This is a genomic window from Paenibacillus harenae DSM 16969 (assembly GCF_000422465.1).
Lineage (GTDB): Bacteria > Bacillota > Bacilli > Paenibacillales > Paenibacillaceae > Pristimantibacillus > Pristimantibacillus harenae.
This window is the reverse complement of sequence record NZ_AULV01000017.1, coordinates 57,672-173,014: the sequence shown is the minus strand read 5'-3', so window position 1 is coordinate 173,014 and position 115,343 is coordinate 57,672. Positions and strand designations below refer to the sequence as shown.

At 50.4% G+C, this 115,343-nt stretch carries 99 protein-coding genes and 3 pseudogenes (2 of these 102 cut by a window edge); 77 read left to right on the top strand and 25 right to left on the bottom strand.

All coding sequences use genetic code 11. The features are described 5' to 3' along the window. Nucleotides 1–93: the beginning of a hypothetical protein gene (locus tag H581_RS0105515; protein WP_028609150.1), read on the bottom strand. 249 nt of this gene lie to the left of the window's left edge; only the first 93 of its 342 coding nucleotides appear in the window; its start codon is at nt 91–93; its stop codon lies beyond the left edge, outside the window. Nucleotides 94–369: 276 nt separating this feature from the next. On the opposite strand from H581_RS0105515, the gene H581_RS0105510 reads away from it, so the two are divergent. Continuing rightward, nucleotides 370–1,302 (top strand): alpha/beta hydrolase, encoded by a 933-nt coding sequence (locus H581_RS0105510; RefSeq protein ID WP_028609149.1) that lies wholly within the window; start codon nt 370–372, stop codon nt 1,300–1,302. Nucleotides 1,303–1,394: 92 nt separating this feature from the next. Here the strand turns inward: H581_RS0105510 and H581_RS39240 are convergent, their stop codons facing one another. Further along, complete coding sequence (locus tag H581_RS39240; RefSeq protein WP_281169512.1) at nt 1,395–1,526, bottom strand: hypothetical protein; 132 nt, start codon at nt 1,524–1,526, stop codon at nt 1,395–1,397. Between the two features lie 288 nt (nt 1,527–1,814). Here H581_RS39240 and H581_RS0105500 point away from each other — a divergent pair, with 288 nt between their 5' ends. The 14 genes from H581_RS0105500 to H581_RS0105435 all read left to right on the top strand — a co-directional run bounded on the left by H581_RS0105500 (nt 1,815) and on the right by H581_RS0105435 (nt 15,079). After that, a complete protein-coding gene (locus H581_RS0105500) occupies nt 1,815–2,579 on the top strand; it encodes a pirin family protein (RefSeq protein WP_036717844.1) in 765 nt (254 codons plus the stop codon). A 96-nt stretch (nt 2,580–2,675) separates the two neighbouring features. Continuing rightward, nucleotides 2,676–3,059 carry a MarR family winged helix-turn-helix transcriptional regulator gene (locus H581_RS0105495; protein ID WP_051250479.1) on the top strand — a complete coding sequence of 128 codons (384 nt, stop codon included), beginning with the start codon at nt 2,676–2,678 and terminating at the stop codon, nt 3,057–3,059. Nucleotides 3,060–3,079: 20 nt separating this feature from the next. Next, the gene (locus H581_RS33170; protein WP_084134477.1) at nt 3,080–3,454 is read left to right on the top strand and encodes a DoxX family protein; all 375 of its coding nucleotides are present in this window, start codon (nt 3,080–3,082) and stop codon (nt 3,452–3,454) included. 154 nt (nt 3,455–3,608) lie between these two features. Next, nucleotides 3,609–4,244 (top strand): FMN-dependent NADH-azoreductase, encoded by a 636-nt coding sequence (locus tag H581_RS0105485; RefSeq protein WP_028609146.1) that lies wholly within the window; start codon nt 3,609–3,611, stop codon nt 4,242–4,244. A gap of 524 nt (nt 4,245–4,768) precedes the next feature. After that, the gene (locus H581_RS0105480; RefSeq protein ID WP_028609145.1) at nt 4,769–5,818 is read left to right on the top strand and encodes an AraC family transcriptional regulator; all 1,050 of its coding nucleotides are present in this window, start codon (nt 4,769–4,771) and stop codon (nt 5,816–5,818) included. Nucleotides 5,819–6,014: 196 nt separating this feature from the next. Next, the gene (locus H581_RS0105475) at nt 6,015–6,809 is read left to right on the top strand and encodes an SDR family NAD(P)-dependent oxidoreductase (protein ID WP_028609144.1); all 795 of its coding nucleotides are present in this window, start codon (nt 6,015–6,017) and stop codon (nt 6,807–6,809) included. Between the two features lie 259 nt (nt 6,810–7,068). Then, nucleotides 7,069–7,743 carry a response regulator transcription factor gene (locus H581_RS0105470; RefSeq protein ID WP_028609143.1) on the top strand — a complete coding sequence of 225 codons (675 nt, stop codon included), beginning with the start codon at nt 7,069–7,071 and terminating at the stop codon, nt 7,741–7,743. Continuing rightward, on the top strand, nt 7,740–9,566 hold the full coding sequence (locus H581_RS0105465) for a sensor histidine kinase (RefSeq protein ID WP_028609142.1): 1,827 nt from the start codon (nt 7,740–7,742) through the stop codon (nt 9,564–9,566). Before H581_RS0105470 ends, H581_RS0105465 begins: the two co-directional genes overlap by 4 nt. Before the next feature lie 110 nt (nt 9,567–9,676). After that, on the top strand, nt 9,677–10,360 hold the full coding sequence (locus H581_RS0105460) for a GDSL-type esterase/lipase family protein (RefSeq protein ID WP_028609141.1): 684 nt from the start codon (nt 9,677–9,679) through the stop codon (nt 10,358–10,360). 21 nt (nt 10,361–10,381) lie between these two features. Then, a complete protein-coding gene (locus H581_RS0105455; protein ID WP_028609140.1) occupies nt 10,382–11,788 on the top strand; it encodes an MBOAT family O-acyltransferase in 1,407 nt (468 codons plus the stop codon). 13 nt (nt 11,789–11,801) lie between these two features. Further along, the gene (locus H581_RS0105450) at nt 11,802–12,962 is read left to right on the top strand and encodes a DHHW family protein (protein ID WP_028609139.1); all 1,161 of its coding nucleotides are present in this window, start codon (nt 11,802–11,804) and stop codon (nt 12,960–12,962) included. Between the two features lie 2 nt (nt 12,963–12,964). Then, nucleotides 12,965–13,438 (top strand): DUF4358 domain-containing protein, encoded by a 474-nt coding sequence (locus tag H581_RS0105445; RefSeq protein WP_028609138.1) that lies wholly within the window; start codon nt 12,965–12,967, stop codon nt 13,436–13,438. A gap of 418 nt (nt 13,439–13,856) precedes the next feature. Continuing rightward, the gene (locus tag H581_RS0105440; protein ID WP_051250486.1) at nt 13,857–14,204 is read left to right on the top strand and encodes an ArsR/SmtB family transcription factor; all 348 of its coding nucleotides are present in this window, start codon (nt 13,857–13,859) and stop codon (nt 14,202–14,204) included. A 71-nt stretch (nt 14,205–14,275) separates the two neighbouring features. After that, nucleotides 14,276–15,079, top strand: a complete 804-nt coding sequence (locus tag H581_RS0105435; RefSeq protein ID WP_028609136.1) for an arsenite methyltransferase — start codon at nt 14,276–14,278, stop codon at nt 15,077–15,079. 125 nt (nt 15,080–15,204) lie between these two features. On the opposite strand, the gene H581_RS0105430 is transcribed toward H581_RS0105435, so the two are convergent. Together H581_RS0105430 and H581_RS0105425 are read right to left on the bottom strand one after the other, a co-directional pair. Then, nucleotides 15,205–15,420, bottom strand: a complete 216-nt coding sequence (locus H581_RS0105430; RefSeq protein WP_028609135.1) for a thioredoxin family protein — start codon at nt 15,418–15,420, stop codon at nt 15,205–15,207. Next, entirely contained in the window at nt 15,417–15,839 is a 423-nt protein-coding gene (locus H581_RS0105425) for a MerR family transcriptional regulator (RefSeq protein ID WP_028609134.1), read from the bottom strand. The genes H581_RS0105430 and H581_RS0105425 overlap by 4 nt, the downstream gene beginning before the upstream one ends. Nucleotides 15,840–16,122: 283 nt before the next feature. Here H581_RS0105425 and H581_RS33165 point away from each other — a divergent pair, with 283 nt between their 5' ends. From H581_RS33165 to H581_RS0105350, 14 genes are all read left to right on the top strand, one after another. Further along, nucleotides 16,123–19,254, top strand: coding sequence for a hybrid sensor histidine kinase/response regulator (locus H581_RS33165; RefSeq protein WP_051250477.1), 3,132 nt, complete (start codon nt 16,123–16,125; stop codon nt 19,252–19,254). 33 nt (nt 19,255–19,287) lie between these two features. Further along, complete coding sequence (locus H581_RS0105415) at nt 19,288–20,421, top strand: response regulator (RefSeq protein ID WP_028609133.1); 1,134 nt, start codon at nt 19,288–19,290, stop codon at nt 20,419–20,421. Between the two features lie 224 nt (nt 20,422–20,645). Continuing rightward, nucleotides 20,646–21,152, top strand: a complete 507-nt coding sequence (locus H581_RS0105410; RefSeq protein WP_028609132.1) for a hypothetical protein — start codon at nt 20,646–20,648, stop codon at nt 21,150–21,152. 240 nt (nt 21,153–21,392) lie between these two features. Beyond that, nucleotides 21,393–21,899 (top strand): hypothetical protein, encoded by a 507-nt coding sequence (locus tag H581_RS0105405; RefSeq protein ID WP_028609131.1) that lies wholly within the window; start codon nt 21,393–21,395, stop codon nt 21,897–21,899. A 194-nt stretch (nt 21,900–22,093) separates the two neighbouring features. After that, complete coding sequence (locus tag H581_RS33160; protein ID WP_036717840.1) at nt 22,094–22,390, top strand: hypothetical protein; 297 nt, start codon at nt 22,094–22,096, stop codon at nt 22,388–22,390. 305 nt (nt 22,391–22,695) lie between these two features. Beyond that, nucleotides 22,696–24,174 (top strand): Lsa family ABC-F type ribosomal protection protein, encoded by a 1,479-nt coding sequence (locus H581_RS0105395; protein ID WP_028609130.1) that lies wholly within the window; start codon nt 22,696–22,698, stop codon nt 24,172–24,174. Nucleotides 24,175–24,850: 676 nt separating this feature from the next. Further along, a complete protein-coding gene (locus H581_RS0105385) occupies nt 24,851–26,830 on the top strand; it encodes an ABC transporter substrate-binding protein (RefSeq protein WP_245599926.1) in 1,980 nt (659 codons plus the stop codon). 118 nt (nt 26,831–26,948) lie between these two features. After that, nucleotides 26,949–27,947: an ABC transporter permease gene (locus H581_RS0105380; RefSeq protein ID WP_028609127.1), complete on the top strand. Its 999-nt coding sequence runs from the start codon at nt 26,949–26,951 to the stop codon at nt 27,945–27,947. 3 nt (nt 27,948–27,950) lie between these two features. Then, nucleotides 27,951–29,090: an ABC transporter permease gene (locus H581_RS0105375; protein WP_028609126.1), complete on the top strand. Its 1,140-nt coding sequence runs from the start codon at nt 27,951–27,953 to the stop codon at nt 29,088–29,090. A gap of 33 nt (nt 29,091–29,123) precedes the next feature. After that, nucleotides 29,124–30,167, top strand: a complete 1,044-nt coding sequence (locus tag H581_RS0105370; protein WP_028609125.1) for an ABC transporter ATP-binding protein — start codon at nt 29,124–29,126, stop codon at nt 30,165–30,167. A gap of 2 nt (nt 30,168–30,169) precedes the next feature. After that, complete coding sequence (locus H581_RS0105365) at nt 30,170–31,207, top strand: ABC transporter ATP-binding protein (protein ID WP_028609124.1); 1,038 nt, start codon at nt 30,170–30,172, stop codon at nt 31,205–31,207. Then, nucleotides 31,179–31,754, top strand: a complete 576-nt coding sequence (locus tag H581_RS0105360) for an HAD family hydrolase (RefSeq protein WP_028609123.1) — start codon at nt 31,179–31,181, stop codon at nt 31,752–31,754. Before H581_RS0105365 ends, H581_RS0105360 begins: the two co-directional genes overlap by 29 nt. Nucleotides 31,755–31,773: 19 nt before the next feature. Then, a complete protein-coding gene (locus H581_RS0105355) occupies nt 31,774–32,799 on the top strand; it encodes a LacI family DNA-binding transcriptional regulator (protein WP_028609122.1) in 1,026 nt (341 codons plus the stop codon). A 27-nt stretch (nt 32,800–32,826) separates the two neighbouring features. Then, nucleotides 32,827–33,555 (top strand): MgtC/SapB family protein, encoded by a 729-nt coding sequence (locus tag H581_RS0105350; protein ID WP_028609121.1) that lies wholly within the window; start codon nt 32,827–32,829, stop codon nt 33,553–33,555. 177 nt (nt 33,556–33,732) lie between these two features. Here the strand turns inward: H581_RS0105350 and H581_RS0105345 are convergent, their stop codons facing one another. Both H581_RS0105345 and H581_RS33155 read right to left on the bottom strand, forming a co-directional pair. Then, the gene (locus H581_RS0105345; RefSeq protein ID WP_028609120.1) at nt 33,733–35,004 is read right to left on the bottom strand and encodes a response regulator; all 1,272 of its coding nucleotides are present in this window, start codon (nt 35,002–35,004) and stop codon (nt 33,733–33,735) included. Then, nucleotides 35,001–36,830 (bottom strand): sensor histidine kinase, encoded by a 1,830-nt coding sequence (locus tag H581_RS33155; RefSeq protein ID WP_036717837.1) that lies wholly within the window; start codon nt 36,828–36,830, stop codon nt 35,001–35,003. Before H581_RS33155 ends, H581_RS0105345 begins: the two co-directional genes overlap by 4 nt. A gap of 132 nt (nt 36,831–36,962) precedes the next feature. On the opposite strand from H581_RS33155, the gene H581_RS0105335 reads away from it, so the two are divergent. The 3 genes from H581_RS0105335 (at nt 36,963) to H581_RS0105325 (ending at nt 40,119) form a co-directional block, all read left to right on the top strand. Continuing rightward, nucleotides 36,963–37,853, top strand: coding sequence for a carbohydrate ABC transporter permease (locus H581_RS0105335; RefSeq protein WP_036717834.1), 891 nt, complete (start codon nt 36,963–36,965; stop codon nt 37,851–37,853). Continuing rightward, on the top strand, nt 37,853–38,689 hold the full coding sequence (locus tag H581_RS0105330; protein ID WP_028609118.1) for a carbohydrate ABC transporter permease: 837 nt from the start codon (nt 37,853–37,855) through the stop codon (nt 38,687–38,689). The genes H581_RS0105335 and H581_RS0105330 overlap by 1 nt, the downstream gene beginning before the upstream one ends. 110 nt (nt 38,690–38,799) lie before the next feature. Next, nucleotides 38,800–40,119, top strand: coding sequence for an ABC transporter substrate-binding protein (locus H581_RS0105325; protein WP_028609117.1), 1,320 nt, complete (start codon nt 38,800–38,802; stop codon nt 40,117–40,119). A 65-nt stretch (nt 40,120–40,184) separates the two neighbouring features. Here the strand turns inward: H581_RS0105325 and H581_RS0105320 are convergent, their stop codons facing one another. After that, nucleotides 40,185–41,063 carry a carbohydrate ABC transporter permease gene (locus H581_RS0105320; protein WP_028609116.1) on the bottom strand — a complete coding sequence of 293 codons (879 nt, stop codon included), beginning with the start codon at nt 41,061–41,063 and terminating at the stop codon, nt 40,185–40,187. A 25-nt stretch (nt 41,064–41,088) separates the two neighbouring features. Continuing rightward, nucleotides 41,089–42,036, bottom strand: a complete 948-nt coding sequence (locus H581_RS0105315; protein WP_084134475.1) for an ABC transporter permease — start codon at nt 42,034–42,036, stop codon at nt 41,089–41,091. Nucleotides 42,037–42,210: 174 nt separating this feature from the next. Here H581_RS0105315 and H581_RS33150 point away from each other — a divergent pair, with 174 nt between their 5' ends. From H581_RS33150 to H581_RS36270, 5 genes are all read left to right on the top strand, one after another. After that, on the top strand, nt 42,211–43,962 hold the full coding sequence (locus H581_RS33150) for a cache domain-containing sensor histidine kinase (protein WP_036717830.1): 1,752 nt from the start codon (nt 42,211–42,213) through the stop codon (nt 43,960–43,962). Then, the gene (locus H581_RS0105305) at nt 43,940–45,553 is read left to right on the top strand and encodes a response regulator (protein WP_028609114.1); all 1,614 of its coding nucleotides are present in this window, start codon (nt 43,940–43,942) and stop codon (nt 45,551–45,553) included. Before H581_RS33150 ends, H581_RS0105305 begins: the two co-directional genes overlap by 23 nt. A gap of 116 nt (nt 45,554–45,669) precedes the next feature. Beyond that, a complete protein-coding gene (locus tag H581_RS0105300) occupies nt 45,670–47,382 on the top strand; it encodes a type 2 periplasmic-binding domain-containing protein (protein ID WP_028609113.1) in 1,713 nt (570 codons plus the stop codon). Between the two features lie 143 nt (nt 47,383–47,525). Then, nucleotides 47,526–48,617 (top strand): SurA N-terminal domain-containing protein, encoded by a 1,092-nt coding sequence (locus tag H581_RS0105295; RefSeq protein WP_028609112.1) that lies wholly within the window; start codon nt 47,526–47,528, stop codon nt 48,615–48,617. 135 nt (nt 48,618–48,752) lie between these two features. Then, complete coding sequence (locus H581_RS36270; protein ID WP_245599932.1) at nt 48,753–53,171, top strand: beta-xylosidase family glycoside hydrolase; 4,419 nt, start codon at nt 48,753–48,755, stop codon at nt 53,169–53,171. A gap of 75 nt (nt 53,172–53,246) precedes the next feature. Here the strand turns inward: H581_RS36270 and H581_RS0105285 are convergent, their stop codons facing one another. The 5 genes from H581_RS0105285 to H581_RS33140 form a co-directional block, all read right to left on the bottom strand. Beyond that, nucleotides 53,247–54,932, bottom strand: a complete 1,686-nt coding sequence (locus tag H581_RS0105285) for a GMC oxidoreductase (protein ID WP_084134473.1) — start codon at nt 54,930–54,932, stop codon at nt 53,247–53,249. Beyond that, on the bottom strand, nt 54,929–56,620 hold the full coding sequence (locus H581_RS0105280; RefSeq protein WP_036717823.1) for a GMC oxidoreductase: 1,692 nt from the start codon (nt 56,618–56,620) through the stop codon (nt 54,929–54,931). Before H581_RS0105280 ends, H581_RS0105285 begins: the two co-directional genes overlap by 4 nt. A 220-nt stretch (nt 56,621–56,840) precedes the next feature. After that, on the bottom strand, nt 56,841–57,653 hold the full coding sequence (locus H581_RS0105275) for an aminoglycoside 3'-phosphotransferase (protein ID WP_028609108.1): 813 nt from the start codon (nt 57,651–57,653) through the stop codon (nt 56,841–56,843). Nucleotides 57,654–57,783: 130 nt separating this feature from the next. Then, entirely contained in the window at nt 57,784–57,987 is a 204-nt protein-coding gene (locus tag H581_RS0105270; RefSeq protein WP_028609107.1) for a DUF6366 family protein, read from the bottom strand. 64 nt (nt 57,988–58,051) lie between these two features. Continuing rightward, on the bottom strand, nt 58,052–59,353 hold the full coding sequence (locus H581_RS33140) for an MFS transporter (protein WP_051250476.1): 1,302 nt from the start codon (nt 59,351–59,353) through the stop codon (nt 58,052–58,054). 398 nt (nt 59,354–59,751) lie between these two features. Between H581_RS33140 and H581_RS36265 the strand changes: the two genes are divergently transcribed. The 4 genes from H581_RS36265 (at nt 59,752) to H581_RS0105245 (ending at nt 65,604) form a co-directional block, all read left to right on the top strand. Continuing rightward, nucleotides 59,752–62,544, top strand: coding sequence for an RCC1 domain-containing protein (locus H581_RS36265; RefSeq protein ID WP_051250475.1), 2,793 nt, complete (start codon nt 59,752–59,754; stop codon nt 62,542–62,544). Nucleotides 62,545–62,712: 168 nt separating this feature from the next. Then, nucleotides 62,713–63,099, top strand: a complete 387-nt coding sequence (locus H581_RS0105255; protein WP_028609106.1) for a MarR family winged helix-turn-helix transcriptional regulator — start codon at nt 62,713–62,715, stop codon at nt 63,097–63,099. 53 nt (nt 63,100–63,152) lie between these two features. After that, entirely contained in the window at nt 63,153–64,220 is a 1,068-nt protein-coding gene (locus H581_RS0105250) for a saccharopine dehydrogenase family protein (RefSeq protein WP_028609105.1), read from the top strand. Between the two features lie 19 nt (nt 64,221–64,239). Continuing rightward, entirely contained in the window at nt 64,240–65,604 is a 1,365-nt protein-coding gene (locus H581_RS0105245; RefSeq protein WP_028609104.1) for a cytochrome P450, read from the top strand. A 195-nt stretch (nt 65,605–65,799) separates the two neighbouring features. Here H581_RS0105245 and H581_RS33130 read toward each other — a convergent pair. Together H581_RS33130 and H581_RS33125 are read right to left on the bottom strand one after the other, a co-directional pair. Then, a pseudogene (locus H581_RS33130) lies at nt 65,800–66,363 on the bottom strand (imine reductase family protein); the annotation flags it as partial. A 46-nt stretch (nt 66,364–66,409) separates the two neighbouring features. After that, on the bottom strand, nt 66,410–67,351 hold the full coding sequence (locus H581_RS33125; protein ID WP_036717819.1) for a DMT family transporter: 942 nt from the start codon (nt 67,349–67,351) through the stop codon (nt 66,410–66,412). Nucleotides 67,352–67,644: 293 nt separating this feature from the next. On the opposite strand from H581_RS33125, the gene H581_RS36260 reads away from it, so the two are divergent. The 12 genes from H581_RS36260 (at nt 67,645) to H581_RS0105170 (ending at nt 86,471) form a co-directional block, all read left to right on the top strand. Then, nucleotides 67,645–68,832: an eCIS core domain-containing protein gene (locus H581_RS36260; protein ID WP_051250473.1), complete on the top strand. Its 1,188-nt coding sequence runs from the start codon at nt 67,645–67,647 to the stop codon at nt 68,830–68,832. A 376-nt stretch (nt 68,833–69,208) separates the two neighbouring features. Beyond that, nucleotides 69,209–69,862 carry a metallophosphoesterase gene (locus H581_RS0105220; protein WP_051250472.1) on the top strand — a complete coding sequence of 218 codons (654 nt, stop codon included), beginning with the start codon at nt 69,209–69,211 and terminating at the stop codon, nt 69,860–69,862. 290 nt (nt 69,863–70,152) lie between these two features. Continuing rightward, nucleotides 70,153–71,031 (top strand): ABC transporter permease, encoded by an 879-nt coding sequence (locus tag H581_RS0105215; protein ID WP_245599931.1) that lies wholly within the window; start codon nt 70,153–70,155, stop codon nt 71,029–71,031. After that, nucleotides 71,031–71,900: a carbohydrate ABC transporter permease gene (locus H581_RS0105210; protein ID WP_028609100.1), complete on the top strand. Its 870-nt coding sequence runs from the start codon at nt 71,031–71,033 to the stop codon at nt 71,898–71,900. Before H581_RS0105215 ends, H581_RS0105210 begins: the two co-directional genes overlap by 1 nt. A 97-nt stretch (nt 71,901–71,997) precedes the next feature. Continuing rightward, the gene (locus H581_RS0105205) at nt 71,998–73,542 is read left to right on the top strand and encodes an extracellular solute-binding protein (protein WP_028609099.1); all 1,545 of its coding nucleotides are present in this window, start codon (nt 71,998–72,000) and stop codon (nt 73,540–73,542) included. A 109-nt stretch (nt 73,543–73,651) separates the two neighbouring features. Then, entirely contained in the window at nt 73,652–74,989 is a 1,338-nt protein-coding gene (locus H581_RS33115) for a Gfo/Idh/MocA family protein (RefSeq protein ID WP_051250471.1), read from the top strand. Beyond that, nucleotides 74,986–77,190 carry a glycoside hydrolase family 88/105 protein gene (locus tag H581_RS0105195; RefSeq protein WP_245599924.1) on the top strand — a complete coding sequence of 735 codons (2,205 nt, stop codon included), beginning with the start codon at nt 74,986–74,988 and terminating at the stop codon, nt 77,188–77,190. The genes H581_RS33115 and H581_RS0105195 overlap by 4 nt, the downstream gene beginning before the upstream one ends. Nucleotides 77,191–77,289: 99 nt before the next feature. Further along, nucleotides 77,290–79,569: an AraC family transcriptional regulator gene (locus H581_RS0105190; RefSeq protein WP_028609097.1), complete on the top strand. Its 2,280-nt coding sequence runs from the start codon at nt 77,290–77,292 to the stop codon at nt 79,567–79,569. 51 nt (nt 79,570–79,620) lie between these two features. Next, a complete protein-coding gene (locus H581_RS0105185; protein ID WP_028609096.1) occupies nt 79,621–81,672 on the top strand; it encodes a hypothetical protein in 2,052 nt (683 codons plus the stop codon). Between the two features lie 30 nt (nt 81,673–81,702). Beyond that, on the top strand, nt 81,703–82,845 hold the full coding sequence (locus H581_RS0105180; protein WP_028609095.1) for an oligogalacturonate lyase family protein: 1,143 nt from the start codon (nt 81,703–81,705) through the stop codon (nt 82,843–82,845). 18 nt (nt 82,846–82,863) lie between these two features. Continuing rightward, nucleotides 82,864–84,006: a glycoside hydrolase family 88/105 protein gene (locus H581_RS0105175; protein WP_245599923.1), complete on the top strand. Its 1,143-nt coding sequence runs from the start codon at nt 82,864–82,866 to the stop codon at nt 84,004–84,006. A 20-nt stretch (nt 84,007–84,026) separates the two neighbouring features. Then, nucleotides 84,027–86,471 (top strand): glycosyl hydrolase family 95 catalytic domain-containing protein, encoded by a 2,445-nt coding sequence (locus H581_RS0105170; RefSeq protein ID WP_036717816.1) that lies wholly within the window; start codon nt 84,027–84,029, stop codon nt 86,469–86,471. Between the two features lie 161 nt (nt 86,472–86,632). Here the strand turns inward: H581_RS0105170 and H581_RS0105165 are convergent, their stop codons facing one another. After that, entirely contained in the window at nt 86,633–87,391 is a 759-nt protein-coding gene (locus H581_RS0105165; RefSeq protein ID WP_028609092.1) for an SDR family oxidoreductase, read from the bottom strand. Between the two features lie 365 nt (nt 87,392–87,756). Between H581_RS0105165 and H581_RS0105160 the strand changes: the two genes are divergently transcribed. The 3 genes from H581_RS0105160 (at nt 87,757) to H581_RS0105150 (ending at nt 90,104) form a co-directional block, all read left to right on the top strand. Beyond that, nucleotides 87,757–88,356: a TetR/AcrR family transcriptional regulator gene (locus tag H581_RS0105160; protein ID WP_028609091.1), complete on the top strand. Its 600-nt coding sequence runs from the start codon at nt 87,757–87,759 to the stop codon at nt 88,354–88,356. 304 nt (nt 88,357–88,660) lie between these two features. Continuing rightward, nucleotides 88,661–89,164 carry a hypothetical protein gene (locus H581_RS0105155; RefSeq protein ID WP_028609090.1) on the top strand — a complete coding sequence of 168 codons (504 nt, stop codon included), beginning with the start codon at nt 88,661–88,663 and terminating at the stop codon, nt 89,162–89,164. 64 nt (nt 89,165–89,228) lie between these two features. Then, nucleotides 89,229–90,104, top strand: coding sequence for a YwqG family protein (locus H581_RS0105150; RefSeq protein WP_028609089.1), 876 nt, complete (start codon nt 89,229–89,231; stop codon nt 90,102–90,104). Nucleotides 90,105–90,254: 150 nt separating this feature from the next. On the opposite strand, the gene H581_RS0105145 is transcribed toward H581_RS0105150, so the two are convergent. After that, entirely contained in the window at nt 90,255–91,274 is a 1,020-nt protein-coding gene (locus H581_RS0105145; RefSeq protein WP_028609088.1) for an alpha/beta fold hydrolase, read from the bottom strand. A 130-nt stretch (nt 91,275–91,404) separates the two neighbouring features. Here H581_RS0105145 and H581_RS0105140 point away from each other — a divergent pair, with 130 nt between their 5' ends. From H581_RS0105140 to H581_RS0105105, 8 genes are all read left to right on the top strand, one after another. Next, nucleotides 91,405–92,304, top strand: a complete 900-nt coding sequence (locus H581_RS0105140; RefSeq protein ID WP_028609087.1) for a LysR family transcriptional regulator — start codon at nt 91,405–91,407, stop codon at nt 92,302–92,304. Beyond that, nucleotides 92,301–92,690 carry a hypothetical protein gene (locus H581_RS33110; protein ID WP_051250469.1) on the top strand — a complete coding sequence of 130 codons (390 nt, stop codon included), beginning with the start codon at nt 92,301–92,303 and terminating at the stop codon, nt 92,688–92,690. The genes H581_RS0105140 and H581_RS33110 overlap by 4 nt, the downstream gene beginning before the upstream one ends. Before the next feature lie 38 nt (nt 92,691–92,728). Continuing rightward, nucleotides 92,729–93,148, top strand: a complete 420-nt coding sequence (locus tag H581_RS0105130; protein ID WP_028609086.1) for a GNAT family N-acetyltransferase — start codon at nt 92,729–92,731, stop codon at nt 93,146–93,148. A gap of 235 nt (nt 93,149–93,383) precedes the next feature. Continuing rightward, nucleotides 93,384–93,806 carry a VOC family protein gene (locus H581_RS33105; RefSeq protein WP_036717813.1) on the top strand — a complete coding sequence of 141 codons (423 nt, stop codon included), beginning with the start codon at nt 93,384–93,386 and terminating at the stop codon, nt 93,804–93,806. Nucleotides 93,807–93,811: 5 nt separating this feature from the next. Next, nucleotides 93,812–94,567 (top strand): RNA polymerase sigma factor, encoded by a 756-nt coding sequence (locus tag H581_RS0105120; RefSeq protein WP_028609085.1) that lies wholly within the window; start codon nt 93,812–93,814, stop codon nt 94,565–94,567. 4 nt (nt 94,568–94,571) lie between these two features. Then, on the top strand, nt 94,572–94,949 hold the full coding sequence (locus H581_RS0105115) for a VOC family protein (RefSeq protein ID WP_028609084.1): 378 nt from the start codon (nt 94,572–94,574) through the stop codon (nt 94,947–94,949). 171 nt (nt 94,950–95,120) lie between these two features. After that, on the top strand, nt 95,121–95,372 hold the full coding sequence (locus H581_RS37675; protein WP_156889503.1) for a hypothetical protein: 252 nt from the start codon (nt 95,121–95,123) through the stop codon (nt 95,370–95,372). A gap of 1,000 nt (nt 95,373–96,372) precedes the next feature. Further along, nucleotides 96,373–96,630 carry a hypothetical protein gene (locus H581_RS0105105; protein ID WP_028609083.1) on the top strand — a complete coding sequence of 86 codons (258 nt, stop codon included), beginning with the start codon at nt 96,373–96,375 and terminating at the stop codon, nt 96,628–96,630. A 164-nt stretch (nt 96,631–96,794) separates the two neighbouring features. Here H581_RS0105105 and H581_RS0105100 read toward each other — a convergent pair whose 3' ends face one another. The 4 genes and pseudogenes from H581_RS0105100 to H581_RS0105090 form a co-directional block, all read right to left on the bottom strand. Beyond that, complete coding sequence (locus H581_RS0105100) at nt 96,795–97,112, bottom strand: NIPSNAP family protein (protein ID WP_036717869.1); 318 nt, start codon at nt 97,110–97,112, stop codon at nt 96,795–96,797. A 323-nt stretch (nt 97,113–97,435) separates the two neighbouring features. Beyond that, on the bottom strand, nt 97,436–97,585 hold the full coding sequence (locus H581_RS39570) for a hypothetical protein (protein WP_425414582.1): 150 nt from the start codon (nt 97,583–97,585) through the stop codon (nt 97,436–97,438). A gap of 54 nt (nt 97,586–97,639) precedes the next feature. Then, a pseudogene (locus H581_RS36935) lies at nt 97,640–98,052 on the bottom strand (FAD-binding protein); the annotation flags it as partial. A gap of 76 nt (nt 98,053–98,128) precedes the next feature. Continuing rightward, nucleotides 98,129–98,722, bottom strand: coding sequence for an HD domain-containing protein (locus H581_RS0105090; protein WP_028609080.1), 594 nt, complete (start codon nt 98,720–98,722; stop codon nt 98,129–98,131). 237 nt (nt 98,723–98,959) lie between these two features. Here H581_RS0105090 and H581_RS33095 point away from each other — a divergent pair, with 237 nt between their 5' ends. The 3 genes from H581_RS33095 (at nt 98,960) to H581_RS33090 (ending at nt 102,597) form a co-directional block, all read left to right on the top strand. Further along, on the top strand, nt 98,960–101,518 hold the full coding sequence (locus tag H581_RS33095) for a helix-turn-helix domain-containing protein (protein WP_036717809.1): 2,559 nt from the start codon (nt 98,960–98,962) through the stop codon (nt 101,516–101,518). A 224-nt stretch (nt 101,519–101,742) separates the two neighbouring features. Further along, nucleotides 101,743–102,138, top strand: coding sequence for a hypothetical protein (locus H581_RS0105080; protein ID WP_028609079.1), 396 nt, complete (start codon nt 101,743–101,745; stop codon nt 102,136–102,138). Nucleotides 102,139–102,336: 198 nt separating this feature from the next. Next, nucleotides 102,337–102,597, top strand: a complete 261-nt coding sequence (locus tag H581_RS33090; protein WP_342663391.1) for a hypothetical protein — start codon at nt 102,337–102,339, stop codon at nt 102,595–102,597. A gap of 602 nt (nt 102,598–103,199) precedes the next feature. On the opposite strand, the gene H581_RS0105065 is transcribed toward H581_RS33090, so the two are convergent. Beyond that, nucleotides 103,200–105,716: a sigma-70 family RNA polymerase sigma factor gene (locus H581_RS0105065; RefSeq protein ID WP_028609078.1), complete on the bottom strand. Its 2,517-nt coding sequence runs from the start codon at nt 105,714–105,716 to the stop codon at nt 103,200–103,202. Nucleotides 105,717–105,870: 154 nt separating this feature from the next. On the opposite strand from H581_RS0105065, the gene H581_RS0105060 reads away from it, so the two are divergent. From H581_RS0105060 to H581_RS0105030, 7 genes are all read left to right on the top strand, one after another. Further along, on the top strand, nt 105,871–106,764 hold the full coding sequence (locus tag H581_RS0105060; protein ID WP_028609077.1) for a VOC family protein: 894 nt from the start codon (nt 105,871–105,873) through the stop codon (nt 106,762–106,764). 81 nt (nt 106,765–106,845) lie between these two features. Next, nucleotides 106,846–107,244 (top strand): VOC family protein, encoded by a 399-nt coding sequence (locus H581_RS0105055; protein ID WP_028609076.1) that lies wholly within the window; start codon nt 106,846–106,848, stop codon nt 107,242–107,244. A 35-nt stretch (nt 107,245–107,279) separates the two neighbouring features. Further along, entirely contained in the window at nt 107,280–107,711 is a 432-nt protein-coding gene (locus tag H581_RS36250; protein WP_051250468.1) for a VOC family protein, read from the top strand. A gap of 68 nt (nt 107,712–107,779) precedes the next feature. After that, a complete protein-coding gene (locus tag H581_RS0105045; protein ID WP_028609075.1) occupies nt 107,780–108,241 on the top strand; it encodes a VOC family protein in 462 nt (153 codons plus the stop codon). Between the two features lie 289 nt (nt 108,242–108,530). Continuing rightward, a complete protein-coding gene (locus H581_RS0105040) occupies nt 108,531–108,914 on the top strand; it encodes a VOC family protein (protein WP_028609074.1) in 384 nt (127 codons plus the stop codon). A 620-nt stretch (nt 108,915–109,534) separates the two neighbouring features. After that, nucleotides 109,535–110,392 carry a P-loop NTPase family protein gene (locus H581_RS0105035; protein ID WP_028609073.1) on the top strand — a complete coding sequence of 286 codons (858 nt, stop codon included), beginning with the start codon at nt 109,535–109,537 and terminating at the stop codon, nt 110,390–110,392. A 301-nt stretch (nt 110,393–110,693) separates the two neighbouring features. Further along, nucleotides 110,694–111,269 (top strand): GNAT family N-acetyltransferase, encoded by a 576-nt coding sequence (locus tag H581_RS0105030; protein WP_028609072.1) that lies wholly within the window; start codon nt 110,694–110,696, stop codon nt 111,267–111,269. Between the two features lie 353 nt (nt 111,270–111,622). Here the strand turns inward: H581_RS0105030 and H581_RS33080 are convergent. Continuing rightward, nucleotides 111,623–112,120, bottom strand: a pseudogene (locus H581_RS33080) (class I SAM-dependent methyltransferase); the annotation flags it as partial. Between the two features lie 220 nt (nt 112,121–112,340). Further along, nucleotides 112,341–113,240 (bottom strand): helix-turn-helix domain-containing protein, encoded by a 900-nt coding sequence (locus H581_RS0105020; protein ID WP_028609070.1) that lies wholly within the window; start codon nt 113,238–113,240, stop codon nt 112,341–112,343. Nucleotides 113,241–113,416: 176 nt separating this feature from the next. Here H581_RS0105020 and H581_RS0105015 point away from each other — a divergent pair, with 176 nt between their 5' ends. After that, nucleotides 113,417–114,295, top strand: coding sequence for an alpha/beta hydrolase (locus H581_RS0105015; protein ID WP_028609069.1), 879 nt, complete (start codon nt 113,417–113,419; stop codon nt 114,293–114,295). A gap of 387 nt (nt 114,296–114,682) precedes the next feature. Continuing rightward, the gene (locus H581_RS36925) at nt 114,683–114,910 is read left to right on the top strand and encodes an HAD family hydrolase (protein WP_169507466.1); all 228 of its coding nucleotides are present in this window, start codon (nt 114,683–114,685) and stop codon (nt 114,908–114,910) included. Between the two features lie 37 nt (nt 114,911–114,947). On the opposite strand, the gene H581_RS37670 is transcribed toward H581_RS36925, so the two are convergent. Next, entirely contained in the window at nt 114,948–115,100 is a 153-nt protein-coding gene (locus H581_RS37670; RefSeq protein WP_156889502.1) for a hypothetical protein, read from the bottom strand. A 110-nt stretch (nt 115,101–115,210) separates the two neighbouring features. Between H581_RS37670 and H581_RS0105000 the strand changes: the two genes are divergently transcribed. Beyond that, nucleotides 115,211–115,343: the 5' end (the start) of an immunoglobulin-like domain-containing protein gene (locus tag H581_RS0105000; protein WP_028609068.1), read on the top strand. Its footprint extends 1,235 nt past the window's final position; 133 of the gene's 1,368 nt are visible here — the first part of the coding sequence; it begins with the start codon at nt 115,211–115,213; its stop codon lies beyond the right edge, outside the window.

Sequence of the window (115,343 nt, the reverse complement as noted above, 5' to 3'; positions counted from 1 at the left end):
TTCCCCCCCAGGTACCTCATCATTTGGTATATCAGAGAACGGATCATGATGAACAGTAAAATTTTGGGCAAATATGTAGCCACTTCGAGTCATGGCGTCCGGCATCCCTTTCCCTATAATGGATATCGAGAATTGGAACCAGAAAGGGGAAGAAGTCGATGATAAAGTCCTATTACACATAGCAACAGAGCAACCAAGTGGCACTGAATACTTACGGTGAAAAATCAAAATTTTGCTAAACGGGTACGATTAACCGCTTGCTAGTCGCGGAAAGTCGCCTAGGGATGGCCAAATGGCAGGAAGACACAGGTGTTTGACGAATGATAATAAAATACTTTCTTTATATTCATTCCAAAAGGGGAGAAAAGCGTGGATAAAAAAGCAGCGGAAATGGCGGCAAATGAAATGCCTGAAGGAACTCAGGTTTTGTATGGCGAGTATGCGGATAGAGGAACCTATTATTCTTGCACATACCGTCCTGACGTCGTCTATGCGACATATGGCGATGTGGTAAGAAGACTGCAAATCATCATGCCACACCGGGGCGGATATAAATTTCCCCTTGTCATCTTTGTACAAGGTTCTGCTTGGAGAAAACAGGACATCTATGCTGGGATTCCAAATCTCTCTCTTATTGCGTCAAAGGGTTATGTGGTAGCCAGTGTTGAAATCAGGGACACCGATATAGCACGATTCCCGGCTGCCGTTGAAGATGTGAAGTGCGCGATCCGATTTATGCGCAAGCATTCGGATGAATATGGGATCGATCCGAATCGCGTAGGCGTATGGGGGGATTCATCGGGCGGACATCTTTCATTAATGACGGGGCTTACGATAGGAGAATATGACAACGGGCTATATAGCGAACAATCGGATGAAGTGAACGCGGTAGTCGATTATTACGGAGTCACGGATCTGCTCACTTTAGGGAAGTATAACGATATTCTGGATCATGATGCTGCCGATTCTCCTGAAGGTTTGTTTATTGGAGGAAGGGTAAAGGATCATATGGAATTGGCGAAGAAGGCAAGCCCTATGTATCAGGATTTGGGCAAAAAGCTTCCGCCGTTTCTCATCATGCATGGAGACAGCGATCAAGTCGTTCACATTAATCAGAGTATAGAGATGTATAAAGCACTAAAGGAACATGGACAGCGGGTTTTGTATTATAAAGTGGCGGGTGCTGACCATGGGACAGGCTTTTGGAACCCGCAGGTTCTTGATATTACCGAGAAATTTTTGTCTGCCTATTTAAAACGGCCGTTTGCGGATAAACCCTCGTTTCAGCATGCCAGGGAGTAGTTCATAGACGGGTTATTAAGGTAACAATCCATGAATGCATCAAAGTTTCTCTTTAAGTTCTGCGATTTTCGCAGCTAACTGTTGATTGTATTCTAGCATATGGTCACACGTCCTTTATTTGTTTTTTCGAGCGACATAGGCAGCGACCGGATCGCGCCGGATACGTGCGGCTCGAGTTCTTTTCTGAATTCCAGACTTTGCACGATCACGAATTCCAGGTTCATTGCCTCCCGAGCTTGGAGAAAGGCGAGTGGAGCCGGGATCGTATGAATGAAATGGATACAAGCCGTACTTAAATCAAAGCATGTCGAAGGTAATCTAAAAAAACAAGTTCATCAACATCCTGCGGGTAACTGCAGGATGTTTTATTATCTCTATAACAGTCGGTACTGGATTGCCCAGATTCCCTATTGACTAAATTTAATCCTAATGTTAGGATGAATATATCCTAGTTGTAGGACAAATGAGATCAACCAAAATTGCAAATTATATCAGGAAGGATGTGATTACAAATGAGTAACATTCAAATCATAAAACCAAAAGATCAAGCAATTGGTGAATTTGATAGCGGCAAGATCACGGAACAAAAACCGATCGGCTTTTCAGGCGAGGGTTCACAAATAAATCGTTTGGGCCCGTTATTCTATTGGGCATGGGGGAAGGCTTCAGGACCGGCCGGTATTGACGCTCATCCTCATAAGGGATTTGAAATTTTTACCTATATCCTATCCGGCGAAGTGTTTCATGAGGATTCCCTGGGAACGGAAAGCGTCGTTGGTACCGGTGGCGTCCAGCTGATGCAAACGGGTTCCGGTATGTGGCATGCCGAAGGTATGAATGGGCCTGGAGAGGGTCTCCAAATATGGTTGGAGCCCTATCTGGATGATGCATTCAAACGGCCGCCTCATTATTCCAAATATGCTCATGAGGATTTTCCAGCGGTTCACGATAAAGGCGTAACCGTCAAAACAATACTTGGCACGGGTTCTCCTATGCACCTTGTTACGGATGCGTACATGTACGATGTGAACATCACGGCAGGGGCAACCCATACACATGCCCTTTCATCAAACCGGACGTTGGCTGGCTTGGCGATCAGAGGTAAAGGCGGCGTAATCGGGAGATCGGAGACTGCATTTGAAAATAAAGATTTCTTCATCATTCAGTCTGAAGATAGTGAAAGCATCACGATTAGGCCCAAAAACCAGGATCTTCGGATTGTACTCATAGAGGTTCCAACTGAAGTTGATTATCCGTTATACAAGAAACCAAGATGATTAATCATTCCCGAAAAGGATGTGGTCTCTATCGATCCGCATGATGAACAAACTCAGCTGGATTTAAGGCTGTTTCGGATTTGGAGAAGAGCTGCGATGTCCTTGTTCGATAACATTCGTAAGGATATTGAAAGCTACGGAATTAGTCTCGAAAATTTTATGATTCTTGAGCTGCTCTACAGCAAAGGTCCTCATCCGGTTCAAAAAATCAGCGAAAAACTTTCGATTCCAAGCGGAAGCATTACTTATGTCGTGGATAAACTGGAGAAAAAAGGCCTTGTCGAAAGACAATCAAACCCGGAGGATCGACGGGCGTCTAACGTTGTCCTTACTGAAGAAGGCAAAGCACTGTTTGATGAGATTTTTCCACAACACGTTGCAACCATTTCCAGGAATCTTTCTTTTATCAGCAAGGATGAGAAAGAACAACTTATTGGTTTGATGAAAAGAATCGGGATTGGCGCACAAGATTTACAATAACCATAGAAGAGGAGAAATGTATGATGAAATGGGTTATTCGTATTATTCAAGGATTACTTGCCGTTGGTTTTATTCTCTTTAGTTCACTGAAACTAACCGGAAATGAAATGATGGTTCAAACGTTTGCTGCTTTGGGTTATTCCACAGGATTCATGTATTTCCTGGGTGTCTGCGAACTATTGGGAGCGATTGGACTGTTGGTTGGATTTTGGAGGCCTAAACTGGCCATGCTTGCTTCTGTTGGACTCGTAGTACTGTTGGCCGGTGCTGTTTTTTCACATCTGCAAGCCGGTCAAGGTATGGGAGCAGCTATGCCTGCTTTCGTTCTTCTAATCCTAACCTTGGTCTTTGCGATCGGAAATCGGGCGCAGCTGAAACGTCGTGCAAATGCGTAGTTTAATTGCATTCAAACAATCGTTCCCGATTGTACTTCTCGGCATTTTGTCCTTTATCGTATTTCTTCTCCGAATATCCGACCTCCAGAATATTTATTGAGGTGTGAGTAGATACTTAAACCGGAATTAAACCAAAAGAAGGGATTGAAAATTTATGACAACTGTATTGTATATCACGGCACACCCGCTCGATCATCAGGCATCATACAGCATGGCGGTCGGCAAAGCATTTATTGACGCATATCGCGAGGCTCATGCATCAGATGAAGTCGTTCATTTGGATTTGTATCAATTGAATATCCCGCAGCTTGATACGGACATATTCAGCGGCTGGGGAAAGCTCCGCTCCGGTACCGCCTTTGATCAGCTTTCCGATGCCGAGAAGTCCAAGGTAAGCCGTTTGAACGAACTAGTGGACCAATTTATCGCTGCAGATAAATATGTGTTTGTGTCGCCGATGTGGAATTTTTCCTTTCCTCCAGTCCTGAAAGCATACATCGACGCCATATGCATAGCCGGGAAAACCTTTAAATACACGGAAAGCGGTCCTGTAGGTTTGCTTACCGATAAAAAAGCTCTTCACATTCAAGCCAGCGGAGGCGTATATTCCGAAGGGCCGGCTGCCGGCTTTGAAAGCGGGCACAGTTATCTGAAGAAGATCATGCAGTTCATTGGCGTCCCTTCGTTTGAAGGAATTTTTGTGGAAGGTATGGCCGCGATGCCTGATCAAGCCCAAGCGATTAAAGAAAAAGCGACCGCGAAAGCGGAAGCGGCAGCGAAACAATTTTGAATCAAAGAAGGGGCTGTCCCAAGAGTAGGTTGAATTCTGCTTGAGGCGGCAGCCTCTCTTATGAATTAAGCGCGTTATGGACAAAAACACAGTCGGGGAGGGTTATCCTTACCTGACTGTGTTTGTTTTTTGCTGTATGGTCGCAACCTTTGAGTGGAGCGGGTACCGATGATCGAATGGAAAACGAGCGGGCCATCCAAATGTAGACTATAGATCAAACCTGCGATCTAAAATATACTATAGTGAAAATAGACATCCGGAAAGGGAGTTCGAGCGCCATGCAGCTATCGTTGCAGCAGCCCCTGTTCCATCGCTTCGCATTAAGCTAATATTCGGGTTATTGGATAGGTATTCCTATTCCAAAATCCAATTAAACAACAGGTTGTTAGTCGGCACGATACGAAACGGCAGCGATCCTGATGGAATAAACGTTTTGAATCCTATTCAATTGACTCTTCAGGGTACGCTCAGCATTCACAACCAAAACTAATGAATATGCAAGCAGCTAAAGGGGGCCTTTATGTATGAAGTCTCATACCTCTGACCATATTAAAATGCCGCCGGGATTTTGGGCAGGATTACGTCAATTAGGGCTTGCAGCCCACGACGTAGCTCGCAAAGCACGACTGCCGCTAACCATTATTTCTGAACCGGTAGTTACTACCGCCCAATATTTCGCGATCTGGCAGGCTTATTCCGATCTCATCGGCGACACTGCCAAAGGAATCATCGGGCTTGCGGCCGTCTTTGAAACAGCGAAGTACCCGCCGACCGTCTTAGCGACTTATCACGCTCGTGACTACCGCGACGCTTTAAACCAAATGGCCCGGTACAAACAGCTGTGCCCCCCCGAAAGCTTGCGTATCACCGAAGAGGGCGAGCACTGTACAATCGAACTGGAATGGCAATATACCGAGCAGCCCGGACCGCCGATGCTTATTGGCATCACGCTGGCATGGATTCTGGAGCTTGGACGCCGGGGCACAGGTCAACCTTTGACGGCGCGGTTCGTCGAATTTTCGCAATCAATGGGCGATGTACAGGCCCTTGAAGCTTACTTCGGCTGCCGTATCCGGATTGATGCAAAATGTAACCGGTTGACGCTTCATCGAAGAGATCTGGACCGACCCTTTGTCTCGTACAACGAAGAGCTGCTGGAGATCCTGACTCCCGCTCTGGACCGATCGTTGGATGAACAGCAGCGCAGCCGCTCATTTACCGAGATTGTCAAATCGATTATGAAACGCAGCCTCGCAGGAGGGCGGCCCGACATTCAGGCTGTCGCGAAGGAGCTCAGTATGAGCGATCGTACTTTGCAGCGCCGGCTAACCGATGAAAACACGAGCTTCAAGCATCTGTTGACACAAGCTAGACATGAGCAGGCACGAGAGTACTTGGCAGACCCCTCGCTCGATATTAAAGAAGTGGCTTTCTTGATCGGATATGAAGATCAGAACTCGTTCTACCGCGCCTTCCGCCTTTGGGAAGGCAATACTCCTTCAAATTGGCGTAACGAACATTTAGGTACAAATTCGATAACAGAAGGACGGCAAGGAATGCCGACTAATCATTAATAGAATTCCCAACCTGACCAATTCTGCAGTGAGCTAGCATTTAATTTACTTAGTTTATTATTTGGCGTGTTAAACAAGAAATTTGGCGCAGAATGCTAGTTACTGAACAATCCTGACAAGGTAATATAATCACTAACCGGAGCACAGGATTGTTTTTAATGATCATTATAAGTAAATTAAAAGGAGAAAATGGATTGTGGATATGGGATTAATCAATAAAACAGCTTTAGTTACAGGATCGACGAAAGGTATAGGGAAAGCAATTGCCATTGAACTTGCCAAAGAAGGTGTTAATGTACTGATTAATGGACGAAATGATGAAGAGGTGGAACGAACGGTAAATGAAATAAAGTCAGATTTCCCGTCTACCTCTCCTCAAAATGCTACAGCCGATATTGTGGATATTGGGCAAAGGGAAGCTTTATTTGAAAAATACCCGAATATCGATATTTTAGTTAACAATATGGGTATTTATGAAATTATGAAATATGAGGATGCCCGCGATGAAGTATGGGAAAAATATTTCCGTACTAATGTTCTTGCCGCAAATGGGTTATCCAAATTTTATTTACCTAAAATGATGAAAAATGATTATGGCCGCATTATCTTTATTGCGAGTGAAGAAGCAATTATGCCTTCGGGACTAATGCCTCAGTATAGCATGACAAAAGCAATGCTGTTATCATTGTCAAAAAGCTTATCTAAATTAACAATAGGAACAGAAGTTACCGTCAATACGATCATGCCAGGACCGACACTCTCTGAAAATGTGCATCAAATCATTGAGGGTATGTACCCTGATGAAGATATGACTTTTTCGGAAAAAGAGAAACAATTTATGACTACAAACCTGCCTCAATCTGAAATACAGCGATTTATCAAGCCTATTGAAATAGGCAGGCTAGCTGCATTTGTTTGCAGTCCTTATGCATCCGCATTTAAAGGTTCTCCAATCCGTATGGATGGGGGAATGGTGCCGACTATTTTTTAACTCCAAATATTGTATAGACACACACCAATTTCTAAGAACCTTGAAGTTAATCTCAAGGTTCTTATTTTTGTAACCGTACCAAGAGGCGGAAAACTTCACCCGTCAACTTTCGTGTCGCCTATGTGAGAAAATGCATATGTTGCTTCAGTCATCGTGGAGAGCGGCCTGCCGGAGTCAGCTGCGCATTGTGGCGTCTTCAATGTCATGATAACATTTGTAATAAGCAACTTGAAAAAATGAATGATTAGAGGTCATCGGCATGGCGAAAACGATACTCATTGTGGAAGACCAGCAGGTTTTGCGGGAGATTATGAAGGAATACTTGACGGATGAAGGATATAAAGTGTTGGAGGCTTGCGACGGAAGACAGGCGCTCGAGTTATTTCAAGAGCACGATGTGCATCTGGTCATTCTGGACGTTATGCTGCCGGAAATGGACGGGTGGTCGGTATGCAGGCGAATCCGCAAGGTTTCGGACGTCCCGATTCTGATGTTAACGGCACGTTCGGACGAGGATGATACGTTGCTTGGATTCGAACTCGGGGCGGACGATTATGTCGTCAAACCATGCAGTCCGCCCATCTTGCTGGCACGCTGCAAACGGCTGTTGGAAAATCGGCCGATACAAGGGCTGGGGGATATGCTGTCCGGCGGCGGGATTATGATTCACGTGCCTTCGCGCACCGTCTCGATTAACGGGGAGAACTGCAATCTTACGCATACGGAATTCGAAATCCTGGCTTATCTGATGGGAAACAAAGGCATCATCTTGACCCGGGAACAGCTCATTACAAAAATCTGGGGTTATGATTTCGAAGGCGAAGAACGGACGCTCAGCAGCCATATCCGCAATTTGCGCGGCAAGCTGGGAGATCATGCGAAGTCTATCGTCACCGTCGTTCGTTCCGGATATAAATTCGAGGACAGGCCATGAGATCGAGCATTGTATACAAACTGTTTTTGTTGACGACGGGTTTATGCTTGTTTGTGATTATGAGCATTTTTATCGGACAAACCTTATTTTTCAAGCAGTTTTATGTGCATCAGAAGGTGGAGAAGGTGAAGGATGCCCTCCAGTCTTATCGGCAAGACGGATGGATCGATGCCGGGGATGCCGAAGCGGCAATACTAAAGGAGCAGGCGTTTTATCAAGATACGAATGCCTGGATGGCCCTGTTGGATGAGAGGGGCTATTTGAAATATACGGACGAATATGAGATGGTGATTCGTTTGGAGCACTCGGACGTCAACCCGGTTCTTTCGGGCGAAACGATCACGATTCCGTTGTATACGGTTATGAATATGGAGGAGGCCAATGCCGACAGCCCGCTGTTCCCCGATATCTTTGTGAATGAAGGGCAGCGGATTGCCATCGAAGGGATCGTGACTCGGGATCATTTGTATCCACAGCGGATCGGACGCAATGTCTCCAATCTCAGAGAGGAGAACGGCCTGGTAAATGAGCAGCTTGTCAACAAAGGGTATGAGGTTGTCCCGAGATTCGAAAGTCCGACCAAATACCATGAGCGCTATCCGAACGCGTTAGTTCACGGGACGATTACGCAGATTCGGATTCCGCAAGGCGAACAAGCATCCCGCTATACGAACCGCTTACTTCTCGACCGGGTGAAAGCTTTTCAGGCGGACCTTCTGTATGAAGACAACACGGATCAGACAAGCACCCTAACGGACTACGAAGAGAACGATATCGATTATAAGATATTCGTGGAGCGCGTCGTCGATCAGACGGGGAACCCCGCCTACCTGTTCGCGATGACATCGCTGCAGCCCGTGAGCGAAGCTGCGGAGATCATGCGAAATTATTATGGCTATATCGTGGTCGGAACTTTGCTGCTCGTTGTGCTCGCGTCCTTTTACTTTTCCCGCCGAATCGCCGCTCCCTTGCTCCGAATGGACACGATGACGCAAAGAATGGCCAAACTCGACTTCTCGAACAAGATCCCGATCAAGACCGAGGATGAGATCGGCAATCTGTCGCGCAACATTAACCGGCTTTCGGATATGCTGAACGCCCATATTGTGCGGCTGGAACAGGATATTGAGAAAGAAAGACGGCTGGAGCAGACGCGTAAAGAATTTATATCCGGCGTGTCGCATGAATTGAAAACGCCGATCAGCGTGCTGGAAAGCTGCCTTTATATTTTGAAAGACAAGGCGGACAGCCCGCGGCGGGATTATTATTTTGCGGCGATGGAAGATGAAGTGAAGAAGATGAATCTGTTGGTGGGCGATATGCTGGAATTGGCAAAATACGAATCCGGTACGTATAAGATGGAGATGGATGTTTTCCGAATCGATCAAGTCATGGAACGGATCTGTACGAAGCTGGCGCCGGACATCGCGGACAAGAAGATCCGCCTGCATACCCGTATTGCCCCTGCCGAAGTCGTCGCCAATCAGCGCCGGATCGAGCAGGTGATCGTCAATTTCATGACGAATGCCATACGCTACACGCCGGAACACAATGACATCGTGGTTTCGACTGTTGAAGTAGAGGATGCAGTCAAAATAAGTATCGAGAACAAAGGCGTTCATGTCCCGTCCGAACAAATGGAGAAGATCTGGGATCGATTCTACCGCGGCGAGCATTCCCGCCACAGATCGACAGGCGGAACCGGACTCGGCCTTGCGATCTCCAAACAGATTCTCGAGCTGCATGGGGTGTCTTACGGGGCAACGAATACGGAGGACGGCGTCTTGTTCTATTTCGAATTGAACAAAAATACGAAAGTGTAGAACTCGGTTCTGCACTTTTTTTTATTTGCACCCCATCTGCACTTCATCTGCATGTGATCTTGATCTCCATCGAATACTCTTTCTCTTGTACGGATAAGAAAGGGGAAACGATGAAGATGGATAAAAACAAGTTGGTGGGAATGATGGTGATCGCGATTGTCGTCTTACTGGCAGCGGCATGCGGCAATAACGGACAACCTGCCGTTTCTTCCGGGCAGCCTGGGGACGGTTCAACTCCGGAACCAATCTCCCGTGCGTCGCTGTATGAAACGAGTGTGTTCCTTGGAGATTCGATTACGGAAGGATTGTCTTACCATGAGGTGCTGGAAGAGAAGAATGTCCTTGCAGGTGCGGGGAAAACGGCCCAATTCGCGCTGGAGGATATGGGTGAATTAGTTAGTCGAATACCGGAGCATATCTATATCCAGTTGGGTTCGGACGATATATTGTGGCCGACCGATAATCCGCTGGAATATTCGTTATCGCACTACGCAACGTTGATCGAGAAGATCCAAGCTGAACTCCCGGATGCGACGATCACATTGTTATCCGTTACTCCGGTTACGGCGGAAGCGGAACAAACAGAGCCTCGTTATCGGAATATTGCTGAATACAATGAGGGACTGAAGGAGCTGGCTGCTGAGAAACAGGTCGGATATGTCGATTTGTCGCCGCTTGTGGCCGGTCATCCCGATCTGTACGATACGGACGGCATTCACTTCCAAGCGAAATTTTATCCGCTCCTGCTTGATTATTTGAAAGATGCGTCGGATCGGCAGCAAAGCGTGAAGTGACGGAGCGGGAGGGTATGAGCGTTGGTATTTAGCAGCCTGATTTTCCTGTTCCAGTTTTTACCCGCCGCTTTGTTGACGTATTGCTTGTCGCCCAAGAAGCTGAGAAATGCCGTTCTATTCGCCGCTAGCCTCGTCTTTTATGCATGGGGTGAACCGCTATATATCGTCATTATGATTTTTTCCACCGTATTCGATTATGCGAACGGGCTGTTGATCGACAAGTACAGGAACCGCAAATCGATAGCCCGAGCGGTGTTCATCGGCTCCATCTGCGGCAATCTGGCGATTCTCGGGTTCTTCAAATATGCCGGGTTCGTCGTTCAGAACGTGGGCGAGATGTTCGGCCTACACGTGCAGGCCGCCGATCTGCCGCTGCCGATCGGCATTTCCTTCTATACGTTTCAAACGATGTCTTATGTGGCGGACATATACCTCGGTAAAGTGCCACCGCAGCGAAATATGATAGCCTTCGGTACTTACGTGGCCATGTTTCCGCAGCTGGTCGCCGGACCGATCGTCAAATACGGCGATATTGCTGAACAACTGGCCTCCCGTAAAATGACGCTGGAGCGATTCGGCGAAGGGGCGAAGCGGTTCATCCGGGGACTCGCCAAAAAGGTGCTGCTGGCCAACAACATCGGGATGTTGTGGACGAGCGCGAAGTCCACGCCGCTGGAGGAGTTGACCGTTCTTTCCGCGTGGCTTGGGATTCTGGCGTTTACGTTGCAAATTTATTTCGACTTTAGCGGTTATTCGGATATGGCGCGCGGACTCGGCAAGATGTTCGGTTTCGATCTGCCGCAAAACTTCAAGCATCCGTATATTTCAAGAAGCGTTACGGAATTTTGGCGCAGATGGCATATTTCACTGGGCTCCTGGTTCCGGGAATATGTCTATATTCCGCTTGGCGGCAATCGGCGCGGCCTGCACAAGCAGCTTAGAAATCTCTGGATCGTCTGGTTCTTAACCGGTTTATGGCATGGGGCGAGCTGGAACTTTATCGTATGGGGCTTGTATTTCGGTTTTATCGTGACCGTCGAGAAGTTGTTTCTACTGAAGCGGCTGACGCGTTGGCCGCACTGGATAGGACATCTATATACGCTGTTGATCGTAATTATCGGATGGGTTCTGTTCGAGTATGAACATTTGCCTTCCGCATGGACGTTCATCGGGACGATGTTCGGGTTCGGAGCGCACGAGTTGGCGGATCGCCAGGCGCTTTATGACCTGTTAACGTACGGAGGCTTGTTCGTGTTTCTGGCTTTATGCGCGACGCCGCTTCCGCAGAAGATGGTCGTGCTTGTGGAAATCCGCTGGAATCGCGTAGGAGTGATCGTCGTTACCGCGTTTTATATTATCGGGTTGGTATTGTCGACCGCTTATTTGGTCAACGAGTCTTATAATCCGTTCTTATATTTTCGCTTTTGAGGGGGGTGCGACCTTGACCGGATTTGACAAATGGGTTCGATCCATAACCGGCTTATCGCTGTTGTTGTTTATCGGGGCGATGGCCGTGATAAACGTCTTGACGCCTGACAAGGCATTCTCCGAATCGGAAAACCGGGTGCTGGAGAGGCGGCCGTCTTTCTCGCTGCGATCGCTGATGTCGGGGTCATTCACGACTGATTACGAGCAATATGCGACCGATCAATTTGCATTCCGGGACGCATGGATCGGGATCAAGACCGATACAGATCGGGTTTTGGGCAAGAAGGACAGCAACGGCGTATACCTGGGTGAGGACGGTTATCTCATCCAATCCTTCACATCGCCGCAAGAGACGGACGTGGCCGAGCGAACGGAGGCGATCCATTCGTTTCACCAGGCAACGCCCGGCCTCCGCAAGTATATCATGCTGGCGCCGACGGCCGCCTCGCTGCTTCAAAGTAAATTGCCGGCGTATGCGCCGGTTGGGGATGAGCAGGCTGTTCTGAATCAGGTCCGGCAAATGCTTGGGCGGCTTCAGCCTGATATTCGTTTTGTCGATGTGTATCCCGCGTTATATGTGAAGCGGGAGGAATCTATTTTGTATAAAACGGATCATCATTGGACGACCAAAGGGGCTTATTACGCCTATCGGGCGCTGTGCGAGCAGATGAGGATCGTTCCGAAAAACGAAGCGGCGTTTAATATCCGGCAAGTGACGAATGCTTTCTATGGATCGCTATACTCGAAGAGCGGCTTCCGCCATCTGCAGCCCGACCGTATCGACCTCTACATGCCGAAAGAGGAAAGCCGGTTGCAGGTGGAGTACGTGGAAGAAGGCCGTATTACGGATTCTCTGTACGAGCTGGACAATCTGGACAAGAAGGATAAGTATGCGGTATTCCTGAACGGCAACCATGCCTTGGTCCGGATCACAACGGCTCATTCGGCCGGGAAGAAGCTGCTTGTAGTCAAGGATTCGTATGCCAATAGCCTGATTCCTTTCCTGACGGAGCACTTCGCCGAGATCGATGTCGTCGATCTCCGATATTACAGCGAGTCGTTGACGGAGTTGGCGGCGGATCGGCAATATCATGAAATGCTGGTTCTTTATAATATCGATACTTTTTTTGAAGATACGTTTATCTTAAATCTGACGGAATCACGGAGTGAATGATGATGAAAAGACTTTTGACCATAATGCTTACGGTTTCTGTTGTGGCGGGGGGGTTAGTCGGCTGCTCCGGAGGCAGCGGGGCTTCGGAAGAACTATCGGCCGCGGAAGTGGCAGAACACATCCAACAAGCGGCAAGCCTTGAAGATATGAAGCAGGGAGACATGGGGAAATTGCAAAAGTTATATCACATTGAGGCGGAGAACGTGGAGGATTTCGTGCTGTACACGGCTTCGTCCAATGTAAAGGCGGAGGAACTGGCAATCATCAAAGTCAAGGATGCGATCGAAGCGGATAACGTCTTAGAAAACATCCGGCAACGAATCGAAGCGCAGAAGGTCAAATTTCAAGACTATCGCCCGGTGGAGTATTTTCTTATTGAAAAACATGTGTTGAAGACGAAAGGCCGGTTTATTGTATTCGCGGTGTCGGAAGAGGCCGGTCGAATGGAGGATGCATTTGACGAGGCTTTGAAGTGAAAAAACGGGGCATAGAGCAATAAGTATTGTTCCGAACCATAAAGTTTTATTCGGATCAGAAGCTATTGTTTAGTAATAAAAAAAGTATCGAAACCAAATTATTCCCGATGATGCAATAATGTCATTGGGAATACGTTTATCAATTTTTTTTGATTAATCCTTGATTTCCTTTTTTCTCCATGCTACACTTACTTCATCAAGAAAATTTGATGAAACGGTGGCGTTGCTCATTGTTCAATTACTATGCAATCGAGAAGTTAATGAAGTTTCAACAGGCAAACGCGGAACAACAAGCAAGACATGCTTGGAAATGGGTGAAATTATACAACAAGAAACAAGAAATGCATAAGGAACCTGTGTTTAAGCAGCCGGTATTAACCTGTTGTCCGGCATGTTGTTAGCGGAGGCGAAAACGATGATGAAAGAAATTCCAGTGAACGTTGTATCCGGAGAAACCGTTGATTTTGTATCTTATGAAGCGAAGTTCAAAGCCTTATCCGATCAAAAACGGCTGCAAATCATGTATGAATTGACCCGGAAAGGCAGCGTATGCGTTTGCGATTTGACGGACATCGTGGATATGCCGCAATCTAAACTGTCCTATCATTTAAAGATTCTGCTTGATGCCGGACTCATTAAACGCGAGGCGAAAGGCACCTGGAGCTACTACGAATTAAACCATTCCGAGGTAAACCGGCTGCTTTCTCCCGAACTGTGCTGCATCTTCCGCAAGACGGACGATCTTCCAAGCGATTGTTGTTCATAAGCCCACGACGTGGGTTTTCATTTAACCCAATAAATCAAAATAATTTGATTTAATAAAAGGAGAGATTTAATATGAGTCAAGTACAAAACGACCAGGTGCGTCAGCATGTGCGCAACCGCTATAAAGAAATTGCCATTCAAGACAACAAAAGCACAAGCGGTTGTTCGCCGGCTTCATCGGCTTCAAGCTGCTGCGGCACGGCAGATGATGTATCCTCGAAGCTGGGCTATTCGAACGAAGAGCTGTCGACGGTACCGCAAGGCGCCAATCTTGGGCTGGGATGCGGGAATCCGCAAGCGATTGCGTCGCTTCAGCCTGGGGAAGTCGTGCTTGACCTCGGCAGCGGCGCAGGATTCGATTGTTTTCTTGCCTCGAAGCAAGTAGGAGAGACCGGTAAGGTCTATGGGGTCGATATGACGCCTGAAATGGTCAGCAGAGCTCGCAATAACGCTTTAACGAATGGATACTCGAATGTCGAGTTCCGTCTTGGCGAAATTGAGCACTTGCCTATTTTGGATTCATCCGTCGATGTCATTATCTCCAATTGCGTGATCAATTTGTCTCCTGATAAGCAGCAGGTCTTCAATGAAGCTTTTCGGGTCTTGAAATCCGCTGGCAGACTTGCTATTTCCGATATTGTTACAACGGCGGAGTTGCCTGCAGAGATCAAAGGAGATCTTGATTCTCTGGCAAGCTGCATATCCGGGGCTTCTACAGTCGATGAAGTTAAAGGAATGCTGCAAGCAAGCGGGTTTTCCGATATCGTCGTCGAACCAAAAGACGAGTCCCGTGAATTCATTAAAGATTGGGCTCCAGGCGGGAATTTGGAGGATTATATTCAATCAGCTGTTATTAGAGCAAAGAAGAAATCCTAGGGAACGAAGTTTCAAGGGCTCGTGAAATTGTCACGGGCCTTTTTATCCCTGCTGCGTATTTCCACATTATGGTTGTAAAGACGATGACAGGGTCAACCATTTGAAATGATTGACCCTAAACGGGATTATCCTCGCTTCAGCGCCTTCAAATTAATTAACTTCCCATCCATTACAACGGCCGGTACGGATTGAATTCCATATTTTTTTACCCGCATCTCACACTCCCCGTTGATATTGTGGACATGGACCGTACACTTTGGACAAGCCAGCTTCCTAACTTGTTTGACGACAGCTTCGCTCTCGGCGCTGCCGTCTGTAAAAATTTCGATTCGTTTACTCATCGTTCTCCCCTCCCATCTATTATTCTTTTAATAACCGGACATTGATTCTTTGGAAGAGGGAGGGAAGATTCGGGATGCTTGGTCACTTCCAGGAGTAACATCTTGAAACGCACCAGTTGACTGATTTTTTCTTCCACTTCTTGAATCTTTGCTTTGGCGAATCGATACATATCCTCTATTGGATAGTCATCGATTCCCTTGTTTAGGGACAAGAGCGGTTTCATTTCTTCAAGCAGAAAGCCCAAGTCTTGGGCACTTTTAATAAATCGGATATCTTCGACGACATCGCTGGAATACATGCGATATCCCGATGCGTTTCGCGGCGGTTCCGCAATTAATCCCCGTCTTTCGTAATACCTTACCGTTTCGATGTTCACTCCCGAAGCCTTGGCCACTTGACTCATCGTTAATCCCTTCATAAACGTTCGCCTCCCGCTTATTTTATTGTAAGCCCCGTACCTAGGTACGGGGTCAATAGATATTTTTGAACAAAAGGAAACTCACGCTCCTACCCATAATCATATACCAATATGGAAATATTAGTAGAATCCCATACCGAATCAAGGAGTGTTTTTTTGTGCAAAAAAGCCCCTGCCGTTTACCCGATACGGGTAGCGTGATAATCAAGCCGTGCTGTATGATGGAGTTACTTACAAGCCGATTAGCGTAAAGCAAAAGGCATACCGGGCGGTGAAGGTGTTCATGTATCAAAATCGGCAAGTCAGATTGGCGTCATTGTTGACCATCATTGTTATTCTCATCGCCGCGCTGGCTCTGCCTATCCTCTGGCCGGCTTCCGGCAAGGCCGCGCCGAGGGCGAAGGACGGCGTGCTGGATCTTCGGGAGTGGAATCTGAATCAAGACGGGGCCGTCCGGCTGAACGGAACTTGGTCCTTTCACTGGGAGCGGCTGCTGACAACGGAGGACGGAACCGGACTGGCCGCGCCGAATGCCGGCCTGCATGAGGAAGTGCCCGGCTTGTGGACGCGCGGCGATCGGCCGGGAAAGGGTTATGCAACCTATCGGCTGAAGGTGCTGACGGATGGCGGCACCGGTTCGCTGGGTTTGCAGATTCCGGCTATTGCTCCTGCCTATAAGATCTATGCGGACGGCGTGGAAATCGCAAGTTCGGGGACGGTCGCGACGGAGAAGGCCGGAACGAAATCCGCTTACCATCCGCAGACGGTTGCGTTTAAACCGCCGGCCGAAGAATTCGACCTGCTCGTTCAGGTTGCGAACCCGCTCTACCCGGAGGGAGGCATCTGGTACAGCCTGACGCTCGGCTCCGAGCGGGATATGCTGCACAGGGAAGTGCGCCATTCCTTCATCGACATGGCCGTATTCGGCGGATGCGCCTTGCTTGGCATGTATCAGATCGCGGCGTTCCTCCTGCGCCGCTCCGAGCGCTCGACCTTATATTTCGGTATCTGCTGCCTGCTCGGCGCCATCCGTCAATGGGTTGTCGGCGGCATCTATTTGGTCGAGCTCTACCCGGAGGCCAATATTAGGCTCATTATATTGCTGGAATATCTGACCTACTACGGCGGAGTGACGATGGCCGTCTTATTCGTCCGGGAATTGTACCCCAAAGAATTTAACCGCAAGATAACCATGCTGCTATTCTGGATCGGAACCGGCTTTACCTTGACGGTGCTCGTTCTGCCCGCAGAGCTTTACACAAGCTTGATCGGCTATTTCAAAATCGTGTCGCTGCTTGCGCTTGCTTATTTTATTTACGGATTCGCGCTGGCGTTATGGCGCGGCCGCGGCGGCGCGCTGCTGCAGTTATCGGGCTGGTTCATCTTCGTCGCTGCGGCCGTGCACGATATTTTGTACAGCGACGGGTGGATCATATGGATCGATATGCAGCTCGTTCCTTACGGTTTTATTCTCCTTGTCTTTATCGAAGCGCTGGAGCTCGCCAGGAGGTTCACGAATGCTTACCGGACCATCGGGACGATGTCGGACGAGTTGATCGCCATGAACCAAATGAAGGACGAATTTCTGGCCAACACGTCGCATGAGCTGAAGACGCCGCTGCACGGCATTCTGAATCTTTCCCAGGCACTGGCCGAAGGAAAGTCGGGTCCGCTGAACGGCCACCAGCGGGAGCAGCTCGAGGCGGTCGTTTCGGTAGCGCGCCGAATGTCCAACTTGATCAACGATATTCTGGATTTATCTCTCCTTAAGAACAACGGGGTCCGGCTGCAGCTGAGGAGCGTCGATGTCCGGGCGGTCGTGTCCGCTCAGGAGGAGGTGTTCCGACATTACATCGGGAAGAAGCCCGTTACGCTTAGGCTGGAATGGCCGGAATCGCTTCCTGCCGCGCTTGCCGACGAGAACCGGCTGCTGCAGATCGTATACAATCTCATCGGCAATGCCATAAAGTTTACGCCGGAAGGCGAAGTCGTCGTGTCGGCATGGGCGGAAGGCGCTATGCTGCACATCGCCGTTGCCGATTCCGGAATCGGGATACCGGAGGAGAAGCTGGAAATTATCTTTCAATCCTTCGAGCAAGCGGGAACGACCATTGCGAAGGAATACGGAGGGGCGGGTCTCGGGCTTGGCATCGCAAGGCGGCTGATCGAGCTTCATGGGGGCGAGATTGCGGTTGCTTCAAAGGCGGGCGAAGGCTCCGTCTTTTCGTTCACGATTCCTGTCGCCGAGAGAAGCGTCACGGACGCGGCAGGGAATGAAAGCGATTCTGCGCTCGGCGCTTTTGAGGCTGCGCGGTTATTATCCGGCCGATTCGAAGCTGCCGCGGCGCAGGAGCCTGCGGGCGCCGTAAAGCCGGGGCAGACGATCCTTGCCGTCGACGATGATCAGGTGAACCTCCGGGTGCTCAAGACGGTATTGGCGGATGAGCCATATGAGGTGGTAACCGCGGCGAGCGGACTGGAGGCGCTCCAATTGCTGGAGAAGCTCGGCGGTCGGATCGGTCTGGTCATCTTGGACGTAATGATGCCCGGTCTATCCGGGTTCGAGACTTGCCGCCGAATAAGGGATCATTATGCGATGGCTGAGCTGCCGGTGCTGCTGACGACGGTTAGGAGCGAGCCGGAGGATTTGATGTGCGGCTTCGATGCCGGGGCGAACGATTTTTTGACGAAGCCTTTTCATCCGCATGAACTGCGGGCGAGGGCGCGCTCCCTGCTTGAGATGAAGCGCTCCGCGGAGGAATCGGTCCGATCGGAGATGGCGTTTCTGCAGGCGCAGATCAAACCCCATTTTCTATATAACGCGCTGAATACGATCATTTCGCTGACGCTGGACGAGCCGCAAACTTCGCATGATCTGCTTATTCATCTCAGCCGGTATTTGCGGGGCAGCTTCGATTTTAAAAATAGGCACAGAATGGTTCCGCTTCGGAAGGAGCTTGAGCTCACGGAAGCTTATTTGCAGATCGAGCGAGCCCGGTTCGGCAACAGGCTGTGCGTCCGGTATGAAGTCGAAGACGAGGCGTTGTGTCTGCTGCTGCCGCCGACGACGCTGCAGCCATTGGTGGAGAATGCCGTCCGGCACGGCGTGACGAAGAAGGAAGAAGGCGGGACGGTAACGGTAACGGTTCGTGCCGACGGGACGGAAGCCGTCATCACCGTCGAAGACGACGGGGCGGGAATGCCGGCAGCGGCGCAGGCGCTTCTCTCGAAGGAAGCCGAAGGAGAAGGCGGCGTCGGCCTGCGGAATATTCACAAGCGCTTGCTCCAGCTGTACGGCAGAGGGCTCGATTTCGAGAGCGAAGCCGGAGGCGGGACCAGGGTGACGTTCCGAATTCCGCTCACGGATGCAGCGGGTGTATCCGATCCGCGTGAGCTGCGGAGACTTGGCGGTTAGCTTGGCTGTACAATTGGTTGAGGAGGAACAACGATGATCCGGGTGATCGCCATTGACGATGAGCAGCCCGCTCTTCGAAGAGTGGGCAAGCTGCTGCAAGAGATGGAAGGCGTGCGGGTTAACGGCTTGTTCGACAGCCCGAGGCTGTTGCTTGAATATGTGTTAACGACGGCGGAGCCGATTGATCTGGCGTTTCTCGATATCGAGATGCAAGGAATGAACGGCGTGGAGCTGGCTAGGCGGCTGAGCGAAGTCCGGCCGGAGATCCACATTGCTTTCCTGACGGCGCATGAGGAGTATGCCCGCGACGCTTTCGAAGTGGAGGCGCTCGATTATTTGCTCAAGCCGATCGTGGAAGACGATCTGGCCAGAACGCTGAAGCGCTTCGAGAAACGCAGCAGCCGGCGCGAGGGAGCGGAATCATCTCCGGAGCGAAGGCTTGCCGTCCGCAGTTTCGGCCCTTTTTCCGTCACGACGGCCGAAGGGGAACCGGTACGGTTCCGCAACTCCAAGGGCAGGGAGCTGCTGGCTTATTTGCATCATGCGAGGGGAAAGTCGGTCAGCAAAGCTCAAATTTTGGATAGCCTCTGGGAAGACCGGGACGTGGAGCGGGCGCAGGTCAATCTGCATTCGACGGTATATCAGCTCCGGAAGGATCTTGAAGCTGGCGGCCTGCACGGAATCGTGGAGCAAATGAAGACGGCGGGAGGCAGCTATTGCTTGCGGTGGCCCGCCCTGCTGGACGATGATGTGGCGGAATACGAGAAAGCATGCCTACAGTATGAGAGCGCGAATTCCCTGACGCATTTGATTAGGGCCATCCGGCTGTACGGGGACGGCTTTCTTGCCGGCAGCGGGTATGGGTGGGCGGCGCCGCGCCAGGCCGAGCTTGAGCTGAGCCATATCAAGCTGCTGGAAGTAATGGCGGATGTTTACGTCAAGCAAAATCGGCACGAAATGGCGCTTGATCCGATGCGGAAGCTCGTTCATCTGCTGCCGCTGGATGAGCGGCTGCATGCCAAGATGGTCGCTCTCCTGCTGTTAATGAATAGAAACGAGGATGCGCTGGCGTATTATAAGCTGATGGTAGATTTACTTGATGACGCGGAGGATTCTTCTATGCTGGACTTTACTCGCTTATCCGCGAATCCGGCATCCATGTTTTGAACGGCAGCCAGTATCAGCTATTAGATCGAAAACGGCTTTTCCAATCATGGAGAAGCCGTTTTTTCTTGTTTTTCTGACATTTTTTTTATAGGAATGGGCCAATACCTTACATGAAGCGCTTTCTTTTCAGTTTGCACGCAGGCGACATAGGTAAAATGGAGGAGGAAATAAGTTCGAACTTTTGAAGCTTCGCTCAGGATACGAAAGCAAAGGAGTGCGGCCGAATGATCACATGGTCGATAGCCGAGACGGAAGAAGATAGAGAAAACGGCGTGATATTTTTATGCCGGCATGGAACGGACCTCGGACTGCTGTATAACTGGAGTACGGTCATGAACTCGCTTGTTTACGCGATGGAAGATAACGGCTTCATGATCGGCACGGATAGTGACGGCCAAATAGCGGCTGTATTGGCACATACGGCGGGAACGCTTGAAGACGATTACAAGGATCCGGGAAGAATCGAGGTCCATCTACTCTACTTTAAGGAAAGTTGGAGGGGCGGAGCGGCTTTGTTATCCGTGCTGCGCATGTTTATCCAGAAGCTTCTCGAATCGCAAAGAGAAGTTCGGGAAGTGGTATTTTTTGCGCCGGCTACGGAGGATAACCGGAGAATGTTCAGCAAGCTTGCGACACATTCGAAGACAACGGAACCCCCGTGCGGCGTTCTCGATTTCTATACGATCCCGCTGGGGCGTTTGCTCAAGTTCGATCCCTATCAAAGGATTTAGGCGAGAGCGACATAGACTGGAATGGCCGGCAATGTCTGCCGGCCACCGGTGTTGATCGATCAATTAGTACTGCGCAGTGTCCCTATCGATGGTGGACGCCATTGGCGCGCTGCAAGCAGGAGCTCCCATTCGAATGCCTCCTTATAATGGATTTAATAGAAATATAATCTATAATTTGTGATTATACAAGTCTAAATATATTTTTTTTGAAAAATACCAGTTTAGGAAGGAGAAAACAAGATGGTGAAATTCGAAATATGCGAAAATAATGGACAGTGGAGCAGATTTACGGAATTTTATATGGAGCATCGGCAGCGCATTATTCCGGGGTATCAAGTAACTCACGCGCTCACGGACGTCAAAAACTGCATCAGGAATGGGAGTGCGGCAATTTTGACGGACGAGCTGGATGAGGTCATCGGCATGGGGAGCTTTGTTCTCGGTTTGGAGAAACATGGGTTTAACAATAAAGAGATCGCAGTACTCGGGAACTGTTATTTTGCGGACAAGTATCGGAGCAACCGGACCTTTATAAGAGGGCTGCAGGTGCTGGCGGCGAAGATTGGGGAGCTGAGCGGAGACGTCAAGGAAGTACGGATTCCGACGTCAGCCGATAATCATTACACGAACGGGCTCTACCGGAAGATCTCCGACAGGATCGAAACGATCGATACGCTGTATGGCCCCTTCCACGTTTATTCCACCCCTTACGACGCATTCGCCGGATTTTGCGGCCGATTCCGTTGAAGTCGGTAAGATAGGAACCGCGCATGAAAATGGCGATTATAAATATTGGAGGAATGATGACATGTCAAAAAGCAATCAAACAACGCTTCATTAGTTAATAGATCCTGGTCCATATGCCGGCAAAGAAAGCCGAATAATAAGAACGTTCTAGTTAAGCAACGATAATAATCTTCCACTTGAGGGGTCATCATGACGTGAAAAATGTTAAAGCAGGTCTCTTTCTACTGATTAGCCAGATTATCTATGTTTTGATCACGGCGGCATGGCTTTTATTCGCAATCCTGACGCTCACGATGCTGGACCAATACGATACGATAAGCACCGTGCAGAAGACGTCCTATATAATCTTTATGTGTTATCCCCTGGCATTTATCGGAGCCGGCATCGCCAGCTGGATATTTTATCACAAGCGCAAATTCCGGAGAGCGGTATGGGTCGGCTTGATCCCGCTGCTGTGGCCGCTATCTCTTTTCGGCTTTTTTACTCTCTAAGTTTTAGAGGCGCTGAGTGTTCAATTGTTGAAATTAAAAAATATCTATGTTAAGATACCCTTAATTTAACGAATGGAGTTGAAAAGTATGTAATATTTCTTGCGAATAAATAAAACAATACGAGCGGTATTTTTCGCATGTTTTATTCGTTATGCAAGAAAGTTACGGACTCTTTTCACTCAAATTCAATATATCCTTATCCGACTCCGCAGCTGCGGGTTGGATTTGCTGTTGTATTTATTTGAGCTACAAGAAAGTAACTTTCTTGTAGCTTTTATTTTTTATGTAACAGGAGGATATCATTTATGTCATTAATAAAAGTGACAAATCTGACTTTTGCCTACGACGGCAGTTACGATCATATATTCGACAACTTTAGCTTTCAATTGGATACCGATTGGAAATTAGGGTTTACGGGAAGAAACGGCAGAGGTAAGACTACATTTCTGAACTTGCTGCTTGGTAAATATGAATACGGCGGAAATATTTCGGCTAATGTTAATTTTGAATATTTTCCTTTTCATGTCGAGAACAAGGAGAAGCTCACCTATGAAGTCATCGACGCAATTTATCCGGATTATCTTCACTGGCAATTGATGCGCGAGCTTACACTGTTAAAGGTGTCGGAGGATGTGCTATACCGGCCCTTCGAGTCCTTGTCGAACGGAGAGCAGACGAAGGTGCTGCTCGCGACGCTATTTCTGAAGGAGAACAGCTTTCTGTTAATTGATGAACCTACCAATCACCTGGATGTACATGCAAGAAAGCTTGTCAGTGATTATCTGAATACTAAAAAAGGCTTTATTCTGGTGTCTCACGACAGATCCTTTCTCGATAACTGCGTAGACCACATTCTTTCCATCAACAAGACCAACGTAGAGATTCAAAAAGGCAATTTCTCCGATTGGCGGGAAAATAAAAAGAGGCAGGATCAGTTCGAGCTTGCAGAGAACGAGAAGCTTAGAAAAGACATTAAACAATTATCGGATGCCGCTAAACGAACGAGCAACTGGTCGCACGAAGTGGAAAAAACGAAAAACGGGACAAGAAATTCCGGTTCCAAGGTAGATAAAGGGTATGTCGGCCACAAGGCTGCTAAAATGATGAAACGATCTAAATCCATTGAGCAAAGGCAGCAATCGGCTATTGATGAAAGGTCTACGCTCCTTAAAAATATAGAAAGCTCTGAAAGCTTGAAAATTTCACAGCTTGCTTTTCATAAAAACCAGCTTGCCGAGCTTGAACATGTGTCGATTTATTACGGAGAGAACACGGTTTGCGCTGATATCAGCTTTACGATTGAGCAGGGTGACCGAATTGCGCTTTCAGGTCAAAACGGCTCTGGAAAATCGAGCTTGATCAAACTGATTTGCGGCGAGGATATCAACTATACGGGCACCTTCAGAAAAGGAAGCCAGCTTCAAATATCTTATGTTTCCCAGGATACCTCGCATTTGCAGGGCAATTTAACGGACTACGCCAGAGACAACGGGATTGATGAAAGCCTGTTTAAGTCCATTTTAAGAAAGCTTGATTTTTCCAGAATTCAATTTGAAAAGGATATGTCGGCTTTCAGCGGCGGCCAGAAGAAGAAAGTGCTCCTTGCAAAAAGCCTTTGCGAGAAGGTTCATTTGCATATTTGGGATGAGCCGCTTAATTTTATCGATATTATTTCCCGCATGCAAATTGAAGAGCTGTTGCTTGAACATTCGCCAACCATTCTTTTCGTGGAGCATGACAGTGAATTTTGCAAAAATGTTGCTACCAAGACCATTGAGCTCTAATGTGACTCTACGAGCCGGAAATTGCGGGCATCCGAATAGCACAGGGATTTGTCTCTGCTGAAGCCGCGTCGATTGTGCAGAAAAAGCCTCCCTTCCGGGAGGCTTTTTCAATTTGATCGATTCAAAGAATTTGTAAATCTCGCGTTTACTTGGGCTTAGCTTTCACGGCGTAACGTTCGCTTTTGCCGCCAAAGGACGGATCAGAACCGGGCAGCACGAAGAAGCAGGAGCGGTTTGCCCGAAGCGTGCCTGTTTACACGTGGTTTACATTGCGTTGACAGCGTTTTTTGCCAGGTGCTACCATGATACCGGAGTGGCGGGGCTGTACGTAAATGTGGACGCACCGGGAGGCGATCGCCGACATGCAAGGTGGGTTGAAAAGGAACTAGGAAGCGAATCATTTGACCTTGTAACAACAATTATTGTCATCGCGCCGCATGTCAAAGCATATAATGAAGCGCTTACAACTTTTCTTGATTAGGTATTAAACCGATTTAATAGGTCACATTCTTTCGGAAAGCGAGCATAAAATTAACCGTAAATTAAACCGGTTTAACAAGAGGTGGAGGTGAACGGTCGGGGCTTCATGGCAGCCGGGAATCGGCGGCATAAGCAAGAACAAAGGGCAGTACAACGCAAGTCGAACCAAACATCGTTCACTAGTGGAGGGGTTATTTTGAAACAGAGGAAAGCTCTAGCTGTTCTGTTCGTCATTATTTCCATTATCGCTGCAGGGTGCACCAACAATAACAATTCGCCGGAGCCATCGTCTGCGGCAGGGGAATCCAACAATAAGCCTGCAGTCAAGGAAGAAGGTCCGGTGGGTAACGGCACGATACCGGCCAAAGAAGCGCCTATGCTCGCGGGGCTTGTATCCGCCGGTTCGCTGCCCCCGCTGGCAGAGCGCCTCCCAGCGCAGGAGGACGTCATGGTTGAGCCTGTCGTCGATGAGATTGGACAGTACGGCGGAGAATGGACGATGGCCTGGACGGGACCGGGAGACAAGTGGTCCGTGGGACAGCCGACGGAAGAAGCGCTCTTCCGGTTCAACAAGGACGGCAGCGGCGTCGAGCCGAACGTAGCCAAAAGCTATGAGGTCAACGAAAACGCCACGGAGTTCATTATCCATCTCAGGGAAGGCATGAAATGGTCGGACGGCGTTCCTTTTACGGCGGACGATGTGATGTTCTACTGGGAACACATGCTGACAAAGGAAACCTTCGGCAAAGCGATCTACGACGCGTATTACTCGGTGGACCCGGCAACCGGCGATAAGGCGCTGGCGACGGTCACGAAGGTGGACGACTATTCGTTCAAGGTCGTTCATAAATACCCGAGCGTCCAGTTTCTTGAACGGGTCGCGATCGACAACAAGTGGTTTTTTGCGCCGGCCCATTTCCACAAGACGATTCTGCCGGAGCTTGTAGGCGAAGCCAAGGCGCTTGCGATCGCCAAAGAGTGGGGCTTCGAGGATACGACCGCATTCCTGAAGGAAACCGGGTACTATTACTGGATTTATCCGCAGATCCCGACCCTCCGGGCATGGGTGGCGAAGAACGATCCGAACGGCGACCAGTTCATCATGGAACGCAACCCGTACTACTGGAAGACGGATCCGGACGGCAATCAGCTCCCTTACATGGATCGAATTGTCGCAACGAAAATTCAGGATCCGAGCCAGCGGGTTCTAGGCACCTTGGCGGGAGACTTTAATCTGTCCACGTTTGGAGCGCAGGATTTCACCGTCCTGAAGGAAAACGAGAAGAAGGGCGATTTCCGGGTGATCCCTTGGCAGCAGCCCGCTTGGTCGACCTTGGGCATTCAGCTTAACCAAACGGTCGATGACCCTAACCTTCGCAAGCTGTTCCAGGACATCCGGTTCAGGGAGGCGCTTTCCCTCGGAGTAAACCGCGGCGAAATTACGGAAATCGCGACGAACGGCATAGCGGATCCCATCCAGGCTTCCGTACCGGAAGGTCTTATCGGCTATCAGGAAGGATGGGCGGATCAATGGGCTGCCTTCGACCCTGACCGCGCGAATGCATTGCTTGATGAGATTGGCTTAACGAAACGGGATAAAAACAATTTCCGTCTGTTCCCCGACGGCTCGGATTTATCGATAACGATTATGGATTCCTCGGAGGACAGCGCCAATTATACGGAGCTCCTTAAGAAGTATTACGAGGATATGGGGATTAAGACGAACCTGAAGATTGTCGATCAGGCGACGCTGCAGGAATTGAAATATTCGAATCAGGTTCCGGCGAGCATCGAGAACATCTCCGTCGTGAACGTCTCTTTCCGTCCCGACACGCTTGTGCCGCTTCGCGTTCTGACTCCGTGGTACGGTCAATACGGCTTGTATGTTTCTTCCGGAGGCAAAGAAGGCGTGAAGCCGGAGGGCGATGTCGCCAAGATTCTCGAGTATTGGGATCAAATCAAGGCGGCCGGCACGGCGGAAGAGATTAACCGGCTGAGTAGCGAGATCGTCAAGATCCATATGAAAAATCAGTGGATCATCGGCTACGCGGGCCCGACGCCGACCTTGATTGCCGCTTCGAACAAGATGGGCAATATTCCGGAGGATATGATTTGGGCCGATGAGTTCCGTTCCCTTGGGGCAGCCCATCCCGCGCAGTTCTATCTGAAGCAGTAACGAGGCATTTCACTTGCGTGCCAATAGAAGGCGGAGCATCGGCTCCCCCTCTATTGGCGGCATGTTCATTCCAAAGGCATTCGTGTTCCGAATGGTCATGGGGAGGGGAGGATAAGAGATGCTGCAGTACACGTTGAAGCGAATTCTGCTGGTCATCCCTGTCGTGGTTTTTATATCCGTCATCGTGTTCTACATCATTCAGCTTCCGCCCGGCGATTACGTATCCAATTACGCGGCAGAAATGTCCGTCGCGGGCGAAGTGTTTACGCAAGAAGACATGGATGCGATGCGAGCGGATCTGGGGCTGGACCGCCCCGTTTACGAACAATACTTCATCTGGATCAAGGACATCGTCGTGCACGGAGATTTCGGCTTCTCCTTTAACTACAACAAGCCCGTTCTAGCCGTCATTGAGCAATATATGGGACTAACGCTGACCGTCTCCCTGGTCACAATGGCATTTCAATACCTCGTCGCGATTCCGATCGGTATCTACTGCGCGGTCAAGCAGTATTCCATAGGGGACTATTTCTTCTCGGGCCTGAGCTTTCTGGGGATGGCGACCCCGCATTTCCTGATGGCCGTCATTCTCATGTTTCTGTCCTACACGTGGTTCGGAGATCCCTTGCTCGGCTTGTTCTCCGCCGAGTACGTGAATGCGGAGTGGTCGATGGCCAAGATGATCGATCTGGCGAAGCATATGGTCATCCCCGTCATCGTTATCGGGTTGTCCGGGACGGCGGATCTGATCCGCGTTATGCGGGGCCAGATGCTGGATGAGCTGAATAAGCCGAATGTGGTTACGGCGAGAGCGAAAGGCCTGTCCGAGCGGAAAATCTTGTTCAAGTACCCGACGCGCGCGGCGCTGAACCCGATTGTCAGCACGTTCGGATGGTCGCTGACCTCGATCTTCACCGGGTCTACGATTACGGCGATCGTCTTGAATTTGCCGATTCAAGGACCGGTCATGTTTAATGCCCTATTAGGGCAGGACATGTATCTGGCGGGCACATGGCTGCTGTTCATGGCTCTGCTGACGGTACTGGGAACTTTGATTTCGGACATTCTGCTCGCGTGGCTTGATCCAAAAATCCGTACAGAGTTCAGGGGAACGTAGCCTATGAAACTACTACCGGTATTCGGAAAGTCAACAGTCGTTAAGCCGGCCGGAAGCAATGATGTCAATTACAGCTCGCAATGGCGGCTCATGTACCTGAGGTTTAAAAAGCACAAATTGGCGCGGGTCAGCCTATTCGTTCTGGCTCTTCTATATATGGGAGCGTTGTTTGCCCAATTCCTTGCACCCTACGGGCTGCAAAATTACGACAGCAAATACGTGAACGCGCCTCCGATGAAGCTGCGTTTCGTCGACGCGGAGGGGAAATTCCATATCCGGCCCTTCGTCTACGAATTAAAGTCGGCGCGGGATCCGGAGACGATGCGCAAAATTTTTACGTCCGACACGGAGAAACGGTATCCGCTGCAATTTTTTGTGAAAGGAGAAAGCTATAAGTTTCTCGGTCTCGTTCCTGCGACAACGCGTCTGATCGGGGTCGAGGTGCCCGGACGCATCTTCCTGCTCGGCACGGACGCGCTCGGGCGAGATCTGCTCTCCCGCATTTTGTTGGGAAGCCAGGTTTCATTAAGCATTCCCCTCGTAGGGGTGGGGATCAGCTTCGTCTTAGGCTTGATCATCGGCGGCGTATCCGGTTATTTCGGAGGCTGGCTGGATTCCGTCATTCAGCGGATCATCGAGATCATTCGTTCCTTTCCGACGCTGCCGCTATGGATGGCTTTATCCGCCGCGATCCCTCCGCGCATTCCGGTCGTCAGGATGTATATTTACATCGTCATCATATTCGCCTTCATTGAATGGACGGGTTTGGCGAGGGTCGTGAGAGGCAAGTTTATTTCCTTGAAAAACGAAGATTACGTCGTTGCCGCCAAAATTGCCGGCGTCGGCGATGCGAAGATTATTGTAAAGCATCTGCTGCCGGGTTTCATTAGTTACCTGGTCGTCGCCACGACATTGGCGATTCCCGGCATGATTCTCGCCGAGACAGCCATGAGCTTCCTTGGGCTCGGCATTCGTTCTCCGGCTACCAGCTGGGGCGTACTGCTGCAGGAGGCCCAACAGATCGATAATATTGCATTGTATCCGTGGAAAATCATTCCGCTCGGCACGGTCATCCTCACCGTCTTAACCTTCAACTTTCTGGGCGACGGCTTGCGCGATGCCGCGGATCCATACAAAAGGTAGTTCAAAATTCAAGGTCATAGCGAGGGGATACATATGACAGCAGAGGCCGTTCAAACGCAGCAGCCGCTTCTCCGTGTTCGGGACCTGAAGATTCGGATTCAGATGGATAACGGGGTCATGAACGCCGTGGACGGAGTGGATTTCGAGATCAGGAAAGGGAAAACATTAGGTCTTGTAGGTGAGTCCGGCTGCGGCAAAAGCCTGACCAGCCGGGCCCTCCTCAGCATCAATCCCAAAGAATGCGAGACGTCGGGGACGGTCGCGTACCTGTCCTCGTCAGAGCCGGGGGCGGCAGGCAAGCCGTTAAACCTTCTATCGCTGGATCCGAACGGCAGGCAGATCCGCTCCATCCGCGGCCGCAAGATTGCCATGATCTTTCAAGAGCCGATGACGGCTTTCTCGCCGATGTATACGATCGGGAACCAGATCACGGAAGCGATTCTGATTCACCGTACCAGGAACAAGAAGGAAGCCAAGAAGATCGCGCTCGAGATGCTGAGCAAAGTAGGGATATCGGATCAGGAGAAGAGATTCGACCAATATCCGCATGAATTCTCGGGCGGCATGCGCCAGCGGGCAATGATCTCGATGGCCTTATCCTGCAATCCCGAGCTGCTTATCGCCGATGAGCCGACAACGGCGCTGGACGTGACCATTCAAGCCCAAGTGCTGGAGCTGATGAAGACGCTGCAGCAGGAATTCGGCATGGCGATCCTGCTCGTGACGCATGATCTCGGCATCATCGCGGAAATGTGCGACGAAGTGGCCGTCATGTATCTCGGCAAGATCGTCGAGCAGGCGCCCGTGAAGGAAATTTTCCATAACCCTAAGCATCCGTATACGAAAGGCTTGCTGAGATCGATGCCAAGGCTTGGCGGTAATAAGTCGAAGCGGCTGGATTCCATCGAAGGCGCCGTGCCGATTCCGGTCAATATGCCTCCGATGTGCGGGTTCTACGAACGCTGCAAGGATCGGATGGAAGGCATATGCAATGCGCAGTCCGTGCCTGCAACACAAATTTCCGGCAGTCATACGGTCAGGTGCTTCCTGTACTCGGACCAGCATGGAGGAGAATAGCGATGGCGAAGCCCATTCTGGAGGTTAAAAATCTCAATAAGGATTTCAAAGTAAAGTCCCGGAAGGCGTTGTTCGCCAAACCGAATGCCGTGCGGGTGCTGCAAGATATCTCCTTCCAACTGCGGGAAGGGGAAACGCTGAGCATCGTCGGAGAATCGGGCTGCGGCAAAACGACGCTGGGCAGATGCATCGTGAGAGGCATGAGTGCCTCCTCCGGCGAGGTGCTCTATCGCACGGAAGAGGGAGTGGCCGTCGATTTCCTGAAGCTGAAGGGGACCGAATCGAAGAGGTTCAGAAAAGATATTCAGATGATTTTCCAGGACCCCTACTCCTCGCTGAGTCCGCGAATGAGCGTATTCGACATTATTTCCGAACCTTTGATCGCCAACTTCAAGCTGTCCAAATCGGAAGTGGAGGAGAAGGTATCGGCCATTGCGGAGAAAACGGGGTTAAATGTCAGCTACCTTAAACGTTATCCGCATGCCTTCTCCGGCGGGCAAAGACAGCGGATCGCCATTGCGAGGGCGCTGATTACCCAGCCCAGGCTGATCGTATGCGATGAAGCGGTGTCCGCGCTGGACGTGTCGATTCAAGCCCAAATCATTAACCTGTTAAAGGATCTGCAGGAGCAGTTCAAGATCACGTATATTTTCATCTCGCACGATCTGTCGATCGTGGAGAACATATCGGACCGGGTAGCGGTGATGCACTTGGGCAGAGTCGTGGAGCTGGCAGCCGTCGATTCCATGTTCAAGCAGCCCGGACATCCCTACACCGAGGCGCTTCTCTCCGCCGTTCCGCAGCCGGACCCGGATCTGAAGAAGACCCGGATCATTCTGGAGGGCGAGGTGCCGAATCCCGCGAATCCGCCAAGCGGCTGCCACTTCCATCCGCGCTGCGCGTATAAGACGGAGAGGTGCATCAAGGAAGTGCCGGCATTGAGGGAGGTCGGAGACCATCATTTTGCGGCCTGCCATTATGCAGACGAATTGACATTAAGGGGTGCAAGGAATGAACAGGGAACAGGCGATGGGCAATGAAACGAAGGAACTGATTATTTTCCTCGATTGCGGGGATACGATTATTGACGAAGGCACGGAGATTCGCGACGAACAAGGCACGGTCATTCAAGGCCGGGTCATTCCGGGAGCCGATACGATGGTTAAGACGCTTGCGGAGCGCGGGTACAGGCTGGCGATCGTAGCCGACGGGACGGCGCAGTCCTTCAAGAATCTGTTGACGATGAACGGCCTTTACGATTATTTCGAGGTCTTGATCTACTCCGAGCAGATAAGGGTCGATAAGCCGAATCCGCGTATGTTCAAGGCGGCTATGGGCGCGATGGAGCTCGGCGAGCAGGACCGCGGCCGGATCATCATGGTCGGCAATAATCTGTCGCGGGATGTCAAGGGTGCGAATCAGGTCGGCATGACCAGCGTGCATTTGAACTGGACGTCCCGTTATCCGAAGACGCCGGCCGATCCGCTGGAACAGCCGGATTATACGATCGGCGAGCCGCTGGAGCTTGTGGAATTGGCGGAACGGCTGAATGAAGAGCTTCTTGCGAATAAGTTGATCCGGCCTTGAAAGGATGTAGCGTCTAGCCATGGCGAAAATCGATGATGTCGCGCGCCTCGCCGGCGTGTCCAAAGGAACCGTCTCCAACGTGTTCAGCCAGAAGAGGCCGGCCAGCAAGACAGTGACGGAGAGGGTGCTTAAGGCGTCCAGGGAATTGAATTACGTCCCGAATCATATCGCAAGAAGCTTGGTGACGAAGAAGACGATGGCAATCGGGCTAACCATTCCGCACGGCAACTTTTTCTTCAGCGCGTTTCATAACCAATTCATCAACGGCGTCGTGCTGGAGGCTTCCCGATTCGGCTACCGGGTGCTGCTCGATATGCTTCCCGCACAGGAGGTGAAGACGCCTTCACTGGCCAGTTATCCGATCGACGGCGCGATCGTGCTCGGGCCGACGGAGGAGGACGAGAGGATCAATCTGCTCCATCAGAACGGCATTCCCTTCGTTACGGTCGGCAAAATCTTTAATTCGCAGGTAGAGTCGGCGCCTACGGTAAACAATGATAATGCCCGGATCCTGCATGATATCTGCGATTATTTGATCGGAAAGGGACATGCGAACATCATGTTCCTGAATGCGAATGAACGGATGACCGTGTCCATAGAACGAAAAACGGCTTTCTTCGAAGCATTGGCGAAGCATCGGATCGCCCTGCGGGAGCATATGCTTCATTATAAGCCTTCGGTTCATTCGGAGGACTACTTAAATTACGGCTATGAGGAGACGCGCCGCGTGATCGGGGAGATGGGGGAGCGGGTTACGGCCATTATCGCAGACGATGACCGCACGGCGTTCAGCGCGATGAATGCGATCAAGGATATAGGTCTTCGCATCCCTGAGGATATTTCCCTGTTCGTCATTTGCGGTGATCTTTCCATGATGCACCGGACGGCGCCTCCCTTAACCGGCATGGATCTGCAGCCCTCCGAGCTGGGCGTACAATCCGTTAGGCTGCTCATGCATAAGCTGGGTGCCTGCGAGGGCGATTATCAGGACAATATGGTCATAAGCAGCACAATCGTAGAGGGGGATTCCTGTTCTACGATCTAACTCCAGCTTCCGCAGAGGATGAGGACGATGGAACTTCTGCACTACGATCCAAGCGTATGGCAAATCGGATTAACGGAAATGGCTCTGCGACTGCTGATGGCGCTCGGACTAGGCGGGCTGATTGGCCTGGAAAGAGAACTTGGCGGACATTCCGCGGGGTTTCGGACGCATATTCTCGTCTGTCTGGGGTCCGCCGTCATTGTTCTGTTATCGATTTACGGGTTCGCGGATTTCGCGTCGGAGCCGAATGTCCGATTGGATCCGGCGCGGTTAGCCGCACAGGTCATCAGCGGCGTCGGATTCCTCGGTGCCGGTACCATTATGCGCAACGGGTTCGGCGTGAGCGGACTGACGACGGCAGCTTCGTTGTGGGTATCGGCGGCGATCGGTCTCGCGGCGGGCGCGGGCTTCTACGTTGGCGCGGTTATTGCGACTTTGCTGGTGGTAATCAGCTTGTTTGCGCTGAACAAGCTTGAGAAACGGTTTTCGAGAGGGAAGATGCTGCACGAGCTTAAGATCACGGTGGACAAAAACTCCTCTGGGCTGAATTACGTATTGAAATATCTCAACACCAACGGCATGCAGATTAACAAAATTGCGGTGGACAACGAGGTCGATACGGGTAAGAAAGGAAGTTATCTAACCTTGCGTATTCATCTTAAACTCAAGAAATCGATCCCCTTTGAGGAGACCATCGCTTCGCTCGCTTTCATTGACGGGGTGATCGGCTTCGAGTCGGGCCCAGACACGCTGTAGTCTTCGACCTACTAGAATAAGGGAATGTAACTTGTTGGAACAACCGTGACAGCTGCTCATACAGGCTGCGGCGTAAGCCCGGACAATACTTAGTGAATTGACCTGAGAAACCGCCTGGACTATTTTGTCCGGCGGTTTCTCTCTATTTGTTGTCGCAGGAACCAGGTCGTCCGGAAATTAAGCCTTGTGCGCATTGCGATATTCTTTTGGCGTACAGCCGTTCAACTTTTTAAATACCCTGCTGAAGTATTTCTCGTCTTGATAGCCGACCATCCCGGCGACCTGGGAAATCTTTAAGCTGGGGTTCAATAAATATAGTTTTGCCTTCTCCATTCGGATTTGTTCCAGATACTCCGAAATGTTGACTCCGGTTTTTTGTTTAAACCGCCTGGAGATATATTCCCGGCTCAAGAAAAATTGATTAGCGATATGCTGCAGGGGCAGATCGGTGTTGTAATGGCTCTCCATGTATTTCTGGATTTCGGCAATGACGTTGCGCTCTGTTTGCATCTGAAAGTCGCCGAATTCCCCGGACATGTAAATCCGGCTGTCCGCCGCATCGCGATTCCGCTGCTGCAGCGCGTTTTTTGCATCTTGGTATGCCTGCTGAACATCCTGAGGGAACGGCCTTGCGGTGCCGATCCCGATATCGAACCGCGCTCCGAGCGTGTCTTGAAACGCTTGGTTGATGACGTTCACTTGATCTTTCAACCCGTCCAGGTTGCTCCAATGCAGGAGAACAATCTCCTCCTCGCTGGCCCAGTAGCGGAAAGCAAAGCCGATGCGCGGGTTTCGGAGAAAGTCATTGCAAATATTCGTTAACGAGAAAAACAATAAATCTCTGTGGTTTTTGTATTTCGCCTGAATCGACTCGTCCTCCACGCGCAAACTGATTACCGAGCAGCTGCAGATGCTTGCCGTACCGAGCTCGGGAAACTCGCTCCGAATTTCGGAGAGCTTCTTTCCGTCCGTGTTTGGATATTGGATGAAGTCGGTAAATATTTTCTCCCAATAGATCGGTTTTAATAAATTTACTTCAATTTTGCGGCTTTGCTGCTCATGGCGGGTTACGTCTTCCTCCGTCCGGAGCGTAACCGCCTGTTTCACGGCCGACAGCAGCTGATCGGCATCAATTGGCTTTAAAATATAATCGATGCCGCCCGCCGTCATCGAATGGCGGACCAGACGGAAATCGTCGTGCCCGCTGATCACGATCGTTTTGCTGCCCGGCGCGTGTTCTTGAATCCAGGTCAGCAGCTCGCAGCCGTCCATTCCCGGCATCATCATGTCGGTAAATATGATTTCGGGCTTCCACGACTGAATGACCTCAATTGCCGCCTTGCCGTCCGAAGCTTCCCTGATCTCCCGGATCCCGAACGACTCCCAATCGACAAGCAGGTGAATCGCCTCTCTTACATGCCGTTCGTCGTCTACGATGAGCGCCTTCATGTCGCTTTCTCCCCCTCACTCATAGGAATGGCCATACTCACAATAAATCCGCCGTCAACGTTTTCCTTCAACGTCATCGATGAATGGTTGTTGAAAAACAAACGAAGGCGCATCAAGACGTTCGCAAGTCCGATATGCTCTTCCTGCGGCGTCGCAACCGCGTTATCCGGTCGATTCAACTGTGCTTTCAGCAGACTCCTCCGCTCCGGATCGATTCCCCGGCCATTGTCCTCTACGCTGATCCGAAGCGTCTCGTCCGGCGATTTCTCGCAACGAACGACGATCGTTATGGGCACATCGGATTGCTTGATTCCGTGTTTAAATACATTCTCCACAAGCGGCTGTATAATCATCTTCGGAATTTCGATTCCTTCCGCATCGGGCTCGACGAGAAAATGGACGTCCAGATTATCGCCAAACCTTTGCTTCTGCAGCTCCGCATACGCTTTGACATGTTCGATTTCCTTGATCAAGGGAACGACCGATTCTTCCGTGTTCATATGATAGCGCATCAGCTTGCCGAGGGACGAGATGAGCGTGTACAATTTACGGTCTTGATGCTTGAGCGCCAAGGTTCCTATCGATTGCAAGGCGTTGTTTAGAAAATGCGGGTGAATTTGCGCCTGCAGCGCCTTCAGCTGATTGGTCTTATTGGCGATTTCAAGCCGGTATTCCCGCAGAATCAAATGATTGATTTGTTCCATGAGCTGCCGGAACCGCTGAGCCAAGATACCGATCTCATCCTTGCTTCTGATCGGAATGTCGACTTCCAGGTTACCGGACTTCATGGCGTGAATCGAATGAAGGAGCCGCTTGATCGGCTTCGTAATCTGATACGAAATATACATGGTCATCAGGACGGTAATAAGGAGGAAGAACCCGAGAACGAGACTGTTAATACGCGTAATTTGCCTAGCCTCGCTGTACAGATGACGGTAAGGTATCCGCTTCACAATGGCCCAATTCATATAATTTGTCGTCAGCTTCTCGTATACGACAATTCCGTCGAAAGACTGCGATTGAAGCCGGAATTGTCCATGCTCGGCCCGATCCTCCAGCACGCGGTTCACCCAATCCTCCTGCAGCCCCGCGGCACCGATCTGCTCCTCGTAGGAGCTGAACACAACCTCGCCTTTCTCGTTCACGATCCATAGTTCTTCTTGACCGGAAGTATAGAGCATTTCGCTAATGGAACGGATATAGTCGAGGCTGATATCGATCGACAACCGTCCGATTTCACGTTCGGAAGGCACGTCGAAAATCGGACGGTGGAAAGATACGACGGTCTTTGGAAAATAATACGTAAACTTCTTCCGTTCGTCGACTCCATAAGCATGACTTAGATGGGAATACTGAATATATCCCGTTGGTTTCCATATTACGGACTCGTCTTCAGGCGATTTGACGTTCGTCTCATACCGGAGCAGCTCGTTTGCCAGCAGGTACGACCGGTTGCCTTCATTAAGATGCAGCCGTATCTGAAAGATATCCGCACTCGTCATCGCCATGCTCCGCAGCGTGGTGCCGACGACCGAACGCTCGTAATCATTATCGTTCTGGGAAGGTACGCCGTCCCGCAGAAGGCGAAACAACGCATCGCCGGCGTTTGCATCGTAATAAACGGAATTGTAAAGCTTATTAAAGAGTTCGAAGTAATTAATCAAGTTGGTCTTTCCTTGAAATAACAGCTTTGAATTGTCTTTGACTGCCTGTTCCGTAATCGTGGACGTCGTACGGTTATACGTTATCAGCATGGAAATGGAAATCGGCAAGACGGTGGCTGCCAATAACACGATCATCAATTTTTTGCGAAAGCTGCTTTTCATACCGCCCCTCCACATCAATATAATCCACCTAACACATCATTTCTCTCAGTGTACAGTCAATTCTTGTGCTTGTATACTACAACAACAGTCAAGTTTCGAAGGGATAGAAGAACGAGAGGAGCAAATGAACAGATGATTCAAACTCGACGAAAAAAATTAAGCGAATGGGTACAACAACTTTATTTTGTCGGACCGGCTCTTTTTTTCTTTGTTTTGATCGTGCTGATTCCGTTCGTCATGGGGATGTACTACTCCTTTACGAATTGGAACGGCGTTTCGAATGAAGTGACGTGGGTCGGATTGGATAACTTTATTAAAATCTTTACGGACGACGCGAATTTTGCCAACGCATTTGGCTTCACCGTGAAGTTTACGGTCACGGCGGTGTTGCTGACGAATGCGGTAGGCTTCGGCCTGGCGCTGCTGTTAACAAGGCAAATCCGTACAAGGAACGCCCTCCGGACGATTTTTTTCCTGCCTAACGTAATCGGGGGATTGCTGCTCGGCTTTATCTGGCAGTTCATCTTTACGAAGGGATTTTCCGCGGTCGGAGAGGCAACGGGCATCGGATTTTTCAACCTTCCTTGGCTTGGCGACGCGCAGACCGGATTTTGGGGCATCGTGATCGTCAGCGTCTGGCAGGGCGCCGGCTACTTAATGGTCATTTATATCGCCGGGCTGATTAATATACCGAACGAATTAATAGAAGCCGCAGATATCGACGGAGCGAATTTTTTGCAAAAGCTGAAAAATATTATCGTTCCCCTTATTATGCCGGCCGTTACCGTGTGCTTATTCTTGACCATCTCCAACTCCTTCAAGGTGTTCGATGTCGTGTATTCACTGACGCGCGGCGGTCCTTATAAATCGACGGAGCCCGTTACGATGGATATTTACTTTGAAGCTTTCACGAACAACCGCATGGGTCTCGGCGCGGCGAAAGCGCTCATCTTCTTCCTGGTTGTGGCGACGATCACGCTGATTCAAGTCGTGATTACGAAGCGAAAGGAGGTTCAAGCCTAATGGGTGCAGCGCGGGGATATACATTACGTACATTAGTGATCGAAATTGCTGCCATACTGTTGGCTTTGTTATTTCTGGTTCCGTTCTACTTCGTTCTCGTCAACTCGGTCAAGAGCTTCGCGGATCTGCTGATGAACTCGGCGGGACTGCCGAAGGAATTTGTCTGGACGAATTATCCGAAAGTCTGGAACGTTATCAACTACCCGAAGGCATTCCTGAATTCGCTGATCGTCACGGTGTTCGCCAACCTGGGCATCGCCGTATTCAGCTCGATGGCCGCTTACCGCTTGGTAAGGCATCCAAACAAGATCAACAATCTGATCTTCGGTTTGTTCGTTGCGGCGATGGTCATCCCGTTCCAGTCCATCATGATACCGCTTGTGAAAGTAGCGAATGTAGCGGGGTTGTTGAACTCGCTGCCGGGCTTAATTATTTGCTACTTCGGCTTCGGCATCTCGCTTGCTGCGTTTCTCTTCCACGGCTTCGTGAAGGCGATACCGCTTGAGATCGAGGAAGCCGCGATCGTAGACGGCGCATCGCCATACGGCGTATTCTGGCGGATTGTGTTTCCGCTGCTTAAGCCCATGACAGTCACGATCATTCTTTTAAACAGCTTATGGATCTGGAACGATTTTCTCTTGCCGTCGCTCGTCATACCCGATGCCAGCCTGCGAACGATCCCGCTCGCTACGAGCGCTTTTTTCGCACAGTATACGAAGCAATGGGATTTGGCTCTGGCCGGCTTGGTGTTAGGCGTCACGCCGATCGTGATCTTCTTCCTCTTCATGCAGCGGCATATCATCGAGGGAATCACGGCAGGCTCCGTTAAAGGCTGAAATGTTCCGCCTAAGAGGTCAATCCTATTGGTTTTGCCCTTGCATGCAGACTTATGTAATGGGGCGTGCAAAGGCATCCATATAAAAACTACATTATTTGGGAGGTCCACATGACAAAGAAATTAGCGTTAATCATGATGAGCTTGACACTTACATTCTCGGTACTAACAGCTTGCGGGGGCAATGTCAAAAACAACGATCAAGGCGCGCAGAATGATGCGAATACAACCGAGAAACCGCCGGCGGCAAACGGAGAGAAGAAGGTCGTAAAGATCTTCCAATTTAAAGTGGAAATCGCGGACGCGTTATCCCGCATGGAGAAAGAATATGAAGAAGCCTTTCCGAACATCGATCTCAAGATCGAAACCGTCGGCGGCGGCGCGGACTACGGCGCGGCGCTGAAAGCGAAATTCGCGTCCGGCGACGAACCGGATATATTCAATAACGGCGGTTGGAACGATGCGGTCGTATGGCAGGAAAAGATGGAAGACCTGTCGAACGAGCCATGGGCCGCGAACCTCATCGACGCGACAAAGCAACAAATCACGCTCGACGGCAAGCTGCTTGGCATGCCGATGAATACGGAAGGCTATGGCTATCTCTATAATAAAGCGTTATTTGAAAAAGCAGGCATTACGGAAGTGCCGAACACGCTCAGCGGACTTCGCGATGCGGCGCAGAAGCTGAAAGGCGCAGGCATTACGCCGTTCGAGAACGGCTACGGCGAATGGTGGATCCTCGGCATTCACAACTTTAACGTCGCTCTTGCCAATCAGCCTGATCCAACGGCGTTTGTCAAAGGCATCAAGGACGGATCGCAAACGTTCGCAAGCAACCCGATTTTCCAAGAATGGGTCAACCTCTTGGATACAACGATAGAATTCGGACAGAAGAACCCGCTTACGACGGACTACAATACGCAAGTGACGGAATTCGCAGCGGGCGGCGCGGCGATGATGCAGCAAGGCAACTGGACGCAAGTCCAGATAGACGGCGTGAACCCGGATCTTGACCTCGGCATCCTTCCCATGCCGATCAACGACGACGCCGCGATGAACGATAAAATTTTCGTTGGCGTTCCATCCAACTGGGTGGTCAACAACAAATCCGGAGTGAAACAAGAAGCGAAGGATTTCTTGAACTGGATGGTTACTTCCGATGCAGGCAAACGCTACATTGTAGACGAGTTTAAGTTCATTCCGGCTTTCAATAACATTCCGTTCACGTCGGAGAAATTGGGCGACATCGCAGCTTCCATCTCCGAGTACAGCAATGCCGGCAAGACGCTTCCTTGGATATGGGCGATGCTGCCGGACGGAAGCACGCAAGAGTTCGGCGCTTCCATGCAAGCGTACGTTAGCGGCAAGATGAACAAGGAACAGCTGCTCGAATCATTTGACAAGACGGTACAGAACTTGCTGAAGAAATAAGTCACTCACGAAACGAAGGCCGCCCTCGGGCGGCCTTTTGACTTCTTGCAACTTTGCAATACCGGCTACTCCTTCACCGACCCGAGCACGATGCCTTTGACAAAAAAGCGCTGCAGGAACGGATAGACGGCCAGAATCGGAAGCATGGCGATAAAGATCTGAGCGGCTTTGACGCTGCGGTTTGACAGCATTTCCAGATCCTCGAAATTGATGCCGGTTTTGCTCAAATCCAGCGCGACGACGATGGTCTGCAGCAGCGTAGCCAGCGGCCACTGATCCGGAGACCGCATGTATAACATGCCGTCGAACCAGTTGTTCCACTGCCCGACCATGGCGAACAAGGAAAGGGTCGCGATGGCCGGCATGGAAATCGGCAAATAAATCGACGTGAGAATCCGGAAGGAGGACGCCCCGTCCATAATGGCCGCCTCATCGAGCTCCTTCGGGAGCGCCCGGAAAAAGTTCATCATCAGGATGATATTCCAAACGTTAAGCAGATGCGGCAAAATGTAAACCCAGAACGAGCCGACCAGCCCGATCTTCTGATTCAACAGGTAATGAGGGATCAGTCCCGCGTCGAATATCATGATGATCAGGAAGAACCACACGTACAGGTTGCGCGGCTTGAAGTCGATGCTGCTCCTGGACAGAGGAAAGGCGGCCAGGACGGTTACGGTCATGGCAAGCGCCGTGCCGATCACGGTTCGCAGGACCGAGATTTGGATGGCGCGGATGAAGTTGTCGTTCTCGAACGTTTTCGCATAGCTTTCCAGGTTGAAACCGATCGGGAAGAACGTGACCAGATTCGCTTCGGCCGCGGATTTGCCGCTGAGGGAAACGGCGAAAATATGCAGCATCGGCAAAATGCATAGCAGCGACACCAACAGGAGAACAGTTACGTTGCTGTAATAAAACGCTTTGTAAGACGGATTTTTATAATACATGGGATGACCTCCACAGGATATTCATTTAAAACACGCGATAGTTGGTCCACTTGTAAGCACAGTAATAGCCGGCGCTGATCAGGACGAATCCGACCGCTGATTTAAATAAGCCGACGGCGGCAGCCAGGCTGTATTGCCCGTCCTGGAAGTTGCGGAATACGAACGTATCGATAATATCGCCCTTCTCCAGAACCAGCGGATTAATCAGGTTATAGATTTGGTCGAAGTTCGCGTTCAGCATATTGCCCAGCGACAGGGTGAATACGACGACCATGATCGGAAGCAGCGACGGCAGCGTGATATAGACGGTTTGCTTCCATCTTCCGGCCCCGTCGATTTCGGATGCTTCGTAAAGCTCCGGATTAATGCCGGACAGCGCGGCGAGGAAGACGATGGCGGAGAAGCCGAACTCCTTCCACAAATCGCTCACAATAACGGTTGTCCGGAACCAGCTCGCGTCTCCGAGGAACATGACCGGCTCCAGATGAAGCGCGGTGAACAGCCGGTTGACGATACCCTCCAGAGAAAGCACATCCAGCAATATTCCGCCTAATATGACCCACGACATGAAATGGGGCAAATATACGAATGTCTGAATCGACCGCTTTAATCCCATATGGCGGATTTCGTTAAGCAGCAGCGCGAACGTGACCGGCACGGCCAGACCGAATATGATTTTCAGCACGGAAATGATTAAGGTGTTCCAGATGACTTGCACGGAGCCGTGCATGGTGAAGATCAGCCGGAAGTTGTCCCAGCCGACCCATTCGGAGCCGGTGATCCCGAGCCAGGGCTTGAAATTCTCGAACGCCATCATAATTCCCGGCATGGGGGCGTATTTGAACACAAGCGCGGCCAGCACGGCGGGGAGCAGCATCAGATGCAGTCTCCACGTTTTGCGGAAATGCTGCTTTTTTTTCACGTTGAGTCTTGCCGGCGCTTTGGATGGTGATATAATGGCCGTATTCTTCATTCGATTTCCTCCTTCGGGCTTTCGCGCCATCGAAAGCTGCTTCGTTAGCTTCATACCGTGAGGTCTTCCGCTTCGGTGTATGATGTCATATCATTCATTCTAAGTTGGAAGCGTTTTTTTGTGTAGAATACATATTCAAGGTAGCTGTCAATATTTTAAGGGAGGTTATTGCCGGTGAAGCGGAACAGGCCCATTTTTCTGAAAATCAACCTTGTTATCCTTATTTTGTTAATCCCCGCCGTTATCCTGTACACCTATTTCAGCAGGACCAGCTTCGAGGTGATCGACAAACAGATGTCCGAATATAACGAGAGCCAGCTCTTGTTTCTCAAAAGCCAGATCGAATCGAATGCCGAACGCCTGTCCTTCTCCTCCAGCGTGCTCGCGCGCGATTCGTCCATCCTGGATCTGCAGCGGAGCCTATTGACCAAAGACTATTACGGGATGATCGATTTTCAAACGCAGGTGAAAGAAAAGCTGTATCTCCAAAGCTTCTCCAGCAACTGGACCAACTCGCTGTCCGTCTATTTGCCCGATATCGCAACCCGCATTTCGACCAATCCGAACGATAGCTACAACGAAAGCGACCTGGATGCGGCCGACAACGGGAAGTGGCGCTTTCAGCCGGGCAATGCTGGTGAGACGCCGTATTACCAGCTGTTTATATGGGACCCTTATTTTTCGAAAAACGGCTCCCTGACGGTTAACGCGGTGTTTGAAGTAAGGTTCGGTCTCGACAATATCCGTAAGATGCTGCAGCATTACAAGCTTGAGAGCCCAGGCAACAGCTTCCTGCTGACAAGCTCCGGCAGAGTCATTTCGAATTCCGCGGCGGGCGATGCGGGGTACGAGGCAGCGGGCGTTGTCCTGATGAAGGAGGGGTTGAGCGAAACCGGACACCGCAGCATGAAGATGGACGGGCAGCAAGCCTATGTGAGCTACGTCTGGCTCCCGGGGCTCGACGCCTGGCTGATCGATTACGTTCCGCTGAACGTGTTCCACGCACCGATTATCGAGAGCCGGAATTTGTTCTATATCAGTATGCTGGCGCTGATCATACTTGGCTTCGCAGCCTCCTGGCTGCTGTATCTTCATGTGCAAAAGCCGATTTCGTTTATTATCAAAGGACTGAAGCATTTTGAAATGGGGGATTATTCATACCGGATCGGTAAGCGGTTCCATAATGAATTCGATTATATGCTGCAGCGTTTCAACGATATGGGGAAAGAAATTCAGCATTTGATCCAAAATGTGTACGAGGAACAGAACCGCTCCCGGCTTGCCACGCTAAAGCAGCTGCAGTCGCAGATTAACCCGCATTTCCTGTACAACTGCTTGTCTTTCATTGCGGGCTGCGCCAAAGTCGGGCATACGGACACGATTAAGGAAATGGCTTACCATCTGGGCGGATATTACCGCTATACGACGCGCGTGGAGAATCAAATGCCGCTATTGAAGGAGGAGGCCGACCTGGTGCGTCATTACTTGCAAATTTATTCGTACCGGCTTGAGCGGATCGACTTTAATATCGATATCCCTTCGGACCTGATGGACGAGCCTGTGATGAGGCTGATTTTGCAGCCGGTCGTAGAAAATGCGGTTATGCACGGCATCGAACCGACACCGGGAAGGGGAACCGTTCTTGTCACGGGCCATCGCGAGTCCGGCTGGACGGTTCTCCGGATCGAAGACAGCGGTGGAGGGATGACCGGGCCCGAAATAGAGGCCTATATGCGCCGCCTGAATCAGCCGATGGATGAACATACCGGGTGCGGGCTTTGGAACGTCCATCAACGGTTAAAGCAGAGGTTCGGCGACGGCGCGGGCATTTCCATCGAGCCGTCGAAGCGGCTGTCCGGCCTATGCGTCGCGCTTCGTTGGAAGTCGGAGAGGAGAGATGACGATGCTGCAGCTATTGCTAGTTGATGATGAGCCGGTTATTTTGCAAAGCATGGTCGCGAACGATTGGGCCGGCATCGGGATCGGAGAAGTCTATCGGGCGGCGTCTGGCCTGGAGGCGGCGGAAATATTGAAGAACACTCCGATCGATATCGTCGTGACGGATATCCGGATGCCGGGAATGGACGGATTGCAGCTGTGCAAGCATATCCGCGAGCATTACCCGCGCACGAAGTCGATTCTGCTGTCAGGCTATGGAGAGTTCGAATATGCGCGTCAGGCGATTATGTACGGTACGGTAAGCTATCTGCTTAAGCCGGTCAAGGACGAAGAGCTGATGGAGGAGGTTTCCCGAGTCCGGACGTTTATTTTGCAGGAGTGGGAGGAGGTAGGTTCCCTCGGGCGGGCCAGGCAGACCTTTCACGAACACTTGCCGTTATTAAAGGCGAATTTATTGCATGAGCTGCTGTCGGGCGCCCCGATACCAGTACCCGAATTGGCCGGGAAGCTGAACGAGTACGGATTGCCTATTGAGGCCGGAGCGGCTTGCTCGCTGATGCTGCTCCGGCTGGAGGAAGGATTCGGACAATCGGCGGCGGATGCCATGCTGTATGATTTCGCCGTCCGCAATATCGCATGCGAAATAGTGGAAGCGGATTATAATGTCTGGACCTGCAAGGATTCATTCGGTTATCTCTGTATTCTTCTGCAGGACAAAGAGAAGGGCGGTTCAGCGCATAGGGGGATCGACAAAGCTTTGGATAAAGCGGCCCATGATTTGCAGTTGAAAATAACCGTTCTGCTGAAAGGGCATTTATCCGTGCTGATCAGCGGACGGGGCCTCTTCCCGAAGGAGCTTGCGGATCTCTACCGCAAATCATTGAATGAATTCCGGAAGGTCCCCCGGAGCGACCGGGGAGTCATCATCCGTTCCGTGGAGCCGCGGACGCAGTCCCGTTCGCTGGACGCTTTGTACAGCCCGCCCGGTTTTCAGCAGCTGCTGGAAGCCGGACGATGGGCAGATGCCCGGAAGAAAATAGGCGACGTGTTCGAGGAAATGAGAAGCAAGAAGCTCGACACCGAAGAGCATATGACGGAAGTGGTCTATACGCTGATGAACGCCTTTTATTACATCGCCCACCTGCAGGGCAAGACGCTGCTCGAGCTGTCGGGCTGGGAGGCGGACATGACGGCGGATCCGAGGACGTTCAGCCTGCCGGAACGGGTAATGGAATGGGCGGACAAAGCGCTTGCGGGAATGGAGGCGGGGAGTATCCGTGAAAGCAAGGACGGCAAAAACCAGCTGATCTCTCGAATTCACCGTTTTATCGAAGAGCGCATCGCCGATGATGTATCGCTCCAGACGATAGCCGATCACGTCGGCCTGCACCCGGTTTATTTGTCCTCGCTGTACAAGCAGGAGACGAAGGAGAATATCAGCGACTTCATTATGCGCTACCGGATGGAGAAAGCGGGTGTGCTGCTCCGCACGACGGATATTAAAATCTATGAGCTCGCAAGCCAATTGGGGTTCCAGAATCCGCCTTATTTCAGCAAATTGTTCAAACATTATTACAGAGTGACCCCGCAGGAATACAGAGAGCGGCATGTCACTTGAACCTTAACAATTTCCTATATCATCTTAAAACTTTATCTCTTACCCGGCTATTAGCGCTGTAATAAGATAAGGATGCAGTCATTACAGCCTTAAAAAAGGGAGGATCTGAAACGAATATGAGAAAGAAGCTGACTTTGCTTGCGCTTACGGCTTCGCTGTTGTTCTCCATCACGGCAGCCTGCTCCAACAGCCCGGATAAGGGAGGAGGGGCGGCTTCCGGCAAACCGGCGGAACAAACGCAGGCGCCTTCGGAACAGAAGGAAGACAACGCGGAGGCCATTCAGAACGGGACGTTCAAGTTTGACCCGCCGGTAACGCTCACAACGGTGAAAGCGACCGACTCCACCATGACGTTCAAAAACGGGGAAACGATGGAGAACAACGTCCATACCCAATGGGCGCACGATCAGCTGGGCATCGACATTAAACACCTGTGGCAGGTGCCCGGCGAGCAGTTCAATACGAAGATCAGGCTGATGCTGACGGCGAACGAATCGCTGCCCGACGTGTTGACGACGCAGGATATGACGCTGCTCGACGAACTGATTCAATCCGGCAAATATAGAGATATTACGGCGGATTTCGAGAAATATGCGTCGCCCAAGATCAAGCAGATCTATAACTCGAATGAGCTCAACTGGAGCCAGGTCACTTACGGCGGAGAGAAAATGGCGCTTCCGAACTTCGCGAATGCCGGAAATGACAACGCTGTCATGTGGGTCAGGCAGGATTGGCTCGATGAGCTTGGCCTGGAAGCCCCTAAAACCTTTGAAGAGCTGGAAGCATTAATGAAGGCATTCCTGGACAAGAAGCCGGGCGGCACCGACAATATTATCCCGCTGGGTGCAAGTCTCGGTTCCGGCGGCTCTTCCCCGAATCCGTTCACAAGCTGGCTGGGAGAAACCTCATGGGTGTTCGGAGCTTACGGCACCATACCGTACCAATGGCTGGAGCAAGACGGCGAGCTGGTGCACGGATCGACGCTGCCGGCGATGAAGGACGGTCTCGCTAAGCTGAAAGACTGGTACGACAAAGGTTATCTTTCGAAGGAAGCCGGCCTGCACGACGAGAATAAGCTGGCCGAATTAATAGCGCAAGGACGCGTCGGGATCGTTATGTCCCCTTACTGGATGGGCGGCTGGCCGACCTCCGATCTGAAGAAAAATGTGGAGGGCGCGGAGATGAAGCCTTATCCCCTGCCGACGCTGAACGGCAAAGTTGCGGCACGCGACACGACATACTTACGCGGCGGCATGCTGGTGAAGAAGGACTTCGAGCACGTCGACGCGTTGTTCCTGTACCTGAACCGGATCTTTACCTTCGTCAATGCGGAAGAAGGAAGCGAGTTCGAGCAAGGCTGGCACAAGGATTATGATTATACGATCAAAGCGGACGGAACCAGATCTGTAGACGAGAAGGATATTCCGGGCGGTAAGGTAAGCCCGGCCAAATATTTGCTGATGGAGCCGAAGGATCCCTTCTCGGGACTGGCTACCAGCGCGAAGCTAAGCAGAGGGGTAGCGCCGGTAACGCCGGCCGAGAAACGAGCGGCGGCAGGCATTCCCGAAAATTTGAAGGCGGCGGAAATCGTCGATGACGGCTGGAAGGCGGGAATTTACGTCCCGCAAGCCTATACGGGGGCGAATACGCCGTCGATGCAATCCAAAGGCGGCATCCTTGTCAAATTGGAAGGCGACACGTTTATCAGCATGATCTACAACAAAAAGCCGATTGAAGAATTCGATAAATTCGTAGAGGAATGGAAAAGCCTCGGCGGGAGCGATATCACCAAAGAAGTGAATGATTGGTACCGGAAAGCGAAGCAATAAGCTTGATTTCGGCCCGCTGAAACCAGCGGGCCTTTTCGTGGGCTTATATGACGGGGAATCTTAACATTTTCCTATACTATCTTAAAACTTTATCTCTTACCCTGATGTAAGCGCTGTAATAAGATGAAGGCGGAGGGATGCAGATGAAGCTGAAAGGGATGCTGGGGATCGGTCTTGCGCCGCTCCTGATTGCCGGTGCCGTTGTCTATCAAACTTCAATAGGATCCGCTTCGGACCGGCTTCCCGTCGCCGAGGTGAACGGCAGCCCGGTGTCGGCGCCGGAATTCGGGAGAGAGCTGGAACGGCAGCGGGCTTCGGTCGTCGACTACTTCCACCGGACGCACGGGGCGGAATACGGCAACGGCTTCTGGAAAGCCGATTACGATGGCGAGAATCCGGAAGAAACGGCGAAGGAAATGGCGCTGGAGAAGCTGGTGAAGGTGAAGGCCGAATTGGAGCTGGCGAAACGGGAGGGATTAATCGCGGGAACCTCCTATGACGATTTGCTCCGCGAGATGGAGAAGGAGAACAAACGCAGGCAAGCGGCGATAGAAGCGAATCAGCCGATCTATGGTCCCGGGCGGATGGACGAGAGCTCATTTATAAACTATTACATGAGCAATCTGCGGATCAGGCTGAAGGAGAAGCTGGCCGAGGATGAGCTGAAGGTGACCGACGAGGAGCTGAAGCGGCATTATGAGCTCGTGAAGGATACGCTGTTCGCGGGTGAAGACCGAATTAAGTTTCAGAAGCTCTCGATTCCGTACAAGCAGGATGAGTTCGGCAACGGCACCGTCGATCAACGCAAGCAAGCGGCCGAAGAACGGCTGAGTGCCGTCAAGCTGCTCCTGGATGAAGGCATGGAGCCGGAGGAAGCGGCTTTGCAAGTGGAGGATGACGGCGAAGCGCCCCTCATCCGGTATACGGAAGAGGAATTTAACGCCGAAACGGCAGGCACGTATTTCAAATCGCAACCGGCGCTTTATTCCATTCTCGAGGACCGCCTGCAGGCCGGCCAGGTCACCCCGGCATTTCATGAAGCCGCGCAGGGCGAATACGTCCTCATTAAGATAACCGAGAGGGAAGCGGCCGGGCACATCGGCTTTGAGGGAAATGAGAGCGTCGTTTGGACCAGTTATATGGAGGATGCCTATGCCGCTTATTTGAACAAACTCATCGAGGAGGCGGTGGTTACGGTCCATCAGGATGAATGGGATAAGGTGAAGCTTCAATAAGGCCGATCTTGAAAGCGGTTACTTTTCGCTGAATGAAAGGAATCGTTAAACTTGTGCCGCCAGGCAGGACGGCGTGAGCCGTTTTCACTTGGATAGAAGACCAAATACGAAAAGGAGGCAATTTGTGTGAAGATAATGAAGAGATTCAGGTTTATGAGCGTGTTTCTGGCCATCGCCGTATTGGCGGCCAGCATCGTGACGGGGACCGCACCGGCAACCGTTCAGGCGGCAGCGGGATCGGGAACGGTATATTATATCGACTCGCTGAACGGGGACGATACGTCTGCCGGAACGGCTCCCGCCTCGGCATGGAAGACGCTGGAGAAAGTGAACGGCACGGTGTTTCAACCGGGCGACAGCATTTTGTTCAAGACGGGCGGCGTATGGACAGGTACGCTGTCTCCCCAGGGCTCGGGTACAGAAGGGAATCCCATTACGATCGACAGCTATGGAGACGGCCCTAAACCGTTGATCGCGGGAGCAGGCGCGAACGCCGCGGTATACTTTTACAATCAGGAGCAGTGGGAGGTCCGCAATCTCGAAATTACCAACAACGCGGCGACGCCGGCGGCGCGCAGGGGCATTCATGTCGACGGCAGCAGCGGAACGTGGACCAATCCCAAGGTGTATAAGCATTTCCTGTTTGAAAATTTGGAGATCCATCATGTCAAAGGACAGGTTTCCTCCGACTACGCCCATAACGGCGGGATCATCGTCTGGGGAACGAATTGGGACTATCACGTATCGGATGTCGTGGTTAGAAACAGCAAAATTTATTCGCTCGACAGCGTAGGCGTCTACATCTACGGCGCACAGAAGCAGTATTCCTCCGGCTTCCGGGTAACGGGCAACGTGATCTACGATATCGCCGCTGACGGCGCCTTCATCCTGGACAGCACCGGGGGCTTGATCGAGAACAATGTCGTGTACGATACGCATTTGAGGGCCAGCGGCTATCATGTGCCTTTATGGGTGTTTTCGAACAAAAATTCGGTCATTCAATTTAACGAGGTTTACAACACGGCGCCGGGCGGCGATGCCATGGCCTATGACGCGGATTACAAGAGCGACGGCACCGTCATCCAATACAACTACAGCCATAACAATGCGGGCGGCGCTTTCCTGGTCGTGAATGACGGCACGGTGGCGAGCAACGCCAACACGAATACGACGATCCGGTACAACATTAGCCAGAACGACAGCGGCGCCGTGTTTAACTTCAGCGGAACGCCGGATACGACGCATATTTATAACAATACCGTCTATTTGCCCAAATACTCGAATGCCAAGGTCGTCGATTATTTGAATTGGGGCGGTTACGCCAAGAACACGTTCTTCTACAACAATCTCATCTATAATTTGGGTTCGGGCGGATACAGCTTCGGCGGGAGCACCAATAATGTGTTCGAGAACAATCTGTTCTACGGCAATCATCCGGCCAGCGAACCGGCGGATCCTTACAAAATAACGGCAGATCCGATGCTCGCCTCGCCGGGCTCCGGCGGGATCGGCAAGGATACCGTGATCGGCTACCAGCTGCTCTCGACCTCTCCGGCCATCGGAGCGGGCAAGCTGATCGCGGGCAACGGCGGCCGGGACTACTTCGGCAATCCGGTGCCTGCGGATACGGCGCCGAATATCGGCGCTTACGAAGGCCCGGGGCTTGACCCGAACAACCTTCCGCCGCTGCCCGAGCCTCCGCAAGAGGAGAACCTGCTGAAAAATCCCGGCTTCGAAACAGGGGATTTCACCAGCTGGCCGATCCATTACAACGGGGTCACTATCGAAACCGGCAATGCCCATACCGGAAATTATGCCGCCAAGCTGACGGGAGCTACCGCGGGGGCGGAGCAGACGGTCACCGGTCTGTACCCGAATACGATTTACAAATTGTATGCTTACGGCAAAAGCGCAGGCGGCGGCGGTGCGGTATTCGGCGTCAAAAACTATGGCGGCACCGCCAAAGACGTTCATATCTCCGGAACCGGGTACACCCGCAAAGAGCTTACGTTTACGACGGGCAGCACCCAGACAAGCGCGCTCATCTACTTGTATAAAGGCGGCGGAAGCGGGGACGTTTATTTCGACGACCTGGAATTGTTCCAATTCAGCGCAGCGCCGGGCGGACCGACAGGCCCGATATTCACGGAAGGATCGAACGATGAGTTCAACGCGCCCGAGCTGAACGGGCAATGGAACTGGATCAGGGAGAACAACGCCAACTGGTCGCTGAGCGCAAAGCCCGGCTCGATGCGAATCGTCAGCGAAGCGGGCGATATCGTGGACGGCGGGGCGACGGCGAGAAATATTTTGCTGACCGGCGCGCCGGAAGGGGATTGGATGATTGAGACGAAGATGGACGGCAAGCCTTCATCCAGATGGTCGCAGGGCGGGTTGATCGTCTATGTGGACGACACCACGTATTTCCGGATGACGCGTCTGTACGGCGACGGTAATCAAATCCAATTCACGAAGCAGATCAATTCGGTTCGCGAGCATGTCGAGATTGCGGATCCGATCGCGTCAACGGAATTGTATCTGCGCATTGTCAAATACGGCAGCACCTACAGCGGCTATTATTCGGCTGACGGCGTTGCTTACACCCAGGTATGGACCACGCAGACCGCTAATCTCGCCGATCCGAAAATCGGCCTGATCGTATGCGCGGGAACGGGCCTTACCGCGGATTTCGATTATTTCCATATTATAACGGAAGGAATCGAACCGCCGCCTTCGCCGACCCCAACGCCAACGCCGACACCGGTGCCTGTAAGCGGGGTTACGCTGAATAAATCCGCTTTAAGCCTGAGGGTTGGCGAGACCTCCGCGCTGACGGCTTCCGTCCTGCCGGCCAATGCGGCTAATAAAGCGGTAACCTGGAGCACGGACAATGCTGCCGCAGCGACTGTCGATGCTAATGGGAATGTAACGGCGGCAGGACTAGGTACAGCCGTGATTACCGTGACGACGGCCGACGGCGCCAAGACGGCGATATGTACCGTTCAAGTGGTGTCCGTCAACAATTTATTAGCCAACCCCGGGTTTGAGACCGGAGACTTCACGGGGTGGAACACGCATTTTAATCAGTCGGCCATCGTGAATTCGAATGCGCGGACGGGGACGTATGCGGCCAGACTGTCTACAAGGTACGGGGGCATTGAGCAGCGGGTAACCGGGTTGACGCCGAATACGACCTACACGCTATCGGCATGGGCCAAGACGGCGGGCGACGGCTCCGGGGAGTTCGGAGTGCGGGATTTCGGCAGCTACGAACGGACGGTATTCGTACAAGCCACAGATGTGGAGTACACGCGGAAGGAATACACCTTCACAACGGGAAGCGCGAACACAGCCGCTACCATATTCATGTACAAACGCTCCGCTGCGGGCGAGGTTTATTTTGACGATTTTGAGCTGATACAGAAAAATCCGTCGCCGTCGGCTACACCGACACCAACACCAACACCAACACCGACGCCAACACCAACACCAACGCCAACACCAACACCAACGCCAACACCAACACCAACTGCAACACCGAGTCAGACGCCAACTGTGACACCAACGCCAGATACGATGCCGCCCGTGCTCACGCCGCCGGATGACCTGACCGTCGAGGCGACCGGGTTTAGAACAACCGTCGATATCGGAACGGCGGCCGCGTCCGATGAATCCCCGGTAACGGTTACCAGCGATGCGCCTGCCGACTTTCCGCTCGGAACGACAACCGTAACCTGGACCGCGGCGGACAGCTTCGGCAATATCAGTACGGCGCGGCAGAGCATCGCCGTCACGGATACGACGGCTCCTCAAGTGACGGCACCGTCTAATAAAACCGTCACAGCAACAGCGAAGATGACCGCCGTTACCTTGGATGAAGCAACTGCAGCTGACTTGGTAGACGGCACGGTGGCGGTTACGAATGACGCTCCGTTGCTTTATCCGGTAGGAGATACCGTCGTCGCGTTCTCTGCCAGAGACAGCAGCGGGAACGTTTCGGTCTCAACTATAACGGTAACCGTATTGAATGCCGCACCTGTGCTGGCACCGCCCGGGAATCAGACGGTTAAGGAAGGAAAGAAGCTGGAGTTTGTCCTTCAGGCGGCAGACCCGAATGAGGATGCGGTCACTTACAGCGCAAGCAATCTCCCAGCCGGGGCGGTATTCGATTCGGCAGCCGCGAAGCTGACATGGACGCCGGGCTTTACGCAATCCGGAACCTACACCGTCGTTATGGGCGCCGGTGACGGGGAGCTGGAAGCTAGCGAGAGCGTAACGATCGTCGTCCAGGACGTATCGCTTGCCGAGCTGGTGAAAGAATTAATCGATTATATCCGACAGCACATCGAATCATCCGTTCAACAGGAACTGGCGGTCAATCTGCTGAACATCACGGAGAAAGCTAAGAAAGGCGGCGACCACGCGGCGCTTAGCATGCTGCGGGCCTTCGTGAACAGCGTGGAGGCGCAGAGAGGGAAGAAGATTACCGACGGGCAGGCGGATATTTTGCTGCAGTTAGCCGCAGATATCGAAGCCGTCATGAGGCAGAGCTAACTCATAGGCATCGGAAACGAAGAAGAAGGCCGCGTCGTACGGCCTTCTTCTTTTCGAGTAGAAATGAATAAGGTCTTATTTGAGCTGCCGGATGATATAATCCGCCGTGCGTATGGCTAGAGCCACCATCGCGAGCGTCGGATTCGCCGCGCCCATAACCGGGAAAATACTGTTATCCGCTACATAGAGACCTGGTACGCCATGAATTTGCCCGTACCGGTCGGTTGCAGAGGTGTCTGGATCGTCGCCCATCCGGCAGGTACCGGCTTCATGGTCGCCGGCGATCGGCTCTCTGAGCTCCAAAGAGACGAGCCGGGCTCCTATCACGGACGAAACCCGTTTGACCTCTTCCGCTGCCTGCCCAAGAATGGCCCTTTCCGCTTCATTATAATCAAAGTGAATTCGAAGCTCAGGCATGCCGTATTCGTCGCGTCTGCACGGATCGAGCGTGATTTTGTTTTCGTACCGCGGTTGAACCGTACCGAAACCGGCTATGAACAAATCCATTTCTTCTTGGAAAGGGATTTGTTTGTCATGATAAAACTGATAACCGATCGGTCCTTCCACTACCACTTGGTAAGGAACCTTCTCGGTTTCGGGAATTAATAGGCCTATCGGACCTAATACATACGGATAATCCTTGCGGTTGAATTTGGCTGTTCCGACGGCCGCCGAGTGATTGGTTAGATAATGGCCGATCGCATTCCCTCGGATCCCTGAATGGAGAAGGATGCGCGGAGTTCCAAAAGTGCTTGCGCTCAAGACGACTGTTTTCGCTTTCAAGACATAGGATCGTTTATCTTGTGTCATCACATGAACGCCCGCGACGCGCCCTTGTTCGGTTACCACTTGTACGGCGCGTGCCAGCACAGCCAAATCGTACGGCTTTCGATACAGCGCTTCGGCGAGAAACGAGATCGAGCTGAAAAAGACGTTAGAGTGAATCTCGCCGTACCTGGTCGGTTCCAAATCAACGGCCAGCGGCTCGTTCACCGCCGCGGGATACGGGCCGTTCCGAAGTTGGTTGAGTAATAGCTGGTTCATCGGGGATCCTTCGGTATATCCAGTTGTAACATTCATGGCTTGTTCGGCGATATTGTAGTACATGTCCATCTCCCACCCAGGTACCGGCCATTGCTCGGGAGTGAGATACATGCGTGGACTAACCCCCGACCAGACCAATGACCTGCCTCCGACAGCGATGAGCTGCCGAAAAGCTGTGCCGGAGACCGGAATTTTGAAACGCGGACTGTTATACGCCAAGTCTAACCAACGCTTATAGCCCATGGTTTCGATATTTCGCGCATGAGTCGGCAGGAGCAGATTTCCCGCTTCGACGATACCGATCTTCTTGCCGTTGTTCCTCCATTGTTCGCACAATCGCCAGAGTACCGCTCCTCCTCCCGGCCCGGTGCCTACGATAAGTACATCATATTCGGTTTGACTCATTTCCTCCAAGGAGCTTGTCGGTATCCAGGATCCCTCGGAAACCGGGGCGGGAGTTACGTGGGAACAGCCGGGTCCCGAATAGGCCCTCCCCTCGGAAGCGGCGAGGGGAAGATAAACGGGAGATCCGGTAAGAGGACGATCCGGACCTTGAATCCGGTAGTTTAACGATATCAGATCCGATAGGTTGATGTGAAACTTCTGAGCAATTTTTCTAAGCGTATCGCTTTGGTCTGCCACATAAATCCGAATGGAAATCACACCCTTATCGTTCATCTCGCCGCCCTGACTACCCCCGTCTCCTTCACTCTTCATCTATCCCTTTGCCGGATATAATCTGCTGTACGAATAGCCAAAGCGACGGTGGTGAGCGTTGGATTGGCCGCGCCGCTGGCGGGGATGACACTATTGTCAGCCACAAAAAGACCTGATACGCCGAAGACTTCGCCATAGCGGTTCACTGCTGCATGGCTTGAATCATCTCCCATGCGGCAGGTGCCCATCTCATGTATTTCTTCACCCGGCAGTCTAAGACAGACTTCCGATCCGCCGTTTGAAAGTAAGGAAGCATTTATGGCATGACTCGCCTGTTTTACGCCTTCAGCCATTTGGCGGATAATTTCAAGATCACGATCACTATAGGAGAAGCAAACCTTCAGCTCCGGCATTCCAAACTCATCCCTTTTCCCGGGATCCAAAGAAACGTAATTTTCATATCGCGATTCGACCTTACCTGATGCTTGAAAATCGACTCCCCATTCCTGCTGCAGAGGTTTTGTTTTATAATGATACCAGTAATATTGACCAGGACCGTACATCTGTATTTGATAGGGGCGTTCTTCCGTTTGGGGTATTAAAATGCTAAGTGCGCCTAAGACTTCCGGAAATGCAAGCCGGCTTATGATTGCATTGCCAACTACTCTCGAATGATTGGTCAGGTAATGGCCGACCGCCTCGCCTGTGATCCCCGAGTTCAGTAAAATGCGTGGAGTTTCCAGCGTGCTTGTGGATAGAACTACCGTTTCTGCTGAGATATCATAAGATTTTTTATCCGGAGACATGACCCTGACGCCGGCCGCTCTCCCTTGTTCCGTCAGCACCTGAACGGCTCTGGTTCTCACCGTTAAATCGAATGACCGCCGATTCAAGGCTCGCGCAAGAAATAACATCGAACTAAAAAATACATTCGAATGAAGTTCTCCATACTTGGTTTGTTCAAGATCGACAGCTACCGGCATGTCATCGGCTTCAGGAAATCCCTGCGCCTGAAGACGTTCGATAAGCGTTTGCGTTAACAATGACCCCCGGGAGTAGTTTCGAGTCACACTCATCACTTTTTCGGCAATGCGATAGTAGTAATCCATTTCTTTTAAAGAAACGGGCCACTTCATGATTTCGGCAGGGTGCATACGGGGAGATACCGCGTTCCAAATCAACGTTCTTCCGCCTAAAGCTAAAAACTGCTGAAAAGCCACGGGAAACGATGCGTCTGTAAATTCGGGGATCGGACATGCAGGCTGCGACTCCCCGATCTTTTTCCAAAACTTAGGGTTCCTCCAATATTTAACATATCGTTCGGCATCCAAAGTCGCAATGTTTTGGGCGTTTGTCGGCAGCAAAAGATCACCGGCTTCAATAACTCCTATTCGTTTCCCGCTTTTTCCCCATTTTTCGCATAAACGCCAAAGGACCGCTCCGCCCCCGGCGCCTGTGCCGACAATGATCACATCATAATGCGTACGGGCCATCTGTTCCAGGGAGGTAAGGGGAATCCAATGATCCAGATACTCCGGTAACGGTTCCACTGGACAAACGTGAAGGGGAGCCGAGGGTTTGCTGAAGGGTGCCCGGGAAGGAAGTTTTATTTGTAAGCCGGTGATATCTGGATAAGGATCGGTAAGATGTGGATTAAGGGAGGAGAGCTGTTCCATTTCGATATCATATTTTTTTGCGATGTTGGTGAGAGTATCGCCATCACTCGCAATGTAGATCCTCAATACCATCAGATCCTTTCAAGAAAGATACAAGATACACCGCTATCTACATTCATATTATGTATGCCTATGCTGTAGAACGCTGGATTATGAGTTGGGGCAAACGCATGCGGTTAGAAGCCATCCCGAAAAGCACCTTCAAACCGAAGAGAACTAGTATTGTATGTAGATAAGAAACGCTTTTAAGAATCGTCTTTACCCATATGCTTACCCGTTAGAAATCACATTATTATTCCGCAGTGTAGTAATCTTGTCCGCGAAACCCGTTAAAGGCTGATACCAGCCCGCAAAGACGTTGCCGGACAGGGTCGATTAGATGCCGGCCGTACGCATCAAGAAACCGATGCGTCCACCGAGCGTCTCCCAGGTTGAACTGAAGCGACCACATGCCCCAGAACAAGTCGTAATGCGGATCGCCGACGCCGCCATAGCCCGCGTCGATGAAACCCGATAACCGCCAATGATGAAGCATGACGTTCGGCAGACAATAATCGCCGTGAATTACGACTTCCCTTTCCCAGCCCGCATGACGAACAATCGCTGTCAACTCGTCGAATGCGGCGGCCGGATCGGCGCAGTCGAGATATCGAAGCAACGAACGGTCGCAGCGACCGTTGCGGAAGTTATCTTCCGCTCTTCGGACCATATCCTCCAGTCCATTCTCGGTCGGGCAATTCTCCGTCTTCAGGCTGTGCAGCCGGGTCAAGCTTTCCGCAAACGTTTCGCAAAGCTTGGCCGGATCCGCCAAATAACGGTTATCCGCTGCGTCATGTCCGGGGACGATTTCCAAGATCAGATATTCTCGCTCCCCGTCTGACTCGAAGCAAATCGGCTGCGGCGCAAGTCTGACCCCCGCGAGAAACCGCAACATGTCTGCTTCCCGCTGTAATCGTTCGCGAGCATGCGCGATTTTTAAACAGTATGCGCCGTCCGAACCCGCAATGCGGTAGACGGACGAGCGGCGCTTCAATTTTAGCGCCGAGACGACGCTACCTTCCGTATAACGGCGAATCTCTTGCGGCAGCAATTCGATATGCAGCATTCCGCTGCCCCCTATCTCATTTCGATCTGCTCGCCGTCGCCGTTAATCGATACGACCGTTAAGCTCTTGTATCCTTTAGCTCCAGCGAGTGGTGAAGAATGTGTTGTCGTCCCTATTATTTTTAATTTAGTCATTTGCAAATGATATAACCTAATACCAATAATAAAATTATAGATCCAGTTCCTTTCCATCCTAAACCGCCCAATAATCCAGCTGAATTTCCAAATTCAGCACGATTTACTCCATCGCTAAACGCACCAAAGGGATTATTTTTTAATTCTTCTTTTCTTAAACGTTCTATTCGTTCTTCAGGTGTTTCTTTTCGAGAATCCATTTAACCACCTCCTGAATAGACCTGCCCTTTTATTGATCAAGAGCAACTAAAAAACCTCCGGTGACTAGTTCAACCCGCTCGTCTTGTCGCCATGCGCGCCCGAGAAGCCGACCGCCTGTCCCGTCCCCGGCTCCGGCACTCGCATGAGAATGACGATACCTACGATGAACAGGATGACGAGACTGAATACGCCCATGCTCGTGTGGCCGGTGAGCTGCGCGGTTACGCCGACGAGAAGGGGGCCAAGAACCGAAGCGAACTTGTCGAAAATATTATAAAAACCGAAAAACCGGTTAGCGTTCTCTTTCGGCACCATCCGCGCGAAGTAAGCCCGGCTAAGCGCCTGAATGCCGCCTTGCGAGGTGGCGACCAGCATCGCAAGCACCCAGAAGTCGAACGCCGACTTCATGAAATACGCGTAGATACATACGATGATATAGACGCAGATTCCGACGTATAGCATGATTTTGCCCGAGAACCGGTCCGCCAGACGCCCGTACAACATCGCGAACGGAGCAGCGACGACTTGCGTGACGAACAATATGATGAGCAAATCCGTCGATTCGATGCCCAGATCGGTCCCATAGGCGGTGGACATCGTAATGATCGTCCCGACGCCGTCGATGTAGAAAAAATAAGCTAGCAAGAACAGGAAAATCGCGCGATGCTGCTTGATTTGCTTTAAAGTCTCGTAGAGGCGCTTGAAGCTGTTCGCGACGATGCGAGGCTCGCGGTTCAAGTAATGCTTCTGGCGCACGTTGCGGAGCATGGGCAGGGTGAAAGCGCCCCACCAGAGTGCCGTAATGAAGAATGCGATTTGGCTCGCCGCCGTGACGGAGATCGGCAGAACCTCTTGCCCGGCAAGAAGAATGATCGCAATGCTGATGATAAAAGGAATCGTACTCCCTATATATCCGATCGCAAATCCGCGGGCGGACACCTTGTTCATCCGTTCGTCGTCGGTGACGTCCACGAGGAAGGCATCGTAGAACACATTGGAGCCCGCCGAGCCAATCGCAATGAACATATAACAGACGAGCAGCAGTTCCCAATTGTCGTTCGGAATAAACGTGAGCAGCGCAGTGGCGACGATGCCGAGCATGCTGAAACCGGCGAAAAACGCTTTTTTGAACCCTTGATAATCGGCAATCGTGCCCAAGATCGGACCTAGCAGGGCAAGGATAAACGTCGAAATCGCAATCGCATATCCCAGATAAGCCGTAGAATTCGCGGCGCTAACGCCGGCGTCCGCAGCCGCCGCTTTGTAGAAGAGCGGGAAGACGGCCGTCGAAATGACGATGGAGTAGGCGGAATGGCCCCAGTCATACCACATCCAGCTTTTTTCTTCCTTCGAAAATGACCTCATAAGCTTGGCCTCCTGAATGAACCGAATGTTTTTATTGTATAGGAAATGAGGACTTCCGGGCGCAAAGAACAAAAAATTTACAAAACGCCGGGTTATTATTTATCATAGCCTCCCAATGAAAATAGAATGCCCGCGGGGTATTATCAAATCTATCATGAACATGCAAGGAGGCTCGATGTGCTATCGGAACGATTTAGGATTTTTGCAGAAGGGGAATGTAAAAACTCGAGCTTGAAGAGAGATTCACTCCGCCATCCGCACGCATAGACTGGTAAATTATCCCTATCCATTTCACATAAAATCACAATAACTTAAAATGAGTATGGTTCTCTAGAGTCATTTCGTATTTTCCTGATTATGGTAGATTGGAGAGAGACATCCATTTGGAGGGAAAACGAATGAGACGAGAATTTATGCTTTTGGTTTGTGGTTTGCTAATGCTGACGCTGCTTCTGCCCTTTCAGGCAGCCGCCGAGTCCGATACCGCGGTGTTAGCAGAGAATTCGAAATCGGGTGTAACGATGGTTGCAGGAGGACGCCATACTTTCGCTCTGAATGAGAACGGAACAGTATGGGCGTGGGGAAGCAATGAGCGCGGACAACTCGGCGAAGGAAGCACGTCAGAGAGTTCTACGCCCGTTCAAGTGCAGGGTCTAAGTTCGGTGACAGCCATTGCTTTAGGAGAAAGCCATAGTTTGGCAATCAAAAGCGACGGAACGGTATGGGCGTGGGGATCTAATGACTATGGGCAACTCGGCGACGGAAGCACGACAGAACGTCATACTCCTATTCAAGTAGAGGATCTCGGTTCGGTGATCGGCATTGCTGCGAATTACGCGCAGAGTTTGGCACTCAAAAGCGATGGCACCGTCTGGGCGTGGGGAAATAATGCATCTGGCCAACTTGGGGATGGAACTACGATAGACCGTTATACTCCCGTTCAAGTGCAGGGTCTCGATTCGGTTATCGCCGTCTCTGCGGGCAATCCCCATAGCTTGGCGCTCAAAAACGACGGCACCGTCTGGGCGTGGGGAAGGAATGATATTGGACAACTCGGCAATGGAAGTTCCATAGACAGTGTTACTCCCGTTCAAGTGCAGGGTCTAAGTTCGGTGGCAGCCATTGCTTCAGGTTGGCACCATAATTTGGCAATAAAAAGCGATGGGACCGCATGGGCGTGGGGAACGAATTTTAGCGGTGAACTGGGCGATGGAAGTTATTACCCCCAATATACTCCTGTTCAAGTACAGAATCTCAGTTCGGTGATCGACGTTGCTGCGGGTTATGGGCATAGTTTGGCACTTAAAAGCGATGGAACGGTATGGGTTTGGGGAAACCATGATTTTGATCCAAGGGGGTATGGAAACGGTTGGCCCGTTCAAGTACAGGATCTCAGTTCGGTTGTCGACATCGCTGCAGGTTCTCAGCATAGTATGGCTGTCAAAGGCGACGGTACCGTCTGGACGTGGGGAAAGAATGATTTTGGCCAACTCGGCGATGGAACAAAGACAGCCCGTTTTATTCCCCTTCAAGTTCAATTCGGGGCGCCGGAGTGGCCTGAAGGCGACGGGCTGACGGTTACTGATGTGACCTATAGCAGTGTACGGCTGAATTGGCAGCCGGCGACGGATGAAACGGGTGTAGACAAGTACTTGGTATACCAAGAAAACACGCTGCTCGCTACCCTGAACGGGGATGCGAACAACTATGAAGTGAAGGGGTTGTCTTCAAATTCATCCTACCTCTTTTCACTGATCGCCGTCGATGCCGATGGCAACCAAAGTGTGAAAAAAGACGTGACGGTCACGACTGCTGGAACGAAAGATGAAACGCTCCTTTTCCAGGTTGACGGAACCATTGTGGATTTCGACCAAAACCGAATTCTTTGGATATGGAAATCACCCACTCTTGGTGAAGCGCTTTGGCTGTACGACCGTAGGGATAAAAGCCAAGTAAAGGTTGACGATGCAACCGGGTACGATTTAAGCTATCGGTCAGCGGATCTGACCGCTGACGGCGTTGTCTATTCCATGTCGACAAGAGGCGGTAACTTTGCTGTTTATTGGAAGGACGGCGCGTATCAACCTTGGGAGTATCATGAGTCATGGGGGATCCCGCTCGATGTAAACGGGAATATTGTGCTATTTGACGGCCTTGTTGCGAATCTGACTACAAATACGCACTGGACAAATCCGACTCATTATGAATTTCCAGAAACCGTCCAATATGATCTGTTGGCGGACGGAACGGTGGTTTATACGGATCCAATGTATACATCGGGGCCCTACAAGCTCTACAAGTTGCTGCCCGACGGCACGTTGACGTCATACGAGCCTTCAGGGAACTATCAGGCATACTCCGGGGCTTTGACCGACGGAAAAAACATCGTCTACAAAGCACTCACGCTTGATTCCAAGTGGGAGCTCCAGGTACGCGGCGCAGATGACGAAATCATGACGCTAACCCACAGTCCCGACTCCGAGTCCGACCATAGGGCGGCATACCGAATCAACAACGGATGGATCGCCTTTAAGGAGTACGATGCGGACAAGGATCGTTGGATCTTGTATGTCCGGTCTCCGGAAGGCGCGAAAAAACAAGTGTTTGCAACCCCCGGGGACGGCACTCCCCTCGCCATCAAGAAGCTGGCACCGGACGGAACGGTAGCGTACACGTTTAAAGGCTCCACTTCCCTTTATTCCGCCGAAGAGAGCAAGCTCTTGTATTCCTTCAGCGGTTCGGGAGAGTTGCAAGACCGGGATGGCGAATGGTACCGGATCGACGGCAGTTCATTGTTTCAGATTCATCCGTACCAACTCCAGCTTTCCGATTCCAAAACGTATCAAGAAGGCGGATCAAATTATAAATTTGCGTTATATTACGGGTACATTTCGTCCCCGGGACATGAGTTGAGCGGATTTTGGAGCCCCCCTGAAGGTTTCCATGGAGTCGTTAAGGTTTCCATGGTCTCACCGGAAGGGGAAGACTATGACCTGAGCCTGGAGACCGTGGGCGAGGGTAAGCGACTGCCGGTTAAGACGACGAAATCCTCAAGTGGTGCCGAGAACAGCGCTGCCGAGGTGCAAGAAGGTTACGCGGCAGTATGGAGGATTAAGGGACATTCGGACGACGACTATAGCCCGGATAAGAAGGTGTTCGTCTATGTGAACATCCAATATGACAATCGCTGAATCAATTACTATGTTTATGAAAACTTAACGGCTGGTCGCAGTAACCTGCCACCACCTATATTTTGACGAACTCTTGAAAACATTTAGTTTATTTGCTAAACTAAAAACATGCGACAGAACAATGAGAATTACTCAAAATCAAGTATCCAGAACCTTAGTAAACTCATTATGCAAATCCAGCGTTTAGAAAAACAACCTCGTACATTCGGAAAGGCTGGACCATTAACGCCGAGTGAGATTCATACCATTGATGCGATTGGCACAGAAGGAGGTGTACTAATGAGTGAACTCGCCGATCGCCTTCAAGTAACCAAGGGGGCTGTAACACAAATCATCTTACGTCTGGAAGAAAAACATTTGGTGAAGCGAACACCAAATCCTGAGGATTCAAGAAGTATCATTGTATCTTTAACAGAAGTCGGGAAAAGTGCTTTTCGAGCTCATGAAGAGATGCACTTGGATTTCTATCGGGAGTTAAGCTCCCAATTAAATGAACAGGAAATTGAAATTTTTGAGATTTGCTTAGAGAAGCTCTGCACTCATTTACAGAAGTAATTTTTTTTACCCATTTAGTTTAGTTACTAAATTAAAAGTCGGGTGGTTTTTAATTGAAGAAAAAAATCATAGTGGTCGGCGGATACGGAAAGGTTGGCAAAGTGATTTGCGAAGAATTAGGAAGAGCTTATCCTTATAAGGTATTCGCTGCGGGACGGGATTTTCAAAAGGCGGAACAGTTTTCGATTGATACGGACAGGAAAGTGTTACCGATGCAACTTGATGTGAATGAACGGATTTCAGACGATTTCTTCCAGGGTGTTTCCCTCGTTATCATGTGCCTGGATATCCAAAGTACTGATTTTGTTCAAGCATGTTTTAAACATCGTGTCGATTATATCGATGTTACGGCGGACTATTCGGTAATGGCGAAAATTCAAGAAATTCGTTCCCCGCAATCAACTGCAGTACTGAGTGTCGGTTTGTCGCCCGGCATAACCAACATGCTTGTGAAGCAAGGCAACGCCTTGTTGGATATAGTTGATCGTGCAGATATTTATATTTTGTTAGGTTTAGGTGATGCGCATGGGCGTGCGGCTATTGAATGGACGGTGGATAATCTGAGTGCCGTTTATCCTGTTGTTGAGCAAGGAAGCAAAAAACAAGTGACTAGTTTTTCCGATGGAATGATAACGGATTTTCCGTCGAAATTAGGACGCAGAACAGCATATCGGTTCAACTTTTCCGATCAGCACGTTTTGCCTCGGACGTTGGGTATTTCCTCTGTGTCGACACGGCTCTGTTTCGATTCGGTAATGATGACAAACCTAATAGCAGTGTTGAAACGAACAGGGATTATTCGGTTATTACAAAATCCCTTTATCCGAAGAAAGGTCGTGGATCTTTTCGAAAAATCGCAGTGGGGATCGGAAATATATGTAGCAAAAGCTGATGTTGCGGGGAAAATAAATGGTCATCATGTACGCTATCAAGGTTCGATTCGTGGAGAAAAGGAGTTTTACGTAACAGGGAGAGTTGCTTCGTATGTGGCGAAAAAAGTGTATGGAGGGCAGCATCCGCCAGGCGTATTTCATATTGAAGAGTTGTTCCAGCCTACTGAACTATTTGCCGATTTAAATGACGTTGTCACATTAGATGAACAAGTACTTCATGAGTCATAAAGAAAACGGAGGTATGAAAATGACGAAAAAAGTACCGGGTCCTAAAGAAATCCCTTTTATCGGCAACCTGTATGAAGTCGGTTCAAAGCCGCATGATTTTTTTAGGAATTGTGCGGAAAAATATGGTCCTGTTGTTAGGGTGCGATTAGAAAAAGATCGCGAAACCTATATTATAAGTCGTCCGCAGGATATTCAGTTTGTCCTCTCGAACTCGCAGCGATTATTCGCAAAAGGGTATCATCGTGATCGGATCCTGAGTATGGTGCTGGGCAATGGACTGCTTACAAGCGAAGGAGATTTCTGGTTGAGGCAACGGAGATTATCGCAACCGGCTTTTCATAAACATCGCATTGAAAAATATGCGGATACCATGACTCAGTATGCCGACAGAATGCTTCGCAACTGGAACGACGGCCAAATGCTTGATGTTCATGAAGAGATGATGCGGTGTACCATGGATATAGTCGCAAAAACACTTTTCGATATCGATCTGCAGGAACCGCAATATCAGGGGTCAAATCATGTCGGCAAGGCGCTTAATCAAGTAATTCATGAATACGTTAAGCAGTATACAAGTATTACTCGGATGTTGCTCGAAAGAATGCCTTTTCCCATCCCAGTACCTGGAAATAAGCGTCTTATGGAAAGCATATCACAATTGGATCAAGCGATATATGACATTATTGGATATCGAGAAGCGGAGAATTGGGATCGAGGGGATCTTCTTTCCATGCTGATCGCAGCACAAGATGATGACGGGAAAAGGATGACCCCCAAACAATTAAGGGATGAAGTGATGACATTATTTCTTGCCGGTCATGAAACAACGGCTAATGTTTTATCGTGGACGATTTTTTTGCTTGCTCAACATGCGAATACAGAGAAGAAATTAGTTGCTGAGTTGGGGAAAGTATTGCAAGGAAGAGCTCCTTCATTATCCGATATTCCGCTTCTTCCCTATACGAAAGCAATCATTAATGAATCGATGAGATTATACCCGCCTGCTTGGTATATCTCTCGTGAACCGATTGAGGATGTTTGGATTGATGGATATTGTTTGCAGGCAGGCTGTGAAGTGGCAATGAGTCAGTGGGTAATGCACCGGCACGCGGAGTATTTTAATGAACCAGATTCTTTTATTCCCGATCGTTGGTCGCCCGAATTTGAAAAAAGTTTGCCCTCCTATGTTTATTTTCCTTTTGGCGCAGGACCGCGAGTCTGCATCGGAAATAATTTTGCAATGATGGAAGCCACATTGTTACTCGCTTCAATTATTCAAAAGTTCCATATTGAACTCGATCAGGGGCATGATGTTCTTCCGGAACCTTCGATTACACTGCGGCCTAAAAACGGGATTCGAGTACGCATTAAAAAGAGGTTGTGAAAGCACTCGGAGATTTGCGTAAGCGTAATGGACGGGAAATCGGCGCTATAAGAACCATAGGAGGAGCGAGACAGCTTTGTCCAGGCTGCTTGCCCCTATCTATGTTCTGGCTATTTACCTTTTCTTCTACGTGGCCGGTCATGTGCTTGAAGCTTCTCAACGATGAAGAGGGGTTTGTTTGCATGGAGTCTGCTTCTAACGCAGCACTTTGACAAGCGCGCCGAGCTCCTTATTTCCGTAACCTGCATCCAATGCTTTCTGGAAAAGACCTAAGGCGAAAGTTGGAAATTCGGCGTTGATTCCGGCTTCCCTCGCTTGTTCCACGAACAATTTTACCGCAACCATACAGGTGTTAAGAGAGCTTTGCGGTTGATCGAACGTATTGGCTTGGATGATATCTCCCTCGTATTTGATCATTTCTCCCATTGCTGGAGATATTGCAGAGATCATCGATCCGAATTCATCTACGCGAAGGCCATCGGATTCAAGGATACGCGCTGCATGAAAGAATCCCATCATCGAACCGAACAGCGTCGAGAGAAATGCCAAGTCCGTCGAGGAAGCCGCGCTGACCTTTTCTCCCAGATAAGGGACATTTCCGGCCAAGCTCTTGAGCAGCGGCTCACTCTTTTGGTAGGCGGATTTTGTACCCGATGTGAAAATTGTGGTGTCCAGTCTTCCGACCTGCGGCGGTGTAGCGGCGATGGCGCCGTCGAGGTAGTCGGCCCCGCGCTCCAGTGCCCACGCTGCATTGTCTCTATTCGCGCTTCTTTATTTTCTTTCAACACTTGACTTGCCGAGCCATCTACCCCCGCCACATCGCTTTGCGCTGCGTGGGGACCCTTTTCTCCCCGAGGAGATTGGTCCCCATGACACCGGCAATAATAAGCGCAGAACCGGCGATATGATACATTCTGACTTCCTCCCCAAGCAAAAGCGCTCCGGCAGCGATAGACACAATCGTCGATAGATTGAAGAATACGCTCATTCTGGACGCTTCGATTCTGGACAAGGCATAGTTTGAACTAAGCGCCGTAACCAGTGTGGACAAGACGCCAAGATAGAGGATGGCCACGATAAACGTACCGCTGGCAAGCGGAGAGAACAAGTGATCGAGCGTACCTGCGGCTGTATGTCCGGCAAGCGAAGCGGCAAGGAACGAAAGAAAGGAAATGCCCAGCATGACATACGTAATCTCCGCGGGACTGAACGATTTGAGCACCAGCCTCGCGAGCACGCTGTACCCTGCCACAACTAGGCAAGACAGGAGTAAGAGAACAATCCCCGTCATATTGGACCAATCGATTCGGCTGCCCTTCATCATAAAGATGAACAGGACTCCGCTGACCGACAGACAGATGGATAGCTTTTGCAGGAGGGTGGTCGTTTCTTTCAAAAACAGGAATGCAAGCAGCACCGTTAGAACCGGTGTGAAAGCAAACAGAATGCCTCCTTCGCTGGATGTGGCATGCTGCAGGCCGTAGGATTGGAGCGTGAAAAATCCCAGCGGATACAGGGCAGCCAAGAGCAGCACCTTGTGTAGCTTCTTCCCGCGGTAGTTCAAGCGGACCCGGCCCAGCAGGACGGGAATGGACATAACGGTGAAGGATGCGGCAAACCGGAATGCCAGCAAATCCAGGGGCTCAGCGAATTCGAGCGCAATCTTAGTGAATAAAAATGAAAATCCCATGATCATAGCATTCATAACCGCGCATAGATAAGCAAGTTTCAATCCGGATGGATTCATCGAAGCTAGTATCCTCCTTAAACAAATAGAGACGTGTTCGCGAACATGGAGCCGATACTTGAAATAGTAAAACGAAATACAGATCCCAACAACAACAAATTCCCAAGACTGTACCGATACAGTTGCTCTTCACGCGTATTCGGTTCGCCTAAATAAATTCCGGAAATATGCTTGTTTTTTGATATAATTAACGCATCTTCTAGAAACCTCTCTACAGAAACTACGCGCTAGAAAGAAATGTAATGACCGCTGCATATGTTGTACAGTTTTACTTACAAGGGAGTGGAGAGAACATGCCTACGCATGATCGTGGGAATACAGATATCCGTAAAACCGTTCCACATAAGTCATCTGCTGCTGCAGGCCCGAAAGGACTTGATCTGAAGAATACCGCAGCGTCGGTATCCCAGCATACCCCTGACGCAATCATGCAGCTGCAAAAAACGATTGGTAACCGGAATGTAACCCAATTACTGCGAGCCTCCATGCATGCGGGTACGCCTTTATCCCCTCCAATCCAAAGAAAAGAGAACGGAACAGGGATGCCCGATCGCCTCAAAAACGGATTGGAGGATCTATCCGGCATGGATTTATCCGACGTTCGCGTTCATTACAACTCCAGTAAGCCTGAAGAGGTACAAGCCTCAGCGTATGCGCAGGGAAATGATATTCACATCGGTCCCGGTCAGGAGAAGCATCTTCCGCATGAGGGATGGCATGTCGTACAGCAAAGGCAGCAAAGAGTGCAGCCTACCCTGCAGATGAGCGGAATGCTGGTAAACGATGATAAGGATTTAGAGCGAGAAGCCGATATCATGGGTGCGGCAGCCTATAAAAGTAATCATGATACCGACACTTCTTTCTCAGCCGATACCGGGGCGCAGCAGCCCGGTCAGGCTATTCAGCGTGCCGGAATTATTCAGAGGAAGCTGAACCAGAAGATGAAAAAAGCGCTGGACGCCATCAAGGGAGATCTCATTGTAGGGGTAGGGCTTAACGGCGATGACAAAAAAACAAATTACCGGACCATTAAAGCGGCGCTGAATAAACTTAATCACTCCGGGACGCCGGCCAACGTAGCCGATGGCGCCGAATATTTAAATTGTGAGATTGAGTCCGACGAAGCGCCAAAGGAAGAAGTGGAGGGCGAATACCCGTTTCCGAACAATGTGCCGGCTACGTTGTACCGGTGGGTATCCAGGTCTGATGGCAAAAATGCTCTGGCTAACGGTATTACGAAGTACGGAGGAATACACGATGGCATCCCAACCATGCCTAATAAAATAACCAAGGAAAAAGCCGGCTCAGGCGGCGGCGGGGTAGGAATCGTTTCGGCAGACATGTGCCTTGAAATCGATACTTCTATGATCCCGGAGATAGCGAACCGCGAGGTTAACGCCATTAAAGGGATGCGGCAGCAGGGCGGTTATGAGTGGAAAATACTGGTCACTATACCGGCTGCCGCTATCAGCAAAGGGTAAGAATGGGGGACTTGGACATTCGAATAGATCGGCATACTGGCGGAAAAGAGCAGCGCTCTTGTCGATTTTATGGATAGACAAAATAAAACCTCCCATTCATTTGGATAGCTAACAAAATGAAAAAGGGCATAGCTAAAAAACCTCCCATGGTTAGCGAAGAGGTTTCTTTCGTATGCCCGATGTTATCTAAACCGATGAATTGGATGACAGCGGCACTCCGGGAAAGCCATGCGTATACTATAAAACATAGCGGCGAACCGAACCGGCCGCGGACAGAAATGGTGCATGCTTCAAGCAGTGTCGAATGCGCAGGGGACCCGGCCGCATATTCACCCACCTGCATCTTTATTTCCTTTGGACCATAGAAAGGCAGACGATGGTTATGGCCGTTAATGAACGAAAGGTATCGGGCCGATCCCGCTTGCTTGTCATATCCGATATTCATGGTTATGGCAAGCTGCTGCAGCAGCTGCTGCAGGATGCCGAGTATGAGCCGAAGCGGGATCGGCTTCTTATGCTGGGCGATTATATCGTGGTTTCGAATCCGAAAACCTACGGAACGCTTGAATTGGTGCGCAAGCTTGTCGAGCAAGGCGCAAGAGCGCTGCCAGGCAACCATGAGTTTTTGTTTAAAGCAAGGCTTGCCAGATTAAAAGTACGGAACCTGGCGCTGGCAAGATCCGCCGATTGGATCTCGCGTCTTCCTCTTTACATCAAAGAGGACGGATATTTGTTCGTCCACGCCGGGATTAGGCCGGGAAAGCCGCTTAGAAGGCAGACGCGCCGGGATTTGACTGAAATTCGGGAGGGCTTCCTGAAGGCTCCGATCAACATCGGCCTTACGATCGTATTCGGACACACGCCAACCTTTAAGCTGGGCGCGAGACCCGGGCATATTTGGCGCGGCAATGGACGAATCGGGATCGACACGGGGGCTAAGCACGGGCATCGGCTGACGCTCCTCGATCTGCACAATGGGATCAGCTACTCCCGTCCTGCGGTAGCTTCTGAACGCGACGGAAGCTTGTAAATAAACCGATCCTCCAGCGCACCAACCGATAAGCCAGAACAAGTAGAGCTCGTCTATCCGCATAAAGCCTAGCCGATACGCGATTCGTCCATAAAGGACGGGATCGCGTATTTGTGCATGCCGTGGAGGATTGCACAATTGTAATCATGACGCCGGAGCGGGTAAGATGGCGGTACATGAAGCGAAGGAGGTTCGTGGCGATGGCAGAACGGGATAACCGATTGGAGCCGAATTCCGCCTATGCATCCGCGTTGAAGCCCAAGTCGAAGGAGAATCGGTTTCTCGCGAATATGCGTAAGCATTGGATGCTGTATGTAATGATCCTGCCAGGCATCGTCTACTATCTTGTCTTTAAATATTTGCCGCTGGCGGGAAGCGTGATCGCGTTTCAGGACTATCAGATCTTCAAGGGCATGCAGGGAAGCGACTGGGTAGGGCTGAAAAATTTCCTGTATATTTTCTCGTATCAGGATTTCTACACGGTGTTAAGGAATACGGCGACCATCGCCTTATATCAACTGGTATTCGGATTTCCTGCGCCGATCATTCTGGCGCTTCTATTCAATGAAGTCAGGCTGATGCTGGCCAAGCGGATCGTGCAGAGCTTATTCTATCTTCCGCACTTTCTATCGTGGGTCGTCGTCGGAGGCATTGTGTTCGAGCTGCTGTCGAGCCAGGGCGTCATCAATATGGTGCGCGGATGGTTAGGGCTGGAGACGATCCTGTTCATGCAGGAGCAGCGCTATTTCCGGTCCATCGTCGTCATATCCGCGATTTGGAAGGATGTCGGGTGGGGCACGATCATTTATTTGGCCGCGATTGCCGGCATTAATCCGAATCTGTATGAAGCGGCCGTCATGGACGGAGCGAACCGATGGAAGCAGACGCTTCATATTACGCTTCCGACGATGTTCCCGACCATTCTCGTCTTATTCCTGCTCAATATCGGCAATTTCCTGGAGCTTGGTTTCGACCAGATTTATAACCTGCTCACGCCGATGACTTATTCGGTCGGGGATATTATCGAAACCTACGTGTACCGCGCAGGGGTGCTGCAAGGACAGTACAGCGTAACGACGGCGATCGGGCTGTTCCAGTCGGTCATCGGCTTCGCGCTGCTGTGGATATTCAACCGGATGGCCCGGCGAACAGAACAGGGGTTGTGGTGATGAAGCAAACGTATGGCGGTAAGCTGTTCCAGTTGTTCAACTATTTGTTTCTGATCGCGGCGGCCGCAACGATGCTGATGCCTCTCCTCCAGCTGCTTGCCGTATCCTTCAGCTCGCCGATCGCGGCCGATTCGAAGGAGGTATTCCTGCTGCCGGTCGAGTTTACGACGGCATCCTGGGCTCATGTTTTGCAAAACGAAGGCTTGTGGCTGTCCTTTGGCATTACCGTGTACATCACGATAGCCGGAACGCTGATCAGCATGCTGTTCTCGGTGCTGACGGCTTATCCGTTATCGCATAAGGATTTTCTCTTTCGGAAGCCAATCATGCTGGGAATTATCATTACGATGATCTTCAATGCGCCGATGATTCCGTTCTTCTTGACGGTGCGCGAGCTGGGGCTGATGAATTCTTTGTGGGCGCTCATTTTGCCGGGCGTTATCGGCACCTTCAATATGATCATCATTCGCACGTTTTTTATGGGCATACCGAAGGAGCTTGACGATTCGGCCCGGATCGACGGGTGCAGCGACGCCGGCATTTTGTTCCGGATTTATCTGCCTTTGTCAAAGCCGGTCATGGCGACGGTCAGTTTGTTCTATGCGGTAGGCTACTGGAATACGTTCTCGCGGGCGGTGCTGTTCATCCGCGACCCGGAGAAATGGCCGCTGCAAATGAAGCTTCGCGCGTATTTAACCTCGCCGGAGGAGCTGGCCGCAGTCAATTTGATTCTTGGCGATTACGATTTCAACACCACAACGTTGAAAGCGGCCACCATTCTTTTTGCGACGATTCCGATCATTCTGGTCTATCCTTACTTGCAAAAATATTTCGTCAAAGGCTCCATGCTCGGTTCATTAAAGGAATAAAGAACCTTACGGAGCACCAGCCATCATCGATATAGAGCCGATACTCCGGCTTCCTATATAGGCTTTTGTATAATAAAAAAAAAGGGAGGATACACGCATGATGAAGCAATGGTTTGGCAAATCGGCAAGGCTCTCCGTTCTGGCGTCGCTGCTGGCGGCCGCCCTTATTGCGGGCTGCTCTAACGGCGGCAAGACCCCGGAGGCTCCCGGGGATAGCGGAGAGGACGCCAAATCCGTAACGGTCCGGGTTTTCAAAAGCCATATGGGCGTCGGAACGATTCCGGACAGCAGCAACGATCACGTCAAATATGTGGAAGAGAAGACGGGCGTTATCTATGAAATGATGACGACGCCGCCGGGCTCGGAACCGACCGAGTATTTGAATCTGATGATCGCCTCCGACGACCTGCCGGACATTCTCCGCCCGATCGGGGGCGTCGAGCAGACGCTGATCAAGCAGGGCGGGGCTTTGGCGCTGGATGAATGGCTGCCGAAGTATGCGCCTAACGTCTGGAAGAACATCCCCGAGGAGGCATGGGACATCGTTCGCTCGGCTTCGCCGGACGGCCATATCTATTATGTGCCGAAAGTATACCTCGTTCCCGAGCGGGCGCCGATGATCCGCCAGGATTGGCTGGACAAGGTCGGTCTTCAGATGCCGGCGACGGTCGAGGAGTATAAGGAAGTCCTTCGCGCATTCCGCGACAAGGACCCGAACGGCAACGGCAAGCCGGATGAGCTTCCGACGTCCGGGCGCGAGTTCGGCAAGTGGATGGATCACCTGTTCGGCATTTACGGCGTCGCGATGTGGGAAGGCGTTCCGGAGTGGGACATCTATGAGGGAGAGATCCAATACGCCGGCGTTTCGAAAAATATGAAGGCCTCGGTTGCTTTTATCCGTGAGCTATATGAAGAGAAGCTGCTGGATAATGAAACCTTCCTGAACAAAGGCGACGTCTGGACGGCCAAAATCAACAATAACCTGGTCGGGAGCTGGTATCATTTGCCCGCCAACCTCCGCGACCGCTATACCGCGATGCTGGAGGGAGCGCCGGATGCATATGTAGTGGGCATGCCGATGCCCAAGGCGGAAGGCTTTGAAGGTTACGTTACGCAGAAAAGCATGGGCGAACCGGAATGGATTATTCCGGCCGCCGCCGAGGATAAGGCAGCCGCATCGTTAAAGCTGCTCGACTTCTTCTACGATAAGAGCAACGATGAATTTATCCGCTTCGGCCTGGAGGGTCAGCAGCATGAAGTCGTTGACGGCAAGAAGGTGCTCCTTCCGCCGGAGGACAGCAGGCCGATCGCGCTTGGCATGCGCAATCTGACGACCAAGGAAGACATGGACATCCGGATTAAAGAAACGATTCCGGAGAACATGCAGAAGATGGTCAGCGATATTTTCGCCGTAAGCACGGCCGATGCGCGCCGCATTGCCGGCGACGGCCTGCCGAATACGGTCTATGAGGGCTTCCCGGATATTCAATCGCACAAGCTCTTCCAGGAGTATTTAACCAAAATCGTGATCGGAGAGTGGCCGATCGAGAAGTTCGACGAGTTCGTGGACCGGTGGTACAAAGCCGGCGGCGACAAGGTGACCGAACGCGTGCAGGAATGGTACTCGAACGTCAAAAAATAAGCGGTCAGCGGCAGGGCCGGCAGTCACTTGCCGGCCCTGCCGCTGCTAGGGCCGTTAGAGGCGGCTGCCGGGATATGCCGGCCCAGCGCGGAAAGGATGGTTATACGATATGAAAAAAAGATATGCCATATGCGGGGTGAGCGGCCGGGCGCTCGGCATGTTCGCGGGGCCGATTCTGACTACCTTCGCCGGAAGCTGCGAGCTTGTCGGTTTGCTCGATCCCGACCCCGCCCGCTTCGGCTTATTCAGGGAGAGGTATCCGGAGCAAGCCGGCATAAGAACCTATGCCGAAGGCGAGTTCGACCGGATGGTGGACGAGACGAAGCCGGACGTGATCATCGCTGCAGGCCGGGACGATACGCATGCGCGGTACGTGATTGCAGCGCTTAACCGCGATCTTGATGTCATTACGGAGAAGCCGATGGTGACGACGGGCGAGGACAGCCGCCGCGTCCTGGAAGCGGAGAAAGCAAGCAAAGGCTCCGTGACCGTGACGTTTAATTACCGGTATGCCCCTATTCATTCGAAGATCAAGGAGATGGTCCTTGAAGGCAAGCTCGGTCGGATTACGTCCATCGACCTGAACTGGTATTTGGATACGTATCACGGCTCCAGCTATTTCAAGCGATGGAACCGTGTCCGCGAGCTGTCGGGGGGATTGTCGGTCCATAAGAGCACGCATCACTTCGATCTGGTCAATTGGTGGATCGGCCAGAAGCCGGTGGAGGTATTCGCATACGGCGCGCTGAATTATTACGGCGCCGAAGGGGAGGCGAATCCGAAGAAGGAGGACGGCCGCTTCTGCAGCACATGCGATTATACCGAAGATTGCGCCTACTACTCGCGCTGGAACGCGCGCAGCAAGAACATCCGCGTGCCTGACGATCATCTGGGTTCGCTTGACGCGGGAAAGTCCGCGGCGTTCCCGTACTCGGATTACCGTCCGGACCAATGCATCTTCGATTCGAAGATCGATATCGAGGATACGTATACCGCGACGGTCAAGTACGACAGAGGCGCGCTGCTCAGCTATTCGGTCAATTTCTCACTGCCGTATGAGGGCTACCGCTTGGCGATTAACGGGACGAAGGGCAGGCTGGAATCGATGGAATACCATATGCCAGGCAGAACGCCTTTCCCGACTCCGGTGCAGACGATCGACTACTTCCCGCTGTTCGGCTCGAAAGAGACGATTCACGTCGTGCACAGGGAGGGCGGGCATGGCGGAGGCGATCCGCTGCTGCTTGAGGATTTGTTCATGGGAGAGGACCGGAGACGGCCTTACCGGATCTTATCGGGGGCAGAGGACGGCGCTTATTCCGTCGCAACGGGCGAAGCGGTGTGGCGCTCCGTGAAGGAGCATCGCCCGGTAACGATTGCGGAGATGCTCGGCGGCGGTGCGAAGGGACGGGAAGCGAGCTTGATCGGCGAAGGAGGGGGAAGATGATGGGAGCGAAGCCGGGCGGGTATTTCGATCCGATGGAAAGCATGGCGGCGCAGTCTGACGGCAGCGCGATTCCCCATGTTATTGAGGTCATGGCGCAGCGGTATGTCGGGGATAACCCGCCGCACGGTCCGGTGTACCGGATCACGCGGGACAGCGATATCCGTAAACTGCCGAACCATTTGTACGAGTTTCCGGCGGCCCGGATGTTTCCGGCGATGCGAGAGGGGCAGCGCGTTTATGCTTGGGCGAAGCTTTGGATCGACCAGCCTCATGATTTTGTGTTCATGCTGCGCTGCTTCGGGCCGGTTCGGCTCTATCACAACGGCGCGAAACGGTTTGGATCGTCTCCGGAGGAGCTGGTCCCGGAACCCGGCGGTCCGGAGCATCCGCCGCTGAGGTTGAAGATCGCATTGACGCACGGGTGGAATCACTTCGTGCTCGAGCTTGGCAAGAACGGGCAAGGAGGCTGCGGCGCGGAGTTCGGCACAGGCAGCCGCAAGAACAAGCCTTACCACTTCCTGACGCCATCCGCGGAGCGGGATGGGGAGGAAGGCTGGATTTATACGGAACCTTTGGATAATCCGCTTGCCGTTGTTCCGGGAATGCTGCAGGCGGAGGCTTCAACAGGAGCAGAATGGCTGCCCGCGCGGATCGCGGCGAGTCCGGAGGGCAATCTTGCGATGCTGTACGGCAAGCAGATCGGGTTTTCCTCGTATGCATGGACGAAGGTCGTTAACCGCGCGGTTTCGGGACAACGGGTGGAGATAACTGGCACGGCCTACGGGCCCGTGCGGTTTATCTGGAAGGGCGAGGAGCGCTGTTCGGTGCGGGAAGCCGGCGAATTTTCTTTCGTGCTGAATGCTGCGCCGGGCGTCGGCGACCTTATCTCGCAGAGCATATGCGGCGAGCAAGGGTGGGGCTATCGGCTTCATACGCTTCCGGCGGAGACGGGGGCGGAGCTTGTCTCTCCGCAGCCCGTTAACGGTTATGACGGCAAGTGGCTGCACTTAGGTCCGTTCGCTCCGGACGTTACCGTCAATCCGGCCGATTATTTGGCCATGGACACCGTGGCGGTCAGCGGCGGGCAGTCGTTTTTCTGGACGACCGGCCAGCCGGGCGCTAATGTGCGGCCGTTTCTGGAGAACGAGCTGTTCGGCCGCTGGAACTATCCGCTCGGCGTGACGCTGACCGGACTGCTGGAGACAAGCGCCTTGCTGAACCGCGGCGACTTGGCTGACTATGTCGCGCGTCATGTTGAATTTGCGACATCCGCCTATGCGTATTCGTTATGGGACAGCAAGCGCTTCGGGGCGGCCGGATTGAACAATCAGCTGTCGGATATCGACAGTCTGGACGATTGCGGCTCGTTCGGCGCGCTGGCCGTACTCGCCGCCCGGCATCGGCCGATCAAGGGGGCGCGAGAGGTATCGGACGACATCGCCCATTACATTATGCGCGTGCAGGATCGTATGGCGGACGGCGCGCTATACCGCAAGGTCGGCGTGTCGGTCAGCATGCATAACACGATGTGGTGCGACGATATGTATATGAGCGTGCCGTTCCTGTGCCGGTACGCCGAGCTTTCGGGCGATTCCGCCTGCCTGGATGAAGCAGCCCGCCAGCTGCTGCTCTATAAGAAGTATTTGTTTATGCCCGAGAGACGGATCATGTCCCATGTCTATGACGTTCGAAACGGCAAGCCGTCCCGTACGGCATGGGGCAGAGGCAACGGGTGGGTGTTTTTCTCGCTGGCCGTGCTGCTTGGCGCGCTGCCGCGGACGCATGCGAACTACCCGGACATTCTGGCCTTCTACCGGGAGCTGGCCGAAGGCTACCGCGCGCTGCAGGGCAAGCATGGCTTATGGCATCAGGTGCTGACCGACCCGGAGTCCTACGAGGAGTCGTCCTGCACCTCGATGTTCATGTACGGCTTCGCGCTCGGCGTCCGGCACGGCTGGCTGGATCATCCGGAGCGTTACGCCCGGGCGGCGCTTGACGGCTGGCAGGGCTTGTGTAGGCGCGCGATCGACAAGCACGGCAATTTATACGGCGTATGCAAGGGCTCCAGCTGGTCCTATTCCCATGCGTATTACAAGCATGAGCTGGGCTGGAATCTGAACGATACGCACGGCATCGGCATCGTATTGCTTGCCGGCATCGAGACACAGCACATGAAGGAATGGCTGGAAGCCGAAGGCTGAGCCGCGGCGGACGGCGGCCCTGAGGAGCGGCAGGAGCGTGTCACGTGGGCCGGATCACGTTATAATGAAAGGATCCTCGGCAGAAGGTGGGATTTAACCGTGGCACAATCCGTCAAGAAGTGGCTGAAGTACAATTGGGCGCATACGCAAATCAGGCTCGTGCTGATTCTGACCGTCTCCGTCTTTCTCATTATTCTGGCAGTGAGCCTGACCTCGTATTATACGTCGAAGTCGGTGCTGCAGGAAGAGCTGAGCGAGCTTCAGCGGCAGATGCTGCAATTGAATATGAACGTCATCGACGATTCGATCCGGGAGAGCGACCAGGTCGCGATTCAGGTGGCGCTTAACGACAATATCTATAAATTTCTGACGGGCAAGGTGCAGAATTCCTATTCGAATATTTCTGAAGCCTATCAACTATTAACGACATTAATCAGCAACTCTACCTATATCAAAAGCATTTACGTCTACGACCTTGAGCGGGAGAGCTTCCTGTCGATTCCGCAGGGCTATTCCTCGAACAGGCTCAATTTCGTAGATTCCGAATGGGTAACCGTCGCATCCGAATTCGGCGATCGGATGACGGTCATCAAGAAGCGACCGGTACCCGAAGGGGCGGCCGGCAAGGGCTCGGACATTACCCTGTTCCGCAAAATTCTGATTCAAGGCGAGTTCAAAGGCATCATTGCCGTCAATCTAAAGGATGAGGAGCTGTTCGACAAGCTGAATCCGCCCGTCATGAACAACCTGAACCGGATGCGCTACATTATCGACGAGCATGACGATATTCTGTATTCCGTCTCGAATTATTCATTCGATCAGGAGGCCGTCGATCTGGCGCTAACCGAGCTTAGGGAGGACGGCAGCGGGGATATGACGTTCCAGAACCGTCAGTTGCTCGCCAATCAGTTGGAGTCGCCGGTAACGGGCTGGCGGTATATATCGATTGTCGAGCAAGACAGCCTGCTCGCAAAGTCCAAGCGGGTTGCGCAAGTTGTGCTGCTGGTGTCCATTGCCGCGCTCGCGCTTGGAGGGTTGACCATCTTCTACATTAACGCGGCCGCATTCCGGCCGGTCCGAAGGCTGAAGCAGCTGTTCAGCACCTATGACCGCAAGCCGGACGGCCCGGAAGGGATCGATCTGGAGAATCTGGCCGGCGAGCTGCTCAGCAAGCATGCGCATCTGTCGCAGCTTGTACGGGAAACAATGTCTGAAGCGGCCTCCAAGCTGCTTACCGATATTTATACGGGAAATATGAGCGGGAAGCGGGATATTCAGGAGAAGTGGAGCCGCTACTTCGGCGATTGGACGACGGCACCGTTAACGGTGGCCGTTCTGTCGATCGACCGTTACGAGTCGTGGTCGAGAACGTTTACCGGCGGCGATCATTCCCTGTTGAAATTCGCCCTGGCCAATATCGCTGCGGAGCTGTTCGAGCCGCAGTGGCGGATCGTATGCGCCGATTTCGGCAAGGACAAGACGGCGATTCTGCTGCAGCCGCTTCAGGAAGGTCTTCACGCCGGGAGCAAGCTGGAGGAAGCGCTCGAGACGGTATCGCGGTTATTGAAATTCAGCGTGTCGGCGGGTGTCAGCACGCCGCAGACGGATATAACAAGGCTGAAGCAGGCGATGCTGGAAGCGGAAAATGCGCTCACGTACCGGTTATACCGGGGTTACGGCCAAGTGATTCCGTTCCACGAAGTATCGGGACACGAGGTGCGGGAGCCGTTAACGGACGAGGCGGCGCTTGCGGAAGTCATACAAGCCGTCGAATCAGGCAGCGAGCAGGGCGCGCTGGAGGCAGTCGAGAGAATGATCGCGGGTGTCCGGGAGGAGTACGGTTATCCATCGGCGGCGGCTTATTTTCTACAGTCGGCAGCCGAACGGATCGAGCAAATCCGGCCTTCCGAAGAGAACGCTTACACCGGAATATATGAACGGTTCGACACGCTTTGCCTCGATGATATAAAGGATGCGTTCAATCGTCTTGTTCAACCGCTGGCGCAGCGGTTCCGCCGATTGATCGAAAGCAAGGATTTCATTATGTGCCACCGGATGATTGATTACATGAAGCAGCATTTGAGCGAGCCGATCGGCATCCCGGAAATTTCCGAATCGATCGGAATCAGCAGCAGCCTGGCCAGCCAGCTGTTCAAGCAGGAGACCGGCGAGACCATTTACAACTATTTGACGAGCCTGCGCATGGATCGCGCCGAGGAGCTGCTGCTGAAGACGGATGATCGCATATCGGATATTGCGCAGCTGGTCGGTTACCAGCACGAGAACAGCTTTATTCGCAGCTTCCGTAAATTTAAAGATATTACCCCGGGCAAGTACCGGGACATGATGAGAACCCGGATGGACTCCCTGCTCGAATGAATGACGCCTTTGGCTTCGGGCGTCCTCCGGGTTCCCGCAGAAGGAGGAGCTATGGACAGACGACAGATTGTGGAGCGCCATCAGCCTGAGCTTAATAAATGGGACCCGTTATCCCCATTCACGGTAGGTAACGGGGAATTCGCCTTCAGTGCCGATATAACCGGGCTGCAGAGCTTTCCCGAACAGTATGAGGTGCCAATCGGCACGCAGTCCAATTGGGGCTGGCATTATACGGGCGGATACGGACGATTCACCGAAGAGGATGCCGCCAATCAGACGTTCGACACATACGGCCGTCCGGTCTCGTATCCGATGAAACCGGGGGACAAGGCCGAGGCTTACCACTGGCTCCGGCAAAACCCGCACCGGCTGCAGCTCGGCCGCGTGTCCTTCCGGTTCTTGACCGAATCCGGCGAAGAGGCGCAGGCAAGCGACATTACAAATATCCGCCAAACGATGAATCTATGGACGGGTATCTTGATCAGCGAATTCGCGGTGCAGGGAGATCCGGTCCGGGTGACAACGGCTTGTCACCCCGCATACGACACGATTGGCATAAAAGCGGAATCGCGGTTGATCGAACAGGGCCGGCTGCAGGTGTTTATCCGCTTTCCCGCGCCGGATATGACCCATACCGCGTGGTCGAAGGCGGTATTCCCGGACCTTGGCCATGATGACAGGCACCGGACGGAGCTTGCCGCGTCGGGGGACCGGCAGGCCGTGCTTGCGCGGAGCATGGATGAGGACCGTTATTCCGTTGGCTGGGCTTGGAGCGCGGGCCGTCTGGAGCGGACCGGCGCGCATGAGTTTACACTGCTGCCGGATAAGGGAGCCGGGACGCTGGAATGCTCGATCGGCTTCGCGCCCGAGACGCCGCGTACGGCCGCGGTAAGTGAAATCATTGCGGCAAGCGAGCGCCACTGGGAGTCGTTCTGGACGACCGGCGCGGCAATCGATTTTGCCGGGAGCGCCGATCCGAGGGCGCATGAGCTGGAGCGGCGCATCGTGCTGTCGCAGTTCCTGTGCGCGATGCACAGCGGCGGGTCCTTGCCGCCGCAGGAGACAGGGCTCATGTACAACAGCTGGTTCGGCAAGTCTCATCTGGAGATGCACTGGTGGCATGCGTCGCATTTTCCGCTGTGGGGGCGGGAGAATTATTTGCTGAAGAGCATGGACTGGTATACGGGCATTTTGCCGGTTGCCCGCGGCCTTGCGCGGTCTCAAGGCTATGAAGGGGCGCGCTGGCCCAAGATGGTCGGCTTCGACGGCAAGCCTTGCCCGTCGCCGGTCGCGCCGGGCCTGATCTGGCAGCAGCCGCATCCAATCGCGCTCGCCGAGCTGTGCTACTTGGCCGATCCGACGGAAGAAACGCTGAAGCGGTTCCGCGATCTCGTGTTCGAATCGGCCGAATTCATGGTTTCGTTCGCGCATTGGAACGAGGAGACACGCGTCTATGACCTGGGGCCGCCGCTCATTCCGGCGCAGGAATGCCATCCGATGCAGACCAGCAAAAATCCGCCGTATGAGCTGGAATACTGGAAGTACGGCCTGGAAATCGCGGTGCGCTGGGCGGAACGCCTGAAGCAGCAGGCCGATCCTAGGTGGGCCGAGGTCGCCGGAGCGATGGCCGCGCCTCCGCAGAAGGACGGGGTCTACCTCGCCCACGAGCTGTGCCCGGAGACGTTCACGGAGAAGAACAGAGATCATCCTTCGATGTTGGGCGCGTTAGGCATTCTTCCGGGCACGCTGATCGACCGCGAAGTCATGATGAATACGCTTCAGAAGGTGAAGGACGTATGGATGTGGGAGTCGGCCTGGGGCTGGGATTTCCCGATGTGCGCCATGACGGCGGCCAGGCTCGGCGATCCCGATCTGGCGGTGGATTTCCTGCTGCTGGACGCGACGAAGAATACGTATTTGACGAACGGTCACAATTATCAGCGCCCCGGCTTGTCGGCGTATCTGCCGGGCAACGGCGGCCTGCTGACCGCGGTGGCGATGATGGCGGCAGGCTGGCAGGGCGGCGGGGATGCACGTAACCCCGGCTTCCCGCAGGACGGCAGCTGGACGGTGAAATGGGAAGGACTGAAGCCTTGGATGTAAGGCTTGAACAAATGAATAGGAGGCGGGAGCATGACTGCCAAAGGAACGGTATGGCCCTCGGAGCGCAAGACGGCCGTCGACCGGCTGACGGGGCTTGAAGTGACGCAGCTAACGGATTATAAGGCGCACAGCCATCATTTATATTTTACGGAAAGCGGTTGGTATGACGGTGAGCGGCGGCTGCTGTTCATTTCGGATAGGGCGGGCAGCACGAATCTGTACAGCCTGCACGTGGAGAGCGGTCTGATGACGCAGCTGACGGATTATCCGGACAATGACAAGCTGGACGCCTGCCTGCTGCCGGACGGAAGCGCGGCGTTCGTAAGGCTAGGACGCCGCCTGATCCGGCTGGATCTGGAGACGCTTGAGGAGAAGGAGCTGTATGAGGCGCCTGTTGGTTACAATCTGGGCAATGCCAGCGCGACGTCGGACGGCAGGTATGTGATGACCTGCGTGCAGGAGGATCTGTCGCACCGGATCCGGCTCGATCTCGGCAACGGCTACGTCGGGCACCGGGAGCTGATGGAGGCTGCTCCTCACAGCATGATTGTGCGTATCGACGCGGCTGCGGGCGGAGCCGAGAAGGTCTATGAAGCGAGCCGTTTCATTACTCATATCAATACGTCGCCGAAGCTGCCGTGGCTCATGACGTTCTGCCACGAAGGGCCGTGGCATCTGGTGGATCATCGGATCTGGGGGCTGGACCTGCGGACCGGTGAAGCGTGGAAAATCCGGGAGAGGCTGGAGGACGGCGAGAAGGTCGGGCATGAGTTTTTCTACCCGGACGGGACGACGATCGGCTACCACGGCTTCCGCGCGGACGGAACGAACTTTTTTGGCAGCATCGGTTACGATAACAAGGGCATGGAGGAGACGGAATTCGGCTTCGATACCTGGCACGGCTATGCCGACGGGCTGGGGCAGGCCGTCGTGGACGGCAAAGGCGCGGTCAAGAGCTTAAGCGTATGGCGCAAAATCGACGGCGCGTACGACGGACCGCGCATGCTGTGCGAGCTGCGCTGCAGCTTTCACTCGCAGAAGGTGCACGCCCATCCGCGTTTTGACGCGGAAGGCAAGCGGCTGCTGTTCACCAGCGACAAGAACGGCTACGGCAACCTGTATCTGGTTGATCTGCCGCAGGACTTCGCTTCTTTACCGTTATTCAATCCGTGAACAAGGGGGAGTTGGAAGGTGGACACTGCAGTGAAAACCGCTAACGAAGGACGTCTGTCAATTAAAATCGCCGATACGATCTTATCCTTAAGCCAGGATGGCTATCATCCGCATATTGCGAACAAGTGGGGCTATGTGGCCGGCATGGCGCTAACGGCGATCAGCCGCGCCGGCGACTGGGCGGGGGACCCCGGCTATCAGGCGTTCGTCAAACGCCAAATGGACGTATTCATCCGGGAGGACGGCGCGATCGGCGGCGGGTACCGGTTGGAGGATTATAATCTTGACCATATCAATAAGGGCAAAAACCTGCTGCGGCTGTGGAGAGAGACCGGCGAAGCGAAGTACGAGAAGGCGGCAAGGCTTCTGACAGACCAGTTGACCGGACAGCCGCGAACGGAAGAAGGCGGATATTGGCACAAAAAAATATATCCGTTCCAAATGTGGCTGGACGGCCTGTATATGTCCTCCCCGTTCATGGCCGAGTTTGCCGCCACGTTCGGCGAGAGCGGCTGGTTCGACGAAGCGGCGCAGCAGCTGCTGCTGGTCGAGAAGCGCACGCGCAATCCGCAGACCGGATTGCTGCATCATGCCTGGGACGAGAGCCGGGAGCAGCGCTGGTGTGACGGGGTTACCGGGCGCTCCCGGCATGTGTGGGGGCGGGCGATGGGCTGGTATGCGATGGCGCTTGTCGACTCGCTGGAGCATTTTCCCGTCCGGCATCCGAAGCGCGGACAGCTGACGGGTATTCTCGAGCGGATGGCGAACGCGGTCGTACGCGTGCAGGATCAGGAGAGCGGCGTATGGTATCAGCTGATGGACTGCAACGGCCGCGAGGGCAATTATCTGGAGGCGTCGGGCTCGTGTATGCTGACCTATGCGATCGCCAAGGGGATTCGGCTCGGCTATCTGTCGGAAATTGACCGTAAGGCGGCAGTTCGCGCTTATGACGGTATAGTAAGCCGCTTCGTCACGGAGGACGAGAAAGGCGTGCATCTGCACGGCATCTGTCACGGGGCGGGGCTTGGCGGCCGCAAATACCGTGACGGCTCCTACGAATACTACATGAGCGAGGCGGTCGTAAGCGACGTGCTGATGGGCGTCGCTCCGCTGCTGCTGGCAAGCGTCGAGCTGGAACGGCTGCGCGGGTCCGAGCTTTGACCCTGGGGAGGCGTCGCGGGATGACGGAGCATACAAAAGCATCGGGCGAGGATGTGCTCGTCATGAGCTATCCCGCCTCCTGGTGGCGGAATATGTGGCGCGAGGCGCTGCCCTCGGGCAACGGCGTTATCGGAGCATCCGTATTCGGCGGCGTGCAGGAGGAGACGGTGCTGCTGAACCATGCGAAGCTGTGGCATTGGGGGCGGAAGGATGAGCTGCCGGACGTGAGCGGCACGCTTGCGAAGACCCGGGGGCTGATGGACGAGGGGCGATATGCCGAGGCCAGCTGGCAGCTCGCGGAGGCGCTGAAGGAGCGCGGCTACGGGACGAAGCTGGCCTCCCGGTTCCCGCTCGCCGCGATCCGGCTGGTTATGCCGTGCGGCAGCGCCTTCCGCGCGTACAGCCGGACCCTTGCAATGGACAGTGGTGAGATTACGGTCGGCTGGACCGACGGTTCCCGGCGGTTCCGCCGGAGACTGTTCGTCTCGCGAGCCGATGATGCGATCGTCTACGAGATCGATGCAGGCGGCGAATCCGCCGTCTCGGGCGAGATCGGTCTCGCGCTGCACCCCAGCGACCGCTGGGCGGATACGCCGGAATTCAAGGAGCTGGAGAAGACGGCGGAAGCAGGCTCGGACGCTGAGGGGTACGCCTGGTTTGCGGCGACGAATGACGACGGAACGGATTACGGCGCGGTCATGCGGGTCATCCCGGTAGGCGGCGGAAGACTGGAACCGTTCGAAGGGACGCAGCGGTTTAGCGGCGCCGTCCGTTTGCGCGTTCTGGTGAAGGTGTTTGTCATGGGCGAACGCCGACGCGATTGGGCGCGGCTGCGAGATGAATTTGCCGCGCTTGCCGATGGCTCCTCTTACGACATTCTGCTCGGGCGGCATACCGCGCTGCACCGGCCGCTTTATTGCTCCGCTTCGTTGTCGCTGGGAGACGACGCGCAGGACGTCCGCTCTAATGAACGGCTTCTGCTCGACGCGTATGAAGGAGAAGCTTCCGCTGCGCTGGTCCGCAAAATGTGGGCGTACGGCCGCTACTTGTTCATCAGCGGCACCTCGGCCGCGGAAGAGTCCGAGCCATTCGGCCTTTACGGACTATGGGGCGGGGACTACCGGCTCGTATGGAGCCATAATATGGCGAACGAAAATATCCAGATGATGTATTGGCATGCCCCCGTCGGCGGGCTGAGCGAATTGGTTCCTCCCTTATTCCGATATTATGAAGGACTGATGGACGACTTCCGCGGGAATGCCCGGAAGCTGTACGGCTGCGGAGGCATCTACATTCCGGCCGGCTCGACGCCCGGCATCGGCGTCCCGAATCAGATCGTGCCGGTTATTCTGAACTGGACCGGGGCGGCAGGCTGGCTGGCCCGCCATTATTACGAGCATTACCGGTATACGGGCGATAAGCGGTTCCTGCGGGAATCCGCCATTCCGTTCATGCGGGAGACCCTGCGGTTCTACGAGGATTTTCTCGTTGTAGATGAGGATGGCCTGTACAAAATCTACCCTTCCGTATCGCCCGAGAATACGCCGCTGAACTTCATGCCGGCGGACGGCAGGCCGCTGGCGCATCCCATGCCGACGGCAATTAACGCGACGATGGACATCGCGATCGTGAAGGAGCTGCTGCGGCATCTGATCGAAGCAAGCAAGGAGACCGGCGGCGATTCGCGGGAAGAGGACAAATGGGGCAGGATGCTGGAGCGCCTGCCGGCCTATCGTCTGAACGGGGACGGCGCGGTCCGCGAATGGATTCATCCGGCCTTCGATGACCGCTATGCCCACCGGCACCTGTCGCATCTCTATCCGGTATTTCCCGGCCAGGAGGTGACGCGCGAGAATGATCCCGGGCTGTTCGCCGCATTCGAGATCGCCGTTCAGAAGCGAGAGATCGGCGCCCAGAGCGGCTGGTCGCTCGCCCATATGGCCGCGGTCTACGCCCGGCTCGGCGACGGCGACGGCTCGCTGGAATGCCTGGACATTTTGTCCCGGTCAAGCCTGCTGCCGAACCTGTTCACGCTGCACAATGATTGGCGGGGCATGGGTGTCTCCATGAACATGCCGACGGCGCCGGTGCAGCTGGATGCGAACATGGGCTGGGTGAACGCCGTGCAGGAGCAGCTCCTTCAAGTGTCGCGGGATTTCGTCAAGCTGCTGCCCGCGCTGCCTTCGCGCTGGAAAAAGGGCCGGCTGGCCGGCTGGCGGTTCCATACGGGCAGGGTGTCCGTCGAGTGGGACAGGGAGGCCGGCTATTTCCGGGCCGAACTGACGGCGGACAGGGACACCGAAGTGATCGTCAAGCTTCCCGATTGGGCTCAGGGCTGCGCAATCGGCGGAGGAGAAGTCCGGCCTTCGGCGCTCGGAGATTCGGCTTATGCGCTGCGAATGAAGAAGGGCGCGACCCCGGTCTTATTTGAGTGCAAGTCTGCAAGCATTAGGCCGGACGTTTGACTTGATAATCCCGATAATTGTCCGATTCCCCCCCGTTCCGGTGAAGACGGGAAGGTCATGCGGATGATGGTGTAGTTGTGTGCTAAGTGCAGCGTAGAAGAGGTTGCGACGCAAAAAAAGAGGCCAGCCGGGCTATCCAGCCCGCTGGCCTTTCCAAATTATTAATAAGCCGTCCAGCCGGCATCGGCCGTAACGACGGTGCCGTTCACGAAGCTTGCGTCATCCGATGCCAGGAACAGGGCCACCTTGGCGATTTCTTCCGGCTCGCCGGTCCTCGGGTTTAATGGCATGCCGATCATCGCTCTCTCCATGCCGAATGGATTAGGCGCAGTAATGGAGGTGCTGATATTCGTGCTCACGCCGCCGGGCGCAATCGCATTGCAGCGGATGCCGAGGCTCGCGTATTGAAAGCCGACATTTTTGGTAAAACCAACCACGGCATGCTTGGAGGCCGTATAAGCAGCGCCCGCCCGCGAGCCATGAAGACCGCCCGCAGAAGCGATGTTTACGATGACGCCGCTCTTTTTCTCCGTGAAGATAGGAAGCGCCTTTCTTGTCGTCCGCATCGGGCCGCTCGTATTGACGGCGAAGACGCGATCCCACAGCTCGTCGGTCAGATCGGCCGCGGGAACGAAATTATCCATGATTCCCGCGTTATTGATCAGGATATCCAGCGTGCCGAATTGCAGGACGGCCGAATCGATTAATTGCTGAACGTCCTCTTCTTTTGCCACGTTCGCCGCAACCGCAATCGCGGTGCCGCCTCTCGCTTCAATTTCCGTTACGACCGATTGCGCCGTTTCAATGCGAAGATCGGACACGACCACCTTTGCTCCTTCGGCCGCGAACAGCTCCGCGATCGCTTTTCCCATGCCTGATGCGGCGCCGGTAACGACGGCGACTTTTCCTGAAAGTCTCATATTAGAATCCTCCGCTTTCTGTTTAATATGCTCGACTGCCGCTTTCGTATTTCATGGTCGAATATTCAACACATGTATAATTTCTAACACCTGTTTGTTTTGAGTATAATAAAGATGGGAAAGGGCTGACAATCAGTAAAAATCGTCCTTTTGTCAGGTAACGTACAAATAGATTCGTTTTGTTCAAATTCTAAGAATTTATTAGTTTTACACTTAAATGCGCTTAGAATCCTCTGCGATACCGTTTTTAGGGTGAGATTGCTTCAGGGGTTGCTTCAGAAAATACGGAGTAAACGGTTTGCGTCCTCCGACAAGGACGAAAGGCAGGCGTTTCTGCTTGATCACTTATAAAGGAATGAATCGAAATGACCGAATCGGGCAAAAAAACAGATCGGCGGATCGTCCGAAGCAAAGCGGCCCTTAGACAAGCCTTATTGGAGCTTATGGGGCAAAAGAGCTTTACGTCCATCTCCATAACCGAAATCGTCGAGCTTGCCAATTATAATCGCGGTACGTTCTACACGCATTACGATACAAAAGAAGCGCTTCTGGACGAGATCATCTCGGACATGATCGAAGATTTGCTCCAATCCTTCCGCGTGCCGTACGAAAAAACGGACGTCCTCCGGATTAACGAGCTTACCGCCCGTTCCGTCATGATTTTCGATCATATTTACGAGCATGCGTCCCTCTATCAAATGCTGTGGAAGAGCGACGTTCTTCCGAGCGTAAGAGAAAAAATGTTCGTCGCCTTAAAACAAATTACAATGGATGAATTTGAATACGGCGACAGCGGCATCGACCGGGAGCTCCTTTCGATTTATTCGATCAACTCGCTGATGGGGCTTGTTTTTCACTGGATCGAGAGCGGGTTCAAGCATTCGCCTTCCTATATGCAGGAACAGCTCGTGAAGCTTGTGAATTGGCGGCCAACGACCGTCAGAACGGTAAAGAAGCGGCCTTGAGCCTGAGGCGCGTACAGCATTTCCAGGCCCATTCAGGATTCAGGATTCGCTAATAATAACGGGAAAAGTCCGGAGGCATCGTGAAGTTAATAAGCAGGTTTCCGCAACTTCCATATCAATGATAGCGTCTTATAAATGCTAACAGTATATGGAATATTGGAGGGGGAAGATTGTACCTAATGTTTCTGGAAGGAATCTGATAAGGTTCGTTCTCTTAAGGAAATCTGGTACTCTTTATACCGTTCGGTTTCTTATTGCCAATGATAGTAGGGGGAAAGTTAAATTACTGGAAAATAGTACCGATATGAAAGAAGTGATAAATATTTTAAAGAACAGAATTATTGTTTCTTTATTTGTTGTAGCCGTCCTAGGATTAGGGCTGCTTATTATCCTGTTAATAAATCAAAATCCCTTAATCGCAGATGGTTTTTCGGAATATAACAATGAAAGAAAGCAAGTTGATATTTCGCTTGTAAATAAAGGGCAATATGATATTTTTATTCAGGAAGTTCTAGTAAATAATCAGTTGCCAAGTAAGACACAATTGGTCATTAGCTATACAGGACAATTGGTTGCAGGGGGCATTGATGACGATCCGTTGGCGAAGTTTATTCATATTAACGATGCACCAATTCATCCACGCTTAACACCGAAAGAATTACAAGAAGCTGTTAAAACACATTCAACTCCTATTCACTATGGAATAAGAATTATTAACGAAGATGATATAGAGGTTGTGAAGATAAAGTACAGGCATATGGGGGTCCCATTAATAAGAGAAGTAAATCTAAACACATGGCCTGAATAGAGCTTGATTGTCCGATTCAACTAACGGGTTCATGAATTAAAATATCTATCAAAGGAGCTTTACGATGAGTAAAGAAGCGATTATTCGACTGCTTGAGCAAGCAGGGCTTGAACAATATAAGCAGGCGATTGCCTCCTGGATTTATTCAACAGCCCAACTAATCCTAGAGCCTGTACCTGATGTTTCGATCCCTGTTGGAAGCAGCAAAGTTGGCGGTAATCCGGATCTTCCCGAAGGGGTGGAATGGCCTAGATGGAAGAATGATGAGATGACCTTCATCGCTCAGATTAATCTGGCGGAATGTCCCTCGGAGCTTTCTCTTCCACAGAGCGGTCTTCTTTCCTTTTTCTATGCTGTACAATCCATGTTCAAGGATGAATTTTTTTTCGGCGATCCTGATACTTGCTGCGTGATCTATACGGGCCCTGATCAGCTCGATCATATTTTACGCAGGAATACACCTGACCGTCTAAAAGAAGAAGCGCGGATGAGGTCTAATCGGGTTTCGTTTATCCCGGAGCTCTCTGTACCGCCCTCGGAGTCTGCTTTTCTGGAAAGCTTGGGGCTTGGCTGGAATGGCAACCAAAAGGAATTCAATAAATACTGGGAGGTATTCTTGTCAGAGTTTGGAAAGCAATGGGGAAATAAAGGGTATATTAATCGGCTCATGGGGCACCCCGATCAAATTCAGGGCGATATGCAGGTACGTTGCGAGATGACATACGGGGGACACACCTGGGACCTTATGGAGAAGCCGGAGGTACGCAAGCAAATCGTGAACTCGGCTATGAAGTGGCGCATGCTGCTGCAAATCGATTCAGAGGAAGACAAGACAGGGATCATGTGGGGAGACGTAGGCCGGATTTATTATTGGATCCATGAGGATGATCTTAAGGCGCTGCGCTTTGATCGGGTGATTTGCGAGATGCAGTGTACATAAATAATTAGGTCTATTGAAATAGCTCAGAATTGCTCAGCAAGTACGACCACACAAAAAAGAGGTCGACCAGTTAAGTTCTGGTGACCTCATCATTGGATCGACATCATTCATGAGAGATATGACCGAATAATCTTAAATGCTGGTGACGATCTATCCGTTTGTACGAAGCGCCAACAAGCGTTTTAGGTTGTCATCAATAAATTTATTATCGGCACTGTTGATTCCGCGACCGGCAAAATGACCCCAGATCGATTTGATAGGATTAAAAACAGAATTAGGTATAAGCTTAGCCTCGTATTCGTTATCGTCCGCCGTACAGAAGAGATCCGTGCTCCCTGGCATGACGCAGGCAAGCGCTTTAATGCTTTTGAGCGCCTTATCGAAATCTCCGTTATAGGAGGGGTTCGCACTAATATCTGCATTTTGGCCTGTCCATAACATGGCCAGGACATTGTGCGGATCCATCTTCATAAAGCTATCTTCCCAGACGCCAGCCACAAAATCTTCCAATGAGTCATATCCCAGCTCACGATAAAGCTCCTCTCTATAAAACGCGTGCGATAAGCCCCATCCCGCATAGACACGGCCAACGGCGCGCATGTCTGAATAAGTCAGCTGATTTAGTTTACTTGAATCGAAGTGGGCTGCAGCCATAAGCGGAGCTTTCATTCCGTCCAGAACCACATACGTTTGGGGCCAAGTCTTTGCAACACCGGCGAAAGGTGCAATTCGTTCCACCATATCCGGATAACTTGCCCCCCATTGGAAGGATTGAACGCCTCCCATTGACCATCCAACTACGAGAGCGATCTTTTGGATGCCGAATTTTTCGGTCACCAGCCGATACTGTAATTTAACGTTGTCATAGATGGTCACCTGCGGAAAATTAGCCCGGTCGAATGGGGGAGGCGTGTTACTGGGAGACGAAGATAATCCGTTGCCCAGCAGGTTTGGAACGATAATAAAATATTTCTGCGGATCTAGTGCCATGCCGTTTCCCATCAACCATTCATTCTGAACATGCTGGTCGCCAAAAGCAGTTGGATAGACGATGACATTATCTTTCTTTTCATTCAATCTTCCATAAGTCTTATAAGCAAGAAAAGCGTTCGGTAATGTCACTCCTGACTGCAAGGTTACGTCACCCAAATCAAAAATCTCATAATCCATCGTATTGTTTGCTCCTTTCAAAATGAAATCATACATTCTTGTTGATAGTATAGATCCGTGATACTCTCAATAAAAGTGAATACATTTCAAAGTAGTATTCAAAATTATTGAAAGCAAAGGGGGCAGCATGATGGAATTGCGCCAACTGAATACGTTCCGAACGGTTGCATCAACTTTAAATTTCAGTCGGGCTGCGGAAGTACTGAACTACGTCCCTTCCAACGTTACGATGCAAATAAAAGCATTGGAGGATGAGCTTGGTGTCCGTCTCTTTGACCGCTTGGGCAAGCAGCTCGTTCTCACCACCGCGGGTAAACGCTTTTTAACTCATATCCAAGGCGTTCTAAACAAATTGGACGAAGCTCGCAGCGTCGTTCATGACAATGAAAATCTAAGCGGCACCTTAACGATAAGTGCCAACGAGGTTCTTTGCGCGTATCGGCTTCCAGTTGTCTTTCGCCTATTTCGTTCGCGCTATCCCGGTGTGCGTCTCATCTTCCGCTCCGTTTCCAATCAGCAACTCAAGCAAACGCTCTTTGAGGGAACCGCGGATGTCGTCTTTATGCTGGACGAATCCATTCGCTCAACGGGACTTGCAGTGGAACCGTTGCTGGAAGAAACTTTCCGATTGTTCGCCGCTCCAGACCATCCACTCGCGAAACTAACTGCACTGCAGCTGGAGGATTTTCATGGAGAAGTGTTCCTGACTAATGAAAAGGGTTGTACCTATCGAACCATGTTTGACCGGGCATTTGAGAAAGAGGGCATTGATAGTATTACATATTTAGAGTTTCAAAATGCCGAAGCCATTAAACAATGTGCAATTGCGGGAATCGGTATTGCCTTTCTTCCTGAAATAACGGCGAAAGCCGAAGTTGAACGGGGCGAACTTGTTGCTCTTCCATGGCAAATTCCGGACTTGCATGTGTTTACACAGATGTTATGGCATAAAGACAAGTGGCTTTCACCAATCATGTTATCTTTTATAGAAGCAGCAAGGGAAGTTATCGCTATAGTGGAGGAGAGATGACCAAAGCTGAGGTGGATGAATGCCTTAGATTTTATACGGATAAATATGAAATCACCTATGAGCAAAATCCACATAAATTCCACGTGTCTGGTGCTATTAAATCTTGTTTTCAGTTAGAATATGACCCCAATGGAAAGGTTAACTTTATTCAGATTTCATCTGTTTTAAATGATGTACTTAAATGCGTATTTAAAAATATTGATGTATTTAATACGAAAGCCGAGGAGCTTGTTAAAGAAATTGATAAGATATCAAAATATGATCGAGACCACTGGGAGTTAGGGTGGACTTATGATTACCCTGAATTGGGTCCGACTGTTTTCAGGACTTCATTCTTTGGGAATATCGTTTGTACATCCTTAAACCTGGGGGAAATGGTAAACTGATTTTATAATACCTGCTTCTTTGAACAGGAGTGAATCGTGTGGAATTGTATATATCTAATGAGACGAATAATGCCGACAAATCCTATGTAATAAACAATATGATTGAATTTAATTTGAGGCATTTCCCCGATGACTTGAAGGGCAGATACCAAGTGGTTAATCTGTTCTTGAAAGATGCTGACAATAAAATTTATGGTGGACTCGTTGGCGAAATATGCTGGAACTGGTTAGAGGTACAGTATCTTTTTGTGGACGATAACCTTCGAAAATTAGGATACGGAAAGAAACTACTATCGGAAGCTGAAAAATTAGCTAAGGAAAAAAAGTGTGAATATATAAAGTTAGATACCTTGAGCTTTCAGGCGTTAGATTTTTACAAAAAACAAGGCTTTGAAGTGTTTGGAACTATACAAAATGCTGGTAGGCATACACATTATTATTTAAAAAAAGACATCTAACAGACCGAATAAGATCGAGTCCTTGAAGCTCAGCTGTTTTGGCCGCTCTTAAGTGATCAATAGCTAGCTTCTTGAATTCGTTCTTGAATCGTTGCTAATTGTTGGCCGGTCAACATTGGACATAAAGCCTCGTATCAGAGGAATACTGAGCATTACCCTAATCCCCCCCGTATCTCTTAGCCATAATTTTCCGTTATAGTAGAGTAAGGAAAATACAAACACGGAGGAATGATCGATGGGCAAAACCGTAAGCAAGATTAGTGGTATCTTTATCCCGGTTACGGATATGAAACGTTCAACGGAATGGTACATAAAGATGTTCGACCTGGAGGTAATTCAGATTTCCGATGTATGCACGGGGCTTGCCTTTCCGGGTGAGGCGACTTATATCAACCTGTGGAAAGTCGAGGGACCTCAGCCGTTGCAGTTCGATGCGGGAGGGGACAAAATTCCATACTACAATTTCGAATCGTTCGATATCGAATACTCGCATGCTGCCTTGATCGAGAAAGGCGTTGAAGTGATGCCGATCGTGAATAGCGATGGAGTTCGGTTCTTCGATTGCCTCGATCCGGACGGTAACCCGATTGGAATCGTCGAAGAATTGCCAAGCTCGACTGCTTTCTACGCGCATAAGCGAAAATACCGGCAGGATTGACTGCTATGACCCGTACGCCGATCGACACCGCATTTGAGGAACTAACACTGTCGTACGAGCCGGAGCTGCGTAGGTATTGTTGGAAATTGGCCGGTTCGGAATGGGACGGAGACGACTTGTTCCAGGATACGATGTTCAAAGCGTTCCGCAGGTTCCAGAGATGGCCGGAGCGCGAGCTGAGCAAACCTTATATGTACCGCATCGCGGCAAACGCATGGTTCGATATTTGCCGAAGACGCAAAATTGCCTTCCTGCCGGAGTCGCTGGCCGTTCAAGATGAGCTGTCCTACGCGGGTTGGAGCCGACACGACGTCCGCGATTCTCTGGAAGTGCTAATGGACGCTCTCGAGCCAAGGCAGGCAGCGCTAATCGTGCTGACGGACGTGTTCGGATTCACGCCGACGGAAGCTGCGAACGCGTTAGGACAACCTGTAACGGCAGTCAAAGCCGCTGTGCACCGGGCACGGAAACGACTTCAGAAAGCGGCCGACAGGCATTTCCACCTGTTAGCGGAGGCTGATGACGATGCGGAAGCGGCGCCGAAATCCAAAGCGGACGCGGAGTTGCTTGAGGCATTCGTGCAGGCGTTCCGGAGCGCTGATGCGAAATCGATGTTTCGCTCTTACCGCGAACTCTCGCACAGCGGCGTGAAGATCAACCGAATACGGTTCGTGCAAGGACTCGTCTGGTTCTACTTCAAGGACCCGGACGGCAATGTATTGACGGTCACTTCGCCTTTAATCAACCAATCGGAGGCATGATACTATGGGCAAAATGGCATTTTACGGAGTAGGAATATTCGTTCCGGTAAGCGACCTGGAACGTTCCACGAAGTGGTATGAGGAAATGCTGGGGTTTGAGATTACCCATCGGGACGAACCGAACGCTACGGTGTTGATGATGAACGATTACAAAATCATTTTCTGCCTCGTTCTTTCGTTCGATATCGAGCATCGGTCTTTCCCAAGAAATAATTATCAAGTTGAACAATATTTCAACTTTCATACCGAAAATGTAGATGAGGCGTATCGCACCTTGAAAGAAAAGGGAGCAGTCATTGGAGAAATAGAGAGCTTCGACGGCGGTATCCGCGGCTTTCCGCTGCACGATCCCGACGGGAACAAGTACGGCGTCGTACATTAATGAGGGGCTAATTTTCAATTTGAAAAAAATATATTGGAGAGGTCATTGGGTGGTTTAAGGGAGTGTTGCTGAATTATAGCTACCTAGAACAGCGGGGCTTAATCGAGTTAGGACATAGCAAGACAAATGTGGTTATATAATTATATCCTTATTTAAAATGGGAGGTTATTTATGTTTCTTATTACCAATCCTAAAGTTTCTGGGTTTACACCTCAATTTTCCCAATTTAAAGGTTTTTCTATTTTGTTTGATAATCCAGCAGACCGCTTCATTCCTTTGGATGAAAATGAAAATTTAAGTATATTAAGTTGTGATACAGCATCTAAAGAATTAGAATTGTATAAAACACTTAAGCATACTCTTTCTTCGTTCTCAGAAATATCAACAACATATTTATTTTGTCCTTTACCATTTCATTCATAATACTTATTCTGAAATCAGATTGCAAAAGATAGAAAAACAAAGGGTAAGTCTCATTAAAAAATACAAAGAAAGATATGGGCTAGAAACATGTTCACTTTCCTATTCACCACATGTTTCTTTGGGATATTTTGCGAATAAACAACTAGCTGAATTATCGACTCCTATGATTGAGTATTGGAATGAACAATTTTTATTAAACACAAGTGAACAATCGATTATTTTTTCCACTAACAGCCTTTATGGTTTTAATAATATGGCTACCTATTTCAAGAAATAAAAGAGTATTGGTTTACCAGCAAAATTATTGAACTCCCTCGGTACGATAGTTGAGTAACACATGAAATGAGCAGGCGCTGCGTTGGCCTGCTCATTTTATTAACGGGCAGCGGTTGCGAGAACTTAATGATAATATTAACCAGGTGATGATTTTAAGCATTCATTCTGTATAATGACTACAGGCTGCGGAGGAGTATGCGGATCAAAAGATCTGTAGGAATACGTCGATATCATAAAAGCCGTGGCAGAGACGTCCAAAAAATAACCGAAACCCAGGGAGAAACTGATGAAACGGATCAAGAGCAAGATCGTTGTGGTATTTATTTTATTGGCTTGTTGCATTCCCATTCTTTTTTATTGGATATGGATTGAACTGATGAAAGGTTTGGGATAATCGAACGTCTGACAATAAAAATGGAACTGAAAAAGCCTTGCTTTATTTTAGCCATGAGATCCCTCGGGGCTCAGTAAGATTTAAAACCGATGAGAATTCACTTTATGGGTGTCTTCATCTGTAATGTTACGCCCGGCAGCATCGTTAACTGGCAGGATAACGCGGTAAAAGCCTTGAATATATTGGGTATTAAATTAAGGGCGGTAAGTGATGTGTGGACTTTCAAGAAAAAAGAATATGATAGATTAAAAGTTGAAGTTTTCGTGGATGTATCAAAAAAGTATATAAATGTATCTAAACAATTCTCTAACGAGCCAAGGAAAATTCCCTATGTTCACTTGCTCTTGTGGCATTTTTGGTTGTGGAGGATTCTATATTGATGTTCATTATAAAGACGATAGTGTAATTTGGGGTACAGAGCAGTCATTTTTTAAAAAGCATCTATTTTCTAGGAAAAATATCCGACTCATTGCTGAGCAACTTATTAATAAACTGGCAGAGATAAATGATTTACGAAGAGAAAATGGACTTAAGATTAATCACGATATTGAAGTCTTTAAAACAAAGCTTGAAATATTTCTCAAATAAGCAAGGTGCTTATTAAAGTAACGGAGAACGATAGTAATAATCGCCTCATGTGTGGCAGTAGCAATAACGGCTGAGACGACTCCCTAAATCAAAAACGGAGCCCGCCGGCTAGGCTGTAAGCTCCGTTCCTGTATTATCCCGTTGAGGGGCAAGTCCCAAACGCGCTATCGTATAAAAAAATCGGCCCGGTTCATAAATATTCCTTCAATCTTCTCCAATATGGGCCCGCTTTCCTCGGATGTGCGTTGCACCTCGATCCATTCCGGGTCTTGTAGAAACGCATTCCACAGCCGTTGCCGTTCCTCCATATCCTTATATTCCATCACGTAATATAACTTCGGAAGCCCCGTCTGATCGATCCAGAAATCGTACACCTTCATTTCCAACCGCTCGAAAATACCAAGTGTATGCTGGCTGAAACGTTGCAGAATCGCTTCCATTCTCCCCTCATGCATGGTATAAATGCGCAACTCGTAAAGCATGCCCATTCCCTCGCTTTCTGTAAATCGTAGAGTTTTTTCGTTGATCGTTGCCTATTCTCAGTACTATTTTACCATCTTCGATCCTGGGAATAACTTCCTCCTTCTCTGATTCCAGATTTAAAAAAAATTGCCGAAAGGAAGGAGTTTTTAATTAGCTCAGCTCTTCGCTCAACTAACTGGCAGGACACTGAATGGTAGAAACCCGAATCCAGCAACTAATGCCAGTCTAAAACTTTATTTTCCGTAAACAGTAATATCGCCGTTTCCGATGTTTTCCTCCATCCATTCCGCAATGCTGTCGTTTCAATCGTTCGAGGTTGATCTCAAGCATCTTGTATGCACTCCTCCAAATGGCCTTCCTCCAGCCGGTAGACGATATGCTTCACCCAGGCGTCACTTCGCTGCGGAAAATTCTCGCGGAAATGGCCGCCGCGGCTTTCCTGGCGCAGCAGCGCCGCATTCGTAGTTAGCATTGCACAGATGAGCAAATTGGCAAATTCATACTCCTCGCGCTTCATCAAAGCATATTCGATGTAAACGAACGAGACCTTTGTCTCTTCCATCTCGGTTAAGACCGCACGAGCGACGATATCGCGGGGGGCCAACTCCAGGATGATATTTATCCATAAATCGCTCGCCTTTGATGTTCCGCAGAATCGCTCCTTCCCCACGGACAGCCTCGGTAATGAGAAAGCGCGGTGCGCCTGGGTAACACAATGCCGTCGGATGGAACTGAATGAACTCGGCGTCCCGGATTTCCGCACCAGCGCGAAGCGCGATGGGCGATGCCGTCCCCTGTGGCGATGTCGGGATTCGTCGTATATCGGTACAGTTGGCCTACTCCTCCGGAGCATAGAATCGTCGCATCCGCTTCTACGAACACGCGCTGCCCGTCCGGCTTCTGCACGAGCGCCCCACGGCACTCCCCGTCCTGAGTAACGCTGTAAATCGAAATCGACCAAATACCGAGGAAACATCGCAACCACACCTTTTAGTTCAATTGGGAATTACATATTCTAAGGCTCCAAAAAACCCTTCTCAACTGCATCATTAACAATATTTTCAATATAACTCCACAGGATGGTAGAACCTTTCTCAATTCTTCTATTTTTTGATAATACTTTTTCTCTTGAGACACCTAACTTTTTCCATTGTAGGCCACTAGTCCTATAGTTGTGGAGGATAGGCATAAAGCTGTCCATTGCTTGGGCAAATTTTGCTTCAGGAGTTTCTGCTTCTTCATATTCATTCCAGATTTCCTTTAACTGATTAGCTTGGTCATTTGGTAATATTCCAAATATTCTTTCTGCGGCTTTTTTTTCTTTTTCAGCTGTTTCCTGCCAGTTCACAGTACCATAAGCAAATGTATCTCCAGCATCAATTTCCACAATATCATGGAGCAAAATCATCTTAAAGACCTTTAACATATCCAAATTACTTTCATTGGCATATTCAGACAATATCATAGCTCCTACAGCCATATGCCATGTATGTTCAGCATCATTCTCTTTCCTTGAAGCATCCATTAGAATAGTGTTCCTAAGTATTTGTTTCACTTTGTCAATTTCTACAATAAACTCTATTTGTTTATTAAACCTTTCAATATCCATTTAGCTACCTCCTATTATGCATTCTTCAAGGGATGGATTCCGTTCGATTATTGGTAACTCGTATACTTCTCTCCCATATTCCAGTATTTTCGATCGATAAAATTATTCTTTCACGAGATTGGGATATCTGAATTGTATCAGGGAAAATGCGTGTGCTAGAATGGTAGCGAGTTCGTGTTAGGTGTTCGTGTTGGTTCGTGCGGCGGCTGCCGCCATTCGAAACGGGAGGCGGAAAAGATGCCGGAGAAGAGCGATTATCGGGAATGGCCGGAGGAAATGATTCGTCGCCTGAGGCTGCGTCTTAGGGCGAACGGCAAGCCAAAGTTGAGACAAAGCGATCTGGCGAGAAGCATCGGTGTAGATACGAGAACAATCCAGCAGTGGGAGATCGGGGAGCGGCTGCCTAGCGCGCATAATTTACAAAAGCTTATCCAGGTGCTGCTGGACGAGGAGATCTGGCTGGCGGGATTGGAGAAGGAAGAGGCGAAGAAGCTTTGGGAGACGGTCGGTTATTTTCACGATCAGCGATCAGGACACGCTCGCCTATATCCGGTCTTTGACGAGAAGTGGTTTGATGGTGTTCTTGCTGCAACAGGGTCATCCCGGTACGAGCCTCTTCCGGACATCCCAGCAAGACAGCAGGAGCGGACGACAGGAAGAATTCCTACCAATATCCAGGCTCGGTCATTCGTACTCATAGGCCGCCGTCAAGAAATCAAGGGAATTTCAGAAGTCCTTGCGAATTCGCCGTTAGTTACGCTGGTGGGACCTGGAGGGTGCGGGAAAACGCGTCTGGCCTGTCAAATAGCTACCGAGCTGCTGTCGGGTTATTCTGACGGGGTCTGGCTCGTCGAGCTGGCCTCGGTACTGGAATCGGATGAGATGGGGCCGATCCGGGTATTGGCTTCTCTATTGGGAGCAAGGGAACGACAGGGATATACACTAGTGGATGTGATTAGCGACAATCTAAGAGATAAGCAAATGCTCTTCGTGCTCGACAATTGCGAGCATTTGTTGGAAGCGAGTGCCGAGCTCGCCGAACTGCTTCTGTCGGCGTCCTCTTCTATAACCGTGCTGGCGACAAGCCGAGAGCCTCTCGGCCTGATGGAGGAGAGGGCATGGAGCGTACCGCCGCTTGCTTACCCCGACTCTGAAGATACCGCGGCATCGATGGCGCTGGAGTCGGTCATGTCGTTCGAGGCCGTACAATTGTTCGTAGAGCGGGCGAGGATGGCCGACACTCGGTTCACGGTCAGTCATGACGATATCTCGTATCTTGTAAGGATTTGCGAGCGTCTGCAAGGAATTCCGCTGTCACTCGAGCTTGCCGCTTCGCGTATCAATTTGCTGAGCCTGCGGGAAATCGAGGAGCGGTTGTCCGACATGCTCGCGCTGCTCTCTTCCGGCAAGAGGAAGGGGGCCATCCGCCATCAGTCGCTCTACGCTACCGTGGCTTGGAGCTATGAACTGCTTTCGGAGAAGGAGAGGTCGATGCTGCAGCAACTGAGCGTATTCTCCGGCTACTTCGATCTGGAGGCCGTGGAGGCGATCTGCGCCAACTGCGTGGAGAAAGCCGCTTCCGGGGGGGCGGAGCCAAGAATTTGCCGGGAGGAGGCGCTGGATCTGGTAGCCAGTCTTGTTAATAAATCATTAATCGCAACGGCTGATACTACGCGCCAAGGGGGCAAACGCAGATTGTTTTTGCATGAGTCGATCAGACAATTCGCGGTGGGGGCTTGGTTGAAGGATGGCAACAAGGTCGGGAATACTTCGATTCGATATTATCATGCGGCGTATTACCGGGGATTAACGAAACAGGCGGGGGCGCGATTCCGAAGTGTCGAACGGGAAGATGCGTTATCAGTCATACGCCAAGGGTACTCCGACATCATCGCCGCCCTAGATTGGAGCTGTTCCCGAGTTGAAGCAAAACCTATCGCCTTGTCTATCGCTTCCGACATGTACTATTATTGGCTTCACTCTGGGGTGCTTCATGAGGGGATCGCCCGTCTCCGGCAGGTGATCCAGTCGTGTGAAGACCATGCGGCCCATCCGGATTATGCCAAACTATCGCACGGACTCGGTGTCTTGCTGTGGGTTCTCGGAGATTCGGTACAGGCGCGAAGTTATGCGCGAATGAGCATGGAAGGGGCTAAGGAACTGGGAGACGCCATTCTGTTGGCGTCCAATCTGCGGCTGCTGGCCCAGATTGCTCTTCATCACGGAGAGCTAAGCGAAGCTGAAGGGTATGCGACAACGGGCGTGCAACTGGTCCGTGATCAAGGCGATCAGTGGCAATTGGCTTCCGCTCTAAGCGCTCTGGGGAATCTGCACAATGTGTGCGGGGACTTTGAGCAAGCGGAGCGAGTCTTATCGGAGAGCGTGGTCCTGTTCGAGAAGGTGAAGGATTATTGGGAACTGACGGGACCACTTCGAACTTTGGGTTACATGGCGTTGCACAAGCGAGAGGTCGATAGCGCGGTAGAGCTGTTTAGAAGGAGTATCGCTGCCTGCCAGCGTTATCAAGGCGAATGGTTCCTCACACGCGGATTGGAGGGTCTCGCCAGCTCGCTGTGCTTTAAGGGGGAGTGGGCCAAGGCGGCCGTTCTTCTAGGTGCGTCTGAGAGTATGCGAGAAAAGCTCGGCAGCCCCATACATCCTCATTACCGGGACATATACGATCAAACGATGGAAACACTCGAGAGGGAGTGCGAGCCGGAACTTCGTCTGGAAGCATGGAATAGGGGCCGAGGGATGACACGTGAGCAAATTATTGTCTGCGCGCTGGAAGGGTAGGGTTACGCGGCAAGGCCAGCCGCAGGCCGCAAACGGCCTATCTGCACGCACGTTAAAGTTGTAGTGAAAATCGGGTCTATTTTGCCTGGTATTCAATGGTAATATAAGGGTGGCGGGATACGATGAAGAGTTTGGCCGCTCAACTAACGGGCAGTATAACGCAACTTAATGTCACTTCAAAACGTCACTTTAAGAAAGGCGGCTAGAACTTGAGGGGGAGGATTATGAAAAAAATCTTAATGACTGCAATTCTGCTATTTGTCTTGATTGCTGGGTTTCTTACCTTTAGATTTGGAAGTGCCTTGTCACAAGAGGGAAATCCTTTACCTATATTTTATTCAATATCTAAACTTGAATTTGCGAACAGTAGTTATGAACAGTATTCCAAAACAGATAAGAGCACTAGATTCGTATCAGAGAACACAGGTGAATCTAGGTATGATGTAGTCAAGGATATTATGAAGAAAAATGGCTGGGACTTTAAAGAACAAATGGGTGCTGGTCTTATCTTTGAAAAAAACGGTCAGACAAAAGTTGTAGAGACTAGACAATATTCAAGACATTATATCCTGTCGGATATCCCAAATGATGTATTAAGCTACCGTGAAAGAACGGATTAACTTTCATGCTCTGTGGTGCAGCATAAGAGATGCATGGATGGGCGGGTACGATAGTTAAAAGGATAACAAACTTGAGGAGACATGCATGAACTATTCGAAGCGTTATATATGGATTGAAGCTGAAGAATGGCTAGTAGACTCATGGGATTGTTATGATGTAAATTCCGATGTAATTGTTATCTTTCCGGATCGATCCAAATGGGTTGCGAGCTTATTCACCTACAAAAATATCGAGACATTAAGGCAAAGAACATTAAAACCGGTGAATGGATGGATGGTTCATGTTTTTGGTCCAGTGATATGGTGCTGATTGACTTTATAAGCAGGGAGAGAGTTGAACAGCTAATTAACCATCTGATCAAAGAGGATGAATTTCAATCAGTTTTTACGCGCTATCCTGATGTAGATATGGAAAATGACGAACACTATCCAGAGGGATTTTTTAGTGGGGATCATTAACGGGCAGCGTTCAATCATTTCGCGAATCAAATAAAAAATAGTTGTAAATAAGACGTCATCAGAAATAACTGTAAAGACTAATAACACAAGACTTCAATAAACGGAGGAGATCATGCATTTTCAAATTTCTTGGCATGTGTTTTTAAAGGTCAAAAACGAATTAAAGGCGATGAAACTATTGAAGCAATTTGAAAGTTCTATTGAGTAAGTGCTTCTGAATATTGAGTGTAAACCAAGTCTTAAAGAGAGAACACTAATTGAAGCTACTTTTGCTACGCAGTACCAAGTTGAGATGGAAATCGAAAGAGCTGTATTTGATGTGTTACAACGAGTTAATAGTCTAAGTTATTCGTGGTCAGTTCATAGTCCAACAAATATTAGTAATGAAGAAATTGTTTGGGCTTTTGAAGGACATTGTAATAACTCCAAAATAACGGGGATAGAATGGATTCAATTTATTTTACAAACGGATACAATAAAAGAATATGGATGGGAACATCCACCCTTTTCCATACGGGCTAAATCCTGCGAATAAGCCCAGGGAAACACGGCTTTTCTGATCTGTACGTCGGAAGCTTGAAAGGATGCGTTTCTATTTACCTTCAAGACAACCGAGTACGGATGACAATGTCTCTTCCATCCGGGTCAAGTATGACCCATTTGTTGATACCATCCTCACTTTCCTCCAACGTACGTGAGACGGCGATACCCGCATGGCGCAGCCGCAGGTAGGCCAAATTGGCATCCTCGGCTTCGAATTGCAACCGGGCCGATGTATCGGGAGGACCGAACTTGTCCACGAAACGTAGAAGGCTATCGAGAGTGTCTTCTCCAAAAATATTGCAGTATGCCCTAGCAGCAGACTTAACGCTTTTTACCGGAAGCGTGAACGGGGCATCAGACAAAAACAAAGGGTGCCCATTGGAAGCGTGCCTGGCAACCGGAAATGAATGTGCGAGCGGGTGGCTTCCGATCATCAGTTGGTAGCCGTCTGCGTCCTCTGCTATGAAGAAGTCGGTGAAAGGTCCGCCCTTGTCCAAGAAATTGATGATGGTCCATTTCTGACGGATGGCGGATTCATATGTTTGGTCGATATCAGGGACGCGGATGTAGAAGACGGGTTTCCAATCCGCATGGTTGAGATCGAGCCGTCGGTCCATAAGCACCAAGAATATGTCGTCTCGCATAGTTAGTAAGGCGATGGGATCATTCAGCCGTTCCGGTTCAAGTTCGATTCCAAGAAGCGCCCCATAGAACTTCATGCTTTCTTTCAGATTACCGCACATGCAAATGACGCCTTCCAGTGTTGCAGTACTAAACTGGCTTGAAGCCGGTTTCGGTCGATTGCCGCCGAACGAATAGAAGGGGTTCAGCGAAATATGATGGACGGGTGTTAGCCCTTGTCCAAGGTACGTGAATCGAAGTTCCGTTAACAGTTCGCGAAGGACTTCGACCGCCTCCAATTCATCCTCTTTTGCTTGACGGAGCAACTTTACTGCTTGCGCGCGAACTTCCTCTTCTCTTGGCAATCCGCCATGAGGGAATGGAAATAATACGCTCAGCTCTTCGTATGAACGACGCACCGCATCATAACAGATCTTCGCTCGCTGGATGAATTGTTTTATTCTCGGAGTCTTTTCCCATATATCATGTTCCCGCTCTTCCCAAAACTTTACGGCTAGCTTGCGAGACCACCCATACAAAGCAATGTTAGAAGCGTTACCCAGTGGATCGACCGTTCCGTTCTCGAACGCGGCAATCCATTCGTCATAAGCAGCCAGACCGTTCGAACAGGGGATGAACGTATAATCGTCTCCGTCCGCATGTCGAATGATCCGCTCGATCAAGCGAATCAACTTATGATCCGGGCGTTGATAAGCCTCGTCAAGTTCCCCTTCCAGCACGTATGCATACAACTCACGGGAAATCGCACGGTCGATCTTGGGGCTGCCGTGATACAAGGTCCGATAAGGGACTGGTTGGCATGCCCGCGGATCGACTGCATAGAATACTTGCTTCTCATCGTCGTATCCGTACACGATAGCCAAATCATAGGACATTGCGCTGGTTAACAATGCGGGACACCCCCGGTCGATGGAATCCCGAATCATGTCCAATGCATGGAGGAAATTCCTCGTCTTGTGCGTGCTAGCGCCGGCGTTCTTGAAATGTTGATAATCAACGTAGTTCGAATGATATCCCAGATTAAGCAAGGCATTGGAGAGGAACGTGTCCCAATCCCACAACATTGGGCTCTCGGCACCAATCGTGGTCCGTCGAACATTGAGGTTAAAGGCATAACCTGAATAGCCCATCACTTCCGCCATGGACACGGACGAGCCCATACTGCGCAAGAGATGATACAACGCATTGGGAAAGGCGATACCTTGGTATAACGGAGGTTCATCCTGAATGGGGGGCTTGTTCAATACGATCGTCCGGTTGCCTCCTCTCGAGTCGTTATGTACTCGGATTCGAGTTTGGATATCCAGTTCGATTCGAGTGTCTGCAGCTTTCCGCCGAATGCGTGACAGAGCCTTATGAATCGCGTTGACGTTTGTATCCAAGCTCTCCGCGATCTCCTGCGGCGATAATTGTTCGTAAAAATGTTTCCTGAACACTTCTCGTTCTCGTGGCCCCAAACATTGGATTACGGCAGGCAACCACTCAGCGAGCGAGGAATCGGATAAGGTTACCTCATATGAAGTGTTGGTGATCCCGCGCTTTGCATATTGGTGAAGCACAGTATCCAGATCGCTCCAGTCCGGCGCGCCATCATCTGAAGCACGGGCATTCTGAGGAATCAACGAGGTGAAAGGGCGTTCATGGGCATGTGGCCCTCCGCGGCGCAGCTTCATTAGTGCCTGATTACGGACGATAGACCGAAGCCAAGGGAGGAACTTGGACAGATCCGTCACTGTACCTAGCTTCATAAAGGCCCGGATGAGTGCTTCCTGAACGATATCCTCCGCCAGATGAGGATCGGGCGTCATCTGTCTAGCCCACTGGAAGGCCCGCCCGCGGTGACGGGCCAGCAGTTCCTGGTAGGCATCGTGACTACCGAGTCGCGCACGTTCAATAAGAACTTCATCCGAAGCTGCTTCCATGTGAATATCCAAAGTAATAGGTCCCCCTGAGAAAGATCTGTATTATCCTAAAGTAACTTTCGATGGGAAGAGGAATTTTTCCTGCAAAAATAATCATAAGGATGTCAGGTTCGGAGGGCAATGCGGCATCCATATCAGTGAAGGATAAAAAGAGGAGGTATTAATCATGGTCACCAAGCAAATGGAAGCAGCGGATGTGCCAGTCGTAGCGTCCGTGATACCAACGATATTCGTAACAAATTTGGAGGACGCGCTGGCGTGGTATTGCCGTTGTCTAAAGTTTAGAGTACTCGCCTTCAACCCTAACTTCGCAACTTTAGAGATGTCACCAGGGCGAATATGCTGGATACATAAGGATGCTGCGAGAAAGGGACTGGGCCAGCTCAACTTCCATGTTAAGGACGCGGTCGCCTTGCATGAGCACTTGGTGCGGGAGGGTGTTGATGTTGATCCTCTAGAAGTTGGTGTTGCGGATACGCATTGGTACATGCTGCGGGATCCGGATGGTAATTCCTTCGGAGTATGGAGTGGCATGTTTGGATTGAACGAAACGGACAACGTGAACCGGCCGGAATTTCCGACTTTAATATCTTACAAGTTCGTGAAACTTCCGGTTATTCGTTGTGCTGGCGTGGCTGCGATCGTCGATCTAGTCAATCCCGAAGCGGATATTTCCGACGCGGCATCTCAATTGAACCGGTACGCTCCGGGGCAAGGGAGCTTGTTCTTCGTCAATCCGATTCTTGAGAAGTATGTGGGGGTTCAGGAGCATCGCTTATGGGTATGCCGCGAACTGTCAAATGATCGTCCCGTGCCGAACAATCTCGTCGAGATCACGATTCCGGAGCAAAACTATGCGGTGTTTTCATTCAAGCGTACGCAGGTGGATTTTCGCAAAGAGTATTCAGGCATTTATCGTTGGCTGGGTATGCAATTCGGCTTCATCAAGACTGTGCCGGGCTCGGCGGGTGCATATCACTTGGAATTCATCCATGAGGACCGCATCGAAGCGTACATTCCTTATGCAGTCGGACCGAACGAGACTCACGATTATGAATGAGGGATCTACTAGATTCCGACTTAGGGTAACAGGGGGATTGTTTCATAACAGTTTTCTATTTCAATTAAAGGATGGGATTACATGAGCGAACAAACGGTAGTAGCAAAAATATCTGGCTCATCAATTGTTTTGCTAGTTAGAGATATACAAGTTGCTTCTGATTTTTATAAGAATTTGGGGTTTTCTTATGAAGAAATTGGTGGTCATGTGCACGTATCCAGAGGTAACATTACATTTATTTTACATCCCGCAGTGAACAAAGAGGATGTGAAACCATCTTCTTCTGTTGAAGGCGGGTTGTATTTTGATGCTTTTGCATATACAGATGCCGTCGATTTGTTGTTCGATGAATGTCTTGCCAAAGGTGCAGAGATAGTTAATGGTCCTAACTACTCTGAACAATGGAGTGAATTTACCATGAAAGATGCTGATGGATATCACATCGCCTTTGGCGGTGGAGTAAGCAAAAAGTTGTTTTAGATTTGATTTTTCTTCATTAAAAAGGAGCTGCATCGATGAATAAATTGGAATTAAAAAGAGAACTGGAAAGCAAGTATCCACATAGTCAAGCACGATTGAAAAAGATTGAATGCGTTTATATCCCTGTGACAAACACAGCAGTAACAAAAGAATTTTTTATGAAACATGGGTTGATTACATTATCACCCAAAGGTAATGTGAATCTTCCCTCTGGGCAAGGGATATTTTTCTTGGAGACAAAAGAAAAGCAGTCTTCGAATTTTATGACACATGATTGGGACGAGAATAATGAGGAACATGAAATGGAGTCAATCTGTTTTGAAGTAACACAAATTGACGATCTTTATAGGCAAATGAGGGATGATGGTGCAAGGGTTTCCGAGCTAAAGGATAATGGCGGTTGTGGACGAGGATTTCACTTCTTTGACCCCGACGGAAACAAATACACAGCATGGCAAGATATTTGATTTATTTATAAAATTTTGAACTTATCTAATGGATAACTAAAGGGAAATGAGAAGAGAGGAATGAGAAAATGCAAATTAAAGAAGAAATCAAATTGGAGGAAAAACTGGAAGACATTACAGGGATGACTTGTATTTACGTTCCGGTAGATGACGTCTACGAGTCCATTAAATGGTATCAAAAAAATTTAGGATGTGAACCTTCAAACATCCATCCTGTTGAGCCTGGGATGAAAATGGCGATCATGAGATTTCCCGATCATAATGGAAATTTCCCTGGATCCGGTCTAAGGCAAACGGTACCGGCTATGTTTCTTATCGAATCACGGCCGGAAGGTGGCCGTTTAGGATTTACAAACAATGAAGGTGAACGCCAAGCAGTAGGGTGTTTCATTACTCCGCGCATCCAGGATCTTTTCAACCGTTTTAAGGAAAACGGAGTAAACATTAAAGGCGACATTCGGATAACATGCGGTCCAAACCTTCAGTTCTTTGACCCTGACGGGAACATGTGGGAAGTATGGCAGCCGTAAACCAAGAAAATAGAAAAAAACTTCCTAGCTCTTTAGATTACAAATATCGCACGACCTGCTCCTGATCGTTGAAGAAACGGACAGGATATGATGTTTTTTGATCCGTACGGAAATCGTTTCTGGGCAATTGAAGTGAAAAAATGAAACCGAGTATTTTGAACTTACGGGTATAATAGTTCAACCTCAGAAGGGCTGTCATATGGCAGCCATTCGCTACGCTAACGGGCAGATTACAAAAAAAGGATTTCTCCACTTCCTCAGATTATTAAAGTAAAGGAGAAGAACTGTATTGAACATACAAAGTGCCGAAGTCAAGAAAGTAATAAATTGTTGTATTCCTGTGGCAAACGTCAAAGAATCTGCAGAGTGGTATGTTAAGCATCTTGGTTGTCAGTATGAAGGCGAATTAACAGATGATCACACTTTTTTAAGATTGTCCAGCGGACCTGACTTAGATTTAATAAGAGTAGATGAAGTCATCCAATTAAGACAAAATGGATGGGTCATTCCATCGATTAACTTCCACTGTGATGATGCAAAGGTGTTGCACGAATCCTTGAAAGTAAATGGGATACAGGTAGAAGAAATTGTTGACCATTCATGGGTTGGATTAAGTTTCGAAATGTATGACCTTAATGGAAATAAAATTATTGTTTGGCAAGCAAATATCTAAATAAGACTGGATTATTGTGCTAATGGGGTATAGTTCAATTAAAAGAGAAGTTCTATCCAAAGAAAACCACTCCATTGTTAGGAGTGGCTTCTTCTTTATATATTGATGTATTTTTTATGGTTAATTGTCTTTGTGTTTAGATACATTACGGTGAACCACATCGTAGCTAAAAATTACGGTCGCTCAACTAACGGTTACGATAGCACAATTAAAGCATTGAGCTAACGGTAAACATGAGTTCAATAAAAAATGAGGCTGCCGACGGATGATCCGATGGCAGCCTATGCTCAACGATCTGGCAGGTTCGTATAAAGTCCCTGATTGTATTTATCTATGCTCAATGTTAATCTAAATAATAGAGATGCATACAAAGGAGCATAAACCTTATCATGTGGATTACTCTGTAAAGATTAACAATTCGAAAGGATGCCTGTAATAGTGACTACACTATTTTATTAGGCATGCTTTTCTTTAATCTTACAGGGTATGCAGGGAAAGGTGTATCATAAACCCATTCTGCGGATACCATCAGGTATCCGCTTTTATTTTCGTGGGAAACCGCATCTCTATTAATTCTTACCTGCATATCCTCCTAATAGTGTGAATGGAGGAATTTTATTATGAGATCAAAATTGGTCTTGATTGAGGGATTACCAGGATTCGGGAAAACAACAACTGCTCAACTAGTTCATGAAATTCTTACGGAAATGAACACTAAATCTCAGCTATTTTTAGAAGGAAATCTGGAACATCCTGCTGATTATGATGGAGTAGCCTGTTTTAAGAAAAATGAATTCGATAAATTATTAAGTACCCATGAAAAGTTTAGAGATTTGTTAAGTAATCGTATGATTAAACAAGGTAACAATTACTTCCTAGAATATCGAAAAATAAAAAATGAATACGGATCAAGTTTTCCAGATGAATTGCTGTATGCAGTTATCAAAAATGATGTTTATGAATTGTCGCTAGATCAAAACAGGGAACTGATAACAGAAAGATGGAAGAAGTTTACGGAGAGTGTTTTGAATGGCTCAGACACATTTCTTTTTGATGGTTGTTTTATACAAAATCCTGTAACCATGGGGATGATTAAATATGGTGCAAAGAAGGAAGACGTTATAAGTTATGTTATAGAACTGGCAATGATTGTGGAAAAACTGAATCCATTATTGATTTACGTAGAACAGAACGATCTTGATTATTCATTCCAAAAGGCTGTAAAGGAAAGACCTAAAGAATGGTCAGAGGGGTTTATTGAATATTATACAAACCAAGGGTTTGGAAAAAAGCAGGGTTACAATGGGTTAGAAGGAACTCTGCAGGTTCTTAAAGCAAGAAGGGAATTGGAAGAAGAAATATTTAACGGCATAAATATAGCCAAGAAAAAAGTGGATAACTCTCCGTATGATTTAAACGATTATAAGCAAGTTTTAGTGGGGATTTTATCAGAATATTTTAGCTCAAACGAGAAATGAGATTCTTATGATTGCAGTCTTCAAAATATGGAAGTCTATTAAGCTAAAGGGTACGATCGCTAATTGAAACACTACAAGGCTGCCATGGTTGATCCGGTATCCTTCATTCCTTTAACGGGTAGTAAAGCGGGTATTATCCGATGGTAACTTTGATTAAAATCAAATTGTCCATTGTATCTTTCCTGGGTAACAGATTATGCTAATTGATAAAATGCGTGGAAAGTGAGGCGTGGGTATGCCATATTTCGCACTCTAGTCTGATACATGATGTATAACAATTACAGACAAGAGGAGAATCAAGATGCAAACCGAATTATCTATGACGCGCTTAGAAACAAAGCGTCTAATCATTCGTCCTTACATCGAAAGTGATTTGATGGAATCGTTTGAGTTGATGCAAAACCCAGAATTGTTCCCTTATATGCATATGGGAGTCTTATCGTTCGAAGAATATAAAGGACTATTCAAGTGGATAATCGACAGTTACAATACACCCTTCAACATGCCATTTAAATACTCATTTGCGATTCGAAGCAAAGCAACAGGCGATTTCATCGGCTGGTGTGGTGTGGGCGTACTCGATTTATGTGCCCCTGATAAAGAACTGTATTATTTGATTGGCCGTGACTATTGGGGTAATGGTTATGCAACTGAAGCAGCCACCGCGTTGACAGCCTATGCCTTCAATGTTATTGGATTAGACCGATTGTTCGCTAAAGCCAATTCACAGAACACTGCGTCATTAGGAGTCTTTAAGAAACTAGGCTTTGTGTTTAATCGCGAACTAATGGGTTTGACAGGTGATTACGAGGACTGTAACGGTGAGTTATTGCATGTTCTCACAAAGGAACGGTTTCGCGAACAGGCAGAAATATAATATGAGTTTGAGTAATGTCCATCCTGCGAGGGATGGATTTTTTATGAAACTTGCCTTGAGAACGAATCATTCCACTAACGGGTAAGTACGACAAGTCCTGCTATAAGCGCTTCCCGCCAACACTCCTGCATGCGTCGCGTCTAACAGGACATGGGGTATGAAGTACAAGTAGATTCGGCAGAACGGAGGCTGAAGCCACCATTTTGGAAAGGTATGCCAATGGATATGCCGCGCGGCTGAAAAGCTGGATATGGTGAGAATGTTCAAATATAGGAACTGACGAACTTCCGAATGTACGGGTCTAAAGTTAGAACTAGAAACGGAAAGCTAGGTTGCAAGGGACTTGGAAAGCAAGGGTGAGACCAACTGAAAATAAATACACCGTCTTTTTTAAGGTAAGTAGCGATCCGGCAAAAAGTACCCTCAAGGTCGGTGGTCCAGCCTATGGCATAAATCGAATAAACAAAGTCAAAGTAATCCACTGGTATGCCACATTCTTCTTCCATGGGAGAACAGAGCAATTTTGCTGACCGCATGCCTTCAGATGTTGCGTTGCCTTTTCGATTTGTTTTTCTGATATATCCACAGCCTCAGATGCTTTGCGTTCCCTGATATTGCAAGGATTGACCGTTTCCACAGCCTATCTCCAGCATCTTTTTCCCTGAGACATCGCCAAAAAGCTGGCATTTTTCTTCTGAGACAAATGCTCCATAAAAAGGAAGGACGATTGCTCCTAAGAAGTCATTTCCTTTTGTATCCCAATAGAAGCTGTTTGTTTTATAAACAGAATTCTTGTCCATGCCGACGCCCTCCCCAAATATAAATAAGCGTCCATTTGATCTCGAAGACATGACCGACCCATCCTGTGGCTATGGTACCGGCCTGCAGCATGATATCAGTAAAGTACACCTCTCCAGAGCAGTTTGTGATAACTATTAACAAGATAAAGGATGTCATTGAGCTATACGGGACACGAGAGCGTAACAATTACACAAGCGAGGCTGCCCCGGATGATCGGCAGCTCCATTACGTTAACGGGCGGGAACGAGGTCCGGAAACTTGCCGGATTGACTAGAGGGAACCGAATTGTTTGCGGTACTCCGCCGGCGTGTAGCCGGTCTGTTTGCGGAACACCCGGATAAAATATGCGTCGTCGGTAAACCCGACCCGATCCATAATCTCCGTCACCTTCAGAGTAGTATTGCACAGCATGGAAGAGGCTAATTGGATTCGCAGACTGTTTACATAGGTGATGATCGACATACCTGTTACCGAGTTTACTTTGCGGTTCAACGTCGTGCGATTGGTGTGAAACCTTTTGGCCAACTCGTCTAATCCGATTTTGTTATTATAGTAAACATGCAAGTATTGAATGACTTCATCGATATCCGGAGGAGCTTGAGGAATGCGGTGCGCCGTTTCCTTGCTTTTCCGGTACAATCTTCGGATGAGAAAAAGCAATTCCTGTAGATAGGACCGGCTTTGGCAAGGCCAATTGGGCGAACTTGTAGAGAGAATATGATGAATTTCCTCCATGATTCGTTGAACGTGGTGCACAAAAGAAACATCGATAGGCACACATCCGTAATTTCCGTCTGACCGGTTGAAGAAAGGCTCCAGCAACCATGCATCCTGAATGTCCGAAGTGGCGAGGCCTTCGTTATCGAACAAATTTTCCCGTAACGAAAGCTTATTATTAATTACTTTCGGGTGGAAATAAACCGAGCTTGCTTTCACCCCGGAGTGTGCAGCCAATTGTAACGGCTCCCTCTCGTTAATACAGTAAAAGGCCGGTGAAATAATAGAGCGCCGGATCGTCCCGATCTGCAAGATGCCGTTTCCTTCCATTATAAACAATAGCCGATAACGGGTGTGAAGCCCCCGATCGATCACGAAATCTTCGTTCGGGAAACACTTCAATTCATGAAGAAACTGCCCCCATACCACCTGTCCGACCGTTGCCAATTCCATTGACTATCACCTCCCGCATTGTTACTTTCCATTTTATACTATTTGTTTGGCGTTTCCAATTGTCAGTTGATCGATGCAGATCGTCTATGTTTCTGAGCTCGGCATTTAGCTAGAATTAAGTTGGAACGAGGAAGAACCTCACCTTGATATCAAGATTTCGTGAAGGAGGATGAAAGATGAGAAGGAAGTCAATGCTCTTGGTTCTAGGCTTGATGTTGGCAGTCACGATGTTGTACAGTAATGTTTTCGCTGCGCCGGGCGAGGATGCTCAGGCAACATCCAGCATCGTAAAAACAAGTCTGTTCAGCACATCTTTACAAAAAGAAATGAACGTGAACGTTTATTTACCGCCTGGTTATAATGAAAACGAAAAATATCCGGTATTGTATGTCTTGCACAAACTGGATGAGGACGAGGACTTCTGGTTTGATCAAGTGTTGCTGGATGAACAAGCTGACCGGTTGATCGGTTTAAGGAAAATACGACCCTTAATAATCGTTTCTCCTCAGTATGACCGCAGCTGGGGTCTGAACTCAGCAGATGAAGTCGGTATGGTCAACAACTACTGGCACGTAGGCCGTTATGAAGATTATATTACGAAAGATTTGATCGCATTTATCGATTCCACTTATTCCACCCAGAAATCGAGAAGCGGCCGATACATCGGGGGAGCGTCTATGGGCGGGTATTCAGCACTGCTTGCAGCATTCAAACACCATAATTTGTACAGCAAGGTAGGCGGTCATGCTCCGGCATTGTTCGAGTATATGTGGGAACCGCTCAAGCAGATGGCAGGAGGCACGGACGAGGATAGACAGCAAAATAACCCGACATGGCTTGCAATGCATGAGAAGCAGAACATGTTGGATATTTATGTAGATATCGGGGATGCGGATTGGTTGAAAGACGGCGCGTTGCGATTCCATAAAATTATGCAGAATCAGAACTTGAAAAATTGCCAATTCCATTACATTCCGGGTGGCGCACACGACGCAGCGTATTGGTCCAGCCAGGCGGAAAATTACTTACTGTTTTACGCAGGAGACACGAAATAGATGAGAGACGGCCACTCTAATCAGGGTGGCCTCTTTATTTATTCGCTACGGGGCCGCAGCATCGATGAAGCATTGCACGTCCTAAGGCTGCCGATTGAAGTCAATTGGCAGCCTTCGTTACGCTAAAGGGAGTAATTTGGAAAAATAAAGATGTAAGCCTCTTTAAAAACGAACATAGCTATTGATGATTGGTATGTGACTTTCATGGGATGGGAAGTAAAACGAAAGGAATTGTGGTGGCCTGATCAACGCATTTACGATAGTTTAATCATGACACGACGCAGCCGGCGGGCTGCCTTTTATAGATCCTAACGCAGAAGTTTAAGCCTTGAAAGCACACCTATTACTATGGGCTTGCAAGCAGTTGAGTTAAGGCGCCATAGTGTCTTGATTTCACCTATTCCTTTATTGCAATTAGCTGAAAAACTTAATCTACAACCAGAAAAGTGTTTGTATGTCGGCGACCAACCGACTGATATACAGGCAACACACGCAGCAAACATGACTGGCATTGCAGCTCTTTGGGGTGAAGGTCGGAGAGAAAGGCTTTCTCCATTAAACCCCACATTTTTATTTGATAAGCCAAGTCAGTTAGTGAAGTTATTATTGAACTAACAGGAGTTGAATGACGGTTGCTTCGGCAACCGTTTTTTTATGCTCCCTGCTGGCCATAAATCGCTTCCGTATGCGATTGCGGCCAGATGCGGAGTGTGTAGAGTGTGCTTATTTCGTGCGCAGAGAGAGGGTGAGCGCATTGCATCGGCGTCACCGCTCCCAAGATCTCGTAAATGAGCCATGTCGGCATTTTCTGTTGCCTCCAATTATTTTCGGGAAAATGTACTATGCAACTTTCACAGGCGGCTTACGTCTGTTTAGGAAACAAGATGGATGTTATCGTGGGGGAGTCGTTTCGGTATGGGGAAAAGGTTAGTCTATTCGGCTGTGCTCGCGGTATTAATGGCGGGATCAGCGGTTGGCGTCTATTCAGGCGCTTCGCCGAAAGAAAGCATTATGGCTACGGAGGTGGCGTCGGAGGACGGCTTCGACG

Coding starts and splice junctions, on each gene's coding strand:
- H581_RS0105350 (WP_028609121.1), top strand. CDS start 32,827: ATGGAACTTCTGCACTACGATCCAAGCGTATGGCAAATCGGATTAACG.
- H581_RS36265 (WP_051250475.1), top strand. CDS start 59,752: ATGAGACGAGAATTTATGCTTTTGGTTTGTGGTTTGCTAATGCTGACG.
- H581_RS0105105 (WP_028609083.1), top strand. CDS start 96,373: ATGTTCACTTGCTCTTGTGGCATTTTTGGTTGTGGAGGATTCTATATT.
- H581_RS0105480 (WP_028609145.1), top strand. CDS start 4,769: ATGAAGTCTCATACCTCTGACCATATTAAAATGCCGCCGGGATTTTGG.
- H581_RS0105285 (WP_084134473.1), bottom strand. CDS start 54,932: ATGAAGAGTGAAGGAGACGGGGGTAGTCAGGGCGGCGAGATGAACGAT.
- H581_RS0105440 (WP_051250486.1), top strand. CDS start 13,857: ATGAAAGAAATTCCAGTGAACGTTGTATCCGGAGAAACCGTTGATTTT.
- H581_RS0105415 (WP_028609133.1), top strand. CDS start 19,288: ATGATCCGGGTGATCGCCATTGACGATGAGCAGCCCGCTCTTCGAAGA.
- H581_RS0105275 (WP_028609108.1), bottom strand. CDS start 57,653: ATGCTGCATATCGAATTGCTGCCGCAAGAGATTCGCCGTTATACGGAA.
- H581_RS0105170 (WP_036717816.1), top strand. CDS start 84,027: ATGACGGAGCATACAAAAGCATCGGGCGAGGATGTGCTCGTCATGAGC.
- H581_RS0105335 (WP_036717834.1), top strand. CDS start 36,963: ATGATTCAAACTCGACGAAAAAAATTAAGCGAATGGGTACAACAACTT.
- H581_RS0105195 (WP_245599924.1), top strand. CDS start 74,986: ATGATGGGAGCGAAGCCGGGCGGGTATTTCGATCCGATGGAAAGCATG.
- H581_RS0105365 (WP_028609124.1), top strand. CDS start 30,170: ATGGCGAAGCCCATTCTGGAGGTTAAAAATCTCAATAAGGATTTCAAA.
- H581_RS33155 (WP_036717837.1), bottom strand. CDS start 36,830: ATGAAAAGCAGCTTTCGCAAAAAATTGATGATCGTGTTATTGGCAGCC.
- H581_RS0105305 (WP_028609114.1), top strand. CDS start 43,940: ATGCTGCAGCTATTGCTAGTTGATGATGAGCCGGTTATTTTGCAAAGC.
- H581_RS0105155 (WP_028609090.1), top strand. CDS start 88,661: ATGAAAGAAGTGATAAATATTTTAAAGAACAGAATTATTGTTTCTTTA.
- H581_RS0105330 (WP_028609118.1), top strand. CDS start 37,853: ATGGGTGCAGCGCGGGGATATACATTACGTACATTAGTGATCGAAATT.
- H581_RS0105460 (WP_028609141.1), top strand. CDS start 9,677: ATGAAGATGGATAAAAACAAGTTGGTGGGAATGATGGTGATCGCGATT.
- H581_RS0105180 (WP_028609095.1), top strand. CDS start 81,703: ATGACTGCCAAAGGAACGGTATGGCCCTCGGAGCGCAAGACGGCCGTC.
- H581_RS0105500 (WP_036717844.1), top strand. CDS start 1,815: ATGAGTAACATTCAAATCATAAAACCAAAAGATCAAGCAATTGGTGAA.
- H581_RS37675 (WP_156889503.1), top strand. CDS start 95,121: ATGTTTCTTATTACCAATCCTAAAGTTTCTGGGTTTACACCTCAATTT.
- H581_RS0105205 (WP_028609099.1), top strand. CDS start 71,998: ATGATGAAGCAATGGTTTGGCAAATCGGCAAGGCTCTCCGTTCTGGCG.
- H581_RS0105140 (WP_028609087.1), top strand. CDS start 91,405: ATGGAATTGCGCCAACTGAATACGTTCCGAACGGTTGCATCAACTTTA.
- H581_RS0105220 (WP_051250472.1), top strand. CDS start 69,209: ATGGTTATGGCCGTTAATGAACGAAAGGTATCGGGCCGATCCCGCTTG.
- H581_RS33105 (WP_036717813.1), top strand. CDS start 93,384: ATGGGCAAAACCGTAAGCAAGATTAGTGGTATCTTTATCCCGGTTACG.
- H581_RS0105035 (WP_028609073.1), top strand. CDS start 109,535: ATGAGATCAAAATTGGTCTTGATTGAGGGATTACCAGGATTCGGGAAA.
- H581_RS0105255 (WP_028609106.1), top strand. CDS start 62,713: ATGCAAATCCAGCGTTTAGAAAAACAACCTCGTACATTCGGAAAGGCT.
- H581_RS33110 (WP_051250469.1), top strand. CDS start 92,301: ATGACCAAAGCTGAGGTGGATGAATGCCTTAGATTTTATACGGATAAA.
- H581_RS0105435 (WP_028609136.1), top strand. CDS start 14,276: ATGAGTCAAGTACAAAACGACCAGGTGCGTCAGCATGTGCGCAACCGC.
- H581_RS0105295 (WP_028609112.1), top strand. CDS start 47,526: ATGAAGCTGAAAGGGATGCTGGGGATCGGTCTTGCGCCGCTCCTGATT.
- H581_RS0105395 (WP_028609130.1), top strand. CDS start 22,696: ATGTCATTAATAAAAGTGACAAATCTGACTTTTGCCTACGACGGCAGT.
- H581_RS33140 (WP_051250476.1), bottom strand. CDS start 59,353: ATGAGGTCATTTTCGAAGGAAGAAAAAAGCTGGATGTGGTATGACTGG.
- H581_RS0105270 (WP_028609107.1), bottom strand. CDS start 57,987: ATGGATTCTCGAAAAGAAACACCTGAAGAACGAATAGAACGTTTAAGA.
- H581_RS0105495 (WP_051250479.1), top strand. CDS start 2,676: ATGTCCTTGTTCGATAACATTCGTAAGGATATTGAAAGCTACGGAATT.
- H581_RS33115 (WP_051250471.1), top strand. CDS start 73,652: ATGAAAAAAAGATATGCCATATGCGGGGTGAGCGGCCGGGCGCTCGGC.
- H581_RS0105280 (WP_036717823.1), bottom strand. CDS start 56,620: ATGGTATTGAGGATCTACATTGCGAGTGATGGCGATACTCTCACCAAC.
- H581_RS37670 (WP_156889502.1), bottom strand. CDS start 115,100: ATGCCGACATGGCTCATTTACGAGATCTTGGGAGCGGTGACGCCGATG.
- H581_RS0105345 (WP_028609120.1), bottom strand. CDS start 35,004: ATGAAGGCGCTCATCGTAGACGACGAACGGCATGTAAGAGAGGCGATT.
- H581_RS33165 (WP_051250477.1), top strand. CDS start 16,123: ATGTATCAAAATCGGCAAGTCAGATTGGCGTCATTGTTGACCATCATT.
- H581_RS0105465 (WP_028609142.1), top strand. CDS start 7,740: ATGAGATCGAGCATTGTATACAAACTGTTTTTGTTGACGACGGGTTTA.
- H581_RS0105430 (WP_028609135.1), bottom strand. CDS start 15,420: ATGAGTAAACGAATCGAAATTTTTACAGACGGCAGCGCCGAGAGCGAA.
- H581_RS0105405 (WP_028609131.1), top strand. CDS start 21,393: ATGGTGAAATTCGAAATATGCGAAAATAATGGACAGTGGAGCAGATTT.
- H581_RS39240 (WP_281169512.1), bottom strand. CDS start 1,526: ATGAACCTGGAATTCGTGATCGTGCAAAGTCTGGAATTCAGAAAAGAA.
- H581_RS0105375 (WP_028609126.1), top strand. CDS start 27,951: ATGAAACTACTACCGGTATTCGGAAAGTCAACAGTCGTTAAGCCGGCC.
- H581_RS0105160 (WP_028609091.1), top strand. CDS start 87,757: ATGACCGAATCGGGCAAAAAAACAGATCGGCGGATCGTCCGAAGCAAA.
- H581_RS0105470 (WP_028609143.1), top strand. CDS start 7,069: ATGGCGAAAACGATACTCATTGTGGAAGACCAGCAGGTTTTGCGGGAG.
- H581_RS36260 (WP_051250473.1), top strand. CDS start 67,645: ATGCCTACGCATGATCGTGGGAATACAGATATCCGTAAAACCGTTCCA.
- H581_RS33090 (WP_342663391.1), top strand. CDS start 102,337: ATGGGTTGCGAGCTTATTCACCTACAAAAATATCGAGACATTAAGGCA.
- H581_RS33170 (WP_084134477.1), top strand. CDS start 3,080: ATGATGAAATGGGTTATTCGTATTATTCAAGGATTACTTGCCGTTGGT.
- H581_RS33125 (WP_036717819.1), bottom strand. CDS start 67,351: ATGAATCCATCCGGATTGAAACTTGCTTATCTATGCGCGGTTATGAAT.
- H581_RS0105360 (WP_028609123.1), top strand. CDS start 31,179: ATGAACAGGGAACAGGCGATGGGCAATGAAACGAAGGAACTGATTATT.
- H581_RS0105245 (WP_028609104.1), top strand. CDS start 64,240: ATGACGAAAAAAGTACCGGGTCCTAAAGAAATCCCTTTTATCGGCAAC.
- H581_RS0105145 (WP_028609088.1), bottom strand. CDS start 91,274: ATGGATTATGAGATTTTTGATTTGGGTGACGTAACCTTGCAGTCAGGA.
- H581_RS0105370 (WP_028609125.1), top strand. CDS start 29,124: ATGACAGCAGAGGCCGTTCAAACGCAGCAGCCGCTTCTCCGTGTTCGG.
- H581_RS0105210 (WP_028609100.1), top strand. CDS start 71,031: ATGAAGCAAACGTATGGCGGTAAGCTGTTCCAGTTGTTCAACTATTTG.
- H581_RS36250 (WP_051250468.1), top strand. CDS start 107,280: ATGAATAAATTGGAATTAAAAAGAGAACTGGAAAGCAAGTATCCACAT.
- H581_RS0105055 (WP_028609076.1), top strand. CDS start 106,846: ATGAGCGAACAAACGGTAGTAGCAAAAATATCTGGCTCATCAATTGTT.
- H581_RS0105045 (WP_028609075.1), top strand. CDS start 107,780: ATGCAAATTAAAGAAGAAATCAAATTGGAGGAAAAACTGGAAGACATT.
- H581_RS39570 (WP_425414582.1), bottom strand. CDS start 97,585: ATGCTAACTACGAATGCGGCGCTGCTGCGCCAGGAAAGCCGCGGCGGC.
- H581_RS0105300 (WP_028609113.1), top strand. CDS start 45,670: ATGAGAAAGAAGCTGACTTTGCTTGCGCTTACGGCTTCGCTGTTGTTC.
- H581_RS36270 (WP_245599932.1), top strand. CDS start 48,753: ATGAAGAGATTCAGGTTTATGAGCGTGTTTCTGGCCATCGCCGTATTG.
- H581_RS0105485 (WP_028609146.1), top strand. CDS start 3,609: ATGACAACTGTATTGTATATCACGGCACACCCGCTCGATCATCAGGCA.
- H581_RS0105410 (WP_028609132.1), top strand. CDS start 20,646: ATGATCACATGGTCGATAGCCGAGACGGAAGAAGATAGAGAAAACGGC.
- H581_RS0105185 (WP_028609096.1), top strand. CDS start 79,621: ATGGACAGACGACAGATTGTGGAGCGCCATCAGCCTGAGCTTAATAAA.
- H581_RS0105445 (WP_028609138.1), top strand. CDS start 12,965: ATGAAAAGACTTTTGACCATAATGCTTACGGTTTCTGTTGTGGCGGGG.
- H581_RS0105060 (WP_028609077.1), top strand. CDS start 105,871: ATGGTCACCAAGCAAATGGAAGCAGCGGATGTGCCAGTCGTAGCGTCC.
- H581_RS0105115 (WP_028609084.1), top strand. CDS start 94,572: ATGGGCAAAATGGCATTTTACGGAGTAGGAATATTCGTTCCGGTAAGC.
- H581_RS0105215 (WP_245599931.1), top strand. CDS start 70,153: ATGCGTAAGCATTGGATGCTGTATGTAATGATCCTGCCAGGCATCGTC.
- H581_RS33095 (WP_036717809.1), top strand. CDS start 98,960: ATGCCGGAGAAGAGCGATTATCGGGAATGGCCGGAGGAAATGATTCGT.
- H581_RS0105020 (WP_028609070.1), bottom strand. CDS start 113,240: ATGGAATTGGCAACGGTCGGACAGGTGGTATGGGGGCAGTTTCTTCAT.
- H581_RS0105150 (WP_028609089.1), top strand. CDS start 89,229: ATGAGTAAAGAAGCGATTATTCGACTGCTTGAGCAAGCAGGGCTTGAA.
- H581_RS0105120 (WP_028609085.1), top strand. CDS start 93,812: ATGACCCGTACGCCGATCGACACCGCATTTGAGGAACTAACACTGTCG.
- H581_RS0105080 (WP_028609079.1), top strand. CDS start 101,743: ATGAAAAAAATCTTAATGACTGCAATTCTGCTATTTGTCTTGATTGCT.
- H581_RS0105425 (WP_028609134.1), bottom strand. CDS start 15,839: ATGAAGGGATTAACGATGAGTCAAGTGGCCAAGGCTTCGGGAGTGAAC.
- H581_RS0105355 (WP_028609122.1), top strand. CDS start 31,774: ATGGCGAAAATCGATGATGTCGCGCGCCTCGCCGGCGTGTCCAAAGGA.
- H581_RS0105325 (WP_028609117.1), top strand. CDS start 38,800: ATGACAAAGAAATTAGCGTTAATCATGATGAGCTTGACACTTACATTC.
- H581_RS0105320 (WP_028609116.1), bottom strand. CDS start 41,063: ATGTATTATAAAAATCCGTCTTACAAAGCGTTTTATTACAGCAACGTA.
- H581_RS0105165 (WP_028609092.1), bottom strand. CDS start 87,391: ATGAGACTTTCAGGAAAAGTCGCCGTCGTTACCGGCGCCGCATCAGGC.
- H581_RS0105090 (WP_028609080.1), bottom strand. CDS start 98,722: ATGGATATTGAAAGGTTTAATAAACAAATAGAGTTTATTGTAGAAATT.
- H581_RS0105380 (WP_028609127.1), top strand. CDS start 26,949: ATGCTGCAGTACACGTTGAAGCGAATTCTGCTGGTCATCCCTGTCGTG.
- H581_RS0105315 (WP_084134475.1), bottom strand. CDS start 42,036: ATGAAGAATACGGCCATTATATCACCATCCAAAGCGCCGGCAAGACTC.
- H581_RS0105015 (WP_028609069.1), top strand. CDS start 113,417: ATGAGAAGGAAGTCAATGCTCTTGGTTCTAGGCTTGATGTTGGCAGTC.
- H581_RS0105100 (WP_036717869.1), bottom strand. CDS start 97,112: ATGCTTTACGAGTTGCGCATTTATACCATGCATGAGGGGAGAATGGAA.
- H581_RS0105030 (WP_028609072.1), top strand. CDS start 110,694: ATGCAAACCGAATTATCTATGACGCGCTTAGAAACAAAGCGTCTAATC.